The sequence below is a fragment of the Dysgonomonas sp. UBA7630 genome, assembly GCF_002483985.1.
Taxonomy (GTDB): Bacteria; Bacteroidota; Bacteroidia; order Bacteroidales; family Dysgonomonadaceae; genus Dysgonomonas.
Map to the genome: position 1 here is coordinate 18,311 of NZ_DLIY01000028.1, position 115,343 is coordinate 133,653.

The window sequence follows — 115,343 nt, forward strand, 5'->3', positions numbered from 1 at the left end:
GTTAGCTTTATGGCGCCTACATTTTTGCCTTGGGCTGTGTGCGATGCTATTGTAAACCGTTTCTTATCGTTGTGTGTACCAACAATAGTAGCGATACCCAGAAACATAGTTTGCTGTATAATCAATATAAGTATCGCAGGAACAAGGAAGCTTGCAAATCCATTCTGTGGGTTATACATCGGAACCCATTCATTCTCTACTGTTTGTCGAGTAGTCGCATCTTCTTCCTGACTGCCGCTTCCGGTTTCGACAACGCGTATATCCGCACCCATATCCAGCGATACTTCGGTAGCACTGAGTATCATTGCCTTATAAAACAGTAGACTGCTCATGTCGGCATACACGCTAACTTTCGTTTGCTGCTGAGTATGTATATCTTTGCTGAAGTCTCTGGGGATATACATTATTCCGTAAGCCTCTTTCCTGCGGAGAGCTTCACGGGCTTCTTCCATGTCCGAAGCGTATCCTATTACTTTTACATCGGCTGTGGCATCTACCTTTCTTTTAAATTCCCTTGATAGCGAAGAGTTTGAATCATCTACAAATATAACTTTTACCTCATGTACAGTTTCGTTATTGTATATAAAGCTATACAGTACAGGGTAGGCCAGCGGTACTATAAAGAATAGTAATATGACTGCCGGGTCTTTGAATATGACCTTTAGCTCGTTAATCCAAACATAATATATGTCAAGTAGTAATCTTTTCATAGCTCATATACGTTATCCTTCAGTAATTTTCTTACAGTACCGAAGAAGAATATTGATAGCAACACAAAGCCAAGCAGTGCCGCATAATGATACATGGAGTAGCCCACCGCTATACCATTTAGCGCCTGATCTACATAGATAAGGAAAAAATGCCTTAGCGGGAATAAGTTGCTCAATGCACTCAGGCTTCCATCCATTGCCAATGTAGAGAATGAAAATCCTGTGATAGAAAATGATACCATTCCTATGAGGCTGGCTATGCTTAGCGCGAATCTGTAATTGCGGAATATTCCCAAAAGGATGACGCCTGCTCCCTGTGCTGCCAGGATGAGGCATACATAATTAAAAAACATAGGCCAAAAACCATTATGCAATGGAAATCGATTGATGTAATAAAGAACTGCCATAAATAATAATGCTATCCCCATATATATGATCGTGTACGGAAGTAGTTTACCTATCATTACTTTGATGATGGAATTGTCTCCCATAGACATCAGTTTTGAACCGTTACCCGCTTTTATTTCCGAACCGAAAGCTGATACGGTAAACATCAGGATAATCAATTGCAATATACCCGGCAAGAGGACATTGTTCAGATATACCGAATAGTTGAGCCAAGGATTTCCTGTGGGATGCGCATCTATGGTAATAGGTTGCAAGATCGGCATAATCTGGTTTTCTGTATAGCCCTTTGCCGTTGCGGTCTTTAGTCCTACTGAGGCCGAAGCCAGCGTAGATATTGTTTTCAAGTCTTGAAATAACAGAGAGCCCGATATTAAAAAAGCATTGTTGGTATAATAAACCAATTTGGGGCGATTGCCTGAAATTGCATCTTTCGTAAAATCTTTCGGTATGGTCAGTACAGCATATACTTCCATTCGCTCCATCTGATGCCTTGCTTCTTTAAACGAAAGGCTTTTGTACTTTATGTTTGTTTTTTCAAAAGCATCCAACTGGCGTATCAAAGAGCGTGTTGTAGTCGTATTGTCTAAGTCTACCACCGCAATAGGTATACGTGAGGGTAGCCCTGCGCTCATCATCCACATCAAAATAATCATGGACAATAGCGGAGCAACGAATATCCCCCATATACATATTTTGGATGAGGATATACGTATCCACTCCCTTTTGAATATGGCTAGTATACCGGTTTTAGAGCTCATTTGTTATTCTTTAATGATAAGTGACATTCCCGGCAGTACATCGATTGCTTTGTCGTTGAATCGTGCTTTTACCTCAAAAGTCTTTCTGTCGTACTGTCCTGTTGTTTTGGTTGCTTTCCATGCTGCATACGATCCCAAATCTTTGACATAGTATACGGTCATCTCTACTTCCTGATCCAGTGCCGGAACGTATGCCTTGAATGTCTTACCTATATCTTTATAGTTCTTTAGATGGTCTTCTCTGATGTTGAATGAACCCCACTTATCGTCTAGTTTAGCAACATTCATTATCGGAGCTCCTGTACCTACCAACTCTCCTTCGTTCGGAAATTTTTCGGTAACCTTTCCGTCAATAGGTGAGATCAGATAGCTTTCAGAGATGTAAGATGATACTTCTGCTACAGCACCTTTCGCTCTTTCCAATAAGGCAAAGGCGGCTTCTTTGTCTTCTTTTTCTGCACCGTTTACAGCCATGTCGTATTGAGACTTCGCGGCTTTTTCTGTTGCAACCGATGCGTTGTATTGTGCTTCGGCTTCATCTCTCTTTTGTGCGGTTACAACACCTTTGTCAAACAAGTTTTGAACACGCTTGTACGACTTCTGAGCTATGTCTGTTCCTACTTTAGCCTTTTGCCACATTTCGTATGCCCCTTGGATTTGCTCTACGCGTGCACCTTTTATTGCTTTTTGGTTTTGTGCCGCAGCCCCTTGCTGTGCCGCATTTGCCTGTGCCAGNNCGTCGATGTCAGGGATACTTAATATAGCAAGAGTGTCACCTTTTTTTACATAGCTTCCTTCGTCTACCATATATTTTGCTATACGTCCGGGCACTTTGCTTGATATACGTACTTCGGTTACATCCGCTTCACCTTGTATGATGTTGTCTTCTTGGTTGAGGAAGAAGAAACCGTATAAGCCAACTAGAATAATAACGGCGGCAAAAATCAGAATAGGTATGAGTTTAGAACCTGTTTTTTTGTTTTCTGTATCCATATCTTTATTTGTTACTTTTTTTCAAATATATATCGATTTGTTAATCAGTTGTTTTAGGTCTAAAAGGTGACAAAAGTGACACTTTTTTTATTGTTTTCCCAGTTGTATACTTTTATCATCTTAGTTCCTTATATATAGATAAATATAAGATGTTTTTAAAACTTACGACCCAATGCTTTGTTCAGGTATATTCGGCATAAGATAATGTCGATCTGAGCATCTATAAGATCCGAGTGAGCCGATAACCAGGCTGTGTGTGCTGCTATAACATCCGACGAAGGGATTACTCCTTCTTCGAATCCTACGTTTGCGTATCTTAGATTTTCATCAGCCTTTTCTGTGTTTTTTTGTGCAGTCTTTAGCTTTTTGTTTGCTTCCGACAGTTTGTATGCTGATTGGTTTATTTGCAGTTTAATTTTTTCTTTTGCATCCTCCATTTCAAATTGTTTGACACGTGTTTCGGCTTTTGCTACATTCAGTTTTGCCGAATTAGACGCAAAATTCAAAGGGACTTTTAGTAGTACTCCTACATTCCACATTCCGGCGAACTTGTTTTCCAGACCGTCAAACAAATTCGGATTTGTCCATAAATAGTTTGCTGTAAGTGCAACATTCGGCATAAACTCGGCTACCGCAATCTTTTCTTTCTTCCCATATATCTTTGTGGCTAGCTCGAGACTTCTTATCTCTGTCCTGTTCAATATGGCTTCGTCTATGTTGGGTATAGCTTCTACGCCTTCATCGGTTGCAATGTCTGTTATATTTTCATCTTTCAATGTAAGCTGATCGTTAATCTCCAGTCCACATATTTGCGCCAATAGCATTTTTGAAAGACTCAGCCCGTTTTCAGCTTTTGTAAGAGTCATCTCTGCCTCATTTAGTTTTACGTTCACTGATAGCCTGTCGGCTTTTGTGGCTACGCCCTCTTGCTCCATTGCAGAAATATCAGAGTCCATCTTTTGCATGAGTTTAACATACGCCTCCGCCAACTTCCTCTTATTGGCTACTGATACAACCTGCCAATATGCATTGTCTACCTCCACGATAACTTCTGTCATTTGAGTCTCTTTCATCGTTTTGGCTAGGTCTTGAGCATAAGATCTCAAATCATTGTAAGCAACGATCTTTCCTCCCATAAACAACGGTTGTGTAAGCGTAAATCCTCCCGCCCATACGTTTTTGATGTCTACCTTTCCTAGATCATGAATGCTATTGCGGATTTTGTCGTCTATCGGAATATTATTGCCTATTCCGGGAATCTCTATCGGGAGAGGTATGGATGTCGGTATGGCAGAAGATGGAATGAGATACAAATTCTTCTCATTGCGCAAATATGCTCCCGTAAACGATATCTCGGGGAAGAATTTGGTAAGTGCATCCTTCTTCTCATAATATGCTATTCTCTCTTGCTCAGAAGCGATCTTGAGCGATTTGTTGTTCTCTATTGCAAGTTGTCGGCATTGCTCCAGCGATAGAAACTGTTGTGCCGAAACTGTGGATGCTATACTAAAAAAGAAAAATAAGGCTAATCCTAAACTCTTAGTATTCATATAGTGGTTTTATGTGTTGATTGCTTATGCAACTAAAATGCAAAATTAGATAGTCTTTTCATATATACAAAATGTACAGAGAACTTTCACTTTTATTTTAACATTTTAAACGAAAAAGGGTTCACTAATTAGTGAACCCTTTTATCAGAATATCAAAAAGATATTTATTTGTTATCTCCCGAAAGTTTTTCTTTCAATGCTGCAAGCTCTTCTATATCGCCTAATGTAGTTTTTTCTACGTTAGATTGAGTTGAAGTTTCAGCTTGTTCTTTCTTAGAAGATTTTTTTGCTCTTTTTTCAGCAGCAGCTTCTTTAGCTTCCGGCTTTTCATCTTCAAACACACGGCTGTGAGATACGATAATTCTTTTAGAGTCTTTGTTGAACTCGATTACTTTGAAATCAAGTTTTTCATCGATCTTAGCTTGAGAACCATCTTCTTTTACCAAATGTTTAGGAGTTGCAAAACCTTCAACACCATAAGGAAGAGAGATTACTGCTCCTTTGTCAACCATTTCAACAAGAGTACCTTCGTGTACAGAACCTACAGTAAATATAGTTTCGAATACATCCCAAGGGTTTTCTTCAAGTTGTTTGTGACCAAGGCTTAAACGACGGTTTTCTTTGTCTATTTCAAGTACTTGTACTTCGATGTCAGCACCTATAGCAGTAACTTCGCTAGGGTGTTTGATTTTCTTAGTCCAAGAAAGGTCTGAAATGTGGATTAGTCCGTCTACACCTTCTTCTATTTCTGCAAATACACCGAAGTTAGTGAAGTTGCGAACTTTTGCAGTGTGCTGGCTTCCGATAGGATATTTTTCTTCGATATTTTCCCATGGATCTGGTTTCAATTGTTTGATACCAAGAGACATTTTACGTTCGTCGCGATCAAGAGTAAGCACTACAGCTTCTACTTCGTCGCCAACTTTCATAAAGTCTTGTGCACTGCGTAAGTGTTGAGCCCAGCTCATTTCTGAAACGTGGATCAAGCCTTCTACACCCGGAGCGATTTCGATGAATGCACCGTAGTCAGCCATAACCACAACTTTACCTTTCACCTTGTCGCCTACTTTAAGCTCAGCGCTAAGTGCATCCCAAGGGTGAGGAGTCAATTGTTTCAATCCTAATGCAATACGTTTCTTGTCATCATCGAAGTCAAGAATAACAACGTTGATTTTCTCATCCAATTTAACCACTTCTTCTGGGTGTTGTACACGTCCCCAAGAAAGGTCTGTAATGTGGATTAGTCCGTCTACGCCGCCAAGGTCGATAAATACACCGTAAGAAGTGATGTTCTTAACTGTACCTTCAAGTACCTGACCTTTTTCAAGCTTAGAGATGATATCTTTTTTCTGTTGTTCAAGTTCAGCTTCGATAAGAGCTTTGTGAGAAACAACAACGTTTTTGAACTCGTGGTTGATTTTCACTACCTTGAACTCCATAGTCTTACCTACAAATACATCATAGTCGCGGATTGGTTTCACGTCGATCTGAGATCCTGGCAAGAACGCCTCGATACCAAATACATCAACGATCATACCGCCCTTAGTGCGACATTTAATATAACCTTTGATGATTTCGTCTTTTTCAAGAGCTTCGTTAACACGATCCCAAGAGCGTGTAGCACGTGCTTTCTTGTGAGAAAGGATAAGTTGTCCCTTTTTGTCTTCTTGGCTTTCGATGTATACCTCTACTTCGTCACCAATTTTTAGATCCGGGTTATAACGGAACTCGTTCATAGAAACGATACCGTCTGATTTGTAACCGATATTAACAACAACTTCGCGTTTGTTCATAGCAGTTACTTTACCCATTACCACTTCTTTGTCGTTTACTTTGTTCAACGATTGGTCATAGGTTTCTACAAGTTCTTCTTTGCTCTTACCTGTGTAAGAGTCTCCTTTTTCGTACGAATCCCAGTCGAAATCTGCAACCGGTTGTACATTTTTTAAATTATCAATCATTCAAAATTAGATCTGGCACCAGTCCTGATCAGTATCATTAAAAAGTTAAACATTCTTGCTTCGAAAAGCGGTGCAAAGATATTGTTTTTCAATGTATAAAGCAATGCTTTTATAGAAAAATTTAAATGAAGAAAGCGGATAGTTAACTTTAACCATCCGCTTTTATTTTATAGAGAGTGTTCTTATTGAACGATCAGTCCCAGAATGTGATAGAATACAATAGCCATCACGGCACTAACCGGAATAGTCAGTATCCATGCTATCAATAAATCTTTGGTTACTCCCCAGCGAACAGCTGAAAGACGTTTTACCGAGCCTACACCTATTATACTACCTGTGATTACGTGGGTTGTACTTACCGGCACGTGCAGCATTTCGGATATATATAAGGTTATAGAGCCTGCTGTCTGAGCACAGAACCCTTCGATTGGGGTGATTTTTGTAATACGGTTCCCCATCGTTTTCATGATTTTCCATCCTCCGCAAACTGTACCTATTGCAATCGCAGTAAAACATGCGAGTGGCACCCAGTCGTGCATATCGTTCATGTCGTTCATATATAACCAAGGGTGAACGTCGGGCGTAGTTGCTGTATATGAAATCAATGCTGCTGCAATGATACCCATTACTTTTTGTGAGTCGTTCAATCCATGTCCTATACTAAGGCCTGCGGATGAGATGAGCTGTAGATTCTTGAACCAACGGTCGGCTTTGCCCGGTTTTATCTTTTTTACGAAGTGGAGGGTGATCAGCGTGATGATGTTACCCGAAACCATACCAATCAGAGGTGCTACTACAATGAACAGCGCAATAATACCAATAACGCCTGAATGCACAGCTTGAAAACCTGAAGCGGCGATACCGGCTCCTGCAAATCCTCCGATAAGAGTATGCGAAGAAGATGAAGGGATTCCTAACCACCATGTAATAAGGTTCCAAGAAATAGCAGCTATCAGTCCGGCTATGATAACCAGAGATGGGTTGCCAAAGCTTTGAATTATAAATTCCATATCCACGGTTTTGGATACAGTGTCTGCAATACCAAATCCACCGATAATATATTTTGCTATAAAATAAGCTACGAAGTTGAAAAAGGCAGCCCAAATTACAGCTTGGGTCGGTGTAAGAACTTTCGTAGATACGACGGTTGCTATTGAGTTGGCAGCGTCGTGAAAGCCATTTATGAAATCAAATATGATCGCTAAAATAATGATTATTATTAATAATGTCATTTCTTTCTTATTATGAATACTTAACGATCATTGTTTTGATAATTTTCCCTACTGATTCTGCTGCATCGGTAGCACGTTCGAGCTCGTGGAGAATATCTTTTAGTTTAATAACCTCAATGGCATCTTTTTCATTCTCAAACAGGTCGATAAGAAAATGTTCGTACACATCGTCGGCCTTTTTTTCAATCACACCCAGTTGCTCGCAGTATTCTTTTATTCGGGATGTACTTTTTTTCAAGACATCAAGTTCTCCGATTGCCTGAATTAGGAAGCCGGAAGATTCTCTTACAAACATAGCGAGTCGTACAGCACTCTCGGGCATTACCTTCGGGCTGTAAAGCATGATACGCTTAGCACAACTATTGATAAGATCAATAACATCATCCATTGTTGACGAAAGATGGTTTATATCTTCCCGGTCAAAAGGGGTAATAAATGTTTGGTTGAGCTCTTCGAAGATTTGATTTTGGATGGTATCGGCTTTTCTTTCCTGGTCTTTAATTTTTTTGTAATACTCTACAGCTTCGTTGTGGTTAGTTACTTGAACACATTCAATGATGAGATCCGATGCGGTGACTATTACTTCTGCCATTCCGCTCAAAAGAGGGAAGAATTTGTTTTCTTTAGGTTTAAACCTATCGAATAAGTTATTTTTCATAAAAGATTAAAAATATATTCATCAAGAAAAACAGTACCAACTGCTTTTGTCCCGCAAAGATAGAAAAAAAAATCGGTCGTAACATTTTTTTAACAAAAAAGTAATAATGAGTATTCTCCTCTATTCTTGCTGTTTAGGTATAGTACTATCCTATAGTTTTATTCGAAATTAAGTTCTCCGAAAAATTGTGGAACATGGAAGTTTGGCTTCTCTGTGTGGATAGGATTCCATGATAAAAAATGAGGAATAGTCAGATTATCTCCACATTTATAGAAATTTGCATGGGCTTTTGTTCCATTTAGAGATTTTAGGTCAGACATCCAATATGCCGTAACGGGAATAACGAGCAGTAAGTTCCATTTGAAATTCCCCTGTTTTTTATCAAAGGGTTCTATGCCAAGACTCGGGTATCGTTTAATGGAGTCCAATATTGTTTGGCTTGCATGCCGTGAGTCTTTCTTTTCCTTACGGTAACCCATCAATGCTTTTCCGATGCAAGAAAATTCTGTATTGTAATAATATAATCCATCAAAAGAAATGAAAAATTCTACGCACGAATCGGTCCATACATGCCCATTATCTTCTGCTGTTTTTGCAAGAATCTCATTTTCTTCAACAAAGAATTGTAAAAAGATATGACTGCCGTCATGCGCTATCTTGAATGCAACTTCAGGCTTGGATGGATATAGCTCCGGCCAATTGACATTAGAGATGTTATTCTTTTGTATATTTTGCATCTTTTCTAGAACCAAATCGGCTCTGTTTATATCTGCTATATTTATTAAAGGTACAGATAACATATCTTGACTTTTTATGATTAGTTTATGGAATTGAGTTGATTCGTATTCTGCCCTTTTCAGGGTTTAGGACAAATTTTATTTCCCTTTCAAGCTTTTATTTATGTTGTCTATATAATCCAATATCTCATCGCCTCCTGCTCTCTGCTCGGAAGAAGTATAAAATATTGTCGGGATTTCCTCCCATGTTTCATGTAATTTGTTTATATATATTTCGGAGTTGTCTTTTAGTCGTCCTTTGCTTATTTTGTCTGTTTTGGTGAATACAATCACAAAGGGTACTCCTTCTTCGCCCAGCCAATTGATGAAGTCAAGGTCTATTTTCTGAGGTTCGTGTCTGCAATCTAATAATAGAAAAAGACAGGTTAGCTCAGTTCTCTTAAGTATATAGTTGTCTATTATTTTACGAATCTGTTCTCTGCCGTCTTTTCCTCGTTGCGCATATCCATATCCCGGTAAATCGACCAGATACCACTCGTCGTTGATAATGAAGTGGTTGATGAGCTGTGTTTTTCCCGGCTTGGACGATGTCATAGCCAATCCTTTGCGGTTGGTAAGCATATTTATCAGAGATGATTTGCCTACATTGGAGCGTCCGATAAATGCATATTCGGGCTTACCGTCTTGAGGACATTTTCTATAATCGGTATTGCTTATTACAAATTGAGCGTCTTTTATTATCATTGCTTTATATTTCTTTTACAAACTTCGATATTCTGCTTGTTTATTCTTCGGTAGTTTCTTTATTACTTCTTCGACAGAATGATCTATTAATTCTTTTATCAGTTTATCGGGTACATCACTCGCAAGATAGACGGCATTCCATAAGAGGCCTCGCGTATGAGTGCCGTGTGTTACTCCTTCATATCTTGTTCGTAGTTCAGCCGATCTTTCGGGGTCACATTTCAGATTTACTTTGAAAAATCCATCTTTGGGGTCTAAGCCTGTGTATGCGAACATTTTTCCCATGACTTTAAAGACTAAAGTAGATTCATCGAAAGGAAAGCTTTCCGGTGCGCCCTTTACAGATATACAGTATTCTCTGAGTTCTTCTATATTCATAGAATATTCGGTTTTTACTGTTATGTTTTAAACTGTAGAACAAAAATAGTTTAAAAATATGAATATCTTTGTTTTCAGAATAAAACATCTACAATTTTTGTTCCATCTTACATCTTATAATATTATGGCAAAAAGAGTTGTTCTTATAATTTTAGCAGTCCTTATAGCAGGTCTTTTTACCTTCCTGTATATCCGCTATTATGTGCCTTATAGTGATTCGGGGGTAAAAGCCGGTATGCTCAACAATGTGAAGCATAAAGGGATTATATTCAAAACCTACGAAGGAGAGTTGATTCAATCCGGATTTCGTCCCGGACAGCAAGGTTTGCAATCCAATGAATTCCAATTTTCGATAGAAGATAAAGAGTTGGCTATAAAACTGATGTCACTCAGTGGACAGAATGTGAAGCTCCACTACAAAGAATATTACGGGGCTTTACCTTGGCGGGGATATACGAAGTTTATTGTAGACAGTATTGTGGCTGCTAGTCCTGCTGTGCCAAGTCAAGGACAAGAAATTCCCCCTTATACCGGAGAGTAAAGATTATTTATTTTATATCGAATGATAAGAGATGTAACGCCCGCTGATGCTGCGCAGATAGCAGCCATCTATAATTATTATATTGAGGAAACAGTCGTGACCTTTGAGTATGATCTTGTTACTGACGAAGATATCCGGAAGCGGATAGGCAAGGTGCAGGCAAAGGGGTTTCCTTATTTTGTATACGAGAAAGATGGNNAAGATGGGCAAATAATTGGTTATGCTTATCTCAACAGTTGGCGTGAGCGTGTAGCTTACGATATAACGCTAGAAACAAGCGTATATCTTGATCGCAATGCCATAGGAAGCGGAGTGGGCAGTATTTTATATCAGGAACTGATAAACAGAGCCCGAAATATAAACATACATTCACTGATTGGTGTAATATCATTGCCCAATGATCCAAGCCGAAAGCTTCATCGAAAATTTAACTTTGAGTTGGTCGGCAATTTCAGGGAGTCGGGAGTCAAATTCGGAAAACTGATTGATGTCGAATTCTGGCAACTGATCTTATAGCCTTTTCCTTAGATTATTTACAGGGTAGATTACAGCGAGGAATCCAATGATACTCACTGTAACAAATATCAGTACAATATCCAAAGCTTGTACCGATACAGGGTATGCATCTATAACAAAGGCGCCGGGAGTATTGCCTAATTTTAATAAACCGAAGTATTGTTGTAGCAGACAAAGCGTGAGTCCGAGAGTTACACCTACAACGGCTCCTACAAATGTGATTAGCCAGCCCTCGAAGAGAAATATCCGTGTGATTAATGTATTGTTTGCTCCGAGGCTTTTTAATATCCTGACATCCTCGTCTTTCTCTATAATCAGCATCGTAAGTGAGCCTATAACATTGAATACTGCTATTATAAGGATGATGCATAAAATGAGAAATGTAACCCATTTTTCAACGTTTACCATCCGATAAAGATCAGCCTGTTGTTCGAATCTGTTCTTTACCAATAGTTCATCTTTGCCAAGTATAGACTTTATTTTATTGTGTACCTTGTCTACATTATAGCCGTCTTTTACTTTTATGTCAAGGGATGATATTTCTTTGTCGTAGTGGAAGAGTTCGCGTGCCAAGTCTATTGACACAATGAACATCTGGTCGTCATACTTCTGCTGATTGAGTGCAAATACCCCCGATACGAATACTTCTGACTGGGTAAATGCTGTTGCCGGATTTGCCAGATTGATGCGTTCGTTTCGCTTGGGAGCATATAGCTCTACCGGATCGAGAAATCCGGCTCTTACGCCAAGAAACATGGCCATGCCTGCACCTATAACTCCATTTTCGATATCGCCTTCGCGTAACGAAAACTTTCCATCTATAATCAGATTGTTTACGTTGGCGAGATTGATGAAATTGGCTGATACACCTTTTAGTATAATCGGCTCTTGTCGGTCTGCGAATTTAATCAGAGCATTGTCTTCCAATGATTCGGATGTGAATTCTATTTCGGGTAAAGCTTTGATTTCTTCTATCTTCTTACTTGTCGGGTCAAATACTTTCCCTTTGGCCGGAGTAATTTGTAGTTCGGGGTCGAAAGCGCTGAAAGTGTTTGCTACTACGTCCGTAAACCCATTAAAAACCGATAAAGCACATACCAGCGCCATTGTGGCAACAGTTATTCCACATACCGAGATCATCGATATGATGTTGATAGCATTATGCGATTTCTTTGCGAAAAGATAACGGCGGGCTATGTGCAGCGCAAGATTCAAGCTTATTCTTTTACTTCGTTATTATCCTTATTCAGAAGCCTGTCTATATTTTCCAGATAATCGAGCGAGTCGTCCAAATAAAAAGCCAGTTCGGGAATTACACGTAGTTGTTTACCTACTTTTTGTCCCAAGTCGAAACGAATGCTTTTTACATTGGTTTTTATATTATCAAGCAATTCATTTCCTTTCTCGGAAGGGAAAATACTCAGGTATATTTTTGCTAGTCCAAGATCGGGTGTTACACGTACAGTGCTCACTGTTACAAGTACACCTTTCATCTGTTGGGTTTGTTTTCTGAAAATCTCACTCAGCTCTTTCTGGATGAGCCTGTTTATCTTTTGTTGTCTGGTCGTATCCATCCTTAATTATTTTAGCTTACAAAGGTAATACAAAATAGTTACAAGTAGCAAGCTATTTAAATCGTTAGCAACTTTAATATATCTATCCGTACATTCAAGTCTGTGGAGATTTGAGTCTTATTTTTTCCATATCAATGTCAACCCGTCGCGAATCGGCAGAATAACTTTTTCTACTCTGTCGTCCTTCGCTATCATGTCATTGAATTGTTGTATCCCGATTGTTTGTTTGTCCGATGGTTTTGGAGTTTCCAGTACATGCCCGTCCCACAATGTGTTATCGGCAATGATAAGTCCACCGGGGCGTACCTTGTCGAATATGAGATTATAATATTCAATGTAATGGCGTTTGTTTGCATCAATGAATACGAGATCGAAGGTGCGGTCTATCTGAGGGATTATTTCCATTGCATCTCCTATATGAAGATGTATCTTATCTTTAAGTTTCGATTTGTGCAGGTGCTTTAAAATGAAGTCCTCGAGTTCGTCGTTTACTTCTATGGTATGTATTTCAGCATCATTGTCGGCTCCTTCCGTCAAACATAGGGTTGCGTATGCCGTATAAGTTCCTATTTCGAGAATATATTTAGGATTCATCATTCTGCAAAACATTTTGAGCATACGTCCTTGCAGATGTCCCGATAGCATTCTTGGTTTTAATAAATTTACGTGAGCGTCCCTGTTTAATTGTTTGAGTAGCTCGCTTTCTTGATCGATACGAGAAAGAATATAGCTTTCTATAGCTTCGTCCTTTTCCAATGACATGGTTTATAACTGAATCGGTTTATAATTTAACGCTTTGTCTACAATTTCTTCCGAAGATAAATTTTCATAGTAGATCAAATCAGATATTGCAGGGTGGGGCACATTTCTGTGTAATAACTCTAACATCTCATTCAATTGATCTTCTGTGTACTTCTCTACATCCAGAATTTGTTCTACTAATTGTATCAATTCTTTTCTGGTCATAGCCTGCAGATATCGGTGTATTCTGCAAAACTAAGATATTTATTTATAAATTGTTGCTTAAAAAAGCATTCTTATGTAATTTATTTTTTATATTTAGCATATTGTTACATCTAAATTTAATTATCATGGGAAGAGCAGTCGATAAAAATTCAGCGCCCCATTATTTTTGGGGAGACAAATGTAGCAGTTGGATCCTGATGAGTAGGGATTCTTTATCTGTAAAAATTGAAACCATGCCTGCAAATACAAGAGAAACTTTACATTACCACTCTCTTGCAAGGCAATTCTTCTTTATGACAAAAGGAACGGCAATATTTTACGTTGAAGGCGAACGTGAAGTTGTTAACGAGCAGCAAGGTATCTTGATAGAGCCTATGGTGAAGCATTATATTGCCAATGAGACTTCAGAGCCTATCGATTTCCTTCTTGTCTCTCAGCCTGACAATGATTCAACGAATGACCGAACAGATTGTGAATAAAAAAGAAAGGGTGCGATTGCACCCTTTTATCTTTCATTCAGAATTATATCCTCAATTAGTCTACAGGAACGAAGAATTTCTCACCTTGTTCCATTACAGCACCAACTTTTTCGATTTCAAGGAAAGATGTTCCACCTTTACCATCAGAGAAAGTTCCACTCAAATAAGTAACATAGTCACCCGAGCTTAATACTCCGTCTAATTGAAGTTGGTTTAATGCTCTAACGAAATATTCTTTGTGATTTTTAGTAAGACCGGCATCTTCTTGGAAGTGAGGATCTACACCGTAACTCAAAGATAACCAGCGAGCAACTTCTTCCTTGTTGCAGAATGCATATACAGGACATTTGCTGCGGAATGCGGCAAGAGTACGTGCTGTACGTCCGGTCATACTGTCTGTAACAATCGCTTTCACTCCAAGTTGGTTACAAGATTTAACAGCTTGCTTAGCTAGGAATGATGTTCTTCCATGATCTCTATCTTTGAAAGGAACCGGCATTGCTTTTTCTTCTAATTTAGATTGTTCGGCAGCAGCAGCAATCTGAGCCATAGCGCGAACAGCCTCGATCGGATATTTACCATAAGCAGTTTCTCCACTAAGCATCACTGCGTCTGTTCCATAATATACTGCATTTGCAATATCTGTAACCTCTGCACGAGTAGGACGTGGATTTTCGATCATTGTGTGCAACATTTGAGTTGCCACGATAACCGGTTTTTTATATTNNACGGCTTTACGGATAAGCAAACGTTGGATTCCAGGTATTTTTTCTTGTGGAACTTCAATACCAAGGTCTCCACGAGCTACCATCACGCCATAAGCTGTTTCGTATATTTCGTCGATATTGTCAACGCCTTCTTGGTTTTCAATCTTAGCGATGATTTTGATTGGGCTGTTGTATTCGTCCAAAATCTTTTGTACGTCCAACACGTCTTGTTTATGTCTTACGAAAGAGTGAGCGATGAAGTCAGCTTTGTTTTTGATAGCGATTTCAATGCTTCTTCTGTCTTTTGCTGTGATCGAAGGAAGGTTTACTTTTACTCCAGGGATATTAACGCTCTTGCGGCTACCGATTGTACCATCGTTTTGTACTTCGCAAAGTAGATATTCTGCAGTTTTATCGATTACTTTTAGTGCAGTTTCTCCGTCGTCAATCAATAGTGTGCTGCCTACCGGCACGTCTTCTATAATGCTTGGATATGAAAGTGAAACTTGCTCGGGAGTAGATAGGAAGTTGATATCACCGATAACTTTGATTTTGTCTCCGGTTTTAACAACTATTTTTTCTCCTGAAGCTGTAGCTGTTGTACGTATTTCCGGTCCTTTAGTATCCATCATAATACCAATGTGTGAAGATACGGCACGTACATTAGTCATTACTTTGATAAACCCTTCTTCTGTCATGTGGGCAGAGTTCATCCTTACAACATTGATCCCTTCGTTATATAATGCACGAATAAAATCAACATCACAACGCATGTCTGAAATTGTAGCTACAATTTTCGTTTTTTTCTGAGTCATAAATGGAATTTTATTTAATATATAGTTCTTTAAAAGATTTGCACTTGCAATCTTATATTTTCTTTGCTTTCAGAAAATAGTCGATAGCAAATTCGTATGATAACAGACCTAACCCAACGACAGAACCTTTGCAGGCTGCAGCGATCATTGATTTGTGTCGGAAATTCTCACGGGTATGAATGTTTGAGATATGCACCTCAACTACCGGAGTTGTTACAGCCTTTATGGCATCATGTATGGCAATGGAAGTATGCGTATATGCTCCCGCATTGAGCACAATGCCATCGTATGTAAATCCGGTTTCATGTATTTTATCTATAATAGCTCCTTCGTGATTGGACTGAAAATAAGATAATTCGCAATCTGGATAGTTTTGTTGCAATTGGGTAAAATAATTTTCGAAAGAAATGTTTCCGTAAACTTCCGGTTCACGTTTTCCCAACAGGTTCAAATTTGGTCCATTTAGTATCAATATCTTCATTATATCAGCTATTTAGCCCCAATTATTTGCGTTTCGAATAATCAGAGCACAAAAGTACTACTTTTTCTTTGAATGATATAATCTTATAACAATTAAAAATCAAGATTAGTTTTGTTTACCTAAAGCTTGCAATATGTCAGCTTTAAGGTCATCCGGATCTTCGAGGCCTACAGAGAGGCGCATAAGATTACTTTCTATACCCATTATCTCCTTCATCTCGGGTGTGAATGTGCCGTAGATGGTTGAGTCCGGGTGTATAATTAATGTTTTATTGTCGAATAAGTTTGTTGCTCTGCGGATAATGCAAAGTTTATCCATGAAGTCGTAACAAGCTTTTTTGTCTTTCAGGCTGAATGTCAGCATAGCACCCGGATTACCAACAAACAGAGAATCCGATATGTTTTTATATGCAGAGCTGGCTAATTTTGGATAACCTACTTTGACAACATCCGGCAATTGTGAAAGCAATTGCGCCAATTCATATGCTGTTTCAGACATTTTTTCGAAACGTAATTCCAGCGTTTCCATGCCTAGCGATTGTTGGTAGGCTGTATCTGGGTCCATTGCAGCCCCTATGTTGCGGGCTATCTCACGTTTCAACTTAAATGAGAACTGAGATACGCCTACTGTTTTTGCTACATTAGCTAAACGCTTGTTGTGCGTCCAATCGAACGTACCGTAATCGAGGATTGCTCCTCCAATACTCGTAGCTCCACCTGATATATATTTTGTTGTAGAAACTACCTCAATATCTACACCTGCTTTTCTGGCATCGAAGCCACACCAAGGAATAATAGTGCTATCAACGATCATAGGTACATTTCTAGCTCTCAATATCTTTGATATCTCGGGGAGATTGGCGATCTCTAAATGCGGGTTAGTGATTAATTCGCAAAAGAAGGCACATGTATTTTCGTCAATAGCTGATGCTATCTCTTCCAGGTTGTCGGTGTTTACAAAGCGCACCTCAACACCGAATGCCGCAAGGGTAAATTTAAATAGTGAAAATGTATTGCCAAATAAGTGAGGTGATGTTACAATGTTACTTCCGGCATAAGCAATGGTAAGGAAGGTGTTTGAAATTGAGGCCATTCCTGATGCTACCATCATTACGTTCTCTGCTCCCGATGCTGTTTTAATCTTTCGTTCCAGATTTTCTACAGACGGGTTCGTTATGCGTGTATATGTGTGTGATGGGATCTCTTCTTTGTACTGAAAAGCAGCGGCTATACTTTCAGAGTCGGCAAACTCGAAAGCAGCGTTGCGGTAAATAGGCATAGATATTGCACCATGCACATCTTTTTTGAAAAAATTTTCACTGATAATGCGGGTGGAAAATTTCTTGTTTTTGGAGTCTTTTTCAACCATGAATTACGTTCTTTGATATTTTGATTGTCAAAGGTATAAAAGACTTGTGAAAATCCTGTTAAGATGAAATTGAATTATGATTTCCTCACTAAATCTTTTCTTCTTATTATCGGAACATTTTTGTCGTTTATATATAACACAGGGAAATAACCCTCACTTAAGCTCCATCCTGCATTCCGTTTGTTTATTTCTTTTTTAGGATAGGCTTTTACATATATATCACTGTCACTTTCTTCTTCATGTATAAGAATAGCTTCTTTTTTGAAAGACACTTCATGTTTAGCCAAGAGGTCGTGAAGAGATATTTCTTTTGCCAGATTTGTGATATAGTATTTATCATGTCGGCGTGTATTGTTTGCAAATGCGGCATAAGTGTAGTCACCTTTGTCTCCCAATGGTGCGGCAAGACAAATATGAAAAGCCCCTTCTGTAGTGATTGCAACTTTCAATATGTGTCTTTTCAGTGCTTTTAGCCAAATAGTGCCAACAGTGAACAAAAAAAGATAAGGGATAATATACCACGATACGAGCATGTCACTATTGAACAAGTATATTATTCCTACAAGTCCGACAAACAAGAAACATATAGGTGGTACCATCAGTAGTGTTTTCCACCAGAATGTGTTATTGAAGTAATGCCTTTTGAAGTCATAATCTTTCTCGAGTTTAGCGTAATCGTTTGCCTTCATCTTAGCTTTATATAAATTGTTTTTTTTGAAATCTATACCGTTTCTATTCTAGAGAAACAAGGTTGTTTATTTAACATAAGCAAAGTTAAAATGCTTTGATCATTAAAACGTCTGCTAAAAGCATAAAGTTTCTAAATATGAAAAAATTAAAACATCTGTTATAAAAAAGACGTGTCACTTTCAAAAAAGCGTTAATTTTACAAACGGATACGAGATTAATATGATTTATCTTTTCCTGTCTTTGTCAATTTAATTATATATACTCATATTTTGTAGAGAAAATGAATGACAATTTCCCCACATGTAACGATAAAGGCCTGACTTATTCCAAATTCAAAAGATTGATGAAGGGGTTGGATTCTAATCTCACTCCTGATGAATTTGAGAAAATAAGGAAAGTCATAAAGAAGGCATTGGCTGATGGTGTCTATGCTAAAGATGAGAAGATTGGTAGTATTACAGACCTTACAGTGAGTTCATCTATTATTCTTATGGAAGAGCTTGGGCTGAAAAGTGCTGCAATTCTGGCCTTACTTGTCTATCGTCCTGTAATGCATAAGTCGATATCGCTGGAAGAGGTATCTACTGTATTTGGTAAAGATATAGCAAATATTGTGTCGGGGTTGATGAAGATCAATGCTTTGGAAATGAACGAGTCGGCTATGGCTTCGGACAATTACATAAAGCTGTTGATAACACTCGCCGAGGATATGCGGGTAATTCTTATAAAAATAGCGAGCCGGCTCCATCGTATCCGAAATGCCGAAAAGTATGGCGAACAACATCGATTGCAATTGGCTGTAGAAGTTTCGTTTCTTTATACTCCACTGGCACACAAGCTGGGACTGTATAATATAAAAACGGAGTTCGAAGACCTTTATCTGAAATATACCGATAGAGAGTCTTATGACTATATTGTAGAAAAAATAAGTGAAAGTAAAGCCTCACGTGATAAATACATTGCCGAATTTATAGCACCAATAGATGCCAGACTGAAAGAGACCGGGCTGAAATATGATATAAAGGGGCGTGTGAAGTCTATCTCATCTATTAATAATAAGCTGAAAAAGCAAAAGATAGATTTTGAGTCGATTTATGACTTGTTTGCTATTCGCATAGTCTTAAACTCCCCTTTAGATAAAGAAAAACCTGAGTGTTGGCAGACGTATTCGATTGTAACCGATCTTTATACACCGAATCCAAAGAGGCTGAAAGATTGGCTTTCTATTCCTAAAAGCAATGGTTACGAGTCGTTGCATACCACGGTTATGGGGCATGAATCCCGTTGGGTAGAGGTACAGATACGTACCCGTCGTAGGGATGAGATTGCTGAGCGTGGATTGGCAGCACACTGGAAGTATAAAGGTGTGAAAAGTCAGTCGAAGATGGATGACTGGTTGACCGGACTGCGTGAGATGCTCGAAAATAAAAGTCTTGACTCGGGTGAGAAATTAGAAAACTTTAAGCTCGACCTTTACGATGACGAGATTTATGTATTTACGCCAAAGGGAGACTTGCATAAACTGCCGAACGGGGCAACAGTGCTTGATTTTGCATTTTCTATACACTCTCGGATTGGTTCTACCTGTGTTTCGGGTAAAGTGAATGGACGTAATGTTTCTATCCGCCATAAATTGTCGAACGGAGACCAAATAGAGATCCTAACTTCGCCCAATCAGTCGCCAAAACAAGACTGGCTCAATTTTGTAACTACGTCGAAAGCGAAGAACAAAATACGTCAAAGCCTCAAAGAAGAAGCGAACAAGCAGGTGGAGATTGCTAAGGAACAACTCAAGCGTCGGGTAAAGAACAGGAAGATAGAAATCAACGAGTCGATAATGATGCGTTTGATCAAAAAGCTTGGTTTCAAGACAATCACCGACTTCTATATTAAGATAGCAGAAGAAAGTCTTGATGTCAATTCTGTTATAGATCAATATCTTGACCTAGAGAAAAAAGAAACAGAACAGCATGATAAGCATGAGGCTATAAGTGCCGAGAATTACGTTGTATATACTCCCGAAACAAAGAAAGATTCTTCGAGCAAAGAAGAGTTAATTATAGATCAAAATCTGACAGGGGTGGATTATAAGTTGGCAAAATGCTGTAATCCAATATATGGTGACGAGATATTTGGCTTTGTATCCTCACAGGGAATAAAGATACATCGAGTAAATTGTCCCAATGCCCATGATATGTTTTCGCGTTTCGCTTATCGTGTGATTCCGGCGAAGTGGTCGGGCAAATCGGGCTCTACCTATACTGTTACGCTGAGGATAATAGGGAATGATGATATCGGTATTATTAACAACTTGACCTCTATTATAGCCAAAGAACAGGGTATAAACATGCGTTCTATCAGCATCGACTCGAATGATGGACTGTTTCAGGGTAATATGTCGGTGACACTGAATAATACAGATATGCTCAATGGGCTGATAAAAAAACTGAAAACGGTGAAAGGTGTGAAGGAAGTGAGTCGCCTTGCGTGAATTGACATACTTCATCTGAAAATATAGAGTAGCATGGATTTTATTCATGCTACTTTTGTCTTTTATTTATTGTAATTAGCTATATTTGAAGAAGGTAATCTGAATTGGAGTGGCTATGAAAAAAATAATAGTTGTTTTATTATTTATTATTCCTTGTTTGTGTTTTGGACAAGGGATGGCTTTGCCTGATATAAAAATAGATTATAGAATGAAATCACTTTCAGTAGTATCGTCTTCTAATTACCCTGCTATACTAGATCCTTTAAATATATCATTCGAGCGAGGCTTTCGGATTATAATAGACATGCCTACTATTAAAAACTCTATTCCACCTCTTTTTATTGTGGATGGAATAGTTATGGAGTCAGATAGCTTAAATACTCTTAGTTTAGATGAAATAAAGTCTATAGAAGTCTTTAAGGAAAATCCTCCACTGATATGTTCTAACCGTTTTAATGGTATTATTCTTATTACGACAAAAGGTAATGAGCCGATTGATTTAGATGATCTTTGCGAAATAACAGTCCTTGATCCCGGTTATGAAACTTTCTTGCTTATGCAAAAGCCCAAAGAATTCTATTCTGCATCTTCGTTAAAGGTGCAAAATGCAATGATGGTAAACGAATGGAATTATCGTTATAGTCAACCGCTGCACTACAACCCCGATATCTATGAAGTGAAAATTGATTATGAAGCAAATAGATATTATGGGTTAGAATTTGAATATCGTCTGTATATGTTTTTTAAGTTTATGGAAAAAGAGCATCGGATTGCTATATTGAATGATTCGCAAACTATCGTTTTATAATAATCTTTGAATGGTTTCGTTCTTTAGCTTTTCTTCTCAATACATACCAACACAAACTCTTTTTCGACCTTGTAATATGCCTTAAACTGGGCATGTTGTGGCGACCGTCTCTCTCTGGCATTGAATGTTCCTTTCTCTTTAGGAGTAAACTTACTTACAAATAAATTTTTTCGGAAATCAACACCTTCGGTATCAAGGTACTTAAACATAGCTTCTTTTGCCGACCAGTGGAGTAGGAGGTGGATGAGTTCATTGTCCTTGTCAATATACTCCTTGTCAGAAATAAGACGACTTTGTACTCTTCTTATCTTTTCTGATATATGCTCCACATCCAGTCCTATGGGTTTCTTTTTATTGATCGCTACAGCTACATAACCCTTGGTATGGGACACGCTCATGTGATATGATTCATCGGCAAGGAATGGTCTTCCCGTAGTGTTGTAACGCACTTCCTTTTCTTCTCCAGTAAGTGCTTTTATTAATACCCTCGTTGATAATATTTCGAGTACTCTCGATTCGGCTTTTACTGTATATATATTCTTAATCCATTCGTGATGGGCAAGTAGAGAAAACAGCTCTTGGCTGGTTTCCTCTATCTTCCATATTCCCAATAGGGTTGAATCGGTTATATATTCCTTGTAATATAGCATAATTCTACTTCAAAGGTAGAACTTTTTTCATCAAATCGGTGAATATAGCAGCCATACGTTGTTGTATATACTTGTCTTCCCCGTTGTACGGATGCCATCCATACTCTACACCATTTACCTTCTCGTTATTATGAGCATATAAAATGCTATATTGCTTTCCGGTAACGGGGTGGAGGTGATTTTTAGAGAAACCAATATATTTGTCGAATTCTACAACCGGAAAACCCCATCTGTCAGCCAGCTTGCGTATTGCAGAATTGTATATTATGCGTGCGTCATGCCAGTGCGTGCATAGAACTATGATAGCAGGTTTGCCGCTCGGGGTATTATAATACTTTGAATTTTTATCAAATTTCAAATTGTAACAATCAGTAATGTAATGCTTGATGACATAATCGTATGCAGCGGCATAATTTGACCTGTCGAAGGGTGTCTTATAATCTTTATAGTTTTCTTTAAGACCGTTTTCACTGGCAACATCTTCATCGTGTACATGCATTATTACGAAAGCATCTATCTCTTCTAGTTGCTGTTTTGTATAAAGCGTATCGGCTGCCATCTTATTTGCCGCATCAGCAATAGCTTCTCCCCCTATAGCCTTGTTTATGGGAGTAGCATCGAGCGTTTTGCAAGCTAATTCGAACCAACCGTTGTTTGATGAGGCAAACGATGCGCCTGTTAATAAGATAGTGTATTTGTTCTTTTCTGGAGACTGGGCGTAGATGTTTAATGCCCCTAACAAAATTGTAAATAATAATAGCTTTATCATTTTTCCCTTTATTTTTCCGCGAAACTTTCTTTCAAAATTTCGCCAAAGGTAAATGTTTTAGAGCTATTGTGATAATTTTATTGTGGGTTTAATATTGTTAAATAATACATAATGTCTATTCTTCAACTTTAATTGGATATATGCAAAAAAAAGCATCATTATTAATGATGCTTTTTTATATATGAAATCAAGTACTTTTAGTCTATATAAGCTAAGACCTGATTCTTTTGAACTTTTGCGCCTTGTTTTGTTTCTATTTGGATAATCTTTCCTGAAGTAAGAGCTTTTACTTCTTCGATACCATAATAAGTTTGAACAAAACATACAACATCACCTTCTTTTACAGATGTGCCAACAACAGGAGCAGTAGAAACATCGTCTACATCAACTTGCCAAATAACTTGTCCGCTAACAGTAGCTTGAAGAGGTTTTGCTTCCGGATATTTAGCTTTAATCGCTTCCGCATCAAATGCAGGTACTTCTACTACCTGACGTGTTACGATGATTGGAGCTCCGGCTTTTTCCTTTTCTTTTTCAAGGTCTATATTGAAACGTTCTTTTGCCAATCCTGATTTGTAGTCACGGTATTGACGGTCGTGCATTGCCAATTCAAACAATTCTTCGTCATCTTGTCCGTAATCCCAGCCGTTTTCATCCATTTCTTTGCGATATGAATCAAGAGCATCAGGATATTCATCCTGAGGATTACCTGTATAGAATTCAAGTCCTTTTGCTTTAGCCAACTCAACGATTTCTTCATCCAGCTTGCCGGGAAGCGTACCTGTTTTACCAAGTATCATATTCCAGCTGTCTTTGTCGATGTTAGAGAAACGAGGTTGTCCCTGAGCCATCGAGAATATATTCATCAATGCTATATTTTTCACATATTGGCTGAACGGCGTTACGAGTGGCGGATAACCAAGTTTAGGCCATATATATTCTACTTCTTCGAATAACTGTACTACAAGGTCATTCAAAGTAACTTCAGCTTTACCATTGTTGCGAAGAGCCATATTGATAGCCGAATGCATACCTCTAAGGTCGGCCATCATAGATCCCATCATACCTCCCGGAAGACCACAGCCTACAAGCAGAGACGTCATTATTTTATTTGAAGGGTCGATCCAATATCCTAAGAAGTCGTCTATGAATGATTGTGTCAATGCACGGGCTTCCATATAAGCGCTCATGTTGATATCAGGTACAGAGAATCCTGCGTTTTTGAGCATTGCCTGTATTGTGATAATATCAGGATGCACCATTCCCCATGCTAAAGGTTCGATTGCTGTATCTACATAGTCAGCACCTGCACGTGCAACTTCGAGCATAGAAGCCACAGAGAAGCCCGGACCTGTGTGTCCATGATACTGAATCGGAATATTTGGATGGCGGTCTTTCAGTGCTTTCACTAATTTACCAAGGAAAGCAGGACGTCCTACACCGGCCATATCTTTTAAGCATAATTCGTCAGCTCCAAACTCTACTAATTTGTCAGCAAAGTTTACATAGTATTCTACTGTATGGATAGGGGACGAAGTAATACAAAGAGCAGCCTGAGAAATCATACCGGCTTCTTTTGCATATTTTACAGAAAGTTCAAGGTTGCGAGGGTCATTCAATCCATCAAACGAACGAGAGATATTAGTCCCTTGTGCATGTTTTACTTTAAACATCAATTGACGAACATCTTTTGGAACAGGGTACATGCGTAGAGCATTTAATCCACGTTCAAGCATGTGCGTTTGGATGCCAACTTTGTTGAAAGGAGCTGTCCATTCACGAACTGCTTTGTTTGGATTTTCTCCGTAAAGCAAATTTACTTGTTCAAAAGCGCCACCATTCGTTTCAACACGAGCAAAACATCCCATGTCAATAATAACCGGTGCAACTTGTGTCAATTGGTCAACACGCGGCTGGTACTTTCCCGATGACTGCCACATGTCACGATAAACGAGGCTGAATTTAATTTCTCTTCCCATAACTTTTTTTAGGTATTATACTGATAAGAGTAACATAAAATGCAGGCTATGTACACTCTAAATATATTAATTCATTAATTGTATATCAATCCTTTAATAGCCTCACAAATTTAGCTTTTTATATCCGAATAAATAAACAAAAACAATATTAAAATTGTCAATTTGTCATAAAAAAAACGTAATCTTTCTATTTTTTGTTCACTACTTATATGGGTTGCACAAAGAAGATAAAAGTGCGCAATCTTTTTGATTCTGAATGTAAAATTAACCCTTCTGGAGAAAGGATGTGATTCTATAATACTTATGCTGCGAATGGATTGAGAATCTTATCTGTATTTTTTGATAAAAAACGAAACCCCCATTGATTTATATCAATGAGGGCTTACTTATATGAATAGGTCTTTTTTATCCTTTTAATGCTTTGTCCATTGCAGCAGCAGCTTTACGTCCATCACCCATGGCGAGAATAACTGTTGCGCCCCCACGAACGATGTCGCCCCCGGCATATACATCCGGCAGGTCAGACTGCATTGTTTCCTGATTCACAATTATTGTTCCCCACTTAGAAACTTGAAGACCTTTAAATGTTGAAGGAATTAATGGATTTGGAGATACTCCAACACTGACTATTACTTCATCTATATCGAACCATTCAGTAGCTCCTTCGATTGCGATAGGCTTACGACGACCAGATGCGTCCGGTTCACCAAGCTCCATCTTCTGTAGGAGCATTCGCTTTACATGACCTTTTTCATCACCTTCGTACTTGATTGGATTATGCAGCGTATAGAACTCAATACCTTCTTCTTTGGCATGTTTTACCTCCTCTATACGGGCTGGCATTTCCTCTTCCGATCGGCGGTAAATAATATATGCTTTTTCTGCACCCAAACGTTTTGCTGTACGTATCGCATCCATAGCAGTATTACCTGCACCTATAACGGCAACTTTCTTTCCCATTTGCACAGGGGTGTCACTTTCCGGGTTTGATGCATCCATCAGGTTGACACGGGTGAGGTATTCATTAGACGACATCACTCCAATCAGATTTTCTCCCGGAATATTCATGAAGTTAGGAAGCCCTGCTCCGCTTGCAGCAAAAATTCCTTTGAAGCCTTTTTCTCTCAGGTCTTCGTGGGTAATCGTTTTTCCAACAATGCAGTTCTTTACGAACTTAACTCCCATATCACGAAGCACATTTATTTCAACGTCTACTATTTCGTTTGGAAGACGAAACTCTGGAATACCGTATTTAAGAACCCCTCCTATCTCGTGTAGTGCCTCAAATACAGTTACGTCATATCCTCGTTTTGCCATATCTCCGGCAAAAGAAAGTCCGGCCGGGCCTGATCCTACAGCCGCTATTTTTATGCCATTGGCAGGAGCTAGTTCGGGTATAGCTACTTGTCCGCTTTCACGCTCATAGTCTGCCGCAAAGCGTTCCAAGTATCCGATAGCTACCGGCTCTTTTTTCATCTTTTGTATATAGATGCATTTCGCTTCACACTGCTTTTCTTGTGGGCATACACGTCCGCATACAGCAGGCAAGGCGCTTGTTTCTTTCAGCACTTTAGCCGCTTCAAGAAATTCACCACGCTCTATGTTTTTAATGAAGGTTGGTATTTGGATTCCCACCGGACAACCTTCCATACAAGTAGGGTTTGCGCAGTCGAGGCATCGTTCCGCTTCTGCCATAGCTTGTTCGGCGGTAAGTCCTAAATTAACTTCTTCTTTCAGGGAGTGGCTTCTGTATTCAGCATCCAACTCGGGCATGTGTACACGAGATTTTTCTCCTCGTTCTTTAGCCTTCATGGTTTTACGCAGTTCCTCTCTCCATGGTTCGCTTCGGCGTGCTTGTATATATTCTTGTTCTGTCATTTTTTAGTCGTAAGTTGTAAGTAATTAGTTATAGGTAATAAGACTGAGCTGATATTTTTAATTTTACTCAATAATTAATTTAACTATAAGCTCTTAGCCTCATTAGCATTTCGTCGAAATCTACTTCGTGAGCATTAAACTCGGGACCATCAACACATACAAATTTAGTTTTTCCTCCTACCGATACACGGCAAGCACCGCACATGCCCGTGCCGTCTACCATAATGGTATTTAATGAAGCCATTGTAGGAATATTGTATTTCTGAGTCAGTAAAGAAACGAATTTCATCATAATAGCAGGGCCTATGGTTACACATAAGTCTACTTTTTCACGATTAATTACCATCTCAACACCATTTGTAATCAATCCTTTGTGTCCGTACGAACCATCATCGGTCATAACTATTACTTCGTCCGAGTATTCGGATACTTGTTTTTCGAGGATCACAAGATCTTTGGTACGTGCAGCCAAGACAGAAATAACCTTATTCCCGGCTCTTTTCATCGCTTCTATAATTGGAAGCATCGGCGCAATACCTACCCCACCTCCGGCACAGATAACTGTTCCGTAGTTTTCGATATGGGTTGCTTGTCCTAGCGGGCCAACAATATCGGTTATATAATCGCCCACATTCAGTTCGCAAATCTTTTTTGAAGAGGCTCCTACAGCCTGAATAACAATAGTGATAGTTCCTTTGTTAAGGTCAGATGCTGCAATGGTTAAAGGTATACGCTCGCCTTTCTCGCCAACACGTACAATGACAAAGTGGCCGGCCTTACGGCTTTTAGCGATAAGAGGTGCTTCAACCTCAAACTTAACTACGTTTTCAGAGAAATACTCTTTGTCTACAATTTTGTTCATTAAAACATTAGTTTAATCCAGTATAAAGATAATACAGCTATTACAAACCAAAGAAGAATGCCTAGAAGAAAGGTGTTTACGCCTGTTTTTTTTACTTCTTCCAGATTAATAGAGGCTCCGATAAAGAATAAAGAAATCATCATTCCTTTTTTTCCAAGCCAACTAAGGTGTTCGTTTGTTTCTGTCATTCCCGGGATATAGTTTCCTATAATGATAGCAACAACAAACAGAAATATAAACCAAGGGATTGTTATTTTCGAGGTTTTATTTTTATTGAAGAACGCAATACATAGCGCAAGTGGTATAATCCAGAGTGTACGCGTTAGTTTTACGGTGGTACCCACTTGCAGGGCCTGTTCTCCGTATGCCGAACATGCTCCTACTACCGAGCTGGTGTCGTGTATAGCTATTGCAGCCCAATATCCGAAATGGATCTGATCCATTTGAAGCAGATGCCCGATAGCCGGGAAAATAAATAACCCTACAGCATTTAATACGAAAACAACAGCAAGTGAAAAGCTTATCTCATTGTTTTTTGCACCCAAAACCGGAGCTACGGCAGCAATGGCACTTCCTCCACAAATAGCTGTTCCGCTGGATATAAGTAATGTTGTGTTTTTTCCTACTTTGAGTAATAATCCGAGTCCGATACCTGCCAAAACTGTTATCACAACAGAGCCCACAGTGATCATAAATCCTGTTTTTCCTGTTTGGATAACCTCATGCATCGACATGGAAAAACCCATGCAAACAATAGATGCTTGCAGTAGATATTTTGTTAGCTTTCCTGTTTTAACTACTTCTTCCCCTTTATAAAAAAAAGCGAGTATTATACCGAGAAATAAAGCCAACGGTGCTGAGAAGAACGGGAAGAAACAGCAGATTGGTACGATATAATATAATTTGCTCAGAAATTTTTGCACGATTGTCTATGCCTCCAATATTTTTAATGCTTTGTTTTCGCATTCGGTCATATATTCTCTTTCTCCGGGCCCCTTGTCGTTGATCCCACACAGATGTAGTATTCCGTGTATTATAATACGGTTAAGCTCTTCGTCGTAATTCGTTCCGAACGTTTCAGAGTTGCTTTTTACTGTATCCACACTGATGAAGATATCCCCCGATATTATATCATTTTCAGTATAGTCGAATGTAATAATATCAGTATAATAGTCGTGTTGCAAATACTGGTTATTTACTTCAAGTATTTTTTTGTCGGAGCAAAAAATAAATGAAATATCTCCAATCTGTTTACCATAAGATGTGGCAACCAGTTTTATCCAGTCTGTAGTTTTACGTTTCTTTATAGACGGAAGTTTTACTTCCTCTGCTTGATAGAGTATAGACATGGTAACTGTATGATAGTTTTATGTATAGCGATTTATTAAAAAATGCTATTAAAAATAGAATTTTAATAACTGCGCGATAAAGGTACAAAAATACAATGTACATTTACTGTATTCCATACTAAAATATATGAATTTGTTTTCGTTAAATGTTTTTTACTGTCTGTTTGCTGTGTAAATATATGATTCGATTGAAAATCGCGTTTTTATAAATAAGGTTCCATTTATGCATAACTTACTCAAAACTTTTATATGAGAAAATGTCTTTTTCTAGTCTTATTGACCTTTATCAGTAGCCATCTTTTTGCACAAACTTTAATTCAAGGAACAGTCATCGATAAAGATAGTAGCAAACCTATAGCGGATGTGATAGTGCAGTATGGAGCTACTTCGAGAGACTATATCAATACAGATAATAAAGGAAGATATGCTATTCCGACTGTAAGCGAGGATGTTATTCATTTCCAATGTATTGGTTATAAAGTGAAATCTGTTGCTAAAAGTTCACTTTTGATAAACCCTGTTGTTCGGATGGAGTTGAATCCTGTATATCTTAACCCGATTGTTATTAGCCCCGGAGATGCAGATGCTTTGTTGGATGAAGCAATGCAAAACACGAAGAAGAAACTTTTGCTCGATCTTCATCTGGGATATTTGTTGCACTTTCAGCAGACAAAAAAATCGGATACATTGCAGAACGAAATATATATGAAGTATGCAACGACACTGAAAGAGAAAGATCTGAAGAAAAATATGAAAAGGGAGAGAGTCCCTTATATGCTCAATATTATTGATATAAGGCGTGTGCAACGAACAGTGACTCCTACTTCGGAATTGTACGGGGCAGAATATCATGCTTCACATCTATTCACCTTTGGCAAAAGCGAGAATAACGAAACTACGCGTTCTTTTACATCTGATAGTTCATATATCGTTTTGCAGATAGAACCTCTTCAAGGCAAGGATGGTTGGGCAAGAGGTGAGATACTTATTAATAAAGATGATATGACTATTGCTTCTATGGAGATAGAGTCTATCGATTCTGTTTTGGCTAGTCAGCCGTATAAGCGGTATATGGGAAACCGAGTTAAAATAAAGAGAAAGGTGGGTCGTTTCTCTTTCAAAAAAGTAGGAGATAAGTATTATATGTCTGATTGCTATACTTACTATCGTTTTCAGACCCTAGACGAATTTGGCAAGGAGGATGAGATCACTTACTTTTGTGATGTTGAGTTTAAAGGTGTCATAGAAAAAAAGCAGATGCGAAATCGGCGTTTGTCCGGTTTCTGTCAAGAGTTGTTTTATTTTCCCGACTCTACCACCCGTGAATTCTGGGATGAAAATTTTGCTCAAGACTTGGAAACGTATTATCAAGGATCAGGTATAGCTCCAACAAGACAGGTGCCAATGAGTAAAAAAATATTTAATGTGATTAAGTTTGTTGTTCCTGCCGTGGCAATAGCTCTTTTGGTAAAATGATATGAATAGCCTGAAGTTGAAGAATGGTTGGAATTTTATAAATTATCAAAAATAGGTGATCAAATCACGCCTTACTTTGTTACATAAATAAGTTAATACACAAAAAATAGATAATATGGAAAATCATGAATGTGACTTATTGAATGAAAAGCAAATACAGGAGTTAAAAGCTCTGAAACGCAAAAATAGGAGGCGAAATGCATTCTGGCTCTTGATGGGATTGCAGGTTGGTTCGCTTGTCGTATCTTATTATTTAGGACGTTCGCATAAATAATAAATTGATTATCGAACTAAACTAGAAATGCACCTTTTATGAAAAAAAAGGTTTATCGAATTAGTTTGTCGCTTCTCTTTTCTCTCTCTTTATTGCTTTCTTTATCATTATCATGCGTTCCAGCTCTTGTAATAAAGAACTGTCCTTAACTCTGATTAGCATCCACTTACCATCATGTAGCTGAGGTGTTTGATCGAATATCGTTGTGAAGATATTGCTAAAGGACTCCCTGTACGCATTAAACGTTATAACTTCTTTCTTACCATATATAAGGATTACTGAGAATGCATCTTTTTCGGGAACTATAGATACGAGTGTTTTGCCATTCTTGCGGTAGCGAATAATTACCCCATAATTTTTCCCTCCAAAAGAAATCTCTTGTTCGAGGTTATAGTTTTCATTCAGAAAATCAAGTAACGAATCAAAGGCTTGCACTGCTTCTTTCTGTGCAATAAACTCTCTTATCTCATCCATATTGGGCAATGGATATTCCCTATAAATTCGTTCAGGTAATGGTGTATTCATAAACATCTTATTTCTGATAGTTGTAAAGATAACTATTTTTCGTTGAATTTTGGTTTTCTGCTTATAATTAAATGTACGACAAGACATAAACTTACAAAAAAGGCTCCTGTAAATACAACGCCATTCCATCCATAAGCTCCCCAAGCCTTACCACCTACGAATGTACCGATAGAACCTCCGATGAAATAAGAGACCATATATACTGTATTCAAACGATTGGCAGCTTCTGGCTGGGATGATAGTACAATTGTTTGATTGGTGACATGCATTGCTTGCAGCCCCATATCTAAAAGAATAATGCCCACAATGATTCCTATGTAAGTACTATCGGCCATACCAAACACTCCCCACGAAACGATCATAATGAAGGTCGCTATGGCTATAAGCTTGTTTTTGTTTACTTTGCCCGATGCTTGTCCTACAAGGGTAGCCGCCAGTGCACCTGCTATACCGAACAGACCTAAAGATCCGGCAACATCGCTTCCCTGAAAGTAGGGGGCCTCCTGAAGCCTGAAAGTGAGGGTAGTCCAAAATGCAGAGAAAGAGGCAAACCCCAAAGCTCCTCTTAATGAAGCTAATTGTAAGCTCGGGATGCTTCTTGCATATCGTACAACAGATCCCATCAGTTGTCCGTAAGTGCCCTTAAAGGTTGGTTGCATATTTGGTAACATCCATGCAATGAGTACAGCAAGTATAATCATGAGTCCTGCAGCAATGAGGAATACATTCCGCCAGCCGAGATATTCTCCTACAACACCGCTAAAAACACGTGACCCTAAAATACCGATCAGCAATCCACTCATAACGATACCTACATTTCGTCCCTTCTCTTCGGGACGGGATAATTGGGCTGCTATGGGCACAAATATCTGAGGAACAACAGATGTAAGCCCGATACAAAAGCTTGCTGCGAGCATGACTATTAAGGACTTACTTAAAGCGAAAACGACTAATGAAAGGATTATGAAAAAGAAATCGATGAGGATAATCTTTTTTCGCCTAAACATGTCACCGAGTGGGATTATAAGTAATAATCCGGCAGCATATCCCATCTGGGTAAACATTGCGACCTTACTTGTTGCTGACTCAGATTCACCCAGTTCTTTGGCTATAACGCCCAGTAAGGGCTGATTGTAGTAATTGTTGGCTACTACAAGGCCTGCACCTATTGCCATCAGCCAAAGGATGCTTTTTGATAAAAACAATTCGTTTTCTTTTTCTGGCATTGTTGTCAAATTTACTTTTATTCAGCTTAAAGCCTTTTATCGTTTTTACACCTTAGTCGTAGACTTTATGGTGATTTATTTAAAATATTGTGAAATGCTTAAGTTTCATCTAAAGAGATTCTTATTGTCAAAAAAGTGACAAAAGTGACACTTTATTTACTGTTTTTAATTGTTACCTTTTTTCTGTTTCTAGTTTTATCAAAGACTAAAAACAATGTATAACATTCGCTATTGCTTTCTACTTAATAGATAATTTTATACTTATAAGATACTCTTTTTATGGGCTCGGTTTCGCCGGTTTTGGAGAACCGGCAGAACTAAAAAACATTTCTCAATGAAGTGAAATCTTTTATAAGAAAAGATATATTCTTATTTTGAGATTACAAACAGAAGTCTGTCTACAAGACTATTCTTATTATCTCTACTAAGAATCCTTGTATTATATAACTATCCAAGTTATATGTACGAATGAATAATATGAAGCCTACAAATGTATACCTACATTAATCGATAAAACGCTTTGTAATATCACCGAATGCATCTATACGTCTGTCTCGGAAGAATGGCCACCAACGTCGTACCTGTTCAGAACGCTTCATATCTATTTCTACTATTTGTACTTCTTCTTTGTCGTTGGATGCCTGCCAGATAATTTCGCCTTGAGGGCCTGCAACAAAGCTGTTTCCCCAGAAAGTGATTCCATTCGTTTGCCCCGATGGGTCGAGTTCGTATCCTGTGCGGTTCACAGATACAACGTGCAGTCCGTTAGCTACAGCATGTCCTCGCTGAGAGATCACCCAAGCTCCAAGCTGGCGGCTTTTCTCATCTTCGGTATCGGTCGATTCCCAACCTATAGCTGTAGGGTAAATAAGAATATCAGCCCCAGCCATTGCCATCAGGCGTGCAGCTTCGGGGTACCACTGATCCCAACAAACCAAAACCCCCAGTTTACCCAATGATGTTTCGATGGGCTTAAAGCCAAGATCTCCGGGAGTGAAATAAAACTTTTCGTAATAAGCAGGATCGTCAGGAATATGCATCTTGCGGTATTTACCTGCAATAGTTCCGTCTTTTTCTATTACTACAGCTGTATTGTGATACAGTCCGGGAGCACGACGTTCGAATAGGGAAAGTACAATGACAACCTCTAACTCTTTAGCCAAAGCTCCGAAGTCGTCGGTAGACGGTCCGGGTATTGTCTCGGCTAGATCAAAAATATTTGTATCCTCTACTTGACAGAAATAAAGCGAATTGTGCAGCTCTTGCAAAACAATAAGTTGTGCACCTTCGTTTGCTGCCTTACGGATTTTATCTTTTAGTCCTGCTATATTTTTCTGTATATCAGGAGTATTTGCCTGTTGTATGATTCCTATTTTCATAATCCTCTAATCTGGTAATTTAATCGTATTGGGAGACATTTGTATATGTTTCTCAAACTCGTCAATCCTTAACTGAATGTCATCCAGAAACTCTTGCGTGCATCCGCCCTTTTTAGCATCCAGATAATATTGTTTAAGTAAAGGTAAAAATAATATGTCGTTTCCCGAAAATACCATCGCCGGAACATCGTTTTTTATACACCTTAATAATAATGCTTTTTGATCTTTCATAAACGCTTGGGTATTATACAAAATTATCGGGATATTGCATCGTTATGCAGTGCAACGAACCATGTTGACGTATCAATGAAGAACAATCTATTCCTATGATTTCTCTTGTAGGAAAAGCAATTTCTAATTTTTCTTTGGCCTCTGTATCTCTTTCCTGATCGTTGTAGAATGGAAGTAGTACAACGTCGTTCATTATAAGGAAATTGGCGTAAGTCGCCGGAAGCCTTTCATTGTCTTCGTCGTATACGGCTTTTGCCATAGGCAGCGAGATTAACTTATATGGATTGCCTAGATAATCGGTGAAGGTTTTTAATTGTTCCTCCATCTTGGCAAGAGCCTCATAGTGTTCATCTTTTTTATCTTCACATTTTACATATACAATTGTGTGTTCGTCACAATAACGAGCCAATGTATCTATATGGCTGTCAGTGTCATCTCCGCTTAGGTAACCATGATCTAACCATAATATCTTATTTAGCCCGAAGGCTTCTTTTAGATATTTTTCTATTTCATCTTTCGACATGAAAGAGTTTCTGTTTGCAGAAAGCAAGCATTCGGATGTAGTCAAAAGTGTGCCTTTTCCGTCCGATTCCAATGCTCCTCCTTCGAGGGCAAAATCTTTCTTGTTGAGTAGCTCTACATCACTTTTAAATATATCGTTTTTGAACAAGCCTCTGCTTATTTGATTGTCGTAGTTCGATGCAAACTTTAATCCCCACCCATTGAATGTGAAATCATACACCTGTTTTTTCCCATTATTGATAACAGATATCCCGCTGTGATCACGTGCCCAAGTATCATTGGTTGGCAATTCTACCAATGTGAGGTTTGGAAATAAGTCTTTATGCTCTTTCAACTCATACTTCACGGTTTCTGCATTGTGACACACAACAATTAATTTTTGCCTTTTCAGTATTTCTACTGCTATATTCACATAGCATGCAGTAACTTCTTCGAGCATATAATCCCAATCGGTGTCGGGATGAGGCCATGTTAACTGTATTGCACTTTGCGGATACCATTCGGGTGGAAAAAATATATGATTCATTATCAACGGTCTTTTTATTGTTTGTTTGCTACACAAAAGTACAAAATTATTACTTCAATACACCTCCTGTTAATATCCGCCCCGAATTGATTGTCTGTCTTCGGGCAGAGAAGAAAAGTTCGGGATGAGAATAAGTGCATAAGTTCGCAACCTCTATATTCTTGTTGTCGATGCCGGCTTCAATTAACAGTAATTTATTTGCCAATTCAAGATTTATGTGCATTTTTCCGCTCTCAGTATTGCGATATGCTATATCAGTGATGGTAAATCCTGTCTGAATAAAAGCATCCACAACTTCACCTCCTACTTCAAAGTGTTTCTGTGAGATGCAAGGGCCTATTCCTGCCCCTAGATTTTGAGGTTTGCTGCCGAAATGCTCTGTCATCTTTTCTATTGTTTTGTCTGCGATTCGGGCTACAGTGCCTTTCCATCCGGCATGTATTGCAGCAAGCACATGTTGTACAGGATCAAATATAAGAATGGGTACACAATCGGCAGTCGTGACTCCTATGCAAATATCTTTCTGATTGGTGATTAAAGCATCAATTCCATTCAGTGATTTTGCTTTTTCCAAATCACTCTTGTTCAGAAAGTCATTATCAATGATTCGTATCTGATCGTTATGAGTCTGATAGGGGATATATAGGTTTTCTATGGATACATTTATTTCATCAGCAAGAAGCTCCTGATTTTCACTGACACAATCTGCATCATCTCCCGAATAGGGGCTCAGATTTAGAGAAGCGTATGCTCCCGTGCTAATTCCTCCCTCAATGGTAGTTGTGAAAACAGATACGCTCTTTGTAGGAAAAGAGGGAAATGTTAGTAGATTCAGTCTGTTACTTCGAATTGTATCCATATTCCTAATTTTAAGAAATGCCCTCGATCTCTGTTGATAAAGGGCATTTGCTTTTCTTATTTATTTTCTTCTTCAGTATCTTCTCCGTAATAAAAATCCGGATCGAAATCCTCATCCTCTTCCTCATCCCAGTCTTCTTCTTCATAGTCATCTTCCGGGATAGATTCGTCATCATCATCGAATTCCACAACTTTTATGTCGAGGTTTCGATGGGTGATGCTTTCAAACGATTTTTTGTATTCGCCGTCTGCATTTAGTTCACGCCATAGCATATCTTTTAGGGCTGTAATATTATACCCTGTAATGGATGAAATAAATATATGCGGTATTTCGGGTAGATCAGCTTCCAAAGCTTCCATTAGTTCATCGTCGAGCATATCAGCTTTCGAGATCGCTAATATTCTTCGCTTATCTAACAATTCGGGATTGTACTGAGCCAATTCATTCAATAAAACTCTGTATTCTTGATGGATATCGTCAGCATCGGCAGGTACCATAAACAGTAAAAGCGAATTACGCTCAATATGTCGTAGGAAACGCAATCCGAGTCCTTTCCCTTCGCTTGCACCTTCTATAATACCCGGTATGTCAGCCATTACAAATGATTTGTAATCACGATAACTCACGATACCGATTTTAGGTTCAAGGGTAGTAAACGGATAATTTGCTATTTTGGGTTTTGCTGCACTAACTACCGATAGAAGTGTTGATTTTCCTGCATTCGGAAAACCTACAAGCCCTACATCGGCAAGAACTTTTAGTTCCAGTATGACTCTGCGCTCTTGAAATGGTTCGCCGGGCTGTGCATAGCGGGGAGCCTGATTTGTTGAGGTTTTGAAGTGGTTGTTTCCTTTTCCCCCTCTTCCTCCTTTCAATAGAACAACTTCTTTTCCGTCTTCAGTAACGTCGCAAAGATATTCTCCTGTTTCGGCATCATAGGCTACTGTTCCGCAAGGAACATCTATGATTTTAGAATCACCACTTTTACCTGTACTCAATCTGCCCGATCCACTTTCTCCATGTCCTGCAAGGATATGTCGTTGATATTTCAGGTGGAGCAATGTCCACATGTTTCGGTTAGCTCGGAGAATAATATCACCTCCGTCACCTCCGTCACCTCCGTCAGGGCCACCTTTCGGTATATACTTTTCCCTGCGGAAATGGGTTGAACCTCTACCACCTTTACCCGACCGGCAGTATATCTTGACGTAATCTATGAAATTTGATTCTGCCATATTTTTATTTATTCTATTTAGATAACAAAGGAAGTTATAATACCGTTCACGGTTTATAACTTCCCTGTATATATAAATAATTCAATTATTTAACTTTGTCCACGGCCTCGGCTATAAGATCAAATATCTGATCTATGGTGCCAACTCCTTTTATTGTGGCCAATTTCCCCGAATTCATATAATGATCTTTCAGTGGGGAAGTTTGATTTTTATATACATCAAGGCGGGATTTTATAGTCTCCAGATTATCATCTGAGCGTCCCGATTGTTGTCCGCGCTTAATAAGTCTGTCTATCAGTTCCGGCTCTTCTACATCGAGATTGATAACGATAGAAATTTCTTCTCCGCGTTCTTTTAATATTTTTTCAAGAGCTTCGCCCTGAGCGATTGTTCTTGGAAAACCATCGAATATAACGCCTGCTTTATCTTTTTTACTATCCAAAACATTTGCCAGCATCCCGATAACTACATCATCCGGTACAAGCTGACCTTTAGAGATATATTCTTCGGCCAATTTGCCAAGTTCAGTTCCATTTTTTATCTCTCCACGTAGCACATCTCCTGTCGAAATGTGAGCGAGATTATATCTTGTGATGAGATTTTCACTTTGAGTTCCTTTTCCTGAGCCCGGAGCTCCAAAAATTATAATATTCAGCATACTGTTAGAATTACGAGTTACAAGTTACGGGTTGCAAACAGCAAGGCGTAAATCGTAAATATTATTGTTAAGAGTTTTTTATTTTGTATATGTCAGCAAGATTGCGGCCATAACCATCATAATCGAGTCCGTATCCAACGATAAAGTCGCTAGGGATTTCTAATGCCACATAGTCTAGCTGTACTTTATGCTTTAGGGCATCAGGTTTAAGAAGGAGTGTAGTTACAAGTATTTCTTTCGGACTATCGCATGCCAACTGTTCGAGCATCAAAGACATCGTATAGCCTGTGTCTACTATATCTTCAACAATAACTATTGTACGGTCGGTAATATCTTCTTCAAGTCCATATATTTCTTTCAATTTACCTGACGATGACGTACCTTGATAAGATGACATTTTCACGAAAGATACTTCGCTTGGAACAGTAACACGCTTCATCAGTTCCGAAGCGTACATAAAAGAACCATTCAGAACACAGATAAATAAAGGATCCTTACCTGCTAAATCTTTGTTCAGTTTTTCTGCGATATCATCTATTGCTTTTTCAATTACCTCCTGTGTCAGAAATAGTTCGAATTCTTTATCTTTGATTTTTACTGTCTTCATAGAAGCTCTTCTCCTTAAATATTTTATTAAAGTGCAAAAGTAGTACATTTAGCTTAAAAATACATAATGAATTATGTTTTTTAATAAATAGAAATGAATAATTGGGGAGAAAATTAAAAAAGGTATTCTCAATGAATACCTTTTTATATATAAAGAACTTTTACTGATTATTGAGGCGCGCCGTACACTTCTTCACATGGCTGTACTATTACCCAACCTTCTCCTTCAAACATCATCTGGAAGCTTTCGCCGCTACCACGTCCGATGAATGTTTTGAGGGATATATCTGTTTTTATAGTTGGAGTCAGATTGCCCGACCATGCAACAGTAGCGTTAGGGTCCGTAAATATCGGTTGTCCCGGTTTCACCAACAGTGTCATAGGTTTACCGTGAGTAGTAATAGCCACGTGTCCTGTTCCCGCCAGACGTACTTGAAACAGTCCGCCACCCATAATGCCGGCAATGCTTTTCATCATTTTTACATCAGACTGTATAGAATTTTCATGAGCAAGGATGTCATTCCCATTTACATTGATAGCTTCGTTCTCAAGATATAAGATTCTTACTCTTTTTTCGAAATCTGCAGCATATACACGTCCGGTTCCTGAAGTTCTCATCATGGTGGTTCCTTCTCCCGACATTGTTTTCTTTAGTAAGTTTCCGATACCTTTGCTCAGCATGCCTTCCCTTTCAAACTTTATGTTTCCTGTATAGGCTACCATTGCTCCTTTTTTTAACATCACCGTTTGGTTATTGATGTTAAGCTCAAGTATATGAGTGCTTTCCAGTTGGAAGAAGTCGTTTTTTGATTCTTCTTGTGCAGTTTCTTCGATGAAAGATCTAATAGAATATTTGTTCATACACGTAAAGTTGTTGATAATGATTAATAAAAATTGACTATAATTCAGCAAAAGTAATAAAAAATAAGCTGTAAATAAAGAAGATCAGCTTTTATAGCCTGATTCGGGTAATCTCTGACATATTTAAACAGAGTGAAACATTTCATCTCATTGAGATTATTTGTTTCACTCTGTATATCATAAAAACCGGATTGTCTCTTGACAGTTCTTCTTTATGTTTGGTGGCAGAACCTTATTTTTTACTCTTCAACCAGCGCAAAATCGAGCTGTTTCCGTTCCAGATTGGCTCGGGCAACTTTAATTTTCAGCGGGTCGCCAAGGCTGTAAGTGCGTTTTTTGCGACGACCTCGTAAGCAGTAATTCTTTTCATCAAATTCGTAGAAGTCATCATCCAAATCTCGGATAGGAATCATGCCCTCACACTTGTTTTCATTTATTTCTGCATAAACACCCCATTCTGTTATACCAGAGATCACAGCATCGAAGACCTGTCCGAGTTTATCAGACATATATTCTACTTGTTTGTACTTGATAGATGCTCTTTCTGCATTAGCCGCTAGCTGTTCCATTTCAGAGCTGTGTTCACATTTGCCTTCGTATAGATGTTTGTTTACACTGCGCCCTCCATCCAGATATCTGGTGAGTAGCCTGTGCACCATCATGTCGGGATAGCGACGTATAGGGGAGGTGAAGTGTGTATAGTATTCGAAAGCCAGTCCGTAGTGACCGATGTTGACTGTCGAATATATTGCTTTTGCCATCGCACGTATAGCGATCGTAGAAATAAGATTCTCTTCGGGTTTTCCGCTCACTTCGTCCAGGAGGTGATTTATAGCTTTCGATACATTTGTCTTTGTTCCATCTACTTTGATTTTGTAGCCAAAACGACGGATAAACTCGGATAGATTTTCCATCTTTTCAGTATTTGGTATATCATGAATACGGTAAACAAATGTTTTCGCACTTTTATTCTTTGGAACATTTCCTACAAACTCTGCTACAGTTTTGTTTGCCAAAAGCATAAACTCTTCTATCAGCTTATTCGAATCTTTGGCGTATTTGAAATATACACTCAACGGTTTTCCCTTCTCATCGATTTCGAATCTCACTTCGTGACGATCGAATGCAATAGCTCCGTTGTCGAAACGTTTAGCTCGCAATTTTTTTGCCAGATCGTTTAGCTGTAAGATTTCGTCCTTAAAGTCTCCCTCTGCCCCTTCTATTATGTCTTGAGCTTCCTCGTACGTAAATCGTCTGTCGGAATGGATAACAGTGCGGGTAATTCTATGCTTTTTTATATTTGCTTCATCATCTAGCTCGAAGATAACAGAGTAGCATAATTTATCTTCATGAGGGCGTAGTGAACATAGGTTATTGCTTAGTCTTTCGGGTAGCATCGGGATGGTGCGGTCTACTAGATAAATGGACGTAGCTCTACTTTCACCTTCTTTATCTATCGTGTCTCCCTCTTGTACATAATGGGTCACATCAGCTATGTGCACACCTACTTCCCAACGTCCGTTTTTTGATTGTTTGATAGATAATGCGTCGTCGAAGTCTTTTGCATCTCGCGGGTCGATGGTAAATGTAGTTGTACTACGCATGTCTTCGCGCTTGGCTATCTCTTCGGCGGTGATGTCATCCGGTATTTTATTTGCTGCCGCTTCTACCTTTTCAGGATATTTGTATGGTAATCCAAATTCGGCAAGGATCGCATTCATCTCGGTGTTGTTTTCTCCTGCCTTTCCCAGTATGTCTATAACTTTTCCTATCGGGTTCTTCGCTTTCTGAGGCCATTCTACTACCTCTACTAATGCTTTGTCTCCGTCATTTCCTCCCTTGAGGTTTTCTTTCGGGATGAATATGTCATTTGCAAGTATCTTGCTATCCATTACCAAGAAAGCAAATTGCTTTTGTACATCAAGTGTACCAACAAATGTTGTTTGTTTTCGTTCCAGTATTTCTAATACTTCTCCTTCCGGGTCACGCCCTTTTCGCTTTGCCAGCATTTGTATTTTCACTCGGTCGCCATTCATTGCGTGAGCCGAATTGCGTTCGGCAATAAATATATGAGCCGAATCACTTTCTCCATCCGGTACGAAAAAGTTTTTGCCATTGCTTCTTCGTTCGAATACTCCTTCAACGAAAATCCCTCTATTGTTCGATTTATATTTTCCCTTTCCGGTTTCTATTATAAAATCATCTTCTTGAAGATCGTATAGTATATTGCTTATTAGTTGTTTCTCGGCAGGTTTTTTGAACCCTAATTTTTCGGCTACCTGTTTGATGCCAAATGATTCGGAAGCATTCTTGTTGAAAAAGTTTACAACGGAGTTTGTAATGTCGCTCTTAGTCTTCCTTTTGTCTTTTTTATGAGGAGCTTTATTCTTACTCATATTTCTCTTATTAAATTATTTCTTAATATCTATAACAACCGTTTGTTGTTGATTTTTATATGTATATCTGTTAAAACTACTCAAATGTACAAAAAAGTATGGATATTAGATATTAGATAAAGTATGAATAAAATTTAATTATCAAGATTTTGTGTAATTTTGCATCCTGTAAAAATGAAAATGTAATGTCTTGTATTTTAAGTATAGAAACTTCTACAGAAGTATGCTCAGTAGCTGTCTCTAACCGAGGTGAAATAATATTTGAAAAAGAAAATATAGAAGGTCCTTCTCACGCTGTTCTCCTCGGAGAATATGTAAATGAAGCAATCCAATTTCTGAGATTGGAGAATATGTCATTAGATGCCGTTGCTGTTAGTTGCGGACCCGGTTCTTATACGGGACTTCGTATCGGAGTGTCTGAGGCAAAAGGTCTTTGCTATGGATTGAATATTCCTCTGATTGCAATTAATACATTAGAATTAATGGCTTATGGGGTTGTAAAATCAAACATGATTGATCGGTCAATTCTTCTTTGTCCGATGATAGATGCTCGTAGAATGGAGGTTTATGATACCTTATTTGACTTTGACTTAAACTTGAAAAAAGAAATATCCGCTGATATTATAGACGAAAATTCTTTTGCTGACATTCTTAATGAAAATAAGATAGCCTTTTTTGGCAATGGAGCAGACAAATGTAAAAACGTCTTGTCGCATGCGAATGCTCAATTTATAGATAACGTATATCCGAAGGCTGCAAATATGGTGACATTAGCAGAAAAAGCCTATGAGGAAAAATCATTTGTAGACGTTGCTTATTTTGAGCCATTCTATCTCAAAGAATTTGTAGCAACTACACCTAAAAACAAGGTTTTGTCGGGGAAATAATCCTTTATATAAGTTGTTTTCTTATTTATATGGTATCAGTTTTGTGATAGCTATTCTTTTTTTTGTGCATACAAGCAACATTCTGAAGCTTTTTTGCATCATATATTATATAATTAACCTACTTCTTAAAATATGAAAAAGCTTATATTATTTCTTTTTAGCGCATTGTCGCTTATTCTAGTAACTGCTTGTAGTGATGATTCGGATCTTGATTTTAATTATGAAATAGCAGATTGTGTGCAGGTTCAATTATCTGCTGATATTTCTGGTGAGAATTGTATCTCTTCAGGGCAAGCTCTTCAAGGAGAGTTAACGCAAGTGAAAGGTCAGATTATCCTGAAAAAAATTAAAAGTGGGACTACTGTTTTGGATATTATTGTTGTAAAAGGTATTGATGGTAAAGAATATTCAAGTTGTAGTACAGAATTTAATAAGAATAATGTAGGTAAGATGATAATCTTCTCAGGATTAACTTATGGTCCTAGTGCGTCTGCTTTTTATTATTACATACCTAGCGGAGGATTTTTAAAGGTAACTGAACTTTGGTTGAAAAAGTAATAAGCAGATTTAGCTTTTATCAATAGAGAAATCCGGACATTCTCACGTTTCTCTCTTTATTTCATAAAAAAACTTTCTAAATATTTGTATTATAAAAAATAACATCTATATTTACGAAAAGATAGTAGATTTACGTAAAATTTATAATAATGGAAAAGTTAACCCATCAGGAGGAAGCGGTAATGCTTCATATTTGGCAATTAAAAGAGTGTGTAGTAAAAGACATCCTAAATGAAATGGATGACCCTAAACCGCCTTACACTACCGTTGCTTCTATTGTTCGTAATCTGGAGCAAAAAGATTATTTGAACTCTAAGAAATATGGAAATGTGTGGGTTTATACGCCGAAAGTAGCCGAAGATGATTATAAGAAGGCTTTTATGTCGAATGTGGTGAAGAGTTATTTCGAAAACTCGTATAAAGAGTTGGTCTCGTTCTTTGTGAAAGAAGAAAAGATATCTCCTGAAGAGCTCCAAGAAATAGTGAAAATGATAGAAAAAGGAAAAGAGTGAATTACTTAATTGTTAACGCCATGGAACACACAATTATACCTTATTTGATTAAAGCTTCTGTATCATTGGCTTTATTTTATGGCTTATATATGTTGCTGTTAAGAAAGGATACTTTTTTCCGCCTGAGGAGATTTTATTTCCTTTTTTCAATTGTCTTTTCATTACTATTTCCTTTTTTGATGATTGAAGTGACGGCTAAAGAAGAGGTGCCTGTTCAGATACCGGCATATTGGCTTTCGCAAATAGAGGTATCGGCAATGCCTGCTCAACAGGTTTCGGTGATTGATTGGAAACTGATTGCTTTATTTGCAATAGGAGCAGTATCTTTGATTTATGCGTTGCGATTTATAATGCAATTATTTTGTATACTAAAGTTAAGGATCAGTCATGATTCTGAAAAATTAGATACATGTTGTATTGTAAAAATAAAAGATAGGAAAATCTCGCCATTCTCATTTTTTAGATGGATTTTTATCGGCTCTCAAATTGATGAGGAGGAAAAAATGAAAGAGATTATAGCTCATGAGATGGTTCATGTCAGGCAATTACACTCTGTAGATGTATTACTAGCCGAAGTCTTGTGTGTATTCTTCTGGTGGAATCCTTTTGTCTGGCTTTTGAAAAAGGAAATAAAAATAAATCTTGAATATCTAGCGGATGAGGGGGTCTTGAAAGAAGGATTCAGTCCCAAAGAATACCAATATATATTACTGCAAGTATCAAACGTGAATACCGGTATACCAATTATAAATAATTTTAATGTATCACAATTAAAAAAACGAATTACCATGATGAATAAAAATAGAACATCGCTAGGTAAAGCAACTAAATATTTATTGCTTGTACCGGTTGTTTTTGTTTTGCTATTAGGAAATGCTGTGCAGGCTTCGCCCGATATAGCTGATATGATAACGATGCCTTTTGTTAATGGCGGACAGCAAGTGCCTCAGAAAAAAGGGGATGTATATGTGACTGTAGACAAAATGCCTGAATTTCCGGGAGGACTAAATGCTCAGCAAAGGTTTATTGGGCAAAATTTGAAATATCCTGTTGAAGCTCAGGAGAAAGGCATTGAAGGGCGTGTCATTGTGCGTTATGTTATAAGAAGTACAGGGGATATTACAGATATAGAGGTTATAAGAGGCGTTTATCCGTCTTTGGATGAAGAAGCAGTTCGCGTAGTGAAAGCTATGCCTAAATGGACTCCCGGAAAGCAAAATGGAAAAGCTGTCGATGTGTACTATACATTACCTTTGATATTCAAAATATCAGGCAGTAAGAAAAATTTTTCGGAGGGAGAAAAAGATAAAGATGTTATGGTTGTCGTCGGATATGGAACTCCTAAAAAAGAAGGCTTTACATTGAAGGAAGGTGGTGCTGAACCATCAGTAGATCATCCTTTTATTACCGTAGAGGATATGCCGGTGTTTCCCGGAGGGGAGTCGGCAATGCAGAAATTCGTAGCAGATAATTTAAAATATCCCCAATCTGCACAAAAAGCAGGTATACAGGGGCGTGTAACTATTCGGTTTATAGTGGGTAAAACGGGTGAGATTTCAGATGTAAGAGTTATTAGAGGTATCGATCCTGAATGTGACGCAGAAGCAGTGAGAATGATTCAATCTATGCCAAAATGGACTCCCGGCAAGCAGAATGGAATAGCTGTACCTGTGTATTTCACATTGCCGATTGTATATAGACTTAAAAAAGATACGATAGTAAATACAGAAAAGAAATAGCAGATTTTTTTCTCAAGATTATATAGAGGCTAGGTGATAGTATAGCCTACCTCTATTAATCTTGAACTGCAAAAGATAATCTATGAAAAAGACCTTGATACTCCTTTCTTTTTTAATTGTGCATTCTGTTTTGTTTTCTCAAACTGTAGAGAATGAACTGGAAGCTTACATTCAAAATTTTCAATACCAAAAAGCGTTGGAGTATATTTCCGATAAAGAACCTTCAGCGTATCTACAGTTTCAAGAAGCGATGTGCCATAAAGCTTTAGGTAATTATTTGAAATCGATCGATATTTTACAAAGACTATCTACCGATAATCCCGAAAATGTTCGTCTCAAATCTGAATTGGCAAATTGTTTTGCAATAACAGGACGAAGACAGGCAGGGATAGATTGTTATGATGATCTGATTCGTTTGGATTCAACGAACTTATATTATAAGATACAAAAGGCTGAACTGCTATTTCAACAGACGAAATACGAAAAAGCGTTGTGTTTGTTTAAAGAGATATACAGTCGCAATAATTCTCCCAACACTTTATCTCAGATCGCTCAATGTTTTGAGAAGATGAATCAAGCTGATAGCGCTATGGTATACTTCAAAGCGGCATGGGATACGAATCCCTCTGATAGTTATTCTGCGGCAAGTCTTGTTAACCTATGCTTAAAGGCTGATCGTAGTCTTGAGGCTTTAGCTCACTCTACGGCATATATTGAAAAAGACAGCACAGATCAGCAGATGAATTTGCTGAATGCGTTGACGTATTATGTGATGGATAATTATGAGGAAGCGATCTCCCGATTTAAGAAGTGTTATGAAGCCGGTGATTCCTCGCTTATTGTTAACCGTAGTCTTGGAATTTCTTACTATTCATTGAGGGAGAATTACGAAGCTGAGATTTTTTTAGACAAAGCATTTCGCCAGGATACTACAAATAATAATGTGCTCTATTGTCTTGCTGTAAGTTCGAACGAATTGGCAGATCATAAAAAGGCAATTCCCTTGTTTCGGAAATTGTTGGATAGGACAATTCCGCCTGATCTGACCTTATATCTTTATTATAAAGGATTGGCATCGGCTTATGATAAGGGCTCTCTTTTCGAAGATGCTGTAAAAGCATATAAAAAGGCATTGATATATGCCGGAATCAATCAGAAAATGACAATAAATTTTGCGATAGGTCAATTGTACGAAAATCAAGTAAAAGATAGTTCGAATGCTCTTATATACTATCAGAATTATAGAAAGGATTTGAACGAATACCTTGAAGGTCTGATAAGGAAAAATGAAACGGATGAAAATATTGACGATACGAAGAAACGACTGAAATATTTAGATGAGCATATCAAAGAATTGACAAAAGCGATGTCTGTCAATTAGCTGATTAAACCCCAGTTGTACTTGTTGCCACCTAGTTTGCGTAATTGTCTCTTTAGTAATAAGCTCTCAGACTTTTCCATTTGCGGATCTTCATCCAGTACTTTCTGGGCGACTTCACGTGCATATTGCAGTATCTCCCCGTCTCGTACAAGGTTTGCTATCCGCAGATTGAAAGGGATACCGCTTTGTTGAGTTCCTTCCAGATCACCCGGGCCTCTTAGCTTTAAGTCGGCTTCGGCTATTTCAAAGCCGTCATTGCTTTCTACCATTATGTCGATGCGCTTCCGTGTGTCGGCTGATAGCTCGTAAGGCGTCACCAGAATACAATATGATTGGTCTGCTCCACGACCAACACGCCCTCGTAATTGGTGCAGCTGTGATAGCCCGAAGCGTTGAGCCGATTCTATCACCATAACGGATGCGTTTGGTACATTTACACCTACTTCAATAACGGTAGTGGCTACCATTATCTGAGCCTCATTGGTGACGAAGCGTTGCATTTCTGCATCTTTTTCTTTGGGCTTCATCTTGCCATGAACCTTGCAGACCGTATACTCGGGGAAGATTTCTTTTATATGCTCAAATCCCTCTTCCAGATTTTTGAGGTCGAGCTTCTCGCTTTCTTCTATCAGTGGATAGACTATGTATACCTGTCTTCCCTCTTGCAATTGTCTGCGAATGGACTCGTATAAAGCTCCTCGCTTTTTGTCATACTGATGAATTGTTTGTATGGGCTTGCGTCCCGGTGGAAGCTCGTCTATTACCGATACATCCAGATCGCCATATATGGTCATTGCCAGCGTGCGGGGAATAGGGGTGGCAGTCATTACTAAGATATGTGGCGGGTTTACGTTTTTCGACCACAATTTAGCTCGTTGTGCTACGCCAAAGCGATGTTGCTCGTCAATAACCACTAAACCTAGGTTTGAAAACTGTACGGTGTCTTCAATAAGGGCATGTGTGCCAATTAATATTTGAAGGTCTCCCGTTAAAAGAGCATTGTGTATGCGTTCCCTATCCGATTTTTTTGTTGAGCCGGTTAGTAATTCTACATTTACATCAAGCCCTGCCAATGCTTCTGAGATTGTTTGGTAATGCTGAGTTGCCAATATTTCCGTTGGAGCCATAAGGGCTGCTTGGAAGTTGTTGTCCAGTGCAATTAACATAAGCATAAGAGCTACAAGCGTCTTCCCGCTACCAACATCTCCTTGCAGTAAGCGATTCATTTGTTCGCCGGTAGCCATATCTTGCCTGATTTCTTTTATGATTCGTTTTTGTGCATTGGTTAAAGGAAAGGGGAGGTTTTCATCATAAAATCTATTAAGGTAGTCGCCTACCTTAGAAAAAACGAATCCTTTTAACTTTGACTTTCTGTCGGCGGTATATCTTAGAATGTTTAGCTGAATATAAAATAATTCCTCAAACTTTAATCTGTATTGTGCTTCTCGTAACAATGCCGTACTTTCCGGAAAATGGATGTTGCGCATAGCACTTTTTAACCCCATCAAGCGAGCTTCGTTAATGATGCTGTCCGGTAGCGTTTCGGGTAAGCTTCTTACAACAGAAGAAAATGCGGCTGCCATTATTTTCTGAATTGCTTTTGAGTTCAGATAATGGTTTTTCATTTTCTCTGTTGTGTTGTAATAAGGCATCAAGCCTGTAGGGCGTTCTTCTTCGCTGATATATGGGTCAATATCTGGATGTGGGATATTAAATTTGTCTCCAAAAAGAGTAGGTTTCCCAAAAACAATATAGGGTAAGTTCACTTTATATTTGTCCGTAATGAACTTTGCTCCTTGAAACCATACCAGATCAATAAATCCTGTACCATCCGTAAAATGAGCTACGAGTCTTTTTTTTCTGCCTTCACCGAATGTCTCAAAAGCTGTAACTCTTCCTCTAATTTGTATATATGGCATATTACCGTCTATTTCGTGTATAAAATAGATACGGCTGCGGTCTATATATTTGTAGGGGAAATAATATAGTAAGTCTTCAACCGAAAATACATTTATTTCCTTGTTGAGTATTTCGGCCTTCTTTGGGCCTACACCTGCCAGATATTTTATGTCCGTCTGAAAAGAATCTGTCATCTTTCGGTTTAATGCCTAAATTCAAATAAAGTTAGCTTTCTGTTATTTTTGTTCTACGAAGATAATAAATAAAAATGTTTTGCGATCAAGAGGAGGTTGTTATTGCCTATTGGGAGGATAATGTTTAATGTGTCTTGTTTTAATAAAGGATGAAATTTTTATTAAAAAATTTAAATTAAAAGGTTTGAAGGTTAAAATTGTAAAGCTTATTCGTTTATTTTTATCCTCATGTGATGTCATATTTAAATAATAACGAAAGTAAATGTTAATTAACATTTGTATTTGTCAATATTCTTAGAATGCTCTGTATATTTGTATTACCTGACGATTTATTATGAAAAATGAGTAGAATAAGGATGTCCGGCAGCTTTGGCGATGATCACATGAATGAACATTAATTGTGTAATTGCATTATAATAACATAACAGGCGCATGTAGTTTATTATGAGAATCGGAATAGATATAGGTGGATCAAAAATCCGTATGGCAGTGGTTGATGGCGGGCAGATATATAAAAAAATAGAAGCTCCTACGAATGCTGTTGAGTCAGAAGAAGCGATCCTTGCTAACTTGTGTGATATGATCCGCAAGATAATGAACTCAAATATTAGAGGGATTGGCATTGGAGTGCCATCCGTTGTTGATGCAGAACAGGGAATTGTGTATAATGCTGTGAATATACCTTCATGGAAAAGAGTCTATCTGAAAGATATTCTGGAAAAAGAATTCAGAATTCCTGTTTTTGTAAATAACGAGTCTAACTGTTTTGCTTTCGGCGAGCGTTATTATGGAGAAGGCACAGCTTACCGGAATATTGTTTGTGTAACTCTCGGTACCGGGGTAGGAGCCGGAATTATTATCAATGACGTATTGTATAACGGAAATAATACCGGCGCTGGAGAAATAGGGAGTCTTCCTTATCTCGATGCCGATTATGAATATTATTGCAGTCGCAAATTTTTTGATCGTAATAATATTTCCGGTCGAGATGCTTTAAACATGGCTTTGGTTGGAGATACGAAAATGATTTTACTGTGGGAAGAATTTGGTAAGCATATCGGCAAACTGATAAATGCTATCTTGTTTACTTACGATCCGCAAGCTATAATACTAGGGGGTGGGCTCTCGGCTGGATATCAGCTGTTTTCGGAGAAGATGTTTGATGTGATTACGACCTTTCCTTATCCTGAGACAATAAAGAGAATGAAGATACTACTATCTCGTAAAGAAGATATATACCTACTTGGAGCAGCTGCTTTAGTTGTTTGATTTTTTATAATAAATATTTACAATAGAACCATTAATAAATTTTTAACATGAGATTGGATTTAAGTTCGCAAATCGTATTAGATCGGGTGTCACCACGATATTATCGTCCCGAAAATGAATTTGAGCTTTCTGCTTTAACTCGTTTCGAGAAAGTACCCACCCAAATATATGAATCTTCAGTAGAGGCTTCGCTAAGCATCGCTAGAGATATTGCGCATAAGATTAAAAACAAAACTATTGCCGGACAAAAATTTGTTTTGGCACTTCCCGGAGGACATTCACCTCAAACTATTTATCAAGAGCTGATACGTTTGCATAAAGAAGACGGACTAAGCTTCAAAGATGTTGTAATATTCAATATCTACGAGTTTTATCCCCTTGCACCTCAGTCTAGTGGTAATCTGAAACTACTGAAAGAGTCTTTCTTGGATTATATAGATATTGATCTGAACAATGTATATTCTCCTGATGGGCAAGTACGTAAAGAAGAAATATTGAACTATTGTAAAGCCTACGAACAGACTATACAAAACGTTGGAGGAATTGATTATTTGTTATTGGGATTAGGTCGTGCCGGTAATATCGGAATTAACATTGCCGGATCGAGTATGAATTCAAATACTCGCTTAGTCCTGTTGGATCAGCAATCGAGAAAAGAAGCTATAAACACATTCGGATCTTTAGAGCAGGTTCCACCTAGTGCTGTAACGATGGGGATATCTACTATTATGAGAGCTCGTGAGATAGCTCTTATCGCTTGGGGTGAGGATAAAGCAAAAAGTATAAAAGATGTGGTAGAAGGCCCGGTTTCTGAGTCTGTTCCTGCTTCATGCTTGCAAGCTCATCCAAATACAACTGTGCATATCGACCTGAATGCGGCATTCAGTCTGACTCGTATAAACCAACCATGGTTGGTAACAAGCTGTGAGTGGACTAGCAAAATGATTCGCAGAGCTATTGTTTGGCTTTGTTTCAAAGTGAATAAGCCGATCTTGAAATTAACAAATAAAGATTATCAAGATAATAGTCTTGAAGAGTTATTGGCGCTATACGGTTCTGCTTACAATGTAAACATCAAGATATTTAACGATCTTCAACATACAATTACCGGTTGGCCGGGAGGTAAACCAAATGCTGATGATACTAATCGTCCTGAACGAGCAACTCCGTATCCCAAAAAAGTAATCGTTTTCAGCCCACATCCCGATGATGATGTAATCTCTATGGGAGGAACATTCAAACGTCTTGTTGACCAGAAGCACGATGTGCATGTGGCATACCAGACATCAGGTAATATTGCGGTAGGCGATGAAGAAGTTGTTCGCTATGTTTCTTTCTTAGAAGATGTGAGAAATAAATACGATGCCAATAACGAGGTATTGAAGAAAAAGTATGCTGATGTTTTGCAGTTTTTGTTGCAAGATAAAAAAGAAGGTGATGTTGATACAGCAGACATTCTTTTCATGAAAGGGCATATTCGCCGTCAGGAAGCTACAACAGCTTGTCGCTATGTAGGAGTGCAACCAGAAAACGTTACATTCTTAGATCTTCCATTTTATGAAACCGGCCGTGTGAAGAAAAATCCGATTTCAGAAGCAGATGTAGAAATCGTGAAAAACTATTTGGTAAGCGTGCAACCTCATCAGATATTTGTTGCAGGTGACTTGGCTGACCCACATGGAACTCACAAAGTGTGTCTTGATGCTATACTTGCTGCTATTGACGAGCTAAAGGGTGCTGAGTGGCTCAAAGAATGTCGTATCTGGATGTATCGTGGTGCTTGGGCTGAGTGGGAAATTGACCATATTGAAATGGCTGTGCCTATCTCACCCGAAGAACTCCGTAAGAAAAGAAATGCAATATTGAAACATCAGTCGCAAATGGAGAGTGCTCCATTCTTGGGCAACGATGAGCGTCTTTTCTGGCAACGTTCCGAAGACAGAAACCGTGCTACTGCTGAATTGTACCGACAGTTAGGATTGGCATCTTACGAAGCTATTGAAGCTTTTGTAGAATATCATCCTTTATAATATTATTACGAAGACAAACCTTTTAGTATATTGTACTAAAGGGTTTGCTTTGTTTTTTATAAACTAACATATTTAAGATTTAATAATCATGAGATTAATTATTCAACCAGATTACGATTTACTTTCGCAATGGGCGGCAAACTATGTAGTTTCTAAGATTAAGGCTGCAAATCCAACTGCTGAAAAACCTTTTGTGTTAGGATTGCCCACCGGTTCTTCGCCTATGGGCATGTATAAAGCGTTGATAAAGCATTATCAGGAAAAGAGAGTTTCCTTTCAGCATATTGTTACTTTCAACATGGATGAGTACGTTGGTTTACCAGAAGACCATCCACAGAGTTACCATACTTTTATGTGGAGCAATTTTTTTAGCCATATAGATATCAATCCGGCAAATGTAAACATGCTGAATGGTAATGCATCAGACCTAAAGGCTGAGTGTGCGGCTTACGAAGCTAAAATGAAGGCTGTAGGCGGTGTTGATTTGTTTTTGGGTGGAATTGGTGCAGATGGTCATATTGCTTTTAATGAGCCGGGATCTTCTTTGTCTTCTCGTACTCGTATAAAAACGCTGACACAGGATACCATAATTGCGAACTCACGCTTTTTTGATAACGATGTAAACAAAGTGCCAAAAACATCAGTCACTGTTGGCGTTGGAACAATTCTTGATGCTAAAGAAGTGCTAATCATGGTGAATGGTCATAACAAAGCCCGTGCTTTGGCTCAGGTGGTAGAAGGTTCTATCAATCAGATGTGGACTATCACAGCTTTGCAATTACATCCTAAAGGAATTATTGTTTGCGACGAGATGGCAACTTATGAACTAAAAGTAGGGACATACAATTACTTTAAAGATATTGAAGCTGTAAACTTAAATCCGGATAGCCTTCTTTAATTTTACAGTATTAACGATATGTAAGCTGTGTACATTTTTGTATGCAGCTTTTTTTATTGAATAAGCTTTTGATATTTATTCAAAATTTATATATTTATCCTTATATATGGATTGAATCTATATATATGTATTATTCGTTATTTTTGTGTATAAATATAGATTGAATGGAAAATAGGAATGTATCGATGATAACCAAGTCGATGGAGTTGCTTGAGCTTTTGTCGGAGCACCCTCAAGGACTGACTTTGCAAGAAATTGTCGGGCTTCTCGATTATCCAAAATCCTCCATTTATAAAATAGCGACAAATCTTCTCGAGATCGGTTACATAGGGCGAGAACCCGGTAACTTTCGTTATTTCCTTTCCCGAAAATTACTTTTGCTCGGACTTAAAGCTGTAAGTAGCTACGATATCATTGAGATGTCGGAAGAATATATGAAGCGTTTGCGTGATAACGTCGGAGAATCGGTCATGATAGGAACACTTGTTGATTCAGAAGTGGTTTTATTGAAGCAAGTGCAGGGTAATCTTGACTTTGTATTCATCTTGCAGCAGGGTATGCGCTTTAATCTTCATTCTACTGCTCCGGGGAAAGTATTACTGGCTTTTATGTCGGGGAAGAAGCAAAAGGAAAAACTTTCGGAGATACGCTTTGAAGCCCTGAATGAATATACGATAACAGACAAAGAGCAATTGGAGAAAGAATTGAATAAGATAATTCAGGAAGGGTATGCAATAGATCTGAATGAGACTGTTGAAGGTGTGCATTGCATTGCAGCCCCTATATTTGACGAAAAAGGAAATGCAATAGCCTGTATTTGGACTTCAGGTCCAGCAGGACGTTTACCCAAAGAAAAAGTGAAAAACATAGGACTCCAGATCAGGGATACGGGATTGGAGATATCTCGTAATATAGGATATAATCGTAAATTAAAAACAAGATAGAAAAATGAAAAAAATCGCACTTAGTTTATTTGTTGTAGTATTAGCCCAATTTGCTTCAGCTCAGAGTTTAGAAAAAATGCAATGGTTTAATGAACCTGAAAAATGGGAAGTGAAAAATAAAACATTAAGTATGTTTGTGACCCCTCAGAGTGATTATTGGCGTATATCTCACTATGGGTTTACTGTCGATGATGCTCCTTTTTATTATACGACATATGGAGGAGAGTTTGAGGTGAAAGTAAAAATTACAGGAGATTACAAAGCTCGTTTCGATCAAATGGGCTTGATGCTTCGTATAGATCACGAAAACTACATCAAGACAGGAATTGAATTTGTAGATGGAAAGTATAATTTAAGTACTGTGGTAACTCATAAGACCAGCGACTGGAGCGTTATTGAATTGGATAAAAAGATATCTTATGTATGGATCAAGGCTGTAAGACGTATTGATGCCGTTGAAGTCTTTTATTCTTTCGATGATAAAACATATACTATGATGCGTAATGCTTATCTGCAAGATAATACTCCGGTAATGGTAGGGTTGATGGCCGCCAGTCCTGATGGTAATGGTTTTGAGGCTAAATTCGAAAACTTTAAGGTGACTCATTTACCTGATCAAAGGAGGCTGAAATGGCTAGAAAATAATAAATAACCGTCAGTAAAAGTAGAATACACGATATGAGAGGCTATCCTTCAGGGATAGTCTCTTTTTTTATATCCTATTCGTTATCAGTTATAAAGTTGTTTGCTGACATTTTGTCACCATTAGTTTTTGGCAAGTAATTTGAACGATAGAATATAGATACAATAAATAACGAAATAAAGAAACTAAAAATATGAATTTCAACAATTTTACAATCAAATCTCAAGAGGCTGTTCAAAAAGCAATTGAGATAACGAAAGAGAGAGGACAGCAAGCTATCGAGCCTGCTCATATTCTACTTGGAGTGATTATGAGTGGTGAGAATGTTGTGAATTTTCTTTTTCAAAAGCTTGGAGCTAATCCGGCGTATATTACTTCTGTGCTTAATAAAGAAATAGACTCTTTTCCGAAAGTATCGGGTGGGGGCGAAGCGTACTTAAGCCGCGAAAGTAATTCAGCTTTGGACAAAGCAGTGGATTATGCTAAAAAGATGGGAGATCAATACGTATCTATCGAGCATTTGCTGTTAGGTATTTTAGCTACTAAAAGCTCAGCTTCGCAGATATTGAAAGACGCCGGAGTTTCAGGAAATGAGTTGCAACAAGCTATAAGTGAGTTGCGTAAAGGTAGTAACGTAAATAGCCAAAGTGCAGAAGATACATATCAGTCTTTGGAAAAATATGCTATCAATCTGACTCAAAGAGCAAAAGACGGGAAACTTGATCCCGTGATTGGTCGTGATGAGGAAATCCGTCGGGTACTTCAGATTCTGAGTCGTAGGACAAAGAATAACCCAATACTTATCGGTGAACCCGGTACAGGAAAAACAGCTATTGCTGAAGGACTTGCTCATCGTATTGTTCGTGGTGATGTGCCCGAAAACTTAAAAAGCAAACAAATCTATTCTTTGGATATGGGTGCTCTGATTGCAGGAGCTAAGTACAAAGGAGAATTCGAAGAGCGTCTCAAATCGGTCGTGAACGAAGTGATAAAATCGGAAGGGGAGATTATTCTTTTCATCGATGAAATACATACTCTGGTAGGAGCCGGTAAGAGCGAAGGTGCTATGGACGCAGCCAATATCTTGAAGCCTGCCTTAGCACGTGGAGAACTGCGTTCGATAGGAGCAACCACCTTGGACGAATATCAGAAATATTTTGAGAAAGATAAAGCACTCGAACGCCGTTTCCAGATAGTGATGGTAGATGAGCCAAGCGAAGTGGATGCAATATCTATCCTGCGTGGCTTGAAAGAGAAATATGAAAATCACCATAAGGTACGTATCAAAGATGAGGCTATTGTTGCTGCTGTTCAGCTTTCGAGTCGTTATATTACAGATCGCTTTTTGCCTGATAAGGCAATTGACCTGATGGATGAAGCTGCTGCCAAATTACGTATGGAAGTAGATTCTGTTCCCGAAGAGCTTGACGAAAAGAGCCGTCGTATCAAGCAACTGGAGATTGAACGAGAAGCTATCCGTCGAGAAAATGATAAACAGAAAGAAGCTGAATTGACCAAAGAGATTAGTAAACTCAAAGAAGAGGAAACAGAACTTAAAGCAAAATGGCAATCAGAAAAAGAAGTCATCAATAAGATACAGCAGAATAAGATAGATATTGAGAATGCTAAGTTTGAGGCTGAAAAAGCAGAGCGTGAAGGCGACTATGGTAAAGTCGCAGAATTACGTTACGGCAAAATAAAAGAACTGGAAACAGGCATTGCTCAACTCCAATCTCAATTGCATGAGATGCAAGGTAGTCAGGCAATGGTAAAGGAAGAGGTCGATTCTTTTGATATTGCCGATGTCGTTTCTCGTTGGACAGGTATACCTGTGAACAAGATGCTCCAGAGTGAAAAGGATAAGTTATTAAACCTGGAAGAAGAGCTGCACAGAAGGGTTGTTGGGCAAGATGAGGCTATCTCTGCCGTATCCAATGCTATTCGCCGTAGTCGTGCCGGGTTGCAAGATCCGAAACGTCCGATAGGTTCGTTCATATTCTTGGGTACAACAGGTGTTGGTAAAACTGAGTTGGCAAAAGCCTTAGCGGAGTTCTTGTTCGATGATGAGAATATGATGACACGTATAGACATGAGCGAGTATCAGGAGAAATTTAGTGCTACCCGTCTTATAGGAGCACCTCCGGGATATGTAGGTTATGACGAAGGAGGTCAACTTACCGAGGCTATCCGCCGTAAACCTTATTCAGTCGTTCTTTTCGATGAGATAGAAAAAGCACATCCCGACGTGTTTAATATCCTGTTGCAAGTGCTTGATGATGGACGGTTGACAGATAATAAAGGGCGAGTGGTAAACTTTAAGAATACGATTATTATTATGACATCCAATATGGGATCTCCACTGATTCGTGAAAACTTTGCAGGCATTACGCCAAAGAATCATGATGAAGTAGTAGAAAGAACCAAGAAGGAAGTTCTCAATATGTTGAAAGTTAATATTCGTCCCGAATTTCTGAATCGTATTGACGAGATAATCATGTTCGAGCCATTGACATTGAAAGAGATAGAGCAGGTTGTTCGTATTCAGCTCGATGGCGTTGTCCGCATGCTGAAAGGAAACGGTGTCGATCTCAAATTCAGAGATGAAGCAGTCAATTGGATTTCTCAAATGGGATTCGACCCAGAGTTTGGCGCACGTCCTGTAAAAAGGGTTATTCAGCGAATGGTGTTAGATCCGCTGTCGAGACAGTTGCTTGCCGGTACTATAGATAAATCGAAGTCTATTATAATTGATATGAGAGATGGAGAGTTAGATTTTAAGAATTAAGTATAGTGAATATATATTTTTTGAGGGGTAGTTGGATTTATTCAGCTACCCCTTTTTATTTAAATATTTTTGAACTCATTCGTATGCTTTGATACTTTATGTGATTATTCTCACCTTATTACGACTAATATATAACAAGAGTTTAAAATTTAATAGATTATGAAAAGGAAATCATTTATCTCAAACATCCTTATGTTGATGTTTTTATTTGCTTCGATGAGCGTTTTTAGTCAAGCTCCCAACATCCCTTTAGAAGATTTTTTCAGAAACCCTGAAAAGTCATCTTATCAGATATCGCCGGATGGAAAATATTTTTCTTTTACAGCGCCTTATGAGGGACGGATGAATATTTTTGTACAAAAAGTAGGTGACAATACTCCAGTAAGATTAACTTCTGAAACAGAAAGAGATATTGCCGGTTACTTTTGGGGAAATAATAATCGCATCTTGTTCCTCAAAGATACAGGGGGTGATGAAAACTTTCAGCTATATGGGGTAAACGCTGATGGAAGTAACCTTCTTCCTCTTACAGCTTTTGAGAAGGTACGTACTACTATAATAGACGATCTGCCTGAGATAGAGAGCGAAGTTATTATTGGTCTCAATAAAAGAAACCCACAGGTGTTTGATCCATACAGGCTAAATATCGAGACAGGCGAGCTGACAATGTTAGCTGAGAATCCCGGAAATATTCAGGGCTGGATGACAGACCACGATGGGAAATTGCGTATAGCAATCGCACTTGATGGTGTAAATCAAAGTTTATTGTATCGCGATAAAGAAAGTGATCCATTCAGAACACTTATAACTACAAGTTTTAAAGAAAGCATAAGTCCTTATTACTTTACTCCAGATAATCAGAAGTTGTATGCTACTTCTAACATAGGCAGAGATAAAGAAGCTGTCGTAATATTTGATCCGCAAACGGCTAAAGAAGTCGAAGTTTTGTACGAAAATGATACTTATGATCTGTCAGGGATTTCATATTCTCGAAAATATAAGAGGTTGCAGGCTGCGTCTTATCAGGCTCATGAAGGAGCAAAGCGTCATTTCTTCGATAAAGATTTGAAAGCTGTTTTCGATAAAGTAACAGCAAAAGTATCAGGAAGACCTATTAGCGTTAGCAGCCAAAATAAAGATGAAGATATGCTGATTATTCGTACATATAACGATAAAACCCCCGGAGGATACTATCTCTATGATGTAAAGAAAGATGAACTGACTCATATTGCAGATATTTATCCTTGGATCGATGAAAACAATATGGCCGAAATGAATTGTGTGAAATATACTACACGTGATGGTTTAACGATAGAAGGTTACCTCACACTACCGAAAGGATATACTTTGGAGACAGCAAAAAATCTGCCTGTAGTGGTTAATCCGCATGGTGGTCCGTGGGCACGTGATAGTTGGGGCTTTAATCCCGAGGTACAATTCTTAGCCAATAAAGGGTATGCTGTATTCCAAATGAATTTCCGTGGATCTACCGGATTTGGTAAAAAGTTCTGGGAAATATCGTTCAAACAGTGGGGAAAAACAATGCAGGATGATATAACCGATGGTGTGGAATGGCTGAAAAAGAAAGGCATAGCAGATCCTGCTAAAATTGCCATCTACGGAGGTAGTTATGGTGGATATGCAACACTTGCCGGACTAACATTTACTCCCGATCTTTACGCTTGTGGAATTGACTATGTGGGTGTATCTAATCTATTTACTTTCCTAAATACGATTCCTCCATACTGGAAGCCAATGTTGGATATGATGCACGAAATGGTGGGAGATCCTATTGCCGATAAAGAATTACTGGAAAGTGCTTCACCTGTATTTCACGTAGATAAGATTAAAGCACCGTTGTTTGTAGCGCAAGGTGCAAATGACCCACGTGTAAATAAAGACGAATCGGATCAGATGGTTGAGGCATTGAAGAAAAGAGGTGTTGAAACCCAATATATGGTAAAAGACAATGAAGGTCACGGTTTCCACAATGAAGAGAATCGTTTCGATTTCTACCGTGCAATGGAAAGCTTCTTGTCAGCGCATATTGGTAAGTAATATTTAATTATATATAGAACTGTTTGGACTGTATAGCTATGTCATTCTGAGTGTAACGAAGAATCTCTTTTAGATCGAGATGTTTCACTTCGTTCAACATGATAAAGAGACAAGGGTAATACACTCCAAACAGTTATCTTTTTTATACTTTCTCAATGAAACTCTTTTTGTGACTAATGAGAATATTCCTATGAAAACTTAATAATAATTGTAAAATGCAGATTGTTTTTTGCTTAAGTCGTTAATGTGTTTTGCTCATAAAGGTTAGATTCTAAATAAATCCTTGAAAAAGTATTTAAACTTCCACCACATTTTGTATAGTTTTCGCAATTGAAAACGGCGATTGTAATGACGCATACTTTTGTAGTAAACATCTCGGCGAGCTTGTATCGGATACTTATCTATGATAGACCAATCCATTACGCCTCCCAAAGGAATCAGTTCGTTTGTTGAGACTGCTTCTATTTTATATTTTTTTGCTAGCATTGAATATATGCTTTGGTCGTGACGGTTCTCTTGAAATCCTTCTAAGTTAGGGCTTCTCGAAGGAGCATCTGTAATAAGACTGAAATCATCATCAATAACTTTTACCCATTCGTTGACAAAGGCAGTTGACACAGGACCTTTTTTAATAAATATGATCCCTGCCTCATATTGGCTTGTTTGCGTTACTTCTGTATTGTCCCTGACGCCAAAGTAATCAAAAATGTCCCCTTTAGTCCATTCATATTCAAATCGTAGACCTTCCCGCATTCCATTATAGTTTTTCTCAAAACTTCTGAAACCTAACATTCCTGAAGGGCTTTTTTCTACTATGTCATAATATTCCGTCAGTCGTTCCTTCCCATTCGGGTTTAGGTAACATCCTACATCTGTATAGAGTAGAATATCTCCTTCTTCCATCGTGTCGAGAGTCTTCTTTATCAAAGGTGGTTTCCAACACCAATAGCCATATCCTTTTGAGTAAGGATACATGTATCGACCCCATTTCTTCCTGAAATCTTTACTTAGGTCTTTTTCGGTATATGTATATATTTCGTCGAATACTCCCATTGCCTCTGCATTTCGTACAAATTGCGGAAATCCGGGAGCTAATAGTGTATTACCAAATGTGCATAATACTTTTTTCATGCAAGGATTGTATAATTATAATCTATCTTTGAACCAATATTTTACACGCCACCATCTGCGATAAAGTTTTCTTAATCTAAAGCGATGTTTGTAGTGATATCTACTTGGGTAGTATTTATCTCTACGGGCTTGTATGGGATATTTTTCGAGAAGATTCCAGTCTCGTTGAAATATTTCGTTTGTGGAAATTTCTGCTATACCATATTTTTTAGCAAGGATAGAAAAAATGCTTTGATCGTGTCTGTTTTCTTTAAATCCATGCAAGTTAGGAATTCGTGACGGTGAGTCTGTAGCAAGACTGTAATCATCGAGATATGCCTGATACCAGTCTCTGACAAACTGCATCACAACAGCGCTCTTTTTGAAAAAGATAATAGTGGATTCAAACTGAGGGGTATGTGTATAAGCCTTATCGTTATATACACCATAATATTCAAACACATCTCCCTTTGTCCATTCATACTCATAATAAAGAGTTTCGGGCATACCGTTGTAGCTGACCTCTTGGCTCTTTACTCCAAGTATTCCGGTTGGAGTTTTCTCTACAATATCATAATACTCTAGAAGTCGCTCTCTGCCTTTGGGATTAAAATAACAGCCAATATCTGAATAAAGGAGTACATCGCCGTCCTCAATTTTCTCCAATATTTTTAGGATGAAATAGGGTTTCCAACACCAATAGCCAAAACCTCTGGAGTAGGGGATAAGGTATCGTCCCCATTTTTTGTAAAAGTTTGCATCTAAATCTTTTTCACAGACAGTATATATATCATCAAAGATATTCATACTTTCAGCCATGCTTCTAAAGCGGGGAAAGCCTTCTGTTAAGTAATAGCTACCAAATGTACAGATTGCTTTTTTCATTAAGTTTTGCGTTAATAATTAATACAAAAATAGGGCATTTTTCGAATAAAATACCCTATCTTATTTTGATTGTTAGTTAATTACATTACTTTATTGCTTTACTTCTACCCATTGTCCTGTAGTACGTCCATTTATATCAGGGCTATACATAGCCGAACTTGCTACAGCCGGAAGATAGAATTTGCCACAATACGCAGCTTGCAATCTTATTTTGAATGACATCGAATATCCCGTACCCAGATTGAAGTAAGTGTACACTCTGTCCTCTCTGATGTCCTGATAATTATATGCACCGGCTGTTCTTGTATCAGCTTCGTTGAACAAGCGATTGTTGAATATTTCCCATCCCGAGGCAAATATCTGATCGAGTGTCATATCGGTAAGATACTGTCCCGAAATGTTTTGAACAATCACATTTGCATAGAATTCTGTTCCTTGTCTTAGAGAAGAAACATCTAGCTCTTTACCGTTTTCGTCTATATATTTTACATATAGTTTTACTCCATTCGCTTCGGCAGGGTTCTTGTCTGTCAGAGGTTGTGTTTTGCCTAACAGGCGGACAAATATATCACCCTGTCCCTTATTTTTGATAGATATGTTTACCTTATCGTGAGGTTTTATATTCACTTCTTGGAAAACATCGCCCGAGTTACTTGCTTTTTGAGGAACTCCATTCAATGACCATTCGTACGAAATAACACCTTTGCCCATTTTTTCAGCCAGTCGAGACATGGCTATCAATCCATAAGCCGCTGTTTGAGTTGTTATATAACTTCCACTCAGGTATTCTGATACTTTAAATGAGAGTTTTAGCGCTTTTTGTGTCTGACCTAACAACAGGTATGTCTCCATTATCATAGCCATATCGCGTTGAGAACTACCAAACGTGTTGTTACTAAATGCATAATGTTCTACCTGATCGCTGGCATTGTTTGTCAGTTGCAGTGCCGCATCTTTCTTCCCTGCTAAGGCGTAGGCAGCAGCCAACCTCCAACGAGCCTGTACCGAAAGACCTTGCATTTCTTTCAATCGGTTCATCGCTCCCAACTCAGGATCTCCGGCAAGAGCCAAAGTATATAAGCGGTATGCTTGCTGTAAGTCGCTCATAGAGTATGTGTAATAAGAACTGTAAAGGTTACCTTTATTCCACGTTTGAGCTGCTTTTTTCTGGAACTGCTTCCACTTGTTGATTACTGATGTTGGAACTTCCCATCCGGCTTTCTGAGCTTCCAGTAAGAAGTGTCCGGCATAGCTGCTTACCCATTCATCCGGATAACGATTGCCCGGCCAGTAAACAATACCACCGTCGCCAAGTTGACGTGAAACGATTGTCTGAATAGCCCCTTTTACGTTGTCTGTTACTATAACTTCTTTCTCTTTCTCGGTAAGAGGTCTGAATTTCTCTAAGAATAGTAGCGGGAATCCTTTTGATGTTACCTGCTCGGTACATCCGTGTGGATAGTAACGCAGATACGTGAGTGTGTTATTCAGATTTACTCCCGGCATACGTGATACTTCGAGTTTTGCCCAGTCTTCAGCTTTGATATCTTCGAATGATATGGCTAGATGTGCCGTATCGTTTGGCGAAACAAGAGCGTGAGAACTTAACAGAACATTCGGGTTCGGATTGCGAATCTCAATATCAATTGTTTCTGTAGCAGATTCTCCTCCTCCTGTGGCTTTTATTACTACTTTTTCATAGCCTGTTTTCTTACCGACTTTTACCTTGAAGTAAACCATCTTATCGCCTACATTCGTAAATGATACAGATTTAGAAGTTCCTTCTGTAAACTGGAATATACCTTTGGATTCTACTGTCAGATTTACAGTTTTTACTTTCTTGTCCATTGCAAATACATTTACAGGAAGCAAGAACTCTTCGTCAGGACCCGCCACACGTGGTAATGTCGATAATATCATCAGCGGATTTCTTACAGGAACAGTTTTCTCTCCACTTCCGTAAGCACCTTTTTTATTTCCGGCAACAACCATTACACGTACAGACCCGAAATAAGATGGAAGTTTAATTTTGTGCGTATCAGTTTTACCTCCGCTTATTGTAAATGGCCCCATATATTTTACTACAGGTTTAAACCGGCTCATAACATTGTTGGCTGGTTTCAAAGCTTCGTCGCCACCGATGCTCAATAGAGGGCCGAGCTTGCCCGTTTGTGTGCCTACTACCATGTCGAACATATCCCATGTGCGTACTCCCAGTGCCTGACGTGCATAGAAATCAGCCCAGGCATTTGGTGTTTTAAATGATGTGAGGTCTAACAGCCCTTCATCTACAATGGCGAGGGTATAAGTCATCTCTTTTTTGTTCTTTTCGGATATGGAAACACTGAATTCCTTTTCCGGACGAAGTTCATCCGGCATCGTGATGACAGGATTCAGTTCCGTTTCTTTATTTTCTACATTGATATTCAAGATACCATACATGCGTATAGGCAGATCATTGTCTGTTTGCGCATGCGGTTGTAACTGGCTGGCGGCAATGTAGAAGTTAGGTGTCATTTCTTCTGTCACCTTGAAGGTGTGTTTGGTATCTTCTGTCGCACTTGTTTTTACCCATTCGCGCGAAATGATACGTGAGCCATCCTCTATGGTAATCAAGGTGCGGCCTTTTGAGCTTTTTGGTAAAATTACAGTAACAGTTTCTCCAACTTTGTAAGCCTGCTTGTCTGTAGAGAATGAAAGCATTGTTAATCCGCTTGGGTCATCTTTCTCCGAGCGTCCTCTCCACGATGGCCAATCCACATAAAATACTCTACCTGTGATATGTCCGCTCTGTTCATCTTTTACCATGATGAGATAACGTCCCCAGTCGGGATAATTGACACGGAACTTGGCTTTTGCTTTTCCTGCCGAAGTTGAAATGTTTTCATTTAAGAGTACTTCGGTAGACGTATTATTCACATAAGAAGCCAAATTATCATTGGTATTCCACCACCAAGACCATTTCAACTTATAAATTTTCACATTTACATTCGAACGGTTAATCGGTTTTCCTTCGGGGCTGAGAGTAACGATATCAAACATATTGTCCTTGTCTGTTTCCAACCAGCCGTAATCGCTGCTTGTTGGGGCTTTAACACCCACGTATGCCGAATATGGAGAGTAAGCAGCAGTTTGAGTATATATACTGGCATCTCCTCCCGACTCAAATACTCGGGAAACGATATTAGCCCGCAACATTCCCGGTGCACTGGATGCCTGAGGCAGGCTTGTTCTCACTGTTGCATTTCCTTCGGCATCAAGTTTTCCATCAAAAACTGTATAGGTATCCGACGCAAAGTTCGACGTTGGGTTGTTGAACGTGTACGTTTCGTATCCTTTGAATGGATTGTATGCTTTACTTAATGTCATTTCCACTTTTGCCGCTAGGTTTGCCGCCGGAGCACCATGTAGCCATTGCGAAGACAACGGTGCAGAAAATGTGCCGCTTCCTGCGTTTATCATTTCACCTGCATCAAGTCGTACTTTTAAACGGTTCGGCTTAACGGTTTCTATTTTCAATGTCTTCGAGAATGTTACTCCTCCCACCTTTACACGCGCCCTCCAATTGCCCGTAATAGCATTCGGATCGGTAGCCATACGGAAAGCATAGAATCCATCTTTACCCGTGGTGGATACATAACGTTGAGCCATTTGTCCGCGTGGGGTATATAGTTCGAGTGAAACAGGATGGTCTTTTGGTAATGTCTGATTTTTATCTTCGAGAATGAAGGTGACAAATATAGAATCGCCCGGGCGCCATACACCTCGTTCTCCATAGATATACCCTTTCAGTCCTTTTTGTNNGTATCTCTTGTCCGCTAACATCAAAGTTGCTTAGCGATAAAGAAAGGTTTGAAGTGACCTTCAGATATCCTTTTTCTTTGCCATGTGATGCGATAACAGCAAACGGAACACCTCCCTTGTATTCTATTTCTGTAAAGCCGTCTCCATCCGTTTTGCCTGTGCCAATGCGCTGCATCTGATAGTTGTAAATATCAACGGTTGCACCCGAAATAGGGTTTGTAGTTAGTATATCTGTAAGGGCTACCGTCATTTTCTTTTCGGAACCCATTTTTGCAGTCATTCCAATATTCGATGCTAGTACAACGACCTCTGATGTTTTGTTCATGTAATATGTCGGATCGCAAGGATTATTTCTTTCTTGCCAGTTATATTCTTCCCAATCCCATTCATCGGAGTAGTAGTAATATTCCGGATTATCCCATTGCTTTTCGTCTTCTTCGTCCATTTCATTGTCGAAACGTTGCAATGCCGCATCTTTCGGTATCTGAGGAATCATACCGTCGCAAGGATAAAGAGAGTATTCTTTTTTCATGGTGAATTCCACTTTATACACAGCTCCCGGATCTTGCTTAATTAGTTTTGCCATATCCAGAGAGAATGCATTCCATTCATCCAGTTTCATCGTTGGGTCTTCATCCAGTCGGATACGTTTTTTTAGAACCAGACGACCGAAACGTTTTAGCTCGTTGCTTCCTCCAAAATCATTCGATTGTAGATAACCCAGTATATTGTTTTCGTATATTTTAATAACTTTTACATCCACTGCCCAAAGGTTGACAGCCTTGAATGGAATGATCAGATTATCCGAATTGGGTAGTATATTACCTGCATTTGGTACTTCTATTTCGGGTTTATTCTTTTCAAAATTTACACTGAATGTATAATCTTTATCAAGAGTCTTGTTTTGTGAGTTTCTCAGCTCTTTGAATATTTTCAGATCGGTACTTGTCCCTCTTGTCGTTTTATCAAGATAGAGTTTCATTATATTTTTCTGGATATCGAAAGAGAAACTTTCTATAATACCCGGTTTTATCAGCCCCTGTATATTCTGATTGAGAGAAAGAGGATCACTGAATGTAATGCGAACGCATTCTTGCGGAGAATATTCCATTGATACGTCTAATACCTTAAAATCGGAGATTGCAGGGATAATGATTTTTTGCTCATCATCTCTTTTTGCATTTATGGCACTCCCCTTTATGCTCAATGTATATTCTATTTCTTTTGTACCTCTGTAGAGGCTGTCTATCGTTAGATTGTATCTACCTTTTATTTCGCTTGGAGTAATCTTTATTTTAGCATCCTTAGATTTATCTCCGCCCGATAAAGAGAACATACTTTTTACATCGTCTGTGTTGGCCTCATCCGCTAAAAGAATTTCGCCTTGTACAGTGTTCCACACAAGGTCATTATCTTTCATTTGAGTATAAGAACGTAGGTTTACGTTGAAGTTTTGTTCGGGCACACGGAAAAAAAAGTAGAACTCTTTGAAGTCGCTATCTACTTTCAGAACCTTGTCGAGTTTGAACCAAGCATCATATTCTGTCCCTTGTTTCAACTCACCCGGATCAGGTACAAATTTGATAGTACGTGTACTGGTCCAGTAAGCTTTACCTTTTATCGATGGTGAAAATTCAAATAGCTCCTGCTCAATTTCTTTATTGAGTTCGGCTGTCGGAATATCTTGTGTCAGTTCGATTTGTATCTCCGAAGAGGAAGATATTTTCCCATAGGTAAAGGCTGCAATATATTTTGCAAACTCGGAGTTGATCTCTTTACTGCCACTTTTTTTACATGAATTTAGACTAAAAAGACATGAAATGACGATCAGACTAAGGGTGAATAAGTATTTTTTCATAAATTGTGTTATTGATGCAAGTTAGTATAAGTACAAATATATGAGAATATTTTCGATAAAGAGATTGATTGTATTTACTTTTTATAAAACACATATAAATTGTTTGCTTTGTAAAGATTCTGTTTTCTAGTGCTTTATGTATTTATTTCAAAAAAACAGGAAAAAGTTGTAACTATATTCTTGGGATTATCGTCTTATGTATAGAAGCGCTTTTCAAATAATTGGTAAAAAGATTAAGAAATATTTAAAGTAAATACAGTCATGAGAACAACAATATTAACATCACTTTTAGTCGTATTATTATCTGTAGCAAATGCATATGCAGGGAGTCCTAAAACCAGAGTTTATAGCAATAATGACGACAAAACGAAAGAGTACGTAACGGTAGATAAAGAAACCTCGAAGGCGTTGGACAAAACAGTATACAAATATAGTACTGATGGTTCTTTACAAGAAAGAGTACTTTACAAATGGGTAGATAAAGAAGGTTGGGTAGGAGTTCAAAAGTACAGTTATGAATATAACAATAAAGGACAAGTGGTAGATATTGCTTACACAACATGGGATCAGGGTATATCTACATGGTCGTTACAGTCTCAACACTTGCAACACATATATGATGCACAGGGTGAACTGTTGGCCGTAGTACAGGTGAATGCAAAAGATAATCTGACAGCAATAAAATAGAACTTATATTTATCAACACGGTATTGTGATCCTGCTTCCCGAAAAGAGGCAGGATTTTTTATATAAACAGATATAAGCTGAATGCCATCACCAACATCCCGGCTACGAGTCCCATGATGGAAATATGATGTTTTCCGTATTTCTCGGCACTAGGCAAAAGTTCGTCCAACGAGATGAACACCATGATGCCCGACACCGCAGCCAGTATAAGCCCATTTATAGCAGGAGTCCAAAACTGTAAAAGGAAAAAATAGGCAATCAGAGCACCGAACGGCTCAGCCAGACCCGATGCAAATGACAGCCAGAAAGCCTTTTGTCGGCTGCCTGTTGCATGATATATGGGTACAGCTACAGCAATTCCTTCGGGGATATTGTGTATTGCTATCGCTATCGTAATCGGTATTGCAACGTCTAAAGACCCGAGAGCCGATGTAAATGTGGCTATCCCTTCGGGGAAATTATGAATTGCTATAGACATGGCAACTACGATGCCGGTGCGTTTCAATGCTCGTTTTTTTATACCCATGTCTTCTACTCCTTGTATTTCATGAGGGTTTAGAGACTCGGGGATAAGAAAGTCTATGAGATTGATAAATGCAATTCCTATAAAAAATGCCAGAATAAGATATAGTGTACCTAGTTTTTCTCCATAAGCAGCAACAAGTTCTATTTTCCCTTCGGGTATCATTTCCATAAAGGAAACGTATAGCATGATTCCTGCCGAAAAGCCGAGAGAAGCACAAAGGAAATTCGTATTTGTATGTTTTGCCAATAACGCAATCAGGCTGCCTATTCCGGTAGATAGTCCGGCTATAGCAGTAAGTATAAAAGCTAGTAGTATATTATAATCTGACATCCTTAGTAGCGTGTTATGAATGTAAAGGTATGATATAGTTTTTATTTTGAAAACTATATTTTTTATAGATTGTTCTTGATATGAACATTTTTGGTACATTTAAAGTTTAAATCACACAAAAATATAATTATGTCTACATACAGGGTTCATTATATTCAACATGTTCCATACGAAGGCTTGGGATATATCGAAAAATGGGTAAAGGATAACGGTTATAGTCTAACCGTAACCAAAATTTTTGAGGACTATAAGTTTCCTGATCAGGATGACTTTGATATGCTCGTAATTATGGGAGGTCCTATGGGGACTTATGAAGAAGACAGTTATCCTTGGTTGAAAGATGAAAAGCTCTTTGTTCGAAAAGCAATTGATTCGGACAAAGCAGTACTGGGTATCTGCTTGGGTTCGCAGATAATAGCCAATGCATTGGGAGCCGCAGTATATCCAAATAAAGAAAAAGAAATAGGCTGGTTGCCCATATCGTTTGCAGACAAAGAGTCTCAGGTTTTATTCGGAAGTGAAACCGTTTCTCCTATTGTTTTCCAATGGCACGGCGATACATTTGATTTGCCCGCAGGAACCAAATTGCTTGCTTCGAGTGAGGCATGTGTTAATCAGGCTTATTCGTATAAAGAAAAGGTTATCGGTTTACAGTTCCATTTTGAAGCCACTGAAAAAAGTTGCGCCGATATACTGAACAATAGCGATGAAAAACTTGTCGAAGGAAAATATATTCAATCGGAAGATTATATAAGAAAAAACACTCAATATATTCCATCATGCAATAAGATGATAGAAACAATCTTGAATAAACTGATCAGACTATGACGCATCCTGAGAAAAAAGCAAACACAGGAGCTTTGTTATTTATCCTGTGTCTGGCTTCTTCGCTTGTGCCTTTTATAAGCTCGGCTCTAAACCTTGCGTTGCCGTATATTAATAAAGACTTATCGCTCAACGCAGTTATGTCGGGATGGGTGCCAACTTCTTATATGCTGTCTACAGCCATTTTGCAAATACCTTGTGCCCGTATGGCAGACATGATAGGACGCAAGAAAGTTTTTATATGGGGAGTAGTTATCCTGACTATATTTTCGGTATTGAGTGGATTAGCAACAACAGGAGTCATGCTTATCACTTATCGCTTCCTTGCGGGAATCGGTAGCGCTATGATGTTTGGTACCAGCACTGCTATTCTCACTTCTTCTGTGCCAGCCGAAAAACGGGGGAAAGCTATGGGAGTAGTTGCTGCAACTGTGTACTCTTCATTGGCTGCCGGACCTTTTGTGGGTGGTTTGCTTACTCAATACTTCAATTGGCATAGTATCTTTTTTGTTTCTGCGGCTATTTGCTTTATCGTCGCCGTAGGTGGATATTATATCATTAAAGAAGACTGGAAAGAAGAGGCCAAAAGTAAATTTGATGCGATAGGTTCTATCTTGTTTGCTATTGGGCTGTTTGCTCTGATTTATGGCTTTGCGGAATTACCTCATATTCAGGGTTTCATTTTTATTGTAATAGGTGTAATCGTATTATTCTTATTTGCTTTGTATGAAAAGAAACAAGAGTTTCCGGTGTTTAACATTCGTGTTTTTATCGGTAACAAAATGTTTCGGATGTCTTCGTTGTCTGCTCTGATAAATTATTCGGCGACATTTGCCATTTCCTTTATGTTGAGCTTGTATCTTCAATATGTGCGGGGATTATCTCCTCGTGATGCGGGACTAATACTTATCATACAATCTGTTATACAGGCTATCGCCGCTTTGAAATCAGGAAGCTTGTCCGATAAAATGTCTCCAACATTTTTGGCTACATTAGGCATGTCTATTATTGCAGTCGGGTTGGGTGGATTGTGCTTTATCACTGAGACTACAAGCTATTACTTTATTGGTATCATGATGGTTCTTTTGGGTTTAGGATTTGGTATATTTTCTTCTCCAAATACAAATATTATCATGAGTTCGGTAGAAAGAAAACATTATGGATTGGCATCTGCAACGATGGGTACGATGAGGCTTACAGGGCAGTCGCTTAGTATGGGGATCGCTATAATGGCGATGTCGATAATGATAGGCAATATCGATTTGTCTTTAGCACCGCACCCTCAGTTTATAGGGAGTATGCGTATAACATTCATCACCTTCTTTGTGCTTTGTCTCTTTGGAGTATATGCTTCCTCTGTGAGGGAAAAGAAGAAACAGAAAGAATAAATTTCTATTTCACTTTTCTTCTTATTATCAGAATATTCAGCGAAGATAAAAGTAAGAATATACATACTCCGGCAATCAGAGTGATCATAATATCCGAACCTTCGAACTCACTCCATACATTGCGTACAATGTCGCTATACTTGATGCGTATCACCAAGACCGACGCAATAGCAAGTATGAGTATCGCAAAATTCATCCCGATAGCCATCAACTCGTAAGGACGGATTACCGCACTTTTTGCATAACCTATCAGACGAAGATTCCGTAGTTTCTCCATATTCTTTTCCAATAGCAGATAAATGCTGAGAGTAAGGACAAAAAAGGCTAGAGTACAGATTATTAATCCTATTGCAATAACAATACCTACCATTATCTTGAGGAAGTACGACATTTTACTCACTGCCGAGTTTTCACCCTCTACTTCATAGTTGTTCTTTTTGAGGAAGGTGGCGATATTGGGGTCGGCAGGATTGTTTACTTCTACCATCAGGCGACTGGGATTAGAGACGGCTTGTTCGCCGTAATTTTCATTTGCCCATTTCATAAAAGATTCGGGAACAAGGATTGTGTTTATCCGATTCGAGAAACCTGCTATTTGCCCCTTAAACTCTTTATGCTGCCATTTACCTGATATCGTGATGTTGAAATTCACCATTCCGATTACACTCTGCGAAAGTTTCGGCATGGAGCGAGCTTCGGCAAAACCAAAGTTGTAGAGGTCAAGGTAGTTTTTAGGAAGGATAATAGGAACGAATTCATCATCGGGACTAAATTTCCACCTGTCGGTCTTCACATCTATGAAATCATCAGGAACCGATTCGAAAAACATCTCGGTGTTGAAACCTCCCTGATTGGTATTTATTCCTCCAAAAACCTTATATCTCGAAGCGGTAAATGCTCCTACCTGCGTTGCAAAACTGGTATTTTCTATATTTTTAATTTCTTCGGCCGAAAAACCTGATGCTTGAGGGTTCAGTGTATTGTAGATGCCTACTTGTTTTGTTAGTACCAGAAAATCCCTCTTCATGATAGTATCCTTTTCCGAAAACAAGGGATTGATATCCAGGTAAAACTGGAGGCCAAGCAGAACAATCGTTAATCCGATAAGATTGGCAATGAAGAATCCGGCAAACTGTCCTTTGCTTATATTTTGTTTCAAGAGCTTCCAAACCAGATTCATAGCGATAATATTAGAGAATAATCCATTGGTAAATCTTTGCCTATCGAGGTGACTATCAATCCTGCATGCTGTACTGCTACCTCTTCGTGGATAAGCTCAGTAATGATTTTGGCATTGTTGTCATCAAGATGGCTGATGGGTTCGTCGAGGATAAGAAAGTCGAAAGGCTGGCAAAGCGAGCGGATAATTGCGACACGTTGCTGCTGTCCCCAAGACATTTTTCCTATTGGTTGGTTTTTCTTTTCAGTGATGCCCAACCTGTCGAACATCGAATCGATTTCCGATTCGATTTTGTGGTGAGTGAGATTGTTTTTTAGCCGGATGTTTTCCAATGCTGTCAATTCGGGAAAGAGACGTAGCTCTTGAAACAGAAGACTCAGATGTTTTGATCTGATGTTATCCCATTTTTTTCTCTTTATATTTTTGACTTCTCTTTCGTCAAAAAGGATGTTTCCCGAAAAATCGGCTCTGTAGCCATAGATATAGCTACAGAGCGAACTTTTCCCTAAGCCTGATTCTGCTTTTATCAGGTATGTTTTTCCCTTCTCAAAAGTGACGTCTTGTTTCCAGATATCTGCTTTTATATCTTTTATCTCCGAGAAGACATCAGGAAGGGCGTTTCTTAATTGTATCGTATTCATCCATGCTTAGCCGTTAGCCTCNNTTGAGCGATATGTGTAACTACACTGTCTACAAATTTACAAATTACAGCAAGGCTATTATCACTTGTATCTGTAATAACGATTTTACCACTGCCACTCATATCCTGAGTTGTTATATAACTATAATCACCAAGCAAGTCAAAGCCTTTTGTGGCAAGCTCCTTAGCCTTATCGTTACCTCCCATTTCTGACAATAATAATGGTTTTAGAGGACTGAAGGTTCCACATATAAATGTAGTCTTATCTTTAGCCTGATCCGACAGATCACTCTTTAGTCCTGTTGCTGATATGTTTTTGAATACACTTTCGCTATTTGTAAAGAAGAACATATTGTTGTTGATTCCAAAGTAAGCATTCGTATTCTCATCCACTTTTAGCGAATATGTATTTGGATTCAGTTCAGTGAAAACGGCAGCTTCGCCATTAAGTTCTTTTATTTTTCCTTTTGCAATATTCCATATAGAGTTTGCGTCTTTGAGGTCTGCAAAAAATGAAAGTTCAGGAGATGAGTCTGTATATTCAAAATCGTAGTAATCAGATTTTTTTGTTACAATTTTTACATTATTTACGGCAAAAGTAATGTCTCCATCCATATTCGATATAAAAGATTTCAGGTCGATGCCTAACTCCGATAAGTTAGAACCGGCATTTTCTTCTATCAGAGAAATCAAGCCTAATTCGTTCAGATAATTATAAATACCTTCTCCTTTCATGTTAGCCGAGATGGAAAAGATCGGTTTATCTGTAAAGTATTTAAGCTGATCACCTTTTAGTTTACCTGTCATCTGCGATGCCAGTTCGTTAAATTTCTTCTCTGCTTCCGGGGTATCATAGTACATTTTATTGCTAAATGCTATTTCCCCTTTTTCGAACGAAATAAAAGCAGCTGTATTTATATCTTTTAATTGGTCATATAATCCTGTTAGCATTTTATTTACAGCATTCCCGTCATGTCCTTGCATTGCCAATGCAGGAGGTAACAAAGAAGACCACATTCCTTTTATATTACTGTATGAAGAGAAGATCGAAATATCCTTTTTGTTCGAAATAAATTCTGCGAATGATTTTTTAGAGTTGATGCTCTCTTTAGCTGTTTGCGTTAGTTGTTTTGTAACCAATGTTTTCAGATCAGGCAAGGCACTATGGTCGCGATAATATACAGTTCCCATATATGTAAGCAATAAAAGCTTGTCCTTAGTCCAGCCTATAACAAAGTTTTGTTGTGCACTTACTGTAGTCACTCCGTCTTTCTCTTCCAACATTTGTTCCGGTAGTTCGAAGGTCTTGATAAGTAATTCCTTCAATTTCTTCTGATCGTCCATTTTCAGAACAATACCCATTGTCGTACTGTCCATATACATGTAACAGTCGCTAAGAAAATCGATGCCTGTCGAATTTGGGTTTTTAAGGAAACTCTCAAGCTGTTCAATTGCTTTTGTAGCGTTACCGCCGGACTTAGCCTTGTCAAGGGCTTCTTTTATAACTTTATTCTCCAGTGGCTTATAGTCGGCTTTTGTCAATAGAGATTTTGTATCGATATGTATAACAGTAGCGGCACTCGCCGGTATCGAGTTGGTCAAGTCTGCCGAATCTTTACATGAGTAAAAAAAAGCTACAAATAATGCAACTATGAGAGTAATACCCGTTTGTTTCATAATTTCGTGTTTAAAAATATTAATTCTGCGAATATAAGAAAAAGAAAGGTGTTGAGCTTTGGAATGATTAATTCTTTTCACATTTTATGAAGATTGTTTTGCGAAAAAGATAATTTTGTATCCAAATATAGAACGTAATGAATCTTTTTGAAAATTTAAAGAAAGCATATACACGCATTCACCCCAAACCAAAGTATGGTGCTTTGGAGCTATTAAAATATATAGGTCCCGGACTGTTGGTAACTGTGGGATTTATTGACCCGGGTAACTGGGCTTCGAATTTTGCAGCCGGATCGGAGTTTGGATATGCCCTGTTATGGGTGGTAACGCTGTCTACCGTTATGTTGATTATCCTTCAACACAATGTAGCTCACTTGGGTATTGTGACAGGGCTCTGTCTTTCCGAAGCCGCTAATAAATATTTACCACGAATGGGTTCGCGAACTATATTGTGGTCGGCAATGGGAGCTTCTGTCTCTACATCTTTGGCCGAAATATTGGGTGGAGCTATTGCATTGAATATGCTTTTTGATATTCCTATCAAAGTGGGAGCCGTATTGGTTGCAGTTTTCGTTTTCGCGATGATGTTTTCCAATTCGTATAAAAAGATAGAGCGCTATATTATTGCTTTTGTCTCCCTTATCGGACTATCTTTTATCTACGAGCTTTTTCTTGTTGATATAGAGTGGGGAGAGGCTGCACAAGCATGGGTAGTGCCTTCTATCCCGGAAGGGAGCATGCTGATTATAATGAGTGTGCTGGGAGCAGTGGTGATGCCGCACAATCTTTTTCTGCATTCGGAAGTGATACAAAGCCGTCAATGGAATTTACAAGATGAGGCTGTGATTGAAAAGCAATTGAAATACGAGTTTTTCGATACATTTTTCTCTATGTTCATCGGGTGGGCAATAAATAGTGCGATGATCTTATTAGCTGCTTCAACTTTCTTTAGAGAAAATATTGTAGTCAATGATCTTCAACAAGCTCACTCTCTGCTCGAACCATTGCTAGGGAATAATGCGGTTGTGATATTTGCACTGGCGTTGCTGTTGGCGGGAGTTTCGTCTTCTATGACTTCGGGCATTGCGGCAGGCTCTATATTTGCAGGCATGTATAACGAGCCTTATGATATAAAAGATATCCATTCACGTACAGGTGTTATTATTTCGCTTGGAATAGCATTGCTAATCATATTTATGATAGGCGACCCTTTCAAAGGTTTGATTATCTCACAAGCTATTTTGAGTGTGCAGCTTCCAATAACTGTGTTTTTGCAGGTAAGGCTTACTTCATCTAAAGAGGTAATGGGCAAGTACGCCAATACTCTTTTTACGAAAATACTTTTGTATGGCATAGCCATCGTTGTTACACTTCTTAATATATTGTTGTTGGTTAGTTTCTTTGTAGATGTTAAGATATAAACGATATTGCTCGAATAAAGAACAGTTTTTAGGTCTGTTTTTCTCTCTTATAAACACGTTGCGAGTTAAAATATAACAATAAGAGAGATCAGATTCTTTTTTGAATACGTATCTTTATCACTTGATTATTAATAAAAACCGGATAGTTATGAAAAAGTATATTGTTTTTGCTCTTATCTGTTCGATTGCATTCGCTGCGTTTACTGCGTGTAACTCAAAATCGAAGACGGATAATACAACAGATGAAAAAACTGTAAAAACAGAAGTAAAAGGAGAAGCTCCAAAGAAGAAATATATTAAGCTGGCCGAAAAAGCAAATGCTTCGATGCCAATGGTATTACCCGGTAATATACGTATCGATCGAGCCGAGGCTATTTCTGCTACAGAATATAAGTATTACTACACTTTTACTCAAGAGCCTACCGTATCTGTTGACGAATTTGTTCGGAGTGCAAAGCCTGCTATCACTATGGGAATGCGTGAGAATAAAGGCGAAGATCTCGATATGTTTCGTAAAGATAAAATGACGGTGATATTCGCTTATTACAAATTAGATGGTACGCTTTTTGCAGAGATAAAAGTGTCACCAAATGAGTACGCAGAATAATTTCTGCTAGTTTTTATCTATTAATAGAATGATTTAAAGGAAAAAGGTGACAATATAAATATGTAAATAAAGTGTCACTTTTGTCACCTTTTGATAAAACTAAAATATAACTGAATATGATTAAACACATCGTAATGTGGAAGCTGAAGGATGAAGCTCACGGAAATGATAAAGCTACAAATGCAAAGCTGATAAAAGAGAAACTGGAAGCTTTGTCGGGCAAAATTGATGGATTACTCAAGATAGAAGTAGGTATCGACTTCTTAGGAGGTGGCAACTTTGATGTTGCTCTTTATTCAGAATTGAGTAAGAAAGAGGATTTAGAAATATATCAGAATCATCCGTTACATCAGGCTGTTCTTCCTTTTATCAGAGAGGCTGTAATAGATAGAAAAGCCGTAGACTTTGAGGTATAAATGCAAGAAGATATAATAAAAGACATTCGTAAGAGATGCCGTATGGCTATGAACGGCATCGTTTCAACAAACATGCGCCAGCGTGGTTTGGATTACAAGCTAAACTTTGGCTTGTCTGTTCAGCAAATAAAAGATTTAGCGAAGCGTTATCAACCCGATTTAGAATTGGCTGAAATCCTTTGGGCAGACAATACCCGTGAGTTGAAAATATTGGCAACTCTACTTTATCCAACAGATTCTTTTACAAAAGAAAAGGCTGATGAATGGGTTTTATCTATTCCCAATCAGGAGATAAGAGAACAGGTTTGTGCAAACTTGCTTCAGAATGTGACATTTGCCAGAGAGATAGCATTGGAATGGGCAAAATCACCAGTTGCAGATGTCAGAGCCACTGGTTATTGGCTATTAGCTCGTTTGTTTATTACTAAGAAGACTGAACCTGTAGCTGTAGAATTAATATCAACTATTTGGGATGATGTGATATCCGAGGATATTTTTCTGCGAAATGCTGCATTATTAACACTAAAGCATACCGGACGCCAGTCTAAAGATATTGCAGATCGCATTCTTCAAAAATTATCTGTATACAAGGAAGATAAAGATCTGATAAAGCAAGAGGCGTTTAATAGTATGGCTTTCGAGTTTGATTATTTCTTTGAGGGTTGAAAAATAGAATTTTGTTGTAATGTTAGAAAAATTAATAGGTGATTTAAAACAAAAGTATAAAGGAATTCGCTATTCCAATTTGCTAAAAGACAGAGAGTGGTGGTTTACAATTTCTCCAGAGTCATTCAACACTACTTTGTACTTAATGCTTATTGATAAGAGTTCTGCTAATATTAGGATACTAAAGATAAACACAACGGAGCAATTCGTTGGTATTCTTCCTCGAAAGGAGGGTGTATATCTTTCGGGACAGTATGATCTATATTTTTCTATTGATAAAAAAAGTGTTTTAAAAGTTCGCTATTTAACTAGTTCTGGTTACGTTGAAAGTGATGTTTCTATGAATGTTTTAGAGTTTATAGAAATAGAGAAATACTTATTTGCAAATTCTCCAATTATTGAAACTCTGGAAGATTTGATTGATAATCTTTTGACAATAGAGGCATATCTTGGAGGTGATTATTCTGAAGAAGAAAGGAAGTTTGCTATATCTCTTGTTCAAAGAGGATATAACTTTGTTGCCTATAAAGTTCAAAATGAGTGGCATTTTGCTCCTAGTAGATTTGTTGGTTATAAAGACAACAATATATACAAGTTCCTCAATAATGATAGTAAAGAAGGTAAAGAAACTATACCAATAATTAACGAAATAGCTAAAAAAGAACTTTGTTTTGATCCGATACTAGAAAAAGCATATATAGAATATTGTGAATTGTTAAATATAGAACTGCATCATAATAAAAGACAATATTGGTTTTTTGATTTTACAGATACTAGCTTTGAAAAGTTAGCTAATAAGCATGAAAATAGATATCAAGAAGGCTGTCTTATAGAACGGAGACATAAAAAGAGAGAAAGAAATAGAAAGTTAGTTGAAGAAGCAAAACGTCGATTTCGGAATAAACATAATGGACAAATTTATTGTGAAATTTGTGGATTCAATTTTATGAGTACATATGGTATCGACTATATTGAAGTACATCATTTGAAAGCTCTTATGGATATGGAAGAAGGAGATGTTACAAGTTTAGATGATGTGTGTTTAGTTTGTTCTAATTGTCATCGAGTAATTCATAGCCAATATCCTTTTTTGACTATTGATCAAGTAACAAAATTAATAAAGTCAAGACAATGATGTCTTATACTACTTAGTTATGTTGCTAATGCCAGATTTCTCCCTCATATTATTCTTCGTTATTCTTATACCGGCTTATGTATTGATAAAGCATTTTAAGGGTAGAAGAGAGCCTTTGGCTTTATTGGTGATGTCTGTCCTTTCTATTCTTTGTTGGCTGCTGATAGGAGTTGTACTTTACTTTCTGGATATAGATATGCAAGCAACGGCATTGTTAGTCAATGTCTTGATTTTTTTACCTATCTTCCTTTCCTCTCTCATCTTATTGATAAAGCTAATTCTCTTTGTAAGAGATAAATATAAAAAGCGAGGTGAAATATCCCATTAATTAAGATACTTCACCCCGCTTAATATTCTTAGATTATAAATACCTTAACTACTTGCCAATAGCATATCTTAGTCCCACGTAGAATTTACGACCCTGAGTTGGTCCCCACACCATTGTGGCATCAAAGTCATCACCAAATGGATTTTCTGCCGAGACGATTGGATTCTTTTGTTTGAAATCTGTAATGTTTTCTGCACCCACATAGATACTCCAATTACGGAAATTCTTAGTGATCTGTGCATTCAGTATTGTAAACGAATCGAATGTAGTTTTCCACAAAGGATTCACCGTATCAGGGGTTGGCATACGTCCACCTCCGTTAAATTGGGCGGTAAGGTCGAATACCCATTTTTTTAAGCGGGTTTCGTAAGAGCCTGTTAGAAGTGCTTTGTAATCACTTATCAAAGGTTTCTTCATTAGTTTATCTCCGTAAGTTGTTTTTGCATTTGTCCAACGATACGCCCCCAATATATTAAACCCTTTGAATAAGGGGTATGACACTTCTATCTGATAACTATCGGCATACGATTTGCCCGACAGATTATAGAACTTTACAGCATGAGGGTCGCTATCTACATCGGTTACCACCTGATTGTCAAAGTCTGTTCTGTACCACTCTCCCGATATGGTTAGCTCTTCTCCTCTGATTGGTATATGAAAAGAGATGCTTGTACCATAGTTCCATGCCGATTCTTGTTGCAGATTATCTGCTATTTCTATCTTGCGGCTGCTTGCCAAGAAGTAGCTGTTTTCAGGCATAACAAATACTGTACGATAGCCTTTCCCCGCAGATGCTCTAAGGTTTAGCCACTCTACAGGCATATACTTTAAGTGTAGGCGTGGCGTAACGAATGCTTTTTTGTGCAGGGTGCTGTAGTCTGTCCGCAATCCGGCTAGGGCAATGAACTTGTCATCCTTGTTAAAGGTATATTGCAGATATCCTCCTGTTACAGTTTCTTCATTGGGCTGATTTGTGATTGGCTGAGTCAGATAAATCGATTGATTGTATTTGTCCCAGTTCATGCTTAAACCTGCACTTAGTTGGTGCATCTTGCCAAACCCTGTTTCATACATCAATGATGCATACAGATTATTTTCATACACATTGTATTTGTCGGCTGCATACTTTGATTTCTGATCGTGGTGTGAGCCTGTGAATATCAGAGCAATATTGCCATTACGCTCTTCATCTACAATGTATGAATTTTTTGTGTAAAATTCTCCTCTGTTTGTCTTTACAGATATTTCGTATGGGTCAGTATTAATGGAGGCAGAATTTAAAGTATGCATTGTTTGCCCACTGGTACGGTAATCTTGTAAGAAACGAACGCCGAATTGTGAAGCATATCTGCCCGACATATAATTCCACCTGTTCATCATATTAAACTGGTGTTTCTTCGGCATATCTAAGAAGCTGTCATCGTTGTCGTCATGTGATGCAGATTCATTCGAATAATGCAAGAATACTCCCATGCTTAATTTATCATTCAAGATAAATGCTGCATCGGCATTGCCTTCGTATCTTCCGGCATCACTCGAAAATAAATTCAAGCTGAGAGGATCTGCGCTATTTGGCTTTTTGTATTCCACATTCATTTGTCCTGTAATCGACTCATAACCGTTCTTTACCGAAGCTGCGCCTTTAGATATCTGTATGCTTTCCATCCATGGTCCGGGTATGTAATCCAGTCCGTATACTGAGGCTGCACCTCTAAAGTTAGGATAGTTTTCTGTTAATGTTTGCACGTAAGTTCCGGCTAGCCCGAGCAGTTGTATTTGTTTAGCTCCCGTTACCGCATCGCTAAATGATACATCTACCGAAGGGTTTGTTTCGAAGCTTTCGGAAAGGTTGCAACATGCCGCACGGTGCAGTTCTTTGGTTGTTATTTTTTCGGTATTCAAGAGGCTTGTCCGAGATTTGATTGTTCCCGGTACTGTTCTTTCTACGACCACCTCACCTAATTCGGCATTTTCTTGCAATACAACGTTTTGTGTCTCTGCAAAATCATGTATGTGGATAACTTTATCTTCAAATCCGACATACGATATGGCGAGCATGTGATCTTTGTGTGGTGTACCCGATATTTCAAAATAGCCATGTTCGTCAGTCATTACTCCCGCTTTTGCATTCTCCCATCGTACCGATGCACCTATTAAGGGCTGTTTTTGGTTGTCAAATACATACCCTTTCAATATGTCTTTGCTAAAGGCGAAAATGGGAATAAGGAGAAGTAAAATAAATATTTTAAATGTTTTCATTTGGATTCTTATTATTTGATTTGTAAAATACAATAGAAACTTTGTTGTATACCCGATTGGTACACAATAAGCAGATATGTATTACAAAAATCAAATAATAAGTACGCGAATGAGGGACAGGTATTCACGAGGTGGAATATCCGGTGGAGATTCGAATATAGAATTATCCTGAGTATATAAAGAATTATCTGTAAGGATACTCAAAGGAATAGTTGGAGAAGCATCCGATATCCAAACGAATGGTACGGATACTATCGGTATCGGTCTGAATGAAGAGGCATCAATATCTATAGATAAACGAGAGGCGGTGCAAGATATATCTTGAGTGAAAGAAGTGTCTCCGCACGATTCATCGTGTGATACATCTTTGTGCATCGAACAGCAATCACCTTTCTGCTCCGCTTTCTGATGTTCTAGAGAACAACATGTATGTTGCTCGGTCATGAAAAGGGTTTGCTCGCTACATGAATTGCAGCAATAGTTTATAATTGTAACCCCCGCACCGGTAAGAAACACCGTTGCGGCAGCAATTATAAGGATTATATTTTGCGCAAATCTTTTCATATCAAATGCAAAGATATGAGAAAATTATAGACAGATATAGGTTTTAAGTTTTTTTTAATTTAGAGTGATTCTATTTAGTCTTTTCTCTATTCTCTCTATTTCGTTACTTCATCAATCAGATAAAATATAGACTTGAAGTTTATATCGCTGTATTCGCTCATCCCGATTTCGCAAGTGCGGCTCGTAGAGTAGCCGTCTTTACATCCGGCAGGGATTTGTTCGTTGAGGTGTCTTTGCCCGTGAGCATTCAACTCTGGATATGTGAATCCTCTATCGCCGGCAAAACCGCAACAATTTGTATCCACAAAGGCAACCTCTTTGGCGCATAACTTGGCCAATTGCAAAAGCTTTTGTTCCATACCAATTTTTTTTACAGAGCATACAGGGAAAACAGTCACTATATTCCGAGGGTGTTTGATTTCGAGTTTAGGCATCACAAAGTCGAGCATAAACTCTATCGGGTCATATATCTTTAAATCTTTATTCTCGTATGCCTCATGAAATGTATAGAAGCATGGACTCATATCAAACAGAATAGGATATTTCCCATTTTCTGAAGCTTTCAATAATGCATTTTCCAGCTCTTTCGATTTGCGGGCACCCTCTTCTTTTAGACCCTTACTGCTAAACGCCATCCCACAGCAAAGGCTATTGATACCCTCGGGGTAAATAATCGAAAATCCTGCACGTTGTAAAAGTTCCTGTGTCTTTTTTGTCAACTCTACATCACCCTTTTCATAGCCATTTGATTTGCCCATTGAACGGTTTATACACGAAGGAAAGTAAACAACTTTATCCACCTGTCCTTCATTTATTACCATATCCTTTATCTTGCTCGCTCCCTTAGGCATATCCTTATTCCATTTTGGAATCGTTTTTAGAGATAAGGTTCGCATCGTAGAGGCGATTCCACTCATCAGTGTATCGCCTAATATAGAATGGACGAAGTGAACAAAATTAAGTCCGACTCTAGCTACCGAGGTAGTTCCGGCCATGCGGTTGCCAATGTAAGATGCTACTTTTTTTGCTGTGTCCGATGCTTCTTCATGTCGGACATGCTTGATAAATTTGCCAGTATCTATTTTTACAGGGCAAACCAAGCCACACAGTCCATCTGTAGCACACGTTTCGTCTGAATAATACTTGGCGTCATTCAGTATTTGTTTCAACCGTGAAGGATCTTCTCCGAATGCTTTTAGTCTTGATATCTCACGGGCAATGACGATCCGCTGGCGTGGCGATAGGGTTAACCCCTCTGCAACACAGTTTGGTTCGCAAAAGCCACATTCCATACATTTATCTATTATCTCATTTGCTGCAGGAAGAGGTTTCAGATTCTCAAGATGTATCTTGGGGTTCTCGTTGATGATCACGCCCGGATTTATAAGTTTATGAGGATCAAAAATATCTTTAATCTTGAGCATGATTTTATAAGCTGCTTCTCCCCATTCTTTTTCTACAAAAGGAGCCATGTTGCGCCCTGTTCCATGCTCAGCTTTTAATGAACCGTCAAACTTGTTGACAACAATGTCGGCCAGTTCGTCCATCATGTCTGCATACTTCTGTACCTCGCTTGTACTGTTGAAGTCCTGAGAGAACACGATATGGAAGTTGCCGNNCAGCATATCCTAAACGCTTGAATAAATCTTTTAAAGCCACACATGCATCTCCCAGTCTATCTATTGGAAACGCAACATCTTCTATAAGACATGTTGTTCCTGTTTTTCGTAGGCCTCCAATGGAGGACAGAAGTCCTTTGCGAGCTTTCCAGTTAAAATTATATTCTTTAGGATCAGAAGTAAACTTATATGGTTGTACTGTGGGATATGTTTCAATTGCCTTGCGGATGATAGCCTCTTTTTCATTCATTTCGGGTTGTTCGTTGGCTTGTATTTCTACCAGCAACAAACAGGCTGTTTCGGGTAATGTCCGAAAATATGAAGGAGCTTCCGGATCGTCTTCGATAGATCGTATAGAATCTCTATCGAGTAATTCTACTGCAGACACAGGTGTCTTTTTGAGCATAGGAACTACTTCACAGGCTTTCTCTATGGTTTCGAAGATCATTAGAGTACAAGCTTTATGTTTTTCATCAACAACCGTATGGTAGGTTATGTCGGAGGTGAAAGCGAGTGTCCCCTCCGAACCAATCATCAGGTGCTTAATGATATCGAAAGGATCTTCATAATCTACTAATGCATTTATGCTATATCCTGTCGTGTTCTTTATTTTATACTTTTGTTTAATACGCTCTGTAAGCGTATTGTCTGCTTTTATTTTATCTCTAAGTTTTTCTATTTCACGGATAATTTCAGGGTGTTTTTCTGTGAAATCCAATTTACTTTTTTCATCCGAAGTATCCAGAATAGTACCGTCATAGAGGACGATGCGGATATCTGCAATTGTTTTATATGAGTTCTGATCTGTACCACAGCACATTCCGCTCGCATTATTCGCGGCTATACCCCCGATCATTGCGGCATTGATAGATGCCGGATCGGGACCTATCTTACGACCAAATGGCTGTAGGTGAATATTTGCTCTGGCACCTGTTATTCCGGGTTGCAGCTTTATCTTTAAAGCGTCATCATCAAGAATCGTATATTTCCGCCATTCGTGTGTTGCTACCATCAGTACCGAGTCGGTTATCGCTTGCCCCGAAAGGCTTGTGCCTGCTGCCCGATATGTTACCGGAATATTAAGTTTTCCTGTCTGACGTATTACTTCTACAGCTTCTTCTTCTGTATGCACTTGTACTACTATTTTAGGTATCAGGCGATAAAAACTTGCATCAGTACCGTATGCTAATAGTTGTAGAGGATTGGTAATAATTCGTTTCGACGGAATTGTTTTAGATAATTCTTTTTTCAGTTGCTGATAATTATCAGGTAACATAGTATTTAGCTTTTTAGTGATCAGTATAGATAAACGGTTTCGGAAAACCTATGCAATTTATAAAACATATTTGAAATAGAGGTACGTTTTAGACTTATTTCAATGGTGAGTAAATGTGATAAAAACCTAAAAGGTCAACGAATTATTTAGAGGTCTGAGGTTTATTTTGTATATTTATTATTCTTTTTAGTTTTGGAGATATGAGTTGCTAAAAAGCATAAATTGATATATTTTTCCTCTGCTATAATTTATTAAATACAAGAAAAAAGACTAATTTTGCTACTCAAATTTTAACAAACAAAAAACGAAATACATTATTCATTTTTAAACAAATAAAAACAATGAGAATCGAGAAAATTTTCGCACGTGAAATCTTGGATTCAAGAGGTAATCCTACAATTGAAGTTGATGTAACTTTGGAATGTGGCGTGGTTGGTCGTGCTGCAGTACCATCTGGTGCTTCAACTGGTGAAAACGAAGCTTTGGAACTTCGCGACGGTGACAAAAAACGCTACCTTGGTAAAGGTGTAGTGAAAGCTGTTGACAATGTAAACAAAGTTATCGCTCCAGCTCTTTTAGGTGAATCTGCTCTTGATCAAAGAGGTATCGATTTGAAAATGATTGCCCTTGACGGAACAAAGACTAAGTCTAATTTAGGAGCTAATGCTATTCTTGGTGTTTCTCTTGCTGTAGCTAAAGCTGCTGCTAACTACCTTGAACTTCCTTTGTATCGCTATATTGGTGGTACTAACACTTATACTCTTCCTGTACCAATGATGAATATCATCAACGGTGGATCTCACTCTGATGCTCCTATCGCATTCCAAGAGTTTATGATCCGTCCGGTAGGTGCTCCTTCTTTCAAAGAAGGTTTGCGCTGTGGTGCTGAAGTATTCCACGCTTTGAAGAAAGAATTCCACGACAGAGGTCTTAGTACAGCTGTAGGTGACGAAGGTGGTTTTGCTCCAACATTGAATGGAACAGAAGATGCTCTTGAATCAATCCTTAAAGCTATTAAAGCAGCAGGATATGAGCCGGGAAAAGATGTTACAATCGCTTTAGACTGTGCTGCTTCTGAATTCTTCAAAGGTGGTGTTTATGACTATTCTAAATTTGAAGGTCCTAACGGAGCTAAGCGTACATCAGCAGAACAAGTTGAATTCCTTGCAAGCCTAGTAGCTAAATACCCTATCGATTCTATCGAAGATGGTATGGGCGAAAATGACTGGGACGGATGGAAATTGCTTACAGACAAACTTGGAGATAAAGTTCAGTTGGTAGGTGACGACTTGTTTGTAACTAACGTTGAGTTCTTGAAAAAAGGTATAGAAACAGGTTGTGCTAACTCAATCCTTATCAAAGTAAACCAAATCGGTTCACTTACTGAAACTTTGGATGCTATCGAAATGGCTCACCGTGCAGGTTACACTAGCGTAACTTCTCACCGTTCGGGAGAAACTGAAGATGCTACAATTGCTGATATCGCAGTTGCAACTAACTCAGGCCAAATCAAAACAGGTTCATTGAGCCGTTCAGACCGTATGGCTAAATACAACCAATTACTTCGTATCGAAGAAGAACTTGGAGACAAAGCTGTTTATGGATGGCAACGTGTACAACGTAAAAAATAAGGAGCAAACTTCTTTATATAACAAAGGCTGTCCCTATCGGAACAGCCTTTGTTTGTTTAGTTTCTTTTGTATCTATATATTTTAGTTTTCTCCCCTTGATAGAGATTATCGCCTACAACAAAATCCTTATTCGACCCAATCTTTGGCGAAATCTTAGTATCTTTACCAACTCCAAAATTTCTTACTGCCGTTCCGGCTAAGTTTAGTGACATATGAAATATATTCGACTTATAATCTTTTCAATACTTATAATATCAAGTGTCTCCGTTTATTCTCAAAGTGAAAAAGATACACCTCGTAATGGTGAAGGTATACTCGCTTTTCTGAGAAGAAATAAACGTACAGGAGCAGAAAATCTTAATACGTTTCTAGAGTTGAATAAAGGAAAGTTTGGCAAAGGAGATTCCTTGTTGAAGGATGTTTCGTATCTATTACCTGACACGGATAAGGATAATACGAGAAAAACAGAGAACGAAGTTTTTGATTCTGGTCAAACGGGTAAAAAAACGGAGAATAAGCTTTTTGGAGAAAAATATGCGGAATATACGATTAAATCAGATAAGCTAAAAGGTGCTTGTTTCTTCTTATCTAGCGGGCATGGAGGTCCTGATCCGGGAGCAATGGCAGAGGTAGACGGGTACGAGCTTTGCGAAGATGAGTATGCTTATGATATAACACTCAGGCTTGCACGCAACTTGATGGAAGAAGGTGCTACAGTATATATGATTATTCAAGATGCAGAGGATGGCATAAGAGATGATCGTTATTTGTCGAACAGTAAGCGTGAAACTTGTATGGGTGCTACTATTCCTTTGAACCAGATTGCCCGATTGAAGCAACGGACAGATAAAATTAACAGCTTGAGTAAGCGTTCGAAAGCAAAATATAAAAGATCTGTTTTTATCCATTTGGATAGCAGAAGTCAGAAACAACAACTAGATGTATTTTTCTATTACTCAAAGAATAGTACTGTGGGTAAAAAACTAGCGAACACAATGCGTGAGACTTTCAGTGATCATTATGACAAGCATCAGCCGGATAGAGGCTTCACTGGAACAGTAAGTACACGAACCTTATACGTTCTTGATAAAACTCTGCCTGTAGGTATTTATGCCGAGCTTGGCAATATTCAGAATAGTTTCGACCAGCGTCGCTTTTTACAATCAGATAACAGGCAGGCTTTAGCCAATTGGATGTGTAGGGGTTTCATCAAAGACTATGAGAACTGGAAAAAGGGAAAGTAAAGAATAGATATTCTAATGCTATTTAGCCCTTATCCTTTTGAATATTGATAACACAACAATACAACAGATGAAGAAAGCCGCCATTGTCAGTTATCATAAAAACTAATATATTTGTATAAATACAAAAAAGTCCATTATGAGATTATTACTTATCAGCAATTCAACGAATCCGGGAGAGGCGTATTTAGACTATCCGAAGTATAACATTAAAGAGTTTTTAGGAGAAAAACCTATAGAAGCACTATTTATTCCTTATGCTGCGGTTACTTTTTCTTACGATGAGTATGAGAAGAAAGTCAATGATCGTTTCAAAGAAATAGGACATAGTGTTGTTAGTATTCATCACTACGACGATCCTGTAAAAGCAGTTGAAGAAGCAGAGGCTATTGTAGTAGGAGGCGGTAATACATGGAAGCTTGTTCGCATGATGCGTGATAATAAGATTATAGAGCTTATTAGTAAAAGAGTAAAACAAGGAGTTCCATATATAGGATGGAGTGCCGGTTCAAATGTGGCTTGTCCTACATTGCGAACAACAAACGATATGCCGATCATCGACCCAAAAGGATTTGATGTGGCAAATCTGGTTCCTTTTCAAATAAACCCGCATTATCTGGATACACATCCCGAGAATCATGGAGGCGAAACACGTGAAGATCGTATCAGAGAATTTATAACAGAAAATCAGGATATATATGTTGTAGGGCTGCGAGAAGGCTCTATGCTGAATCTCGAAGGCGATGACTTGAGGCTTATCGGTAAAAAGACTGCACGTATATTCAAATATGGCGAAGAGCCAAGAGAACTGAAAACAGATGATGATTTCAGTTTTCTACTGAAGAAGTGATTAAAGACTCATCTTATCAATAGACATACCACACTCATAGCCCTCTTCGTAGAGTGCTGTGAGTTTGTTTATATCTTTTTCTATACGGTCTACAATGATCGGTTTTTGAGGTCTGATAACAAATACTGATCCTTCCTCCTCAAGCTTTTCTATCAAATCCAATTGAGAATTATAAAGACTATTTCTGTTACTTAAAGCCTCACGCATAGCCGGATATTTCCGGTAAATGAAAGATGGTATTTTTATGTCTTTGCTTTCTTTTCTGTATCCCTTGTTGCGTGTAAGAATTACTATGTTTTTTTTATAACCCTGATCTATTGCCCTGTTTACAGGTATTGAGTCGCAGATGCCTCCATCAAGCATAGGAGTGTCGTCTACATACGCTATAGGGCACATAATAGGTAAGCTGCTGGATGCTTTCACAATATCTATAACCCTTTCTTTATTCGATTTTTCTTCCAAATATTCTGCTTTTCCTGTCAGGCAATTAGACGTTACCATCTCGAACCGTGATGGAGAGGAAAAATAAGTCTGATAATCGTAGGGTATGATATTTTCAGGAAACTCATGGAACAGTAAATCGAAGTCCATGATATTTCGTTTCTTTATATAATGTTTAAGCCCTATATATTTATACTTAGCTAGAAGGTCTATGTTGCTATACTTAGCTCTCCCTTGTTGTTTGGATATAAAAGAGAGCCCATTACATGCCCCCGCAGATACACCAATTGCATAAGGGAATTCTATATTTCGACTCATAAAATAATCCAGAACTCCACAGGTGAAAACTCCACGCATACCTCCTCCTTCAAGTACTAATCCTATCTCTGATGTATTAATCATCTTCGTTTTTATACTTATTGGGGGTTAAAGGTAGCAATTTTTGCAATAAAAAAAGTTCTGCTCTTTATCACAAAGAACAGAACTCGAAAAGTAGTAATTCTAAGTATGTGGCTTATTTATTAGCAATAAGACCACTGGAATTATTGTTTACTTGAACTTGCTTAACTGTTAATAGTTTTCCGCTCGCATCATCATATACGTGTATTAAATGCTGTGATTTGGTAGACCATGTTGCCATATTTTTATCCCATTTGGTGAAGATAAGATTGGCCACTTTGCTTCCATCCGAATTATATTCATATACATATTTATAAGTTCCAACCCATCCTTGTGAACTCCATTTGTAATATGTTTTTTCCTTCAGATTGTTTTTTGTATCGTAGACAAACACAGCTTTTTTCAAAGCTTCTAATGAAGTGCCGTCTACTGTTGTATATTCTTTTGTGCAACCGTATTTAGTGGTTTCAATATTACTATATACTTTGTCTTTTGAATTTCCTGCATATATATTAGAGAATGAAAATAGCGTTGCCAAAACTGTTGTTAAAAATATTGCTTTCATGTCGGTATCTTTTAAATTGTTACCTTGTTAATAGATCGAAATTTTGTTTTTTTAAGCGCTTTCTATATATATGACGTTGTCAACTATCGAATAGTTACAAAAATATTGGATTGTTTTTAGTACTATGTTATGCATAGAAGTGTGTTTTGTGTATATATGTTTGTAAATTAGTCGTTTATTGTTGGTGTTAATTAAGGTTAATGGTTGGCTGTTTGTTCTTTTATAGCCATATTTTTTATGATATAATTAATAAAATACTTTTCAGTAAGGTGAAACAACTTATCTTTACATCGTTTTCTGCTTACAGATAATATAGAATATTATTTATTGTCCTTAATGAATTAAAGAAATGGAAAAGATTGATTTTTATCAGGTTATAGATGGTATTAAGCAAGTCATTAATGCCGAAGAGCAATTCCTGCTATCATTGTCAGAAGAACTGATAAGCACGAAAGTAAATAAGCAGAACAGAAATATAAAACAGATACTTGGACATTTAGTAGATTCAGCGTCTAATAATATACATCGTATTATCCATTTGCAAAACCAGCCTAGTCCATTGATTTTCCCCGATTATGCTAACTTGGGAAATAATGACAGATGGATCGCTATTCAGGATTATCAGACAGAGAATTGGGAGGACCTGGTTCAATTATGGAAATATTCCAACCTCCACATAATGCATGTTATCAAACATGTAGACACTGATAAGCTCGGTAATGAATGGATTACAGCCCTTGGGGATAAAGTCTCTCTAAAAGAGATGATTACAAATTACCTCCCTCATTTGCACTTGCATATAAATGAGATTCATGAGCTGCATGCCAGTAATGCTTAAGGCATACTCCTCAAAATAAAGAGAGGATTTGGAAACCCCAAATCCTCTTCTATTATAAGTTATTATTTCCCTCAATTAATATGCTCTGGCGAATACCACTCGTTGAGTAGATGGTTTTCCTGTAACCATACATTTGCCGGGAGTTTTATCTCCTTCGAGAGGGATGCAGCGTATTGTTGCTTTGGTTTCAGCTTTCACTTTTTCTTCAGTTTCGGTGGTGCCATCCCAGTGAGCAAGAATAAATACACCTTCCTCTATCTTCTCTTTAAACTCTTCGTATGTCTCTACAGTGATCGTCTGCTTAGCTCTGAAATCGAACGCTTTTTTGTAGATGTTAGCTTGAATATCATCCAATAGATTCTTGATATACATATCCAGCCCATCGCATGATACAGTCTCTTTAGTCAGCGTGTCGCGGCGAGCAACTTCTACTGTGTTATTTTCCATATCGCGCGCGCCCATAGCCAAACGTACAGGAACTCCTTTCAATTCATATTCAGAGAATTTCCATCCCGGTTTTTTGTTGTCTGCATTGTCATATTTAACACTGATGCCAAGAGCTTTCAATGATTTTACAATGCCATCTACCTTTTGGTTGATCAAGGCTAGTTGTTCTTCACCTTTATATATAGGAACAATAACAACTTGGAAAGGAGCTAATTTTGGAGGAAGTACAAGCCCATTATCATCCGAGTGTGCCATTATCAGAGCTCCGATAAGGCGGGTAGATACTCCCCATGAAGTAGCCCATACGTAATCCATCTTACCCTCTTTATCCGCAAATTTTACATCAAATGCTTTTGCGAAATTCTGTCCAAGGAAGTGAGATGTTCCCGATTGAAGGGCTTTTCCATCCTGCATCATGGCTTCGATTGTATATGTATCTACAGCACCGGCAAATCGTTCAGATGCTGATTTCACACCTTTAATTACAGGCACAGCCATATACTCTTCAGCAAACTGAGCATACACGTTCAACATTTTTTCTGCTTCCTCTACCGCTTCTTCTTTTGTGGCATGAGCAGTATGCCCTTCTTGCCACAAGAATTCTGCGGTACGCAGGAATAAACGGGTACGCATCTCCCAACGTACAACATTTGCCCATTGATTTACCAAAATAGGTAGATCTCTATATGATTGTATCCAATTACGGTACGTATTCCAGATAATCGTTTCGGAAGTTGGACGAACAATAAGTTCTTCTTCCAATTTTGCATCAGGGTCAACTATTACTCCTTTTCCGTCAGGATCATTTTTTAGACGGTAGTGAGTTACAACAGCACATTCTTTGGCAAAACCTTCAACATGGTCAGCCTCTTTACTCAAAAATGATTTGGGGATGAAAAGCGGGAAGTAAGCATTCATGTGTCCTGTTTCTTTGAACATATCGTCTAATTGACGTTGCATTTTTTCCCAAATCGCATAGCCGTATGGCTTTATCACCATACATCCGCGTACAGCAGAATTTTCTGCTAAATCTGCTTTTAATACCAAATCGAGATACCACTGACTGTAATCTTGACTTCGAGGTGTCAGTTCTTTAAGTTCTTTTGCCATATTATTGAATTCTGTTTTTCCAAAATTGCTACAAAGTTAGTAAAAGCCCTTAATTAAATGATATTTGATTTGTATTTCTTACAGGGTTTGTTTTATAGAAGTCACCGTAACTTCCAATACCCTGCTCAGAAATGAGTATTTTCCTTTCATATAGTCATATTCCTCTCCCGAAGTAATATATCTCGCCGTTCCTTCTATATAAAAACCTGTTCCCTGATAGTCTTTATAACCTAAAACATTTCTACTGCCCAATGTAAGTTTTACTTTGTGGTTTGCTTCTACATTTTTTTGTGTTTTACGCAAGCCATAGGCTGGGATGAGAATGCGTTCGTCTTCTGTTACTTCCAGATATGAGTTCCATGTGTTAGCTATATGTGGTTCTTCTTTTCCCCATGATACGATTGATACTACGCCTTCATTTTCGNNTTTATGAAATTTCTCTGTAAGTTTCTTTGATTCATTCATTGTTTTCTGTTTTTTATTCAGGCATAAAATTACAATTCATCGGATGGGTAAATCTTAAGCTGGTTTAAGAAATAACTTAAGGGTTCTTTTTCCTAATCTCACTCAGGTATTCCGGGGTAAGTCCTAGGAACGAGGCCAGCATATATTGAGGAACACGTTGAACAAACTCGGGGAAAGATGTCTTAAAGTGTTTATATATCTCTTCTTTCGAAAGTTCATAGAGCAGCTTCATTCTAAACTGTGATGCAGCAAGTGCTCTTTCGGTGACTAACCTGAAATATCGTTCTAAAGAGGGCAACTCTAAAATCATTTTTTGAAAATCGTGAAAACCAATAGCCAGCACACTCGAATTTTCTATCGCTTGTATATAATAGTCGGACGGTTTTTGGTTAGAAAGGCTCATATAATCCGTCATCCACCAACCCTCCAACGCAAATTGAATCGTTTGCTCCGTTCCTTTGTCGTTGTGGAAGAACATGCGCATGCAGCCTGTCTCAACAAAGTAGTAAGCTTTGCAGACTTGTCCTTCTTCCAATACAAATTGTTTGCTCTTTAGATCAAGGAGGGTTATATATTGAGATAATATTTCAATATCGGAGTCGTAGAAATGAATATAATTGCGGATATGGCTGATTAGTTTACTATACATCGCTTGTTATTTAATAAAGACTCTAAAGTAATATAAAAAAGACAGAGTTTGTCCTTATCTATATTTTGTATCTTTGCTATCTACTAATATAAGATAATTATGAAATCAAAATATACAGATATTCTTCTCGACTTGGATGATACGCTTATAGATACTATAGAGAATACCCGGCAGACTTTAGTAGAGCTATATGATGATTATAACTTTGGAAACTACTTTCCGTCTTTTGATGATTTTTATACAATATATTATGCCAATGTCAGCCAGCTCTGGGAGATGTATGGGCAAGGTAAAATATCGAAAGCCACTTTGCAAAGAGAACGTTTTATTGCCCCTCTTTCTTTGGTAGAGGATATCTCGGAAGAAAAGGCTCTTGCTATTAATGATGATTATATAGAGCGGATCATGCAAAAAAAGATCCTTATCGATGGTGCTGTCGATTTACTCGACTATCTGAAATCGAAATACAAGATACATATCCTATCCAATGGCTTTACCGAGATGCAATATATCAAAATGGATAATGCCGGACTAACAGGCTATTTCGACAAGGTAATACTTTCCGATGCTGTAGGGGTGAATAAGCCTCATCCGCATTTGTTCGATTATGCTCTGAAAGAAGCAGGGGCGGAGAGAGACTCTACAATCATGATAGGGGATAATCTATTCACAGATATCGGCGGTGCATACAATAGTGGTATCGATCAGATTTGGTATAACCCCGGAGGTAAGCCTGTCGGAGATTTTCAGCCCACTTATATTGTCGATAAGTTGTCAGCAATAAAGAATATCCTTTAGGAAAAGTAAAGAGTCGGTTGGGGATACTAACCGACTCTTTATATACATCACTAAATAAAGATATATTTATTAAAAATACTTTTTTAAATCTTCAAGCCAGTCTGCTACACGCTTCTCTGTCTCATTGTATTCATTATCTTCATCCAAAGCCAGACCAACGAATTGCCCGTTTACAACAGCATCAGATTCGTCGAATGTATATCCGTCTGTTGGAACGAAGCCTACGATTTCTACTTTTCCTTTCAGAGCCTTGTACATCGTATACATACCTCCGGCAAAGCTGGTAGAGAAAGATGCGCTGTCGCCTAATCCAAAGATGGCTACTTTCTTATTTGTAAAGTCCATTTTCTCAAATTTCGGCAAGAAAGCTTCCCAGTCATCCTGTAAGTCACCAATACCTGTTGTAGATGCACCTAAAATAAAAAAATCATATGATTGCAAGTCGTCGACACTAACACCATCGGCATTAAAAAGTTTAGCATCGCCGAGTGCTGCCTGTATTTTTTCCGCTACCGCTTCTGTGGCTCCGGTAGACGAGCCATAAACTATTGCAATTTTACTCATAACTAGTTAAGATGTTTATTAATTGATTATCAATTATCTGGAATCATTCAAAATAGAGGGTGCCATAAAGCTTTGGATGATACCCCTAAGTCCCAGATACACTATAAACGCCAACCATAGGATATTGTTCGCAGAAGCGTCGGAAAACATAAAATATATAAGGAAAAAAGCACTTACCGCTATCAGCATAGAATTCCTCATTTGGTGCGATGCTGTAGCTCCAACAAAGACCCCATCCCAAAGAAAAGCAGAGAATCCTGCAATAGGGATCAGCAAAACCCAAAACTGATAGCTTTTGCTTAACTCTAATATATTTTTTTTATCAGTGATCAATGCCAGTATATAATCCATGCCGGTGGCATAAATGAGCGTAAACAGGATAGCTATAATAGTACCCCATACGAAGAGACGCTTCACCAGCCGTTTTAGTAAAAACCGATTGTTTTCTCCGATATACTTTCCCGTCAAGGCCTCGGCTGCATAGGCAAAACCATCCATCATATACGAAAAGAGGATAAACATTTGCATCAACAAGGCATTAACAGCAAGGATATCTTTTCCCGATTTGGACGATGCAGACATAAAGAATGTTGTTACTGCAATCAGTGCCATTGTGCGAATGAAGATGTCGCTATTCACTTTAAAGAAGGGAACGTATGCGTGTAAGTTTTTGAGAACAGAGAAGTCGATGTGTTTTTTCAGCCAACCGTATTTCATATTCCAGACAAGTATAAATGATAAGAATCCTGTATACTGTGCACATGCGGAGGCTAGGGCTACGCCTTCTATCTTCATTCCCAATCCGTATACAAAGACAAAGCTTAAAGCTATGTTTACAATGTTTACCGTGATGGCTATAAACATTGGTGTTTTGGCATCTTGCATGCCTATAAACCAACCGTTGAATGTGTACATGCCCAACACGGCAGGTGCAGCCCAGATGTATATATAGAAATACTGATGAGCAAAAACCTTAACGGTAGGGTCGGCATTGAGTAGAAAAAATCCGGCAAGAGCAATAAAGTATTGTAGCAGAACGATTACAATGCCAGCACTCATCGCAACCGAGAGAGACCTCAACAGAGTATTGGCTTGTTCCCTATAGTCTTTTGCGCCATAGGCTTGTGCTGTGAAGCCGCTTGTCCCCATGCGAAGAAATGAAAAGCTCCAATAAATAAAATTGAATAGCATTGTGCCCAAAGCAATGGCTCCGATATAATCTTCCGAGTCGAGATGTCCCACAATATACATATCTACCAATCCGAGTAAGGGAACAGTGATATTGGAAATAATGTTGGGTATCGCTAATTGTAATATGCTTCTATTCATTGTCACTTTTCTGATATATTTGTCACTTTTTTTATTCGCTTATTTTGCTCTGTATTTACCTACTTTATAGTATTTTATGCTCTTTTTGGAAATGCAAAAGGTGACAAAAGTGACACTTTTTTATGTGTTTTTATCATGTCACTTTTTCTAGCTTTTCAGCATTCAATGGTCTTCAGGTAATCCGGCAAAACCATCTATAATAAGATAAATCTTTGAGCAAAACATATTGAACTTTAAAGGTGTACAAAGGTAGTGCTCTTATAAAGAACGTACAAATGTTAAATAAATACATCTCGTATCTTCAAAATGTTGTATCTTTATGCATCTCCAATCTTGAATATTTATAATTATAAATACCGTTTTAAGTACCTATGGATGTAAAAATAGAACAAAGTTGGAAAGACCAGTTGAAAGATGAGTTTGAAAAAGATTATTTCGAAAAGCTTACCGACTTTGTAAGAGTAGAATATAAAACCAAACAAATCTTTCCTCCGGCGAGGCTTATCTTTAATGCTTTTGAGCATACTCCGTTTGATAAAGTAAAAGTTGTTATTTTGGGTCAAGATCCATATCATAACGATGGTCAGGCTCATGGGCTGTCTTTTTCCGTGCCCGATGGAGTACCGGCTCCTCCTTCGCTTGTGAATATATTTAAGGAGATAAACCGAGACTTGGGTATTCCCGTACCTCGATCGGGAAATCTCACCCGTTGGGCAAATCAGGGTGTATTACTGCTCAACGCTACACTAACTGTTCAGGCGCATATGGCAGGCTCGCATCAGAAAAAAGGATGGGAAGCATTTACCGATGCGGCAATACATCAGTTAGCCGAAAAAAGAGAGAATTTGGTGTTTATACTGTGGGGGGCATACGCTCAGAAGAAGGCCTCATTTATAGACCCTAATAAGCACTTGGTGTTAAGGTCTGTACATCCTTCTCCCCTTTCGGCTTATAATGGATTTTTTGGCAATAGTCATTTCAGTACGGCGAATAAGTATTTGCAGTCGAAAGGTATCGCGCCAATCGAATGGTAGAGTATAACAGATATTGATATAAAAAGATCAAATAAAAATGGCGGCAATAATTACATTGCCGCCATTTTTTATATATGCTTGATTTATTTGCTTATGAAACTCTTAATGATTTTCCGGCTCTAAGCGTAGCCCTTGATGTGATATTGTTCAACTTGCAAAGTTTGCTGATTGTTGTACCATGCATCCTTGCAATTTTACCCAGTGTGTCACCTTTTGCTATTCGGTGGTACTTCACAGAACCCGTTGCGTATTTATTTTTCACATCGTTGCTTGATCTTGTAGTAGAGGATGAAGCAAGATTTCTAACGTCTACACCTTTGCTGCTTTTTCTGTAGCTGTTTGGTGTTACTGTATAGGTGTCTTTGTGGCAAACCTTGTTATCAAAATCAACAATGTATATAGGATTTATCGGATTGCCTAAAAAGCGGATTTCGAAATGTAAGTGAGAACCTGTCGAACGTCCTGTGTTTCCTCCTAAAGCGATCGGGTCTCCCGATTTTACAACTTGGTCTTCTTCTACTAAGAATCTGGACAAGTGTCCGTAAACAGTTTCCAATCCATTTGGATGGCGCAAGGCTAAGTAGTAACCATATCCACGTCTTTCGTATTGTTTTACACGTACTTTTCCGTCGAAAGCTGCGTAAATCGTATCACCTACCTGTACTTTAAGGTCTATTCCGTAATGCATACGGCGGCGGCGAGGTCCGAAATTAGAGGTAACATATCCCATTGTCGGCATTGTGAAATTGGCCAGGCTCACTTTGAATGTATCTGGAATATTCTCTATAGAACGGTATGCGTTCACATAACGATTATTCCATATACCTCCGTAAAGATCTTCTGCTGGGATTTCATTCTCTCCAAGGATGCGCTCTTCTTGAATTTCTTTAAGTATAGAAAGGTCTCTTTTTATTTTAATTCCATCTGCATATAGATTGGAATTTGGGGTCTGTCTGCTGTGTCGTTGCTTGTACTTTAGCTCTACTCTGTCGGGTGATGCTTCTTCTGTTATTTTCTTCTGGGCGAAACCGGTCATTGGGATGAAAAATACTGCCACTAGAGGCAATAATCTGATTCGCTTGAAGCCTTTTGTTAAAATGTTACTGCTTATTCCTGTCATAAATATAAATTAAATCTCGTCACCCGCATATAAATTAGCTAACGTGGATTGTTTATAATCAAAAATCTCGTTGTCGTTAAAAAAGCGTTTTAGTTCAATCTTTGCAGATTCGGACGAATCTGATGCATGCACAATATTCTCCTGAGAACTAACCGAAAAATCTCCTCTAATAGTTCCCGGAGCAGCTTCCCTGCCATTGGTTACACCAATCAGGGAGCGTACAACTTTAGTTGCATTCTTCCCTTCCCAACATTGAAGTATAACCGGACATACCTGCATGGAGTCTTTTACACGTTGGAAAAATGGTCTGTCTTTCAAGTGTGAATAATGCTCACTGAGGATAGCATCAGTCAACTGTACCATTTTCATTCCTGCTAGACGTAAACCCTTCTTTTCGAACCGAGAGATAACCTCTCCTATCAGTGCTCTTTGAACACAAGAAGGCTTAAGAATAACGAGGGTTTTTTCCATGTGTGTACCTAAAAATAAATAGAATTTATCTGATATAGAGGTCAAATATAAAACATATTTCAATTTGTAACAACTCCGTAACCTCCGAAAAGGTAGATTTTAACAGTATTTACGCTATGTTTAAGAACATGTTTTGTTTGGAATCTCTCTAAAGAAAAGAGGTCTTACGCTCTATGAGAGGTGTAGTGCGTTTAACTAAATATAACTAATTTGTAAACCGTTCCTTAAAGGAGGTGTATTGTCTCTATTTCTTAAATATCAGATATACAGCAGCAATAAGAAAGACAAAAGCCAATAAATGGTTCCATTTGAAAGTTTCGGTCTTGAATGCCAGTGTGCTGAACAATACAAAGACAGTGAGGGTGATAACCTCTTGGATGATTTTTAGCTGCATCAGAGTAAAAGGTCCTCCATTGCCCTGAAATCCGATTCTGTTTGCAGGTACTTGAAAGCAATATTCAAAAAAGGCAATACCCCAGCTGAAAAGGATAACACCAAATAATGGAAGTGATTCGAACCACGAATATTCTTTCATTTTTAGATGCCCATACCAAGCAAAAGTCATGAATATATTAGAAAAGACCAATAATATTATTGTATATACACCGGATAAGTTCATTCTCTGTAGATTAAAAATTTCGCAGCAAAAGTAATTATTTTTTGGAACTTTTGTTTTGATTTAATTCTTACCTTTGAAATATCCATAAAAAACAACACAATAATAATTAGCACTATGAAAAATATTGCAAGAAAAACACTTGATGAATTTATCATCGAGAGACAGGAAGATTTCAAATATTCGAGAGGAGAGCTTTCTCGCCTCTTAAACTCAATCCTTCTCGCCGCCAGGGTCGTTAGTTACAAAGTAAACAAAGCCGGTCTGGTAGATATCTTGGGAGCAGTAGGCACTACGAATGTACAAGGTGAGGATCAGAAGAAACTGGATGTGTATGCCAATGATGTCTTTATACAAACACTTATCAACAGGGAAATTGTATGTGGTATTGCTTCGGAAGAAAATGATAACTTTATTACAATTGAAGGGCTTGACGAGGGGCATAACAATAAATATGTAGTGTTGATGGACCCGCTTGACGGATCGTCCAATATTGAAGTAAATGTATCGGTAGGAACTATCTTCTCTATATACCGTCGCATTTCTCCGATAGGCTCACCCGTTACGATGGAAGACTTTTTGCAGCCCGGAGTTAATCAGGTGGCAGCAGGGTATATCCTATATGGTACATCGACTATGATCGTTTATACGACAGGTAGAGGGGTGAATGGTTTTACGCTGAATCCTGCGATTGGAAGCTTTTATCTGTCACACCCAAATATGAGATGTCCTAAAAATGCGAATATATATTCTGTAAACGAAGGTAACTACGTCCATTTTCCGCAAGGCGTGAAAGATTATATAAAATACTGTCAGGAAGAAAAAGAAGACCGTCCTTATACTGCCCGATATATAGGGAGCTTGGTCTCGGATTGCCATCGCAACCTTATTACAGGCGGTATCTATTTCTATCCGTCTACACACAAAGCGCCTAAGGGCAAACTGCGGTTGTTGTACGAGTGTAATCCGATGGCATTTATTACAGAGCAAGCCGGAGGAGCTGCTATAGACGGGCATAATCGGATATTGGAGATTCAGCCGCAGGAGTTACACCAGCGAGTTCCGTTTTATTGTGGTAGCTTGAATATGGTGAAAAAACTAAAAGACTTTATAGAAAGAGCTGAAGAAAAAGAAAAAAAAGATAAATAAAATAAAAGCTCTCATGGTTAACGCTATGAGAGCCTTTGTTTTTAACTAACTTTGTCTCTCGAATATGGAGCTTAGTTATACATTGTCTACAAATGACTATTTAGAGTTGCAACTTTATAATTTGTCTCACAACAACGGTTATAAAAAGCAGCGGAAATGGGATTGTTATCGGTTGCCGGGGTTATCTCTTTTCTTTGGTGCGATCCTGTTGTTTGACGGGATGAACGATATTCTGGCTTATGTCTTTATCGCATCATCACTTTTGTTTTTTATGTTTTATCAACGCTGGTCGGCGTGGATGTATAAGCGTATGAGTAAGCGAAAGGTAATAGAGAGTATGAAAGGAGAATCTCTTTACGAAATAAAACTTTTACTGGGGAATGATGTTATAGAAGTCGACAGTAAGCGAGGTCATAATTTTTTTAATGTGCATGATATAAAATCCATCATTGAAATAGAGCGATATTTTTTTCTGATGATGAATCAATATGTTTATATCATTATTCCCAAAGATCAGATTGTTAACAAGGAACAACTGGCAGAAGTTTTCGAAGGATATAGGAATACTAAAGGTATTCCACTTATAGCCGAATTGGAGTGGGAATGGAAGTAAATATTTTTTAGCTTATTTCACATTAGACGAGATGTTTCTTGCCTTAAATGTAAAGTAGAGATTGCAAATTTTATTATATTTGCTCGATTTTATAAAAAGGGTTCGTCCTGACTTCGTATTGGATAAAAACAATCATTATATATTATGGATTTAATTAAAGAGATAGTAGAAAGAGCAAAAGCGAACAAACAGCGTATCGTATTGCCGGAAGGAACAGAAGAAAGGACTATAAAAGCAGCAGATCAGTTGCTTGGTGATGGTGTTGCCGACATTATTCTTATAGGAAATGTGAAAGAAGTAAAAGAATTGGCAGCCGGTCTTAATCTGAAAAATATAGATAAAGCAACCATTCTTGATCCGAAGGATTATGAGAAGAAAGAGGTTTATACGAATCTTCTTTTTGAGTTGAGAAAATCGAAAGGCTTGACTATCGAACAGGCAGCAAAACTTGCTGAAAATCCGCTATATATTGGTTGCCTTATGATCAAAAACGGAGATGCCGACGGCGAAATTGCCGGAGCCGAGAATACAACAGGAGACGTGCTTCGCCCTGCATTGCAAATTATAAAAACAGCACCCGGAATCAGTGTGGTATCAGGTGCTTTTTTAATGTTTACTACTCAGAAACAATATGGTAAAGACGGGCTGTTGCTTTTTGCAGATTGCGCCGTTACTCCCGATCCTACAGCGTCTCAGTTGGCCGAAATAGCTGTTGCTACAGGTCAAACTGCACGTGCTTTGGTTGGTGAAGAACCTCAGGTGGCAATTCTAAGTTTTTCGACAAAAGGAAGTGCTAAAAGTCCGTTAGTAGATAAGGTGATTGAAGCTACACAGTTGGCACAGAAGATTGATCCTACAATGAAGATCGATGGCGAATTACAAGCCGATGCGGCTCTTGTGCCTGCAGTAGGTAAGCAAAAAGCTCCCGAGAGTGCTGTTGCCGGACATGCAAATGTACTGGTGTTCCCTTCGTTAGAGGTAGGAAATATAGCTTACAAACTTGTGCAACGTTTGGGTAATGCCGAGGCTGTAGGTCCTATCCTGCAAGGAATGGCTGCACCGGTAAATGACTTGTCGCGAGGTTGCTCGGTAAGTGACATATATAATATGGTGGCTATTGCCGCTAATCAGGCTATTGCCGCAAAGAAAAAGTAAAATAGTTATAAATAGCTTTGAGAAATAGACGGTTGGTACGAACAATCATTCGATTCGCTTTTCCGACCTACTCATAGTTTATAACTCTAAATTTATAATTAAAATATTTATGGCAGAAATCATAGAACCTATTGAGGAGTATGGGTTAAGCTCAAAAAATAAGAAGAGGTCTCTTTTCTCTAAGATCGGGGTTGTAGGCTGCGGTCGTGATGGACGACATATTGTAAGCCTTACAGCGCTATCGGGTATCGAGGTTACTTTTGTTGAAGTGTCGGAAGACAGGATACAACTAGCCTTGAAAGATATAGAGCATGGATTGGATACAAAGATAGAAAACTGGGGGTTGACTCAGGGCGAAAAGCGTTCTACCATGGGACGTATCAAAGGAACCCTTGATTATCAGGATCTTCAAGATTGCGATTTTGTGATCGAATGTATCCGTTACGATGTGGATGGCGGACGTAGTACTGATCTGAGGAAAGAAGTTTTCCGCAATTTGGAACAAGTCTTGTCGCCGGATGCTATTATCGCTACAAATGCAACTACAGTTATCATCAGTGAACTAGCTGCTGATCTGAAATACAAAGCACGTTGTATCAGTCTGCATTTTCCTGTCTCACATACAGATGCTCGTTTGTTAGAGATCGTAAGAGGAACATTTACGTCCGAAGAAGCAGTACACAAGGTGTATCATTTTGCTCACATGATCAAGCATACGGCTATACAAGTGCACGAAAGTAGCGGGCTTGTAAGTTTTCGTATGATGATAACAATGCTGAATGAAGCATGTCAGATATGGATGGAGAATGTAGCTTCTATAGAAGATATAGATAAAGAGTTTACAATCATATTCGGACAACGGTTTGGTATTTTCCAATTGGCAGACATCCTAGGTATCGAAAAGCTGGTAATGCTTATGGAAGATATGTTTGACGAGTATGGCGATAAAAAGTATAAGGCTAGCCCGGTATTATGGAAGTTGTTCAGATCAAAACAACTTGGCGTATCTACCAAACGCGGTTTTTATATTTACGACGATGCAGGGAAAATAATAGGACCAAACGATTTAATTTAAAGACATGAAGATATTAGTATTGAACTGTGGAAGTTCTTCTATAAAATATAAGCTTTTCGATATGGAAAGCAAGGCTGTGATTGCACAGGGAGGAGTCGAAAAAATCGGTTTGAAAGGTTCTTTCCTTAAGTTTCCGCTACCTAATGGTGATAAGGTCGTTCTTGAAGGTGAAATCCTAGAGCATCAGGCCGGGATAGAATATATATTGGGTGTTTTGACAAGTTCTAAGTATGGCGTGTTAGGCTCTTTGGACGAGATAGACGCTGTTGGTCATCGTGTGGTTCACGGTGGTGAAGAGTTTAATAGTAGTGTATTTATTACCGATGAGGTGATAAAGAAAATGGAAGAATGCATAGAGCTTGCTCCATTGCACAATCCACCTAATCTTGCAGGTATTTATGCCGTGAAAGAATTGATGGGAAATATCCCGCAGGTGGGAGTTTTCGATACTGCTTACCATCAGACAATGCCGGCAAAATCATATATGTATGGGTTGCCATATTCATTGTATGAAAAATACGGAATCAGACGTTATGGCTTTCACGGAACAAGTCACAGATATGTTTCACGCAAAGGATGTGATTTGCTCGGTGTTCCCTACGAAAAACAACGTATTATCACAGCTCATATAGGTAATGGCGGCTCTTTGGCTGCTATCTATGGCGGCAAGTCGGTAGATACATCAATGGGTATGACTCCTGTTGAAGGTCTGTTGATGGGTACTCGTTCGGGCGATGTAGATGCCGGTATTATATCTTTCATTATGGAGAAAGAGAACATCGGTACACAAGCTATTTCTACTCTCGTAAATAAGCACAGTGGGCTGTTAGGTGTATCGGGTGTATCGTCTGATATGCGTGAGTTGCGTGCCGCAATGGATGAGGGTAACGAAAGAGCTATATTGGCTTTCGATATGTTTGTACACCGTATAAAGAAATATGTGGGTGCTTATGCAGCCGTTCTGGGAGGTGTAGATATTCTTATGTTTACGGGCGGTATAGGCGAGAATGCTATTGCTGTTCGTGAGCAAGTATGTAAGGATATGGAATATATGGGAATAAAACTTGACGTAGAGAAGAATGCCAAGATACAAGGAGAAGAGGCTGTTGTTAGTGCTCCCGACTCTAAAGTGACCGTTATGGTTGTTCCTACTGATGAAGAATATATGATCGCCTCCGATACAATGGAGATCGTTAATAAATAAGCTTCTATAGTATATTTAGATATGTGAAAAACGGCACAATATTGTGCCGTTTTTCGTTTCTTTATAATACACAAGATTCTTTAACAAATTCATTAACAATTTGTAGTTCACAGTTAAACAAAATTAAACACGGGAAAAATCATAGTCTATTATTTGGAAGATTCCTCAGGGGGATTTNNACAACCTTTTCTTTTTTATACATCTTTTCGTATGCATCTTATATTATTATATATTACTTTTATTTTATAACATGGAGATAAAAGAGTAAGGTGTGAAAAATTAATTAAGTCTTCCCCTTAAGTTGTTTATCAAAGAAATAATATAATGAAGGTCCCTCTAATTTATTTTCTTTGTATCATGATGGTTCTTCTTTCTTGTTGCTCAAATAAGAAAGAGCTGAACCTATTTCAGAATGAGGGACGCTTGATAAAGTATACTCAGAATATATATAATGAAGCTTATAAATTGGAAGTGAAAATCTACTATTATAATCTCGACCTAAAGGGGTTTAATTTAGAAGATACTACTATCGTATACCCTATGCATAAACAAATAATTAATCTGTATAAAGGTGATTCTTTGATATCAGAAATAAAATTTCAATAGAATCTGAGTATATAAAGGTTGATACATTGATAATGCTACGCTATTATATCGTTGATGTAGGATTTGATGAGATAAATAATCAAGAAGTGATTGTCTTTTATGGAGGGAGCAATAGGGATTATATTACAGAGTTTCTGGGAGCAACCAATTTAAGAGGAGAATGGATTAGTTATCATTTAGGGACTATGTATGAAAATATATATGAATATAATAAGGCTTTTTTCTTTAAGGGTGTCGATTCTTATACTTTACATAAATTAAATAGAGTATTACCTTTATCCTTTCATTGCAATTAGGAGATTCTTAAGAACTAATTTAGGATTGATTTATCGATAATCTCTTATGGGCAGAGTATATTCCTTAATGCGTTAGATTTATTATATTTATTTTAAGAGTGTAACTTTTTGTTTTACCCCACAAGCACCCTTTTTCGCTCCCTAATTACCCAAGCTAAGACTATAAATATTCCAATCCACACCCATAGTACCACAATCAATTCCAATATTCTATCATTGGAAGCACAGGAATAGGATTATAGATAAATTCTATTGAAATATATTTGTGTATAAATAAAAACTATATATCTTTGCGGTGTATAGATAAAAGACATAAGTGTAATTTAAATATAAATAAAATTTATTATGAAACCTATTATTAATTTACAATTACCGGAATTTAAAGTACAAGCTTATCACAATGGAGCTTTTAAGACAGTAACCCATGAAGACGTAAAAGGGAAGTGGGTAATCTTCTTTTTCTNNCCCCGCCGATTTTACATTTGTTTGCCCAACAGAACTTGTTGATGTAGCTGACAAATATGATCAACTGCAAGCAATGGGTGTAGAGGTTTATTCTGTAAGTACAGACTCACATTTTGTGCATAAAGCTTGGCATGATGCATCCGAAAGTATTCGCAAGATCAAATATCCGATGTTAGCCGATACCGTAGGGGTACTCAGCCGTGCATTTGGCGTGATGATCGAAGAAGAAGGAATGGCATATAGAGGAACTTTCCTATTAAATCCTGAAGGGCAGGTTAAGATTGCCGAAATTCATGACAATGGAATCGGGCGTAATGCAGACGAATTGCTTCGCAAGGTGGAAGCTGCTCAGTTTGTAGCAACACACGACGGTGAAGTTTGTCCTGCTAAGTGGAAAAAAGGCGAAGAAACACTCAAGCCAAGTATAGATCTGGTTGGTAAGATTTAATATTCAAATTTGCAGACCGGCTTAACAAAGCCGGTTTTTAAATCAACGTAATTAAAATTAAAATATATGTTAGACTCATCTTTTAAAGAACAATTACGCTCGATATTCTCTGAACTGAAAAATCAGTATATATTAAATATTACTGCTTTCGACCAGCATGACTCCTATCGTGAACTTGTCGATCTTCTCGATGACGTGGCTTCTTGTTCCGATAATATTTCCTGTCAGATTAATAAAGGTGAAGGGCTCGAGTTCTCTTTATTGAAAAATGGAGAAGATACACGTATTAAATTCAGGGGAGTGCCTAACGGACACGAGTTTACCTCTTTATTATTAGCGATACTGAATAGTGATGGCAAGGGGAAGAATATCCCTGACGAATTTGTTGTAAGCAGAGTTAAAGCTCTTCAAGGGCCTATACATCTTACTACTTATGTGTCGCTGACGTGTACCAATTGTCCTGATATTGTTCAAGCACTTAATGTTATGACTACTCTCAACGCTGAAATATATCACGAGATGGTAGACGGGGCGATAAATCCGGAAGAGGTTGATGCTCTTAAACTGCAAGGTGTTCCCGCAGTATTTGCTGATGGTAAATTGATTCATGTAGGTCGTGGTGAATTCGGTGAATTATTATCCAAACTCGAAGATCAGTATGGAAGCAAAGAATTGGCAGATAATAATCCAACAGTCAGAGAGTATGATGTAGCTGTAATCGGTGGAGGCCCCGCAGGAGTTGCCGCATCTATTTACTCGGCTCGTAAAGGTTTGAAGGTGGCTTTGTTGGCTGAACGCATAGGAGGACAAGTAAAGGAAACCGTAGGAATCGAAAATCTGATTTCTGTAACCAAGACAACAGGTGAAGTGTTGTCGAACAATCTCAAAGTGCACTTACAGGATTATCCTGTCGATATTCTCGAGCATCGAAAGGTAGAGAAAGTAGAGTTGATTGAAGGTAAAAAATTTATATCCGTTGTAGGCGGAGAAAAGATAGTTACTCCCGCTGTGATAATAGCTACAGGGGCTAGTTGGAGAAAACTCAATGTGCCCGGCGAATCGGATTATATAGGAAAAGGAGTCGCTTTTTGTCCTCACTGCGATGGGCCATTTTATAAAGGTAAAGAAGTGGCTGTTGTAGGCGGAGGAAATTCGGGAGTAGAGGCCGCAATAGATCTTGCGGGTATTTGCACTAAGCTAACTCTCTTTGAATATGCAGAAGAACTTAAGGCTGATAAGATTTTGCAAGAAAAAGCCAAAAGCCTCCCAAATGTAGAGATCATACTGAATACCCAAACAACAGAGGTGATCGGTGACGAGAAGGTTACCGGAATAAAAGTGAAAGACCGTACTACCGGTGAAGAGCGTATCGTCAATCTGAACGGCATATTTGTACAGATCGGATTGGCTCCTAATAGTTCTGTTTTTAAAGATCTGGTCGATGTAAATCGTTTTGGAGAAATAGCTATCGATACTCATTGCCGTACGAGTATACCCGGCGTTTATGCAGCAGGAGATGTTACAACTGTGCCATTTAAGCAGATTATAATAGCAATGGGCGAAGGAGCGAAGGCTTCCCTTTCGGCATTCGAAGACCGTATGCGGGGAGTTATCTGATCGTTATCTGATATAAGAATAGCATATTTTATCGTCTGTATGACGAGAAATTGAAGAAGGAAAAATTACAGGTATATGTTGCTTGTAATTTTTTTTTGTCTGTAAATGTATGAATTAAAAAATACGATAAAACTTTATCTTCAAGTTTCGAATAATTCCATGCAATCTTTTTACCTTTACTTGTGTTTAGTAGTGTTTATAAATATGGACTTCAGAACAAAAATAGAAATTCCAACACCAGACTTTAAGATATCTCATAAGAGTCATATTGTGATATTTGGCTCTTGTTTTGCCGAGAATATGGGTAAACTGTTTGTGGAAAATAAATTCAATGTAAATCTCAATCCTTTTGGGATTCTCTACAATCCCTTATCCATTAGTCGGGCTTTGAGGCTGCTTATCGAAGAAAAGGAGTTTACAGAGAAAGAAATTTTTGAATACAAAGGACTTTATCAAAGTTTTTGGCATCATGGGTCTTTTTCAGATGTAGATAAGGATAAATGTCTGCAAGGGATAAACCATAGTTTGATGAATGGGTCAAACGATATTCGCAAGGCCGATGTCCTTTTTGTTACATTTGGAACAGCGTATGTCTTTCGGTCTTTGAAAGAGAATGTGGTAGTTGGTAATTGCCATAAGCTGCCTGCTGCTGAATTCGAACGTTTTCGTCTTTCTGTTGAAGATATTTTAGCAGAGTGGGAAGGTTTGGTAAAGGATTTGAGAAAAATAAATCCATCGTTGCGAATAGTGTTCACGGTAAGTCCTGTTCGTCACCTCAAAGATGGAGCCCATGATAACCAGTTGAGCAAATCTACTTTGCTTTTGGCTGTAGATAAAATTTGTAGCATGGTAGAAGGTTTGCATTATTTCCCTTCTTATGAAATTGTTTTGGATGAATTACGTGATTATCGATTCTATGATGAAGACATGACTCATCCAAATCAGATAGCAATTAAATATATCTGGCAACGATTGTCAGAGACCTATTTTGATGAAGAAGCTCCCCCTATAATAAAAGAATGGCAGAAAATATATCAGGCTCTAAATCATAGGCCTATAAATAACCAAAGTGATGATTATAAGCATTTTTTAAGGCAAACTTTGTTAAAGTTGAAAGCCTTCAATAAGAAATATCCATACATTTGTTGCGAACAAGAAATTGTGGATTTGGAAAACAGATCTTAATTAAAAAAGAAGAATGAAATATTCTATATATCAGGTAGCTAAGATAATTGATGCTATGCCAACCGATCTGAACGAAACTGCCATTAGTATTCTACTTACTGACAGCCGTCAGGTCTTTTTTCCCGACGAAACATTATTCTTTGCCCTTAAGACTAAGAATAATGATGGACATCGGTATATCTCCGAGCTTTATGAGCTGGGCGTTCGTAACTTTGTAGTATCTGATTTACAACCCGAGTGGGAAGAATATGAAGATGCAAACTTTCTTGTAGTGGTAAATACGCTATTTGCTCTTCAACGTCTAGCCGCATATCATCGCAATCAGTTTAATGTGCCTGTTATTGGTATTACAGGAAGCAACGGTAAAACAGTGGTGAAGGAGTGGCTTTATCAAGTCCTTCATCATGATTTTAATATTACGCATTCTCCTCGGAGCTATAATTCTCAAATTGGTGTACCTCTTTCTGTTTGGCAAATGAATAGCCATACACAGTTGGGCATATTCGAGGCAGGGGTATCTCAACCTGAGGAGATGGCAAAGCTCGAGGCGATTATAAATCCTACTATTGGTGTTTTTACCAATATCGGACAGGCTCATCAGGAAGGTTTCAAATCTATGAAACAAAAATGTCTCGAGAAACTGGAGCTTTTTATAAACTGTGATGTCATTATTTGTGAAGAAGAGAATGAGCTTGTAGACGAATGTATGGAGATAGCCTGTCTTTCTCACAAACGTCTGACATGGTCTCGCAAGGGATCTAACAAAAGTCCATTGCATATAATGAAAGTTGAGAAGCTCGGAAATTGTACGACCATTCATTATTCTATTCTGGGAATGGCCTCTCAGTTTACGATTCCTTTTGCTGATAATGCAGCTATCGAAAATGCTATCCATGTATTGGCTACTGCCATTTATTTGCACTTGTCTTTACCTGATATTAATCAACGTATGGCCGGTCTCGAGCCTGTTGCAATGCGTCTTGATGTACGTCAAGGGAAAAATAATACAATACTGATAAATGATACATACAATTCTGATATAAACTCCTTGGGAATTGCTCTTGACTTTTTGGCTCAAAGGGCAACGGATAGCCAAAAGAGAAAGGTGCTTATAATATCAGATATTCCACAGTCGGGGTTAGTACCTAAAGAACTGTATTATTTGGCATCGAATCTGGTGTTGAATAAAAAAATAGATGTGCTTATCGGTATCGGTAAAGAAATCTCCACATATAAGGAATTGTTTAAGAATGGCGAAATGCATTTCTTCAATACGACCAATGATTTTATCCATTCGAATATATGGAGCGATTTCCATGATATGTTTATTTTGCTGAAAGGGGCACGTAGTTTCTCATTCGAGAGTATAAATAAACTACTGGAGGTGAAAACGCACGAAACAGTGCTCGATATAGATTTAGATGCAATCGTTCACAATTATAACTTTTATAGATCAAGGCTGAACCCTAAAACCAAAATGGTATGTATGGTTAAGGCCGATGGTTATGGTACAGGAGCGACAGAGGTAGCAAAAACATTGCAGTATCATAAGTGCGATTATCTGGCTGTTGCAGTTGCAGAAGAAGGCGTATTCTTAAGGAAACAAGGAATAAAAGTTCCTATTATTGTTCTCAACTCCGAAGTAGGGGGATTTGAAGAGTTGGCGATGTATGCACTCGAACCCGAAGTGTATAATTTCAGAATATTGGATGCTTTTATAAAGGAAGCCAAATTGCAGGGAATTACAAATTATCCGATACATATAAAAATAGATACAGGGATGCATCGGTTGGGATTTACAGAAGAAGATATTCCTGAATTGATGGAGCGTATTAAGTCGCAAACAGGAGTACGTATCCAATCTGTCTTCTCTCATTTAGCTGCAAGTGAAAGTTGGAACTTCGATGATTTTACAGTAGATCAGATTAAAACCTTTAAGAAAATAACACATGCAATAGAGGAGAGTTGCCATTATCCGGTGATGAAGCATATTCTTAATTCGGCAGGGATAGAACGTTTCCCCAACGAGCAAATGGATATGGTGAGGCTGGGTATAAGTCTTTATGGAGTAAGTGCAAGTGGTTTAAACGGACTACGTAACGTATGTACCTTGAAGACCACCATTCTACAAATCAAATATATCAAGGCCGGAGAAACTGTTGGTTATGGGCGTAAAGGCCATTTCGATAAAGATGCCACAATAGCAACTATCCGTATCGGATATGCCGACGGGCTTAGTCGTCAGTTTGGCAATGGAGTTGGTAAGGTATTGGTCAATGGACACATGGTGCCTATTGTTGGAAATATTTGTATGGATTTATCAATGATCGATGTTACGGGAGTAGATGTGAAAGAAGGAGACTCGGTAGTCATCTTTGGGGAAAATCCATCTGTCGTAGATTTGGCTAAAGAAATAAATACAATCCCTTATGAGATACTAACGTCTATTTCTAGCAGGGTAAAACATATTTATTATAAAGAATAAGTTTCGTTAAGCATATATATAATAATAAAGGNNCCTTTATTATTATATATATGTAATTGTTTATTACTCTTTAAACATTTCATCAAAATCTACAACCTGCTTGCCCGGCAATACTTGATTAAGTACAACCCCAATTATAGAAGCCAGCGCCATTCCTTCCAACGAAAATACTTTGCCGATATGTATTGCTGCTCCCCCGATACCAATAACAAGGATAACGGAAGATATAATAAGGTTGCGCTTACGGCTAAAGTCTACTTTGTTTTCCACAAGCATGCGTAGCCCGCTGGAGGCTATTATACCGAACAAGAGGATAGAAACTCCACCCATTACCGGAGTAGGGATAGTAGATAGCAAAGCGGATATCTTACCACAGAAACCAAACATAATAGCAAAGATTGCTGCACCTACAAACAAATAAATACTGAAAGCGCGAGTTATCGCTAATACTCCGATATTTTCTCCATAAGTAGTATTCGGTGGTCCTCCTAATGTGGCAGCTATCATAGTGGCTACACCATCACCCAGCATAGAACGATCTAGTCCCGGGTCTTTGATCAGGTCTTTGCTAACAACTTTACTCAAAACAAGCTGATGCCCGATATGCTCAGCAATAGGAACTATAGCAACAGGAACCATCATTAAGAATACTCTCCATGTGAAAGAAGGTGTATAATGAACAAATGGGATGGAGAAAGAAGGCATTTCGATCCAGTTTGCTTCAACTACGTGTTGCACATCTACAACTCCTAAGATAATAGAAAATACATACCCGCCAATTATACCTACCAGTACAGGAATAACACTAAGAAATCCGCGAGTGAAAATGGCCGTAAGAATTGTTATGGTAAGAGTTACTAAACCGATGAGTACATAAGTAAGGTCATAATCTCCTGCAGGATTGTTAGTAGCCATGTTAACGGCTGTAGCGGCAAGTCCAAGTCCGATAACCATAATCACAGGTCCTACTACCACAGGAGGAAGCAACTTCATCAGCCACTGTGTACCGGCTCTGTTTATAATAAGTGCAACTACCGAATAGGTAACCCCCACAAGGAAACTACCCACAAGGAAACTTCCCATACCTACACCCGACGAAGGATCGAGTTCCAAAGCTTTTACAGCTATGATGGGATTGATAAAAGCAAATGATGATCCCAGATAAGAAGGGACTTTGCCTTTTGTGATGGCTATAAATACCAATGTACCGATACCACTCGAGATAAGAGCTACAGCAGGGCTCATTCCGGTGAGTGCAGGAACAAGTACGGTTGCTCCGAACATGGCAAATAGATGTTGGATACTCAATAATAGCCATTGGGCGGGTTTAGGCTTTTCTGAAATACCTAAAACAATTTTCTTTTCTTCTTTCATTTTTGAGCGTTTGATATTTGTCTGTTGCACATAAAAAAAGCCGAGAACGAAATGTCCGGCTTTATATTTTATATTTACTATTTATTCAAAATTCTTCGTTTTCATACCTATAGATTTTGTCGGCAATAAAGGTAGTATATTTCTGAAATATAATAAAGTACTTCATAAAAAGATTTTTCAAAAAAAAGCAATACCAGCCAAGATATACTTTTGCCGATACTGCTTTTTTCACTATAAATAATCAATGCTATTTTTCTATTCTGATTCTTGCATCCACGGCTATAACTCTCTCTTCGTTAGCCAAAAGCGGGTTGATGTCCATTTCTTTTATTTCCGGAGCAAACCTGAGCATAACCGATAAGCGTACAATGATTTCTACAAATAACTTTTCGTTTAAGCCTTTTTGTCCACGTGTCCCCTTTATTATTTTATATGCTTTTAGCGATTGTACCATCGAAGAAGCTTCATCAAAACTTAAGGGTGCAAGACCCGATGCTACGTCTTTCAGTATTTCTACAAAAATTCCACCCAGTCCACACAAAACAATGTGACCGTATGTAGGTTCATATTTTGCACCGATAAATAGTTCTTGCCCCGATAGCATCGGCTGTACCATGACGGCTGTGGCATCGGTGATTTTCATCAAACGGTCAAACTCGATTGATAAATGGTTTGCTGAATGTATATTCAATACAACCCCTCCTACATCCGATTTATGAATAGGACCTACGCACTTTGCAACAATCGGGTATCCGATTTTGTCGGCAAAAACGATAGCTTCATCTCTGTTGGCTGTCACTATTTCTTGTACTTGTGGAATACCTGCGGCATCAAACAATTGCCTAACCGTTTCACTATCTATATATCCGTCAGCAGAGTTGCTGATAATAGTTCTTATACGGGGTATGTCAACAGATATATCTTCTATTTTGCCTACCGATGGAGGAGTCCAGGAAACAACTTTAGAGAGAGCATTTGCCAAAGCATATTCATCTGTAAAATTGACATGTCCTTTCTTTACAAAGGTTTCCATTTCTTCCGACGCAGCTATCACCGATGGCAATATCGGGTATATCGGTAGTTTGCTGGTCTTTATTTTTTTATCCAGCATATTATAGGCTTCGGCTACATTGCTTACTCCGGGGTTTCCGTATATAACGGCTATACCATTTATTTCTTTAAAGTATGTTTCGCAAAAATCGATACATGTAGCCATGTGTTCGCCTGTTCCTGTTCCTATAATATCTATAGGATTAGATACTGCGGCTCCCGGAAGGAGATGCTTCTTTAGTTCGGCAGCCAAGTCTTTATCCAGTTCTGGAACATCAATATTCCCTTTTGATAGAGCGTCTGTTAATATTACGGCAGGACCACCTGCTTGAGTAATTATAGCCAGATTTCGTCCGTTTATTTTCTTTAATGTCAATACTGCTGCAACGTTCGCAAGTTCTTCGCGCGAGTAGCAACGTATAATTCCCGCTTTTCTGAACAGGGCTTCAACGGCTGAGTCAGAACTCGCTATTGCTCCCGTATGAGAAGATGCTGCGCGACTGCCGGATGTGGAACTGCCCGATTTTATGGCAGCTATTTTGCACCCCTTATTGATGAGGGAAGACGAATGAAGAAGAAACCTATCGGGGTTACTAATTTTTTCTAAATAGAGAAGTTTTATTTTCGGACTGGTTTCCGGATCAAATTCTTTATCTAAATATTCCAATATATCTTCAATTCCTATCTGAGCAGCATTTCCTATTGACCACGCTGAGTTAAATCTCAGCCCAATACGCATAGCAGACTCAATGATATAAGTAATTGTTCCTCCCGAGCTGGAAATTATATCTACTCCATTCGTATCGAGGCTCGGTATAGGACGAGTGAAAATGCTTTGATGATTCGTATTAAAGAAACCTGAACAATTAGGGCCGATCATGATAGCTCCCGCTTTGTTTACGATTTCTATAAGTTGTTTTTCTCTGATAGCACCCTCTTCAGACTCTTCGCTAAATCCGGCCGAAAATACAATAAAAGCTTTCACTCCCTTTTTATTTGCCAAATAGTCTACAGTCTCTATGCATTGGTTGGCAGGTATAAATATAATGGCAAGATCAGCTTGAGGGATATCTTCAACCTTGGTATAGGCTTTAATGCCTTGTATGATACCACCTTTCGAATTTACAATATATAGCTCTTTTTCGAATGTTCCATTTATAATATTATGCAAAACACTCCCTCCCGGTTTCAAAATGTTATCAGAAGCGCCGACTATGACAATGCTTTTG

General features: G+C 38.3%; 105 protein-coding genes and 1 pseudogene (1 of these 106 cut by a window edge). 44 read left to right on the plus strand and 62 right to left on the minus strand.

The window, feature by feature from the left end; genetic code table 11:
• The 10 genes from B3P17_RS12175 to B3P17_RS12220 all read right to left on the minus strand — a co-directional run.
• The coding region (locus B3P17_RS12175) for an ABC transporter permease (protein ID WP_291105734.1) at positions 1-710 on the minus strand (710 nt) is incomplete at its 3' end.
• Positions 707-1,876: an ABC transporter permease gene (locus B3P17_RS12180; RefSeq protein ID WP_252638453.1), complete on the minus strand. Its 1,170-nt coding sequence runs from the start codon at positions 1,874-1,876 to the stop codon at positions 707-709. The genes B3P17_RS12180 and B3P17_RS12175, both read right to left, overlap by 4 nt.
• 3 nt (positions 1,877-1,879) lie before the next feature.
• Positions 1,880-2,869, minus strand: coding sequence for an HlyD family secretion protein (locus B3P17_RS12185; protein ID WP_291105659.1), 990 nt, complete (start codon positions 2,867-2,869; stop codon positions 1,880-1,882).
• Between the two features lie 155 nt (positions 2,870-3,024).
• Positions 3,025-4,419 (minus strand): TolC family protein, encoded by a 1,395-nt coding sequence (locus tag B3P17_RS12190; protein ID WP_252638454.1) that lies wholly within the window; start codon positions 4,417-4,419, stop codon positions 3,025-3,027.
• Between the two features lie 164 nt (positions 4,420-4,583).
• A complete protein-coding gene (rpsA, locus tag B3P17_RS12195; protein ID WP_135107148.1) occupies positions 4,584-6,377 on the minus strand; it encodes a 30S ribosomal protein S1 in 1,794 nt (597 codons plus the stop codon).
• Positions 6,378-6,562: 185 nt separating this feature from the next.
• The gene (locus B3P17_RS12200) at positions 6,563-7,612 is read right to left on the minus strand and encodes an inorganic phosphate transporter (RefSeq protein ID WP_252638455.1); all 1,050 of its coding nucleotides are present in this window, start codon (positions 7,610-7,612) and stop codon (positions 6,563-6,565) included.
• A gap of 10 nt (positions 7,613-7,622) precedes the next feature.
• Complete coding sequence (locus B3P17_RS12205; protein WP_135107091.1) at positions 7,623-8,270, minus strand: DUF47 domain-containing protein; 648 nt, start codon at positions 8,268-8,270, stop codon at positions 7,623-7,625.
• 158 nt (positions 8,271-8,428) lie between these two features.
• Positions 8,429-9,070: a carbohydrate-binding family 9-like protein gene (locus tag B3P17_RS12210; protein ID WP_252638456.1), complete on the minus strand. Its 642-nt coding sequence runs from the start codon at positions 9,068-9,070 to the stop codon at positions 8,429-8,431.
• A gap of 75 nt (positions 9,071-9,145) precedes the next feature.
• Complete coding sequence (yihA, locus tag B3P17_RS12215; RefSeq protein WP_135107088.1) at positions 9,146-9,751, minus strand: ribosome biogenesis GTP-binding protein YihA/YsxC; 606 nt, start codon at positions 9,749-9,751, stop codon at positions 9,146-9,148.
• A 15-nt stretch (positions 9,752-9,766) separates the two neighbouring features.
• Positions 9,767-10,129: an MmcQ/YjbR family DNA-binding protein gene (locus B3P17_RS12220; RefSeq protein WP_291105664.1), complete on the minus strand. Its 363-nt coding sequence runs from the start codon at positions 10,127-10,129 to the stop codon at positions 9,767-9,769.
• A gap of 124 nt (positions 10,130-10,253) precedes the next feature.
• Here B3P17_RS12220 and B3P17_RS12225 point away from each other — a divergent pair, with 124 nt between their 5' ends.
• Positions 10,254-10,670 carry a hypothetical protein gene (locus B3P17_RS12225; protein WP_252638458.1) on the plus strand — a complete coding sequence of 139 codons (417 nt, stop codon included), beginning with the start codon at positions 10,254-10,256 and terminating at the stop codon, positions 10,668-10,670.
• Positions 10,671-10,691: 21 nt separating this feature from the next.
• Entirely contained in the window at positions 10,692-11,186 is a 495-nt protein-coding gene (locus B3P17_RS12230; RefSeq protein ID WP_291105666.1) for a GNAT family N-acetyltransferase, read from the plus strand.
• Here the strand turns inward: B3P17_RS12230 and B3P17_RS12235 are convergent.
• The 4 genes from B3P17_RS12235 to B3P17_RS12250 all read right to left on the minus strand — a co-directional run bounded on the left by B3P17_RS12235 (position 11,181) and on the right by B3P17_RS12250 (position 13,726).
• The gene (locus tag B3P17_RS12235) at positions 11,181-12,401 is read right to left on the minus strand and encodes an FtsX-like permease family protein (RefSeq protein ID WP_252638460.1); all 1,221 of its coding nucleotides are present in this window, start codon (positions 12,399-12,401) and stop codon (positions 11,181-11,183) included. The genes B3P17_RS12230 and B3P17_RS12235 overlap by 6 nt on opposite strands.
• Positions 12,402-12,403: 2 nt before the next feature.
• Entirely contained in the window at positions 12,404-12,760 is a 357-nt protein-coding gene (rbfA, locus tag B3P17_RS12240) for a 30S ribosome-binding factor RbfA (RefSeq protein ID WP_252638461.1), read from the minus strand.
• A 117-nt stretch (positions 12,761-12,877) separates the two neighbouring features.
• Positions 12,878-13,522: an O-methyltransferase gene (locus B3P17_RS12245; protein WP_252638462.1), complete on the minus strand. Its 645-nt coding sequence runs from the start codon at positions 13,520-13,522 to the stop codon at positions 12,878-12,880.
• 3 nt (positions 13,523-13,525) lie between these two features.
• A complete protein-coding gene (locus B3P17_RS12250; protein WP_135107076.1) occupies positions 13,526-13,726 on the minus strand; it encodes a bacteriocin immunity protein in 201 nt (66 codons plus the stop codon).
• 233 nt (positions 13,727-13,959) lie between these two features.
• On the opposite strand from B3P17_RS12250, the gene B3P17_RS12255 reads away from it, so the two are divergent.
• A complete protein-coding gene (locus B3P17_RS12255; RefSeq protein ID WP_291105670.1) occupies positions 13,960-14,205 on the plus strand; it encodes a cupin domain-containing protein in 246 nt (81 codons plus the stop codon).
• Positions 14,206-14,260: 55 nt separating this feature from the next.
• Here B3P17_RS12255 and pyk read toward each other — a convergent pair whose 3' ends face one another.
• From pyk to B3P17_RS12275, 4 genes are all read right to left on the minus strand, one after another.
• Positions 14,261-15,727: a pyruvate kinase gene (gene pyk / locus B3P17_RS12260; RefSeq protein ID WP_291105672.1), complete on the minus strand. Its 1,467-nt coding sequence runs from the start codon at positions 15,725-15,727 to the stop codon at positions 14,261-14,263.
• 52 nt (positions 15,728-15,779) lie between these two features.
• Positions 15,780-16,208 (minus strand): type II 3-dehydroquinate dehydratase, encoded by a 429-nt coding sequence (gene aroQ, locus B3P17_RS12265; RefSeq protein ID WP_135107067.1) that lies wholly within the window; start codon positions 16,206-16,208, stop codon positions 15,780-15,782.
• A 105-nt stretch (positions 16,209-16,313) separates the two neighbouring features.
• The gene (locus B3P17_RS12270) at positions 16,314-17,576 is read right to left on the minus strand and encodes a PLP-dependent transferase (protein WP_252638464.1); all 1,263 of its coding nucleotides are present in this window, start codon (positions 17,574-17,576) and stop codon (positions 16,314-16,316) included.
• 74 nt (positions 17,577-17,650) lie between these two features.
• The gene (locus B3P17_RS12275) at positions 17,651-18,265 is read right to left on the minus strand and encodes a hypothetical protein (protein WP_252638465.1); all 615 of its coding nucleotides are present in this window, start codon (positions 18,263-18,265) and stop codon (positions 17,651-17,653) included.
• Between the two features lie 281 nt (positions 18,266-18,546).
• Here B3P17_RS12275 and B3P17_RS12280 point away from each other — a divergent pair, with 281 nt between their 5' ends.
• The gene (locus B3P17_RS12280) at positions 18,547-20,757 is read left to right on the plus strand and encodes a RelA/SpoT family protein (RefSeq protein ID WP_291105675.1); all 2,211 of its coding nucleotides are present in this window, start codon (positions 18,547-18,549) and stop codon (positions 20,755-20,757) included.
• A 115-nt stretch (positions 20,758-20,872) separates the two neighbouring features.
• Positions 20,873-21,565 (plus strand): DUF6146 family protein, encoded by a 693-nt coding sequence (locus B3P17_RS12285; RefSeq protein WP_252638467.1) that lies wholly within the window; start codon positions 20,873-20,875, stop codon positions 21,563-21,565.
• A 23-nt stretch (positions 21,566-21,588) separates the two neighbouring features.
• On the opposite strand, the gene B3P17_RS12290 is transcribed toward B3P17_RS12285, so the two are convergent.
• From B3P17_RS12290 to ybeY, 7 genes are all read right to left on the minus strand, one after another.
• A complete protein-coding gene (locus B3P17_RS12290) occupies positions 21,589-22,215 on the minus strand; it encodes a 4'-phosphopantetheinyl transferase family protein (RefSeq protein WP_252638468.1) in 627 nt (208 codons plus the stop codon).
• Positions 22,216-22,219: 4 nt separating this feature from the next.
• The gene (locus tag B3P17_RS12295; protein WP_291105678.1) at positions 22,220-22,984 is read right to left on the minus strand and encodes a DUF5040 domain-containing protein; all 765 of its coding nucleotides are present in this window, start codon (positions 22,982-22,984) and stop codon (positions 22,220-22,222) included.
• 197 nt (positions 22,985-23,181) lie between these two features.
• A complete protein-coding gene (locus B3P17_RS12300) occupies positions 23,182-24,963 on the minus strand; it encodes a biotin/lipoyl-containing protein (RefSeq protein WP_006842002.1) in 1,782 nt (593 codons plus the stop codon).
• Positions 24,964-25,368: 405 nt separating this feature from the next.
• A complete protein-coding gene (gltA, locus tag B3P17_RS12305; protein ID WP_252638470.1) occupies positions 25,369-26,841 on the minus strand; it encodes an NADPH-dependent glutamate synthase in 1,473 nt (490 codons plus the stop codon).
• A 79-nt stretch (positions 26,842-26,920) separates the two neighbouring features.
• Positions 26,921-27,703, minus strand: coding sequence for a sulfide/dihydroorotate dehydrogenase-like FAD/NAD-binding protein (locus B3P17_RS12310; RefSeq protein WP_252638471.1), 783 nt, complete (start codon positions 27,701-27,703; stop codon positions 26,921-26,923).
• The gene (locus B3P17_RS12315) at positions 27,703-28,626 is read right to left on the minus strand and encodes a YeiH family protein (RefSeq protein WP_252638472.1); all 924 of its coding nucleotides are present in this window, start codon (positions 28,624-28,626) and stop codon (positions 27,703-27,705) included. The genes B3P17_RS12310 and B3P17_RS12315 overlap by 1 nt, the downstream gene beginning before the upstream one ends.
• Before the next feature lie 6 nt (positions 28,627-28,632).
• Positions 28,633-29,052, minus strand: a complete 420-nt coding sequence (gene ybeY / locus B3P17_RS12320; protein ID WP_252638473.1) for an rRNA maturation RNase YbeY — start codon at positions 29,050-29,052, stop codon at positions 28,633-28,635.
• A gap of 249 nt (positions 29,053-29,301) precedes the next feature.
• Here ybeY and B3P17_RS12325 point away from each other — a divergent pair, with 249 nt between their 5' ends.
• Both B3P17_RS12325 and B3P17_RS12330 read left to right on the plus strand, forming a co-directional pair.
• On the plus strand, positions 29,302-30,528 hold the full coding sequence (locus B3P17_RS12325) for a carboxypeptidase-like regulatory domain-containing protein (protein WP_252638474.1): 1,227 nt from the start codon (positions 29,302-29,304) through the stop codon (positions 30,526-30,528).
• Positions 30,529-30,643: 115 nt separating this feature from the next.
• Positions 30,644-30,802, plus strand: a complete 159-nt coding sequence (locus B3P17_RS12330; RefSeq protein ID WP_006842008.1) for a hypothetical protein — start codon at positions 30,644-30,646, stop codon at positions 30,800-30,802.
• 60 nt (positions 30,803-30,862) lie between these two features.
• Here the strand turns inward: B3P17_RS12330 and B3P17_RS12335 are convergent, their stop codons facing one another.
• The 11 genes from B3P17_RS12335 to rnr form a co-directional block, all read right to left on the minus strand.
• Positions 30,863-31,327, minus strand: a complete 465-nt coding sequence (locus B3P17_RS12335) for a DUF3788 family protein (RefSeq protein WP_252638475.1) — start codon at positions 31,325-31,327, stop codon at positions 30,863-30,865.
• A 32-nt stretch (positions 31,328-31,359) separates the two neighbouring features.
• Positions 31,360-32,553: an MFS transporter gene (locus B3P17_RS12340; protein WP_252638476.1), complete on the minus strand. Its 1,194-nt coding sequence runs from the start codon at positions 32,551-32,553 to the stop codon at positions 31,360-31,362.
• Positions 32,554-33,056: 503 nt separating this feature from the next.
• On the minus strand, positions 33,057-33,932 hold the full coding sequence (locus B3P17_RS12345) for a carbon-nitrogen hydrolase (RefSeq protein ID WP_252638477.1): 876 nt from the start codon (positions 33,930-33,932) through the stop codon (positions 33,057-33,059).
• Positions 33,933-33,938: 6 nt separating this feature from the next.
• On the minus strand, positions 33,939-34,163 hold the full coding sequence (locus B3P17_RS12350; protein WP_006842014.1) for a hypothetical protein: 225 nt from the start codon (positions 34,161-34,163) through the stop codon (positions 33,939-33,941).
• Between the two features lie 13 nt (positions 34,164-34,176).
• Positions 34,177-35,211, minus strand: coding sequence for an agmatine deiminase family protein (locus B3P17_RS12355; protein ID WP_252638478.1), 1,035 nt, complete (start codon positions 35,209-35,211; stop codon positions 34,177-34,179).
• A gap of 49 nt (positions 35,212-35,260) precedes the next feature.
• Positions 35,261-36,070, minus strand: a complete 810-nt coding sequence (pgeF, locus tag B3P17_RS12360; RefSeq protein ID WP_252638479.1) for a peptidoglycan editing factor PgeF — start codon at positions 36,068-36,070, stop codon at positions 35,261-35,263.
• A gap of 56 nt (positions 36,071-36,126) precedes the next feature.
• A complete protein-coding gene (gene obgE / locus B3P17_RS12365; protein WP_252638480.1) occupies positions 36,127-37,305 on the minus strand; it encodes a GTPase ObgE in 1,179 nt (392 codons plus the stop codon).
• Between the two features lie 85 nt (positions 37,306-37,390).
• Positions 37,391-37,963 (minus strand): adenylate kinase, encoded by a 573-nt coding sequence (locus B3P17_RS12370; RefSeq protein ID WP_252638481.1) that lies wholly within the window; start codon positions 37,961-37,963, stop codon positions 37,391-37,393.
• 67 nt (positions 37,964-38,030) lie between these two features.
• Positions 38,031-38,570 (minus strand): hypoxanthine phosphoribosyltransferase, encoded by a 540-nt coding sequence (gene hpt, locus B3P17_RS12375; RefSeq protein WP_006842019.1) that lies wholly within the window; start codon positions 38,568-38,570, stop codon positions 38,031-38,033.
• Between the two features lie 167 nt (positions 38,571-38,737).
• Positions 38,738-39,430, minus strand: coding sequence for an AIM24 family protein (locus B3P17_RS12380; protein ID WP_252638482.1), 693 nt, complete (start codon positions 39,428-39,430; stop codon positions 38,738-38,740).
• A 239-nt stretch (positions 39,431-39,669) separates the two neighbouring features.
• Positions 39,670-41,826 (minus strand): ribonuclease R, encoded by a 2,157-nt coding sequence (gene rnr, locus B3P17_RS12385; protein WP_252638483.1) that lies wholly within the window; start codon positions 41,824-41,826, stop codon positions 39,670-39,672.
• A gap of 185 nt (positions 41,827-42,011) precedes the next feature.
• Between rnr and tsaB the strand changes: the two genes are divergently transcribed.
• The 5 genes from tsaB (at position 42,012) to B3P17_RS12410 (ending at position 46,903) form a co-directional block, all read left to right on the plus strand.
• A complete protein-coding gene (tsaB, locus tag B3P17_RS12390) occupies positions 42,012-42,713 on the plus strand; it encodes a tRNA (adenosine(37)-N6)-threonylcarbamoyltransferase complex dimerization subunit type 1 TsaB (RefSeq protein WP_252638484.1) in 702 nt (233 codons plus the stop codon).
• Positions 42,714-42,845: 132 nt separating this feature from the next.
• Complete coding sequence (locus B3P17_RS12395; RefSeq protein ID WP_252638485.1) at positions 42,846-43,271, plus strand: hypothetical protein; 426 nt, start codon at positions 42,846-42,848, stop codon at positions 43,269-43,271.
• A gap of 149 nt (positions 43,272-43,420) precedes the next feature.
• Positions 43,421-43,783 (plus strand): BlaI/MecI/CopY family transcriptional regulator, encoded by a 363-nt coding sequence (locus tag B3P17_RS12400; RefSeq protein WP_135107019.1) that lies wholly within the window; start codon positions 43,421-43,423, stop codon positions 43,781-43,783.
• Between the two features lie 179 nt (positions 43,784-43,962).
• Positions 43,963-45,522, plus strand: a complete 1,560-nt coding sequence (locus B3P17_RS12405; RefSeq protein WP_252638486.1) for a M56 family metallopeptidase — start codon at positions 43,963-43,965, stop codon at positions 45,520-45,522.
• Positions 45,523-45,604: 82 nt separating this feature from the next.
• Positions 45,605-46,903 carry a tetratricopeptide repeat protein gene (locus B3P17_RS12410; RefSeq protein WP_291105688.1) on the plus strand — a complete coding sequence of 433 codons (1,299 nt, stop codon included), beginning with the start codon at positions 45,605-45,607 and terminating at the stop codon, positions 46,901-46,903.
• On the opposite strand, the gene recG is transcribed toward B3P17_RS12410, so the two are convergent.
• On the minus strand, positions 46,900-48,996 hold the full coding sequence (gene recG, locus B3P17_RS12415; protein WP_252638488.1) for an ATP-dependent DNA helicase RecG: 2,097 nt from the start codon (positions 48,994-48,996) through the stop codon (positions 46,900-46,902). The genes B3P17_RS12410 and recG overlap by 4 nt on opposite strands.
• Before the next feature lie 444 nt (positions 48,997-49,440).
• Between recG and B3P17_RS12420 the strand changes: the two genes are divergently transcribed.
• The 7 genes from B3P17_RS12420 to B3P17_RS12450 all read left to right on the plus strand — a co-directional run bounded on the left by B3P17_RS12420 (position 49,441) and on the right by B3P17_RS12450 (position 59,623).
• Positions 49,441-50,265, plus strand: a complete 825-nt coding sequence (locus tag B3P17_RS12420) for an ROK family protein (protein WP_252638489.1) — start codon at positions 49,441-49,443, stop codon at positions 50,263-50,265.
• A 47-nt stretch (positions 50,266-50,312) separates the two neighbouring features.
• Positions 50,313-52,295 carry a glucosamine-6-phosphate deaminase gene (locus B3P17_RS12425; protein ID WP_135107009.1) on the plus strand — a complete coding sequence of 661 codons (1,983 nt, stop codon included), beginning with the start codon at positions 50,313-50,315 and terminating at the stop codon, positions 52,293-52,295.
• Between the two features lie 88 nt (positions 52,296-52,383).
• Positions 52,384-53,193: a glucosamine-6-phosphate deaminase gene (gene nagB, locus B3P17_RS12430; protein ID WP_291105691.1), complete on the plus strand. Its 810-nt coding sequence runs from the start codon at positions 52,384-52,386 to the stop codon at positions 53,191-53,193.
• Between the two features lie 164 nt (positions 53,194-53,357).
• Entirely contained in the window at positions 53,358-54,137 is a 780-nt protein-coding gene (locus tag B3P17_RS12435) for an IclR family transcriptional regulator (RefSeq protein WP_135107005.1), read from the plus strand.
• Between the two features lie 4 nt (positions 54,138-54,141).
• Positions 54,142-54,789, plus strand: coding sequence for a DUF1349 domain-containing protein (locus B3P17_RS12440; protein WP_252638491.1), 648 nt, complete (start codon positions 54,142-54,144; stop codon positions 54,787-54,789).
• A 184-nt stretch (positions 54,790-54,973) separates the two neighbouring features.
• The gene (gene clpB, locus B3P17_RS12445) at positions 54,974-57,565 is read left to right on the plus strand and encodes an ATP-dependent chaperone ClpB (protein ID WP_252638492.1); all 2,592 of its coding nucleotides are present in this window, start codon (positions 54,974-54,976) and stop codon (positions 57,563-57,565) included.
• 198 nt (positions 57,566-57,763) lie between these two features.
• Entirely contained in the window at positions 57,764-59,623 is a 1,860-nt protein-coding gene (locus B3P17_RS12450) for a S9 family peptidase (protein ID WP_252638534.1), read from the plus strand.
• A gap of 264 nt (positions 59,624-59,887) precedes the next feature.
• Here the strand turns inward: B3P17_RS12450 and B3P17_RS12455 are convergent, their stop codons facing one another.
• From B3P17_RS12455 to B3P17_RS12470, 4 genes are all read right to left on the minus strand, one after another.
• A complete protein-coding gene (locus B3P17_RS12455) occupies positions 59,888-60,754 on the minus strand; it encodes a hypothetical protein (protein ID WP_291105694.1) in 867 nt (288 codons plus the stop codon).
• A 15-nt stretch (positions 60,755-60,769) separates the two neighbouring features.
• Positions 60,770-61,618, minus strand: a complete 849-nt coding sequence (locus B3P17_RS12460; protein WP_252638494.1) for a hypothetical protein — start codon at positions 61,616-61,618, stop codon at positions 60,770-60,772.
• A 90-nt stretch (positions 61,619-61,708) separates the two neighbouring features.
• Positions 61,709-65,443 carry an alpha-2-macroglobulin family protein gene (locus B3P17_RS12465; RefSeq protein WP_291105697.1) on the minus strand — a complete coding sequence of 1,245 codons (3,735 nt, stop codon included), beginning with the start codon at positions 65,441-65,443 and terminating at the stop codon, positions 61,709-61,711.
• Complete coding sequence (locus B3P17_RS12470; protein ID WP_291105699.1) at positions 65,331-67,280, minus strand: hypothetical protein; 1,950 nt, start codon at positions 67,278-67,280, stop codon at positions 65,331-65,333. The genes B3P17_RS12465 and B3P17_RS12470 overlap by 113 nt, the downstream gene beginning before the upstream one ends.
• Positions 67,281-67,520: 240 nt before the next feature.
• On the opposite strand from B3P17_RS12470, the gene B3P17_RS12475 reads away from it, so the two are divergent.
• Positions 67,521-67,967: a DUF3836 domain-containing protein gene (locus B3P17_RS12475; RefSeq protein ID WP_262485341.1), complete on the plus strand. Its 447-nt coding sequence runs from the start codon at positions 67,521-67,523 to the stop codon at positions 67,965-67,967.
• Between the two features lie 58 nt (positions 67,968-68,025).
• Here the strand turns inward: B3P17_RS12475 and zupT are convergent, their stop codons facing one another.
• A complete protein-coding gene (zupT, locus tag B3P17_RS12480) occupies positions 68,026-68,823 on the minus strand; it encodes a zinc transporter ZupT (protein ID WP_252638496.1) in 798 nt (265 codons plus the stop codon).
• A 129-nt stretch (positions 68,824-68,952) separates the two neighbouring features.
• Here zupT and B3P17_RS12485 point away from each other — a divergent pair, with 129 nt between their 5' ends.
• Positions 68,953-69,651 carry a type 1 glutamine amidotransferase gene (locus B3P17_RS12485; protein WP_291105701.1) on the plus strand — a complete coding sequence of 233 codons (699 nt, stop codon included), beginning with the start codon at positions 68,953-68,955 and terminating at the stop codon, positions 69,649-69,651.
• Positions 69,648-71,036: an MFS transporter gene (locus tag B3P17_RS12490; protein ID WP_252638498.1), complete on the plus strand. Its 1,389-nt coding sequence runs from the start codon at positions 69,648-69,650 to the stop codon at positions 71,034-71,036. Before B3P17_RS12485 ends, B3P17_RS12490 begins: the two co-directional genes overlap by 4 nt.
• Before the next feature lie 4 nt (positions 71,037-71,040).
• Here B3P17_RS12490 and B3P17_RS12495 read toward each other — a convergent pair whose 3' ends face one another.
• From B3P17_RS12495 to B3P17_RS12505, 3 genes are read right to left on the minus strand one after another with little or no spacing between them, the layout of a single operon-like run.
• Complete coding sequence (locus B3P17_RS12495) at positions 71,041-72,216, minus strand: ABC transporter permease (RefSeq protein ID WP_252638499.1); 1,176 nt, start codon at positions 72,214-72,216, stop codon at positions 71,041-71,043.
• A complete protein-coding gene (locus tag B3P17_RS12500) occupies positions 72,213-72,857 on the minus strand; it encodes an ATP-binding cassette domain-containing protein (RefSeq protein WP_291105705.1) in 645 nt (214 codons plus the stop codon). Before B3P17_RS12500 ends, B3P17_RS12495 begins: the two co-directional genes overlap by 4 nt.
• Positions 72,854-74,533, minus strand: coding sequence for a DUF4836 family protein (locus B3P17_RS12505; protein WP_291105707.1), 1,680 nt, complete (start codon positions 74,531-74,533; stop codon positions 72,854-72,856). Before B3P17_RS12505 ends, B3P17_RS12500 begins: the two co-directional genes overlap by 4 nt.
• A gap of 137 nt (positions 74,534-74,670) precedes the next feature.
• Here B3P17_RS12505 and B3P17_RS12510 point away from each other — a divergent pair, with 137 nt between their 5' ends.
• The 6 genes from B3P17_RS12510 (at position 74,671) to B3P17_RS12535 (ending at position 79,106) form a co-directional block, all read left to right on the plus strand.
• A complete protein-coding gene (locus tag B3P17_RS12510; RefSeq protein WP_252638502.1) occupies positions 74,671-75,954 on the plus strand; it encodes an Nramp family divalent metal transporter in 1,284 nt (427 codons plus the stop codon).
• 148 nt (positions 75,955-76,102) lie between these two features.
• Complete coding sequence (locus tag B3P17_RS12515) at positions 76,103-76,561, plus strand: hypothetical protein (RefSeq protein ID WP_252638503.1); 459 nt, start codon at positions 76,103-76,105, stop codon at positions 76,559-76,561.
• A 116-nt stretch (positions 76,562-76,677) separates the two neighbouring features.
• Positions 76,678-76,977 (plus strand): Dabb family protein, encoded by a 300-nt coding sequence (locus B3P17_RS12520; RefSeq protein ID WP_006842049.1) that lies wholly within the window; start codon positions 76,678-76,680, stop codon positions 76,975-76,977.
• Entirely contained in the window at positions 76,978-77,643 is a 666-nt protein-coding gene (locus B3P17_RS12525; RefSeq protein ID WP_252638504.1) for a DNA alkylation repair protein, read from the plus strand. It abuts the gene before it with no gap.
• Positions 77,644-77,662: 19 nt separating this feature from the next.
• Entirely contained in the window at positions 77,663-78,778 is a 1,116-nt protein-coding gene (locus tag B3P17_RS12530; RefSeq protein WP_252638505.1) for an HNH endonuclease, read from the plus strand.
• Positions 78,779-78,797: 19 nt separating this feature from the next.
• Positions 78,798-79,106: a hypothetical protein gene (locus B3P17_RS12535; RefSeq protein WP_252638506.1), complete on the plus strand. Its 309-nt coding sequence runs from the start codon at positions 78,798-78,800 to the stop codon at positions 79,104-79,106.
• Positions 79,107-79,154: 48 nt separating this feature from the next.
• Here the strand turns inward: B3P17_RS12535 and B3P17_RS12540 are convergent, their stop codons facing one another.
• The 4 genes from B3P17_RS12540 to B3P17_RS12555 all read right to left on the minus strand — a co-directional run bounded on the left by B3P17_RS12540 (position 79,155) and on the right by B3P17_RS12555 (position 84,824).
• Entirely contained in the window at positions 79,155-81,365 is a 2,211-nt protein-coding gene (locus B3P17_RS12540) for a TonB-dependent receptor (RefSeq protein WP_252638507.1), read from the minus strand.
• A 90-nt stretch (positions 81,366-81,455) separates the two neighbouring features.
• Entirely contained in the window at positions 81,456-81,929 is a 474-nt protein-coding gene (locus tag B3P17_RS12545; protein WP_252638508.1) for a hypothetical protein, read from the minus strand.
• Between the two features lie 95 nt (positions 81,930-82,024).
• Complete coding sequence (locus B3P17_RS12550; RefSeq protein WP_291105714.1) at positions 82,025-83,554, minus strand: (Fe-S)-binding protein; 1,530 nt, start codon at positions 83,552-83,554, stop codon at positions 82,025-82,027.
• Positions 83,439-84,824 carry an FAD-binding oxidoreductase gene (locus B3P17_RS12555; protein WP_291105716.1) on the minus strand — a complete coding sequence of 462 codons (1,386 nt, stop codon included), beginning with the start codon at positions 84,822-84,824 and terminating at the stop codon, positions 83,439-83,441. Before B3P17_RS12555 ends, B3P17_RS12550 begins: the two co-directional genes overlap by 116 nt.
• Positions 84,825-85,165: 341 nt before the next feature.
• Here B3P17_RS12555 and eno point away from each other — a divergent pair, with 341 nt between their 5' ends.
• Positions 85,166-86,455 (plus strand): phosphopyruvate hydratase, encoded by a 1,290-nt coding sequence (gene eno / locus B3P17_RS12560; protein ID WP_006842055.1) that lies wholly within the window; start codon positions 85,166-85,168, stop codon positions 86,453-86,455.
• A 56-nt stretch (positions 86,456-86,511) separates the two neighbouring features.
• Here eno and B3P17_RS12565 read toward each other — a convergent pair whose 3' ends face one another.
• Positions 86,512-86,667: a hypothetical protein gene (locus B3P17_RS12565; protein WP_252638510.1), complete on the minus strand. Its 156-nt coding sequence runs from the start codon at positions 86,665-86,667 to the stop codon at positions 86,512-86,514.
• Between B3P17_RS12565 and B3P17_RS12570 the strand changes: the two genes are divergently transcribed.
• Positions 86,668-87,699, plus strand: coding sequence for an N-acetylmuramoyl-L-alanine amidase family protein (locus tag B3P17_RS12570; RefSeq protein ID WP_252638511.1), 1,032 nt, complete (start codon positions 86,668-86,670; stop codon positions 87,697-87,699).
• A 136-nt stretch (positions 87,700-87,835) separates the two neighbouring features.
• Positions 87,836-88,546 carry a dipeptidase PepE gene (gene pepE / locus B3P17_RS12575; RefSeq protein WP_252638512.1) on the plus strand — a complete coding sequence of 237 codons (711 nt, stop codon included), beginning with the start codon at positions 87,836-87,838 and terminating at the stop codon, positions 88,544-88,546.
• Here pepE and B3P17_RS12580 read toward each other — a convergent pair whose 3' ends face one another.
• Positions 88,547-89,389, minus strand: a complete 843-nt coding sequence (locus tag B3P17_RS12580; RefSeq protein WP_252638513.1) for a patatin-like phospholipase family protein — start codon at positions 89,387-89,389, stop codon at positions 88,547-88,549.
• A gap of 112 nt (positions 89,390-89,501) precedes the next feature.
• Positions 89,502-89,951: a DUF3836 domain-containing protein gene (locus B3P17_RS12585; RefSeq protein WP_135106958.1), complete on the minus strand. Its 450-nt coding sequence runs from the start codon at positions 89,949-89,951 to the stop codon at positions 89,502-89,504.
• 349 nt (positions 89,952-90,300) lie between these two features.
• Here B3P17_RS12585 and B3P17_RS12590 point away from each other — a divergent pair, with 349 nt between their 5' ends.
• Entirely contained in the window at positions 90,301-90,789 is a 489-nt protein-coding gene (locus B3P17_RS12590) for a DinB family protein (protein WP_252638514.1), read from the plus strand.
• Between the two features lie 75 nt (positions 90,790-90,864).
• On the opposite strand, the gene proS is transcribed toward B3P17_RS12590, so the two are convergent.
• The 3 genes from proS to B3P17_RS12605 form a co-directional block, all read right to left on the minus strand.
• On the minus strand, positions 90,865-92,346 hold the full coding sequence (gene proS / locus B3P17_RS12595) for a proline--tRNA ligase (protein ID WP_252638515.1): 1,482 nt from the start codon (positions 92,344-92,346) through the stop codon (positions 90,865-90,867).
• A 78-nt stretch (positions 92,347-92,424) separates the two neighbouring features.
• Positions 92,425-92,811 (minus strand): pyridoxamine 5'-phosphate oxidase family protein, encoded by a 387-nt coding sequence (locus B3P17_RS12600; RefSeq protein WP_291105720.1) that lies wholly within the window; start codon positions 92,809-92,811, stop codon positions 92,425-92,427.
• 76 nt (positions 92,812-92,887) lie between these two features.
• On the minus strand, positions 92,888-93,460 hold the full coding sequence (locus B3P17_RS12605) for a Crp/Fnr family transcriptional regulator (protein ID WP_252638517.1): 573 nt from the start codon (positions 93,458-93,460) through the stop codon (positions 92,888-92,890).
• A 99-nt stretch (positions 93,461-93,559) separates the two neighbouring features.
• Here B3P17_RS12605 and B3P17_RS12610 point away from each other — a divergent pair, with 99 nt between their 5' ends.
• Positions 93,560-94,258: a YjjG family noncanonical pyrimidine nucleotidase gene (locus B3P17_RS12610; RefSeq protein ID WP_252638518.1), complete on the plus strand. Its 699-nt coding sequence runs from the start codon at positions 93,560-93,562 to the stop codon at positions 94,256-94,258.
• A 69-nt stretch (positions 94,259-94,327) separates the two neighbouring features.
• Here the strand turns inward: B3P17_RS12610 and B3P17_RS12615 are convergent, their stop codons facing one another.
• Both B3P17_RS12615 and B3P17_RS12620 read right to left on the minus strand, forming a co-directional pair.
• A complete protein-coding gene (locus B3P17_RS12615; protein WP_252638519.1) occupies positions 94,328-94,822 on the minus strand; it encodes a flavodoxin in 495 nt (164 codons plus the stop codon).
• 33 nt (positions 94,823-94,855) lie between these two features.
• Positions 94,856-96,151, minus strand: coding sequence for an MATE family efflux transporter (locus B3P17_RS12620; protein ID WP_252638520.1), 1,296 nt, complete (start codon positions 96,149-96,151; stop codon positions 94,856-94,858).
• Between the two features lie 371 nt (positions 96,152-96,522).
• On the opposite strand from B3P17_RS12620, the gene ung reads away from it, so the two are divergent.
• Positions 96,523-97,185 (plus strand): uracil-DNA glycosylase, encoded by a 663-nt coding sequence (gene ung / locus B3P17_RS12625; RefSeq protein WP_252638521.1) that lies wholly within the window; start codon positions 96,523-96,525, stop codon positions 97,183-97,185.
• A gap of 91 nt (positions 97,186-97,276) precedes the next feature.
• Here ung and B3P17_RS12630 read toward each other — a convergent pair whose 3' ends face one another.
• The 3 genes from B3P17_RS12630 to B3P17_RS12640 all read right to left on the minus strand — a co-directional run bounded on the left by B3P17_RS12630 (position 97,277) and on the right by B3P17_RS12640 (position 99,395).
• Positions 97,277-98,305, minus strand: a complete 1,029-nt coding sequence (locus B3P17_RS12630) for a peptidoglycan DD-metalloendopeptidase family protein (RefSeq protein WP_006842072.1) — start codon at positions 98,303-98,305, stop codon at positions 97,277-97,279.
• Positions 98,306-98,314: 9 nt separating this feature from the next.
• A complete protein-coding gene (ndk, locus tag B3P17_RS12635) occupies positions 98,315-98,776 on the minus strand; it encodes a nucleoside-diphosphate kinase (RefSeq protein WP_252638522.1) in 462 nt (153 codons plus the stop codon).
• A gap of 244 nt (positions 98,777-99,020) precedes the next feature.
• Entirely contained in the window at positions 99,021-99,395 is a 375-nt protein-coding gene (locus tag B3P17_RS12640) for a DMT family protein (RefSeq protein ID WP_135106938.1), read from the minus strand.
• A 114-nt stretch (positions 99,396-99,509) separates the two neighbouring features.
• Between B3P17_RS12640 and fbp the strand changes: the two genes are divergently transcribed.
• The 10 genes and pseudogenes from fbp (at position 99,510) to B3P17_RS12690 (ending at position 111,690) form a co-directional block, all read left to right on the plus strand.
• Entirely contained in the window at positions 99,510-100,541 is a 1,032-nt protein-coding gene (fbp, locus tag B3P17_RS12645; protein WP_252638523.1) for a class 1 fructose-bisphosphatase, read from the plus strand.
• A gap of 64 nt (positions 100,542-100,605) precedes the next feature.
• Positions 100,606-101,154 carry a YcxB family protein gene (locus B3P17_RS12650; RefSeq protein ID WP_291105726.1) on the plus strand — a complete coding sequence of 183 codons (549 nt, stop codon included), beginning with the start codon at positions 100,606-100,608 and terminating at the stop codon, positions 101,152-101,154.
• A gap of 144 nt (positions 101,155-101,298) precedes the next feature.
• The gene (gene pta, locus B3P17_RS12655) at positions 101,299-102,309 is read left to right on the plus strand and encodes a phosphate acetyltransferase (protein WP_006842077.1); all 1,011 of its coding nucleotides are present in this window, start codon (positions 101,299-101,301) and stop codon (positions 102,307-102,309) included.
• A gap of 109 nt (positions 102,310-102,418) precedes the next feature.
• Positions 102,419-103,384 carry a 3-hydroxyacyl-CoA dehydrogenase family protein gene (locus B3P17_RS12660; protein WP_135106931.1) on the plus strand — a complete coding sequence of 322 codons (966 nt, stop codon included), beginning with the start codon at positions 102,419-102,421 and terminating at the stop codon, positions 103,382-103,384.
• A 4-nt stretch (positions 103,385-103,388) separates the two neighbouring features.
• A complete protein-coding gene (locus B3P17_RS12665; protein WP_252638525.1) occupies positions 103,389-104,588 on the plus strand; it encodes an acetate kinase in 1,200 nt (399 codons plus the stop codon).
• A 638-nt stretch (positions 104,589-105,226) separates the two neighbouring features.
• The gene (locus B3P17_RS12670; protein WP_252638526.1) at positions 105,227-105,490 is read left to right on the plus strand and encodes a hypothetical protein; all 264 of its coding nucleotides are present in this window, start codon (positions 105,227-105,229) and stop codon (positions 105,488-105,490) included.
• A 345-nt stretch (positions 105,491-105,835) separates the two neighbouring features.
• A pseudogene (gene ahpC, locus B3P17_RS12675) lies at positions 105,836-106,403 on the plus strand (alkyl hydroperoxide reductase subunit C).
• A 66-nt stretch (positions 106,404-106,469) separates the two neighbouring features.
• A complete protein-coding gene (ahpF, locus tag B3P17_RS12680) occupies positions 106,470-108,020 on the plus strand; it encodes an alkyl hydroperoxide reductase subunit F (protein ID WP_252638528.1) in 1,551 nt (516 codons plus the stop codon).
• Positions 108,021-108,224: 204 nt separating this feature from the next.
• Positions 108,225-109,205, plus strand: a complete 981-nt coding sequence (locus B3P17_RS12685) for a GSCFA domain-containing protein (RefSeq protein WP_252638529.1) — start codon at positions 108,225-108,227, stop codon at positions 109,203-109,205.
• A 13-nt stretch (positions 109,206-109,218) separates the two neighbouring features.
• On the plus strand, positions 109,219-111,690 hold the full coding sequence (locus B3P17_RS12690) for a bifunctional UDP-N-acetylmuramoyl-tripeptide:D-alanyl-D-alanine ligase/alanine racemase (protein WP_252638530.1): 2,472 nt from the start codon (positions 109,219-109,221) through the stop codon (positions 111,688-111,690).
• 63 nt (positions 111,691-111,753) lie between these two features.
• Here the strand turns inward: B3P17_RS12690 and B3P17_RS12695 are convergent, their stop codons facing one another.
• Complete coding sequence (locus B3P17_RS12695; protein ID WP_252638531.1) at positions 111,754-113,064, minus strand: solute carrier family 23 protein; 1,311 nt, start codon at positions 113,062-113,064, stop codon at positions 111,754-111,756.
• A gap of 247 nt (positions 113,065-113,311) precedes the next feature.
• Positions 113,312-115,343, minus strand: partial view of an acetate--CoA ligase family protein gene (locus tag B3P17_RS12700; protein ID WP_291105731.1) — the 3' portion only. It continues 26 nt past the right edge of the window; 2,032 of the gene's 2,058 nt are visible here — the last part of the coding sequence; its start codon lies beyond the right edge, outside the window — the gene reads right to left on this strand; the stop codon is at positions 113,312-113,314.

Coding starts and splice junctions, on each gene's coding strand:
- B3P17_RS12180 (WP_252638453.1), bottom strand. CDS start 1,876: ATGAGCTCTAAAACCGGTATACTAGCCATATTCAAAAGGGAGTGGATA.
- B3P17_RS12190 (WP_252638454.1), bottom strand. CDS start 4,419: ATGAATACTAAGAGTTTAGGATTAGCCTTATTTTTCTTTTTTAGTATA.
- B3P17_RS12200 (WP_252638455.1), bottom strand. CDS start 7,612: ATGACATTATTAATAATAATCATTATTTTAGCGATCATATTTGATTTC.
- B3P17_RS12205 (WP_135107091.1), bottom strand. CDS start 8,270: ATGAAAAATAACTTATTCGATAGGTTTAAACCTAAAGAAAACAAATTC.
- B3P17_RS12210 (WP_252638456.1), bottom strand. CDS start 9,070: ATGTTATCTGTACCTTTAATAAATATAGCAGATATAAACAGAGCCGAT.
- yihA (WP_135107088.1), bottom strand. CDS start 9,751: ATGATAATAAAAGACGCTCAATTTGTAATAAGCAATACCGATTATAGA.
- B3P17_RS12220 (WP_291105664.1), bottom strand. CDS start 10,129: ATGAATATAGAAGAACTCAGAGAATACTGTATATCTGTAAAGGGCGCA.
- B3P17_RS12225 (WP_252638458.1), top strand. CDS start 10,254: ATGGCAAAAAGAGTTGTTCTTATAATTTTAGCAGTCCTTATAGCAGGT.
- rbfA (WP_252638461.1), bottom strand. CDS start 12,760: ATGGATACGACCAGACAACAAAAGATAAACAGGCTCATCCAGAAAGAG.
- B3P17_RS12245 (WP_252638462.1), bottom strand. CDS start 13,522: ATGTCATTGGAAAAGGACGAAGCTATAGAAAGCTATATTCTTTCTCGT.
- B3P17_RS12250 (WP_135107076.1), bottom strand. CDS start 13,726: ATGACCAGAAAAGAATTGATACAATTAGTAGAACAAATTCTGGATGTA.
- B3P17_RS12255 (WP_291105670.1), top strand. CDS start 13,960: ATGCCTGCAAATACAAGAGAAACTTTACATTACCACTCTCTTGCAAGG.
- aroQ (WP_135107067.1), bottom strand. CDS start 16,208: ATGAAGATATTGATACTAAATGGACCAAATTTGAACCTGTTGGGAAAA.
- B3P17_RS12270 (WP_252638464.1), bottom strand. CDS start 17,576: ATGGTTGAAAAAGACTCCAAAAACAAGAAATTTTCCACCCGCATTATC.
- B3P17_RS12275 (WP_252638465.1), bottom strand. CDS start 18,265: ATGAAGGCAAACGATTACGCTAAACTCGAGAAAGATTATGACTTCAAA.
- B3P17_RS12280 (WP_291105675.1), top strand. CDS start 18,547: ATGAATGACAATTTCCCCACATGTAACGATAAAGGCCTGACTTATTCC.
- B3P17_RS12285 (WP_252638467.1), top strand. CDS start 20,873: ATGAAAAAAATAATAGTTGTTTTATTATTTATTATTCCTTGTTTGTGT.
- B3P17_RS12290 (WP_252638468.1), bottom strand. CDS start 22,215: ATGCTATATTACAAGGAATATATAACCGATTCAACCCTATTGGGAATA.
- B3P17_RS12295 (WP_291105678.1), bottom strand. CDS start 22,984: ATGATAAAGCTATTATTATTTACAATTTTGTTAGGGGCATTAAACATC.
- B3P17_RS12300 (WP_006842002.1), bottom strand. CDS start 24,963: ATGGGAAGAGAAATTAAATTCAGCCTCGTTTATCGTGACATGTGGCAG.
- gltA (WP_252638470.1), bottom strand. CDS start 26,841: ATGACAGAACAAGAATATATACAAGCACGCCGAAGCGAACCATGGAGA.
- B3P17_RS12310 (WP_252638471.1), bottom strand. CDS start 27,703: ATGAACAAAATTGTAGACAAAGAGTATTTCTCTGAAAACGTAGTTAAG.
- ybeY (WP_252638473.1), bottom strand. CDS start 29,052: ATGTCTATACTCTATCAAGCAGAGGAAGTAAAACTTCCGTCTATAAAG.
- B3P17_RS12325 (WP_252638474.1), top strand. CDS start 29,302: ATGAGAAAATGTCTTTTTCTAGTCTTATTGACCTTTATCAGTAGCCAT.
- B3P17_RS12330 (WP_006842008.1), top strand. CDS start 30,644: ATGGAAAATCATGAATGTGACTTATTGAATGAAAAGCAAATACAGGAG.
- B3P17_RS12335 (WP_252638475.1), bottom strand. CDS start 31,327: ATGAATACACCATTACCTGAACGAATTTATAGGGAATATCCATTGCCC.
- B3P17_RS12340 (WP_252638476.1), bottom strand. CDS start 32,553: ATGCCAGAAAAAGAAAACGAATTGTTTTTATCAAAAAGCATCCTTTGG.
- B3P17_RS12345 (WP_252638477.1), bottom strand. CDS start 33,932: ATGAAAATAGGAATCATACAACAGGCAAATACTCCTGATATACAGAAA.
- B3P17_RS12350 (WP_006842014.1), bottom strand. CDS start 34,163: ATGAAAGATCAAAAAGCATTATTATTAAGGTGTATAAAAAACGATGTT.
- B3P17_RS12355 (WP_252638478.1), bottom strand. CDS start 35,211: ATGAATCATATATTTTTTCCACCCGAATGGTATCCGCAAAGTGCAATA.
- pgeF (WP_252638479.1), bottom strand. CDS start 36,070: ATGGATACAATTCGAAGTAACAGACTGAATCTACTAACATTTCCCTCT.
- obgE (WP_252638480.1), bottom strand. CDS start 37,305: ATGGCAGAATCAAATTTCATAGATTACGTCAAGATATACTGCCGGTCG.
- B3P17_RS12370 (WP_252638481.1), bottom strand. CDS start 37,963: ATGCTGAATATTATAATTTTTGGAGCTCCGGGCTCAGGAAAAGGAACT.
- hpt (WP_006842019.1), bottom strand. CDS start 38,570: ATGAAGACAGTAAAAATCAAAGATAAAGAATTCGAACTATTTCTGACA.
- B3P17_RS12380 (WP_252638482.1), bottom strand. CDS start 39,430: ATGAACAAATATTCTATTAGATCTTTCATCGAAGAAACTGCACAAGAA.
- rnr (WP_252638483.1), bottom strand. CDS start 41,826: ATGAGTAAGAATAAAGCTCCTCATAAAAAAGACAAAAGGAAGACTAAG.
- tsaB (WP_252638484.1), top strand. CDS start 42,012: ATGTCTTGTATTTTAAGTATAGAAACTTCTACAGAAGTATGCTCAGTA.
- B3P17_RS12395 (WP_252638485.1), top strand. CDS start 42,846: ATGAAAAAGCTTATATTATTTCTTTTTAGCGCATTGTCGCTTATTCTA.
- B3P17_RS12400 (WP_135107019.1), top strand. CDS start 43,421: ATGGAAAAGTTAACCCATCAGGAGGAAGCGGTAATGCTTCATATTTGG.
- B3P17_RS12405 (WP_252638486.1), top strand. CDS start 43,963: ATGATTGAAGTGACGGCTAAAGAAGAGGTGCCTGTTCAGATACCGGCA.
- B3P17_RS12410 (WP_291105688.1), top strand. CDS start 45,605: ATGAAAAAGACCTTGATACTCCTTTCTTTTTTAATTGTGCATTCTGTT.
- recG (WP_252638488.1), bottom strand. CDS start 48,996: ATGACAGATTCTTTTCAGACGGACATAAAATATCTGGCAGGTGTAGGC.
- B3P17_RS12420 (WP_252638489.1), top strand. CDS start 49,441: ATGAGAATCGGAATAGATATAGGTGGATCAAAAATCCGTATGGCAGTG.
- B3P17_RS12425 (WP_135107009.1), top strand. CDS start 50,313: ATGAGATTGGATTTAAGTTCGCAAATCGTATTAGATCGGGTGTCACCA.
- nagB (WP_291105691.1), top strand. CDS start 52,384: ATGAGATTAATTATTCAACCAGATTACGATTTACTTTCGCAATGGGCG.
- B3P17_RS12435 (WP_135107005.1), top strand. CDS start 53,358: ATGGAAAATAGGAATGTATCGATGATAACCAAGTCGATGGAGTTGCTT.
- B3P17_RS12440 (WP_252638491.1), top strand. CDS start 54,142: ATGAAAAAAATCGCACTTAGTTTATTTGTTGTAGTATTAGCCCAATTT.
- clpB (WP_252638492.1), top strand. CDS start 54,974: ATGAATTTCAACAATTTTACAATCAAATCTCAAGAGGCTGTTCAAAAA.
- B3P17_RS12450 (WP_252638534.1), top strand. CDS start 57,764: ATGTTTTTATTTGCTTCGATGAGCGTTTTTAGTCAAGCTCCCAACATC.
- B3P17_RS12455 (WP_291105694.1), bottom strand. CDS start 60,754: ATGAAAAAAGTATTATGCACATTTGGTAATACACTATTAGCTCCCGGA.
- B3P17_RS12460 (WP_252638494.1), bottom strand. CDS start 61,618: ATGAAAAAAGCAATCTGTACATTTGGTAGCTATTACTTAACAGAAGGC.
- zupT (WP_252638496.1), bottom strand. CDS start 68,823: ATGTCAGATTATAATATACTACTAGCTTTTATACTTACTGCTATAGCC.
- B3P17_RS12485 (WP_291105701.1), top strand. CDS start 68,953: ATGTCTACATACAGGGTTCATTATATTCAACATGTTCCATACGAAGGC.
- B3P17_RS12490 (WP_252638498.1), top strand. CDS start 69,648: ATGACGCATCCTGAGAAAAAAGCAAACACAGGAGCTTTGTTATTTATC.
- B3P17_RS12495 (WP_252638499.1), bottom strand. CDS start 72,216: ATGAATCTGGTTTGGAAGCTCTTGAAACAAAATATAAGCAAAGGACAG.
- B3P17_RS12500 (WP_291105705.1), bottom strand. CDS start 72,857: ATGAATACGATACAATTAAGAAACGCCCTTCCTGATGTCTTCTCGGAG.
- B3P17_RS12510 (WP_252638502.1), top strand. CDS start 74,671: ATGAATCTTTTTGAAAATTTAAAGAAAGCATATACACGCATTCACCCC.
- B3P17_RS12515 (WP_252638503.1), top strand. CDS start 76,103: ATGAAAAAGTATATTGTTTTTGCTCTTATCTGTTCGATTGCATTCGCT.
- B3P17_RS12520 (WP_006842049.1), top strand. CDS start 76,678: ATGATTAAACACATCGTAATGTGGAAGCTGAAGGATGAAGCTCACGGA.
- B3P17_RS12525 (WP_252638504.1), top strand. CDS start 76,978: ATGCAAGAAGATATAATAAAAGACATTCGTAAGAGATGCCGTATGGCT.
- B3P17_RS12530 (WP_252638505.1), top strand. CDS start 77,663: ATGTTAGAAAAATTAATAGGTGATTTAAAACAAAAGTATAAAGGAATT.
- B3P17_RS12535 (WP_252638506.1), top strand. CDS start 78,798: ATGTTGCTAATGCCAGATTTCTCCCTCATATTATTCTTCGTTATTCTT.
- B3P17_RS12540 (WP_252638507.1), bottom strand. CDS start 81,365: ATGAAAACATTTAAAATATTTATTTTACTTCTCCTTATTCCCATTTTC.
- B3P17_RS12545 (WP_252638508.1), bottom strand. CDS start 81,929: ATGAAAAGATTTGCGCAAAATATAATCCTTATAATTGCTGCCGCAACG.
- eno (WP_006842055.1), top strand. CDS start 85,166: ATGAGAATCGAGAAAATTTTCGCACGTGAAATCTTGGATTCAAGAGGT.
- B3P17_RS12565 (WP_252638510.1), bottom strand. CDS start 86,667: ATGTCACTAAACTTAGCCGGAACGGCAGTAAGAAATTTTGGAGTTGGT.
- B3P17_RS12570 (WP_252638511.1), top strand. CDS start 86,668: ATGAAATATATTCGACTTATAATCTTTTCAATACTTATAATATCAAGT.
- pepE (WP_252638512.1), top strand. CDS start 87,836: ATGAGATTATTACTTATCAGCAATTCAACGAATCCGGGAGAGGCGTAT.
- B3P17_RS12580 (WP_252638513.1), bottom strand. CDS start 89,389: ATGATTAATACATCAGAGATAGGATTAGTACTTGAAGGAGGAGGTATG.
- B3P17_RS12585 (WP_135106958.1), bottom strand. CDS start 89,951: ATGAAAGCAATATTTTTAACAACAGTTTTGGCAACGCTATTTTCATTC.
- B3P17_RS12590 (WP_252638514.1), top strand. CDS start 90,301: ATGGAAAAGATTGATTTTTATCAGGTTATAGATGGTATTAAGCAAGTC.
- proS (WP_252638515.1), bottom strand. CDS start 92,346: ATGGCAAAAGAACTTAAAGAACTGACACCTCGAAGTCAAGATTACAGT.
- B3P17_RS12605 (WP_252638517.1), bottom strand. CDS start 93,460: ATGTATAGTAAACTAATCAGCCATATCCGCAATTATATTCATTTCTAC.
- B3P17_RS12610 (WP_252638518.1), top strand. CDS start 93,560: ATGAAATCAAAATATACAGATATTCTTCTCGACTTGGATGATACGCTT.
- B3P17_RS12615 (WP_252638519.1), bottom strand. CDS start 94,822: ATGAGTAAAATTGCAATAGTTTATGGCTCGTCTACCGGAGCCACAGAA.
- B3P17_RS12620 (WP_252638520.1), bottom strand. CDS start 96,151: ATGAATAGAAGCATATTACAATTAGCGATACCCAACATTATTTCCAAT.
- ung (WP_252638521.1), top strand. CDS start 96,523: ATGGATGTAAAAATAGAACAAAGTTGGAAAGACCAGTTGAAAGATGAG.
- B3P17_RS12630 (WP_006842072.1), bottom strand. CDS start 98,305: ATGACAGGAATAAGCAGTAACATTTTAACAAAAGGCTTCAAGCGAATC.
- ndk (WP_252638522.1), bottom strand. CDS start 98,776: ATGGAAAAAACCCTCGTTATTCTTAAGCCTTCTTGTGTTCAAAGAGCA.
- B3P17_RS12640 (WP_135106938.1), bottom strand. CDS start 99,395: ATGAACTTATCCGGTGTATATACAATAATATTATTGGTCTTTTCTAAT.
- fbp (WP_252638523.1), top strand. CDS start 99,510: ATGAAAAATATTGCAAGAAAAACACTTGATGAATTTATCATCGAGAGA.
- B3P17_RS12650 (WP_291105726.1), top strand. CDS start 100,606: ATGGAGCTTAGTTATACATTGTCTACAAATGACTATTTAGAGTTGCAA.
- pta (WP_006842077.1), top strand. CDS start 101,299: ATGGATTTAATTAAAGAGATAGTAGAAAGAGCAAAAGCGAACAAACAG.
- B3P17_RS12660 (WP_135106931.1), top strand. CDS start 102,419: ATGGCAGAAATCATAGAACCTATTGAGGAGTATGGGTTAAGCTCAAAA.
- B3P17_RS12665 (WP_252638525.1), top strand. CDS start 103,389: ATGAAGATATTAGTATTGAACTGTGGAAGTTCTTCTATAAAATATAAG.
- B3P17_RS12670 (WP_252638526.1), top strand. CDS start 105,227: ATGCTACGCTATTATATCGTTGATGTAGGATTTGATGAGATAAATAAT.
- ahpF (WP_252638528.1), top strand. CDS start 106,470: ATGTTAGACTCATCTTTTAAAGAACAATTACGCTCGATATTCTCTGAA.
- B3P17_RS12685 (WP_252638529.1), top strand. CDS start 108,225: ATGGACTTCAGAACAAAAATAGAAATTCCAACACCAGACTTTAAGATA.
- B3P17_RS12690 (WP_252638530.1), top strand. CDS start 109,219: ATGAAATATTCTATATATCAGGTAGCTAAGATAATTGATGCTATGCCA.
- B3P17_RS12695 (WP_252638531.1), bottom strand. CDS start 113,064: ATGAAAGAAGAAAAGAAAATTGTTTTAGGTATTTCAGAAAAGCCTAAA.